98 protein-coding genes, 1 tRNA gene and 1 pseudogene (2 of these 100 cut by a window edge) are annotated in these 115,343 nt (G+C 70.4%); 66 read left to right on the forward strand and 34 right to left on the reverse strand.

Annotated elements, in window-relative coordinates; all coding sequences use genetic code 11:
- The 3 genes in view from FY549_RS09830 to FY549_RS09840 are tightly spaced (at most 4 nt apart) and all read left to right on the forward strand, a layout consistent with a single transcriptional unit that may run on beyond the window.
- Window positions 1–376, forward strand: the 3' portion of a protein-coding gene (locus FY549_RS09830) for an ABC transporter permease (protein WP_149084850.1). 569 nt of this gene lie to the left of the window's left edge; only the last 376 of its 945 coding nucleotides appear in the window; its start codon lies beyond the left edge, outside the window; it ends in the stop codon at window positions 374–376.
- A complete protein-coding gene (locus FY549_RS09835) occupies window positions 373–2,046 on the forward strand; it encodes a dipeptide ABC transporter ATP-binding protein (RefSeq protein ID WP_149084851.1) in 1,674 nt (557 codons plus the stop codon). The genes FY549_RS09830 and FY549_RS09835 overlap by 4 nt, the downstream gene beginning before the upstream one ends.
- A gap of 4 nt (window positions 2,047–2,050) precedes the next feature.
- Window positions 2,051–2,614 carry a PH domain-containing protein gene (locus FY549_RS09840; protein ID WP_259614028.1) on the forward strand — a complete coding sequence of 188 codons (564 nt, stop codon included), beginning with the start codon at window positions 2,051–2,053 and terminating at the stop codon, window positions 2,612–2,614.
- 7 nt (window positions 2,615–2,621) lie between these two features.
- Here the strand turns inward: FY549_RS09840 and FY549_RS09845 are convergent, their stop codons facing one another.
- A complete protein-coding gene (locus tag FY549_RS09845; RefSeq protein WP_374114485.1) occupies window positions 2,622–3,452 on the reverse strand; it encodes a CPBP family intramembrane glutamic endopeptidase in 831 nt (276 codons plus the stop codon).
- Between the two features lie 101 nt (window positions 3,453–3,553).
- Here FY549_RS09845 and typA point away from each other — a divergent pair, with 101 nt between their 5' ends.
- From typA to FY549_RS09865, 4 genes are all read left to right on the forward strand, one after another.
- Window positions 3,554–5,467, forward strand: coding sequence for a translational GTPase TypA (typA, locus tag FY549_RS09850; protein WP_149084853.1), 1,914 nt, complete (start codon window positions 3,554–3,556; stop codon window positions 5,465–5,467).
- Between the two features lie 184 nt (window positions 5,468–5,651).
- Window positions 5,652–6,536, forward strand: coding sequence for a phospholipase (locus FY549_RS09855; protein ID WP_187614849.1), 885 nt, complete (start codon window positions 5,652–5,654; stop codon window positions 6,534–6,536).
- 108 nt (window positions 6,537–6,644) lie between these two features.
- Window positions 6,645–7,694: a glutaminase A gene (glsA, locus tag FY549_RS09860; RefSeq protein ID WP_149084854.1), complete on the forward strand. Its 1,050-nt coding sequence runs from the start codon at window positions 6,645–6,647 to the stop codon at window positions 7,692–7,694.
- Window positions 7,691–9,316, forward strand: coding sequence for an MFS transporter (locus FY549_RS09865; protein WP_149084855.1), 1,626 nt, complete (start codon window positions 7,691–7,693; stop codon window positions 9,314–9,316). Before glsA ends, FY549_RS09865 begins: the two co-directional genes overlap by 4 nt.
- Before the next feature lie 3 nt (window positions 9,317–9,319).
- Here the strand turns inward: FY549_RS09865 and FY549_RS09870 are convergent, their stop codons facing one another.
- A complete protein-coding gene (locus FY549_RS09870; protein ID WP_149084856.1) occupies window positions 9,320–9,868 on the reverse strand; it encodes a helix-turn-helix domain-containing protein in 549 nt (182 codons plus the stop codon).
- A 104-nt stretch (window positions 9,869–9,972) separates the two neighbouring features.
- On the opposite strand from FY549_RS09870, the gene FY549_RS09875 reads away from it, so the two are divergent.
- The 6 genes from FY549_RS09875 (at window position 9,973) to FY549_RS09900 (ending at window position 14,375) form a co-directional block, all read left to right on the forward strand.
- Window positions 9,973–10,683: an AzlC family ABC transporter permease gene (locus FY549_RS09875; RefSeq protein WP_149084857.1), complete on the forward strand. Its 711-nt coding sequence runs from the start codon at window positions 9,973–9,975 to the stop codon at window positions 10,681–10,683.
- Window positions 10,680–10,994 (forward strand): AzlD domain-containing protein, encoded by a 315-nt coding sequence (locus FY549_RS09880; protein ID WP_149084858.1) that lies wholly within the window; start codon window positions 10,680–10,682, stop codon window positions 10,992–10,994. Before FY549_RS09875 ends, FY549_RS09880 begins: the two co-directional genes overlap by 4 nt.
- Before the next feature lie 38 nt (window positions 10,995–11,032).
- Window positions 11,033–11,443: a histidinol dehydrogenase gene (locus FY549_RS09885; protein WP_149084859.1), complete on the forward strand. Its 411-nt coding sequence runs from the start codon at window positions 11,033–11,035 to the stop codon at window positions 11,441–11,443.
- Window positions 11,444–11,452: 9 nt separating this feature from the next.
- On the forward strand, window positions 11,453–11,773 hold the full coding sequence (fdxA, locus tag FY549_RS09890; RefSeq protein ID WP_149084860.1) for a ferredoxin: 321 nt from the start codon (window positions 11,453–11,455) through the stop codon (window positions 11,771–11,773).
- A 9-nt stretch (window positions 11,774–11,782) separates the two neighbouring features.
- A complete protein-coding gene (dapC, locus tag FY549_RS09895; RefSeq protein ID WP_149084861.1) occupies window positions 11,783–12,895 on the forward strand; it encodes a succinyldiaminopimelate transaminase in 1,113 nt (370 codons plus the stop codon).
- 190 nt (window positions 12,896–13,085) lie between these two features.
- Window positions 13,086–14,375 carry a citrate synthase gene (locus FY549_RS09900; RefSeq protein WP_149084862.1) on the forward strand — a complete coding sequence of 430 codons (1,290 nt, stop codon included), beginning with the start codon at window positions 13,086–13,088 and terminating at the stop codon, window positions 14,373–14,375.
- Between the two features lie 82 nt (window positions 14,376–14,457).
- Here FY549_RS09900 and FY549_RS09905 read toward each other — a convergent pair whose 3' ends face one another.
- Entirely contained in the window at window positions 14,458–15,834 is a 1,377-nt protein-coding gene (locus FY549_RS09905) for a DEAD/DEAH box helicase (RefSeq protein ID WP_200839015.1), read from the reverse strand.
- Between the two features lie 237 nt (window positions 15,835–16,071).
- Window positions 16,072–17,025 carry a 2,3,4,5-tetrahydropyridine-2,6-dicarboxylate N-succinyltransferase gene (gene dapD / locus FY549_RS09910; protein ID WP_149084863.1) on the reverse strand — a complete coding sequence of 318 codons (954 nt, stop codon included), beginning with the start codon at window positions 17,023–17,025 and terminating at the stop codon, window positions 16,072–16,074.
- A gap of 66 nt (window positions 17,026–17,091) precedes the next feature.
- On the opposite strand from dapD, the gene dapE reads away from it, so the two are divergent.
- From dapE to FY549_RS09925, 3 genes are all read left to right on the forward strand, one after another.
- A complete protein-coding gene (gene dapE, locus FY549_RS09915) occupies window positions 17,092–18,165 on the forward strand; it encodes a succinyl-diaminopimelate desuccinylase (protein WP_149084864.1) in 1,074 nt (357 codons plus the stop codon).
- Window positions 18,147–19,364 carry a hypothetical protein gene (locus FY549_RS09920; protein WP_149084865.1) on the forward strand — a complete coding sequence of 406 codons (1,218 nt, stop codon included), beginning with the start codon at window positions 18,147–18,149 and terminating at the stop codon, window positions 19,362–19,364. Before dapE ends, FY549_RS09920 begins: the two co-directional genes overlap by 19 nt.
- A 93-nt stretch (window positions 19,365–19,457) precedes the next feature.
- Complete coding sequence (locus FY549_RS09925; RefSeq protein WP_136033199.1) at window positions 19,458–19,631, forward strand: DUF3117 domain-containing protein; 174 nt, start codon at window positions 19,458–19,460, stop codon at window positions 19,629–19,631.
- 79 nt (window positions 19,632–19,710) lie between these two features.
- On the opposite strand, the gene FY549_RS09930 is transcribed toward FY549_RS09925, so the two are convergent.
- Window positions 19,711–20,349 carry an O-methyltransferase gene (locus FY549_RS09930; protein WP_149084866.1) on the reverse strand — a complete coding sequence of 213 codons (639 nt, stop codon included), beginning with the start codon at window positions 20,347–20,349 and terminating at the stop codon, window positions 19,711–19,713.
- 90 nt (window positions 20,350–20,439) lie between these two features.
- Between FY549_RS09930 and FY549_RS09935 the strand changes: the two genes are divergently transcribed.
- Window positions 20,440–20,814, forward strand: a complete 375-nt coding sequence (locus FY549_RS09935) for a twin-arginine translocase TatA/TatE family subunit (RefSeq protein WP_149084867.1) — start codon at window positions 20,440–20,442, stop codon at window positions 20,812–20,814.
- A gap of 9 nt (window positions 20,815–20,823) precedes the next feature.
- Here FY549_RS09935 and FY549_RS09940 read toward each other — a convergent pair whose 3' ends face one another.
- From FY549_RS09940 to FY549_RS09955, 4 genes are read right to left on the reverse strand one after another with little or no spacing between them, the layout of a single operon-like run.
- Window positions 20,824–21,318 (reverse strand): YcxB family protein, encoded by a 495-nt coding sequence (locus FY549_RS09940; RefSeq protein ID WP_149084868.1) that lies wholly within the window; start codon window positions 21,316–21,318, stop codon window positions 20,824–20,826.
- A 22-nt stretch (window positions 21,319–21,340) separates the two neighbouring features.
- Entirely contained in the window at window positions 21,341–22,462 is a 1,122-nt protein-coding gene (locus FY549_RS09945; RefSeq protein WP_149084869.1) for an Mrp/NBP35 family ATP-binding protein, read from the reverse strand.
- Complete coding sequence (locus tag FY549_RS09950; protein ID WP_149084870.1) at window positions 22,459–22,980, reverse strand: DUF1003 domain-containing protein; 522 nt, start codon at window positions 22,978–22,980, stop codon at window positions 22,459–22,461. The genes FY549_RS09945 and FY549_RS09950 overlap by 4 nt, the downstream gene beginning before the upstream one ends.
- Window positions 22,980–24,248, reverse strand: a complete 1,269-nt coding sequence (locus FY549_RS09955) for a magnesium transporter MgtE N-terminal domain-containing protein (RefSeq protein ID WP_149084871.1) — start codon at window positions 24,246–24,248, stop codon at window positions 22,980–22,982. Before FY549_RS09955 ends, FY549_RS09950 begins: the two co-directional genes overlap by 1 nt.
- An 86-nt stretch (window positions 24,249–24,334) precedes the next feature.
- Here FY549_RS09955 and FY549_RS09960 point away from each other — a divergent pair, with 86 nt between their 5' ends.
- Both FY549_RS09960 and FY549_RS09970 read left to right on the forward strand, forming a co-directional pair.
- Window positions 24,335–25,093: a general stress protein gene (locus FY549_RS09960; protein WP_259614027.1), complete on the forward strand. Its 759-nt coding sequence runs from the start codon at window positions 24,335–24,337 to the stop codon at window positions 25,091–25,093.
- Window positions 25,090–25,767, forward strand: a complete 678-nt coding sequence (locus FY549_RS09970) for an alpha/beta family hydrolase (RefSeq protein ID WP_200839018.1) — start codon at window positions 25,090–25,092, stop codon at window positions 25,765–25,767. Before FY549_RS09960 ends, FY549_RS09970 begins: the two co-directional genes overlap by 4 nt.
- Before the next feature lie 79 nt (window positions 25,768–25,846).
- Here FY549_RS09970 and FY549_RS09975 read toward each other — a convergent pair whose 3' ends face one another.
- Window positions 25,847–27,268, reverse strand: a complete 1,422-nt coding sequence (locus tag FY549_RS09975) for an aminopeptidase P family protein (protein ID WP_149084872.1) — start codon at window positions 27,266–27,268, stop codon at window positions 25,847–25,849.
- A gap of 36 nt (window positions 27,269–27,304) precedes the next feature.
- A complete protein-coding gene (locus FY549_RS09980) occupies window positions 27,305–28,327 on the reverse strand; it encodes an endonuclease/exonuclease/phosphatase family protein (RefSeq protein ID WP_149084873.1) in 1,023 nt (340 codons plus the stop codon).
- Between the two features lie 113 nt (window positions 28,328–28,440).
- Here FY549_RS09980 and FY549_RS09985 point away from each other — a divergent pair, with 113 nt between their 5' ends.
- The 3 genes and pseudogenes from FY549_RS09985 to FY549_RS16920 all read left to right on the forward strand — a co-directional run bounded on the left by FY549_RS09985 (window position 28,441) and on the right by FY549_RS16920 (window position 30,298).
- Window positions 28,441–29,304 carry a PHP domain-containing protein gene (locus FY549_RS09985; RefSeq protein ID WP_149084874.1) on the forward strand — a complete coding sequence of 288 codons (864 nt, stop codon included), beginning with the start codon at window positions 28,441–28,443 and terminating at the stop codon, window positions 29,302–29,304.
- 63 nt (window positions 29,305–29,367) lie between these two features.
- A pseudogene (locus tag FY549_RS09990) lies at window positions 29,368–30,018 on the forward strand (DUF817 family protein); the annotation flags it as partial.
- Between the two features lie 106 nt (window positions 30,019–30,124).
- Complete coding sequence (locus tag FY549_RS16920) at window positions 30,125–30,298, forward strand: hypothetical protein (RefSeq protein ID WP_410428255.1); 174 nt, start codon at window positions 30,125–30,127, stop codon at window positions 30,296–30,298.
- Here FY549_RS16920 and FY549_RS09995 read toward each other — a convergent pair.
- Window positions 30,285–31,805 carry a DEAD/DEAH box helicase gene (locus FY549_RS09995; RefSeq protein ID WP_149084875.1) on the reverse strand — a complete coding sequence of 507 codons (1,521 nt, stop codon included), beginning with the start codon at window positions 31,803–31,805 and terminating at the stop codon, window positions 30,285–30,287. The genes FY549_RS16920 and FY549_RS09995 overlap by 14 nt on opposite strands.
- 193 nt (window positions 31,806–31,998) lie before the next feature.
- Here FY549_RS09995 and FY549_RS10000 point away from each other — a divergent pair, with 193 nt between their 5' ends.
- Window positions 31,999–32,712, forward strand: a complete 714-nt coding sequence (locus FY549_RS10000) for a ferritin-like fold-containing protein (RefSeq protein WP_149084876.1) — start codon at window positions 31,999–32,001, stop codon at window positions 32,710–32,712.
- Here the strand turns inward: FY549_RS10000 and FY549_RS10005 are convergent.
- The gene (locus FY549_RS10005) at window positions 32,709–32,996 is read right to left on the reverse strand and encodes a hypothetical protein (RefSeq protein ID WP_149084877.1); all 288 of its coding nucleotides are present in this window, start codon (window positions 32,994–32,996) and stop codon (window positions 32,709–32,711) included. The genes FY549_RS10000 and FY549_RS10005 overlap by 4 nt on opposite strands.
- A 7-nt stretch (window positions 32,997–33,003) precedes the next feature.
- Complete coding sequence (locus FY549_RS10010) at window positions 33,004–33,228, reverse strand: DUF3107 domain-containing protein (RefSeq protein ID WP_149084878.1); 225 nt, start codon at window positions 33,226–33,228, stop codon at window positions 33,004–33,006.
- A gap of 149 nt (window positions 33,229–33,377) precedes the next feature.
- Between FY549_RS10010 and FY549_RS10015 the strand changes: the two genes are divergently transcribed.
- Both FY549_RS10015 and FY549_RS10020 read left to right on the forward strand, forming a co-directional pair.
- Window positions 33,378–36,587 (forward strand): ATP-dependent helicase, encoded by a 3,210-nt coding sequence (locus FY549_RS10015; RefSeq protein WP_149084879.1) that lies wholly within the window; start codon window positions 33,378–33,380, stop codon window positions 36,585–36,587.
- Complete coding sequence (locus FY549_RS10020) at window positions 36,584–40,069, forward strand: ATP-dependent DNA helicase (RefSeq protein WP_149084880.1); 3,486 nt, start codon at window positions 36,584–36,586, stop codon at window positions 40,067–40,069. The genes FY549_RS10015 and FY549_RS10020 overlap by 4 nt, the downstream gene beginning before the upstream one ends.
- Here FY549_RS10020 and FY549_RS10025 read toward each other — a convergent pair.
- Window positions 40,015–41,328 carry a hypothetical protein gene (locus FY549_RS10025; RefSeq protein WP_149084881.1) on the reverse strand — a complete coding sequence of 438 codons (1,314 nt, stop codon included), beginning with the start codon at window positions 41,326–41,328 and terminating at the stop codon, window positions 40,015–40,017. The genes FY549_RS10020 and FY549_RS10025 overlap by 55 nt on opposite strands.
- 96 nt (window positions 41,329–41,424) lie before the next feature.
- Here FY549_RS10025 and nudC point away from each other — a divergent pair, with 96 nt between their 5' ends.
- Window positions 41,425–42,306 (forward strand): NAD(+) diphosphatase, encoded by an 882-nt coding sequence (gene nudC, locus FY549_RS10030; protein ID WP_149084882.1) that lies wholly within the window; start codon window positions 41,425–41,427, stop codon window positions 42,304–42,306.
- Window positions 42,303–44,024, forward strand: coding sequence for an ATP-dependent helicase (locus tag FY549_RS10035; RefSeq protein WP_149084883.1), 1,722 nt, complete (start codon window positions 42,303–42,305; stop codon window positions 44,022–44,024). Before nudC ends, FY549_RS10035 begins: the two co-directional genes overlap by 4 nt.
- Before the next feature lie 813 nt (window positions 44,025–44,837).
- Here the strand turns inward: FY549_RS10035 and FY549_RS10040 are convergent.
- A complete protein-coding gene (locus FY549_RS10040; RefSeq protein WP_149084884.1) occupies window positions 44,838–46,250 on the reverse strand; it encodes a zinc-dependent metalloprotease in 1,413 nt (470 codons plus the stop codon).
- A gap of 118 nt (window positions 46,251–46,368) precedes the next feature.
- Between FY549_RS10040 and FY549_RS10045 the strand changes: the two genes are divergently transcribed.
- Window positions 46,369–47,460, forward strand: coding sequence for a PDZ domain-containing protein (locus FY549_RS10045; protein WP_149084885.1), 1,092 nt, complete (start codon window positions 46,369–46,371; stop codon window positions 47,458–47,460).
- Between the two features lie 85 nt (window positions 47,461–47,545).
- Window positions 47,546–50,455 (forward strand): UPF0182 family protein, encoded by a 2,910-nt coding sequence (locus FY549_RS10050; RefSeq protein WP_149084886.1) that lies wholly within the window; start codon window positions 47,546–47,548, stop codon window positions 50,453–50,455.
- A gap of 297 nt (window positions 50,456–50,752) precedes the next feature.
- Here the strand turns inward: FY549_RS10050 and FY549_RS10055 are convergent, their stop codons facing one another.
- Window positions 50,753–51,190 (reverse strand): hypothetical protein, encoded by a 438-nt coding sequence (locus tag FY549_RS10055; protein WP_149084887.1) that lies wholly within the window; start codon window positions 51,188–51,190, stop codon window positions 50,753–50,755.
- A gap of 482 nt (window positions 51,191–51,672) precedes the next feature.
- Between FY549_RS10055 and FY549_RS10060 the strand changes: the two genes are divergently transcribed.
- On the forward strand, window positions 51,673–52,515 hold the full coding sequence (locus FY549_RS10060; RefSeq protein ID WP_149084888.1) for a universal stress protein: 843 nt from the start codon (window positions 51,673–51,675) through the stop codon (window positions 52,513–52,515).
- A gap of 19 nt (window positions 52,516–52,534) precedes the next feature.
- On the opposite strand, the gene FY549_RS10065 is transcribed toward FY549_RS10060, so the two are convergent.
- The 4 genes from FY549_RS10065 to FY549_RS10080 form a co-directional block, all read right to left on the reverse strand.
- A complete protein-coding gene (locus FY549_RS10065) occupies window positions 52,535–53,410 on the reverse strand; it encodes an aminoglycoside phosphotransferase family protein (protein WP_200838640.1) in 876 nt (291 codons plus the stop codon).
- A gap of 61 nt (window positions 53,411–53,471) precedes the next feature.
- On the reverse strand, window positions 53,472–54,158 hold the full coding sequence (locus tag FY549_RS10070; protein ID WP_149084889.1) for a TMEM175 family protein: 687 nt from the start codon (window positions 54,156–54,158) through the stop codon (window positions 53,472–53,474).
- A gap of 25 nt (window positions 54,159–54,183) precedes the next feature.
- Entirely contained in the window at window positions 54,184–55,344 is a 1,161-nt protein-coding gene (locus tag FY549_RS10075; RefSeq protein ID WP_149084890.1) for a glutathione-independent formaldehyde dehydrogenase, read from the reverse strand.
- Window positions 55,345–55,810: 466 nt separating this feature from the next.
- Window positions 55,811–55,884: transfer RNA gene (locus FY549_RS10080), tRNA-Met, on the reverse strand.
- Window positions 55,885–55,962: 78 nt separating this feature from the next.
- Here FY549_RS10080 and FY549_RS10085 point away from each other — a divergent pair.
- Window positions 55,963–56,772: a carbon-nitrogen hydrolase family protein gene (locus FY549_RS10085; protein WP_149084891.1), complete on the forward strand. Its 810-nt coding sequence runs from the start codon at window positions 55,963–55,965 to the stop codon at window positions 56,770–56,772.
- A 10-nt stretch (window positions 56,773–56,782) separates the two neighbouring features.
- Here FY549_RS10085 and FY549_RS10090 read toward each other — a convergent pair whose 3' ends face one another.
- Entirely contained in the window at window positions 56,783–57,985 is a 1,203-nt protein-coding gene (locus FY549_RS10090) for an aminotransferase class I/II-fold pyridoxal phosphate-dependent enzyme (protein ID WP_149084892.1), read from the reverse strand.
- Window positions 57,986–58,080: 95 nt separating this feature from the next.
- Between FY549_RS10090 and FY549_RS10095 the strand changes: the two genes are divergently transcribed.
- Genes FY549_RS10095 through FY549_RS10105 form a run of 3 tightly spaced genes read left to right on the forward strand, consistent with a single transcriptional unit; the run spans window position 58,081 to window position 62,373 of the window.
- On the forward strand, window positions 58,081–59,640 hold the full coding sequence (locus FY549_RS10095) for a S1C family serine protease (RefSeq protein ID WP_149084893.1): 1,560 nt from the start codon (window positions 58,081–58,083) through the stop codon (window positions 59,638–59,640).
- A gap of 46 nt (window positions 59,641–59,686) precedes the next feature.
- Window positions 59,687–60,940, forward strand: coding sequence for a CDP-glycerol glycerophosphotransferase family protein (locus FY549_RS10100; protein ID WP_149084894.1), 1,254 nt, complete (start codon window positions 59,687–59,689; stop codon window positions 60,938–60,940).
- Window positions 60,937–62,373, forward strand: coding sequence for a CDP-glycerol glycerophosphotransferase family protein (locus tag FY549_RS10105; RefSeq protein WP_149084895.1), 1,437 nt, complete (start codon window positions 60,937–60,939; stop codon window positions 62,371–62,373). Before FY549_RS10100 ends, FY549_RS10105 begins: the two co-directional genes overlap by 4 nt.
- Before the next feature lie 11 nt (window positions 62,374–62,384).
- Here FY549_RS10105 and FY549_RS10110 read toward each other — a convergent pair whose 3' ends face one another.
- Complete coding sequence (locus FY549_RS10110; RefSeq protein WP_374114493.1) at window positions 62,385–63,410, reverse strand: glycosyltransferase family 2 protein; 1,026 nt, start codon at window positions 63,408–63,410, stop codon at window positions 62,385–62,387.
- 148 nt (window positions 63,411–63,558) lie between these two features.
- Between FY549_RS10110 and FY549_RS10115 the strand changes: the two genes are divergently transcribed.
- From FY549_RS10115 to FY549_RS10140, 6 genes are all read left to right on the forward strand, one after another.
- The gene (locus tag FY549_RS10115; protein WP_149084896.1) at window positions 63,559–64,842 is read left to right on the forward strand and encodes a CDP-glycerol glycerophosphotransferase family protein; all 1,284 of its coding nucleotides are present in this window, start codon (window positions 63,559–63,561) and stop codon (window positions 64,840–64,842) included.
- Window positions 64,839–65,609: a biotin--[acetyl-CoA-carboxylase] ligase gene (locus tag FY549_RS10120; protein WP_149084897.1), complete on the forward strand. Its 771-nt coding sequence runs from the start codon at window positions 64,839–64,841 to the stop codon at window positions 65,607–65,609. Before FY549_RS10115 ends, FY549_RS10120 begins: the two co-directional genes overlap by 4 nt.
- Before the next feature lie 58 nt (window positions 65,610–65,667).
- Window positions 65,668–66,216, forward strand: coding sequence for a PH domain-containing protein (locus FY549_RS10125; RefSeq protein ID WP_149084898.1), 549 nt, complete (start codon window positions 65,668–65,670; stop codon window positions 66,214–66,216).
- A gap of 86 nt (window positions 66,217–66,302) precedes the next feature.
- Window positions 66,303–67,427 carry a 5-(carboxyamino)imidazole ribonucleotide synthase gene (locus tag FY549_RS10130; protein WP_149084899.1) on the forward strand — a complete coding sequence of 375 codons (1,125 nt, stop codon included), beginning with the start codon at window positions 66,303–66,305 and terminating at the stop codon, window positions 67,425–67,427.
- A gap of 124 nt (window positions 67,428–67,551) precedes the next feature.
- The gene (purE, locus tag FY549_RS10135; RefSeq protein ID WP_149086080.1) at window positions 67,552–68,019 is read left to right on the forward strand and encodes a 5-(carboxyamino)imidazole ribonucleotide mutase; all 468 of its coding nucleotides are present in this window, start codon (window positions 67,552–67,554) and stop codon (window positions 68,017–68,019) included.
- Window positions 68,016–69,470 (forward strand): LCP family protein, encoded by a 1,455-nt coding sequence (locus FY549_RS10140; protein WP_149084900.1) that lies wholly within the window; start codon window positions 68,016–68,018, stop codon window positions 69,468–69,470. Before purE ends, FY549_RS10140 begins: the two co-directional genes overlap by 4 nt.
- A gap of 183 nt (window positions 69,471–69,653) precedes the next feature.
- On the opposite strand, the gene FY549_RS10145 is transcribed toward FY549_RS10140, so the two are convergent.
- Together FY549_RS10145 and FY549_RS10150 are read right to left on the reverse strand one after the other, a co-directional pair.
- Window positions 69,654–70,217 (reverse strand): hypothetical protein, encoded by a 564-nt coding sequence (locus tag FY549_RS10145; protein WP_149084901.1) that lies wholly within the window; start codon window positions 70,215–70,217, stop codon window positions 69,654–69,656.
- 142 nt (window positions 70,218–70,359) lie between these two features.
- Window positions 70,360–72,123: a DUF4012 domain-containing protein gene (locus FY549_RS10150; RefSeq protein ID WP_149084902.1), complete on the reverse strand. Its 1,764-nt coding sequence runs from the start codon at window positions 72,121–72,123 to the stop codon at window positions 70,360–70,362.
- Between the two features lie 122 nt (window positions 72,124–72,245).
- Between FY549_RS10150 and FY549_RS10155 the strand changes: the two genes are divergently transcribed.
- The 5 genes from FY549_RS10155 (at window position 72,246) to FY549_RS10175 (ending at window position 79,497) form a co-directional block, all read left to right on the forward strand.
- Window positions 72,246–73,319: a glycosyltransferase gene (locus FY549_RS10155; protein WP_149084903.1), complete on the forward strand. Its 1,074-nt coding sequence runs from the start codon at window positions 72,246–72,248 to the stop codon at window positions 73,317–73,319.
- A 101-nt stretch (window positions 73,320–73,420) separates the two neighbouring features.
- Complete coding sequence (locus FY549_RS10160; RefSeq protein ID WP_149084904.1) at window positions 73,421–75,874, forward strand: FG-GAP-like repeat-containing protein; 2,454 nt, start codon at window positions 73,421–73,423, stop codon at window positions 75,872–75,874.
- Window positions 75,875–75,962: 88 nt separating this feature from the next.
- Entirely contained in the window at window positions 75,963–76,868 is a 906-nt protein-coding gene (locus FY549_RS10165) for an ABC transporter permease (RefSeq protein WP_200838648.1), read from the forward strand.
- The gene (locus FY549_RS10170) at window positions 76,865–77,602 is read left to right on the forward strand and encodes an ABC transporter ATP-binding protein (RefSeq protein ID WP_149084906.1); all 738 of its coding nucleotides are present in this window, start codon (window positions 76,865–76,867) and stop codon (window positions 77,600–77,602) included. Before FY549_RS10165 ends, FY549_RS10170 begins: the two co-directional genes overlap by 4 nt.
- On the forward strand, window positions 77,599–79,497 hold the full coding sequence (locus FY549_RS10175; protein WP_149084907.1) for a DUF6541 family protein: 1,899 nt from the start codon (window positions 77,599–77,601) through the stop codon (window positions 79,495–79,497). The genes FY549_RS10170 and FY549_RS10175 overlap by 4 nt, the downstream gene beginning before the upstream one ends.
- Here the strand turns inward: FY549_RS10175 and FY549_RS10180 are convergent.
- Complete coding sequence (locus FY549_RS10180; protein ID WP_149084908.1) at window positions 79,481–79,834, reverse strand: DUF2304 domain-containing protein; 354 nt, start codon at window positions 79,832–79,834, stop codon at window positions 79,481–79,483. The genes FY549_RS10175 and FY549_RS10180 overlap by 17 nt on opposite strands.
- A 2-nt stretch (window positions 79,835–79,836) precedes the next feature.
- On the reverse strand, window positions 79,837–80,535 hold the full coding sequence (locus FY549_RS10185) for a glycosyltransferase family 2 protein (protein ID WP_149084909.1): 699 nt from the start codon (window positions 80,533–80,535) through the stop codon (window positions 79,837–79,839).
- A 57-nt stretch (window positions 80,536–80,592) separates the two neighbouring features.
- Between FY549_RS10185 and FY549_RS10190 the strand changes: the two genes are divergently transcribed.
- The 14 genes from FY549_RS10190 to FY549_RS10255 all read left to right on the forward strand — a co-directional run bounded on the left by FY549_RS10190 (window position 80,593) and on the right by FY549_RS10255 (window position 97,914).
- The gene (locus tag FY549_RS10190) at window positions 80,593–81,771 is read left to right on the forward strand and encodes a glycosyltransferase family 4 protein (RefSeq protein ID WP_149084910.1); all 1,179 of its coding nucleotides are present in this window, start codon (window positions 80,593–80,595) and stop codon (window positions 81,769–81,771) included.
- Window positions 81,772–81,815: 44 nt separating this feature from the next.
- Entirely contained in the window at window positions 81,816–82,427 is a 612-nt protein-coding gene (locus FY549_RS10195; RefSeq protein WP_259614024.1) for an acyltransferase, read from the forward strand.
- Complete coding sequence (locus FY549_RS10200; protein ID WP_149084911.1) at window positions 82,424–83,521, forward strand: DegT/DnrJ/EryC1/StrS family aminotransferase; 1,098 nt, start codon at window positions 82,424–82,426, stop codon at window positions 83,519–83,521. The genes FY549_RS10195 and FY549_RS10200 overlap by 4 nt, the downstream gene beginning before the upstream one ends.
- Window positions 83,521–84,516: a Gfo/Idh/MocA family protein gene (locus tag FY549_RS10205; protein WP_149084912.1), complete on the forward strand. Its 996-nt coding sequence runs from the start codon at window positions 83,521–83,523 to the stop codon at window positions 84,514–84,516. Before FY549_RS10200 ends, FY549_RS10205 begins: the two co-directional genes overlap by 1 nt.
- Window positions 84,517–84,528: 12 nt before the next feature.
- Window positions 84,529–85,710 (forward strand): glycosyltransferase family 4 protein, encoded by a 1,182-nt coding sequence (locus FY549_RS10210; protein ID WP_149084913.1) that lies wholly within the window; start codon window positions 84,529–84,531, stop codon window positions 85,708–85,710.
- A gap of 63 nt (window positions 85,711–85,773) precedes the next feature.
- Complete coding sequence (locus tag FY549_RS10215) at window positions 85,774–87,558, forward strand: ABC transporter ATP-binding protein (protein WP_149084914.1); 1,785 nt, start codon at window positions 85,774–85,776, stop codon at window positions 87,556–87,558.
- On the forward strand, window positions 87,555–88,640 hold the full coding sequence (locus tag FY549_RS10220) for a glycosyltransferase (protein WP_159463164.1): 1,086 nt from the start codon (window positions 87,555–87,557) through the stop codon (window positions 88,638–88,640). Before FY549_RS10215 ends, FY549_RS10220 begins: the two co-directional genes overlap by 4 nt.
- Complete coding sequence (locus FY549_RS10225) at window positions 88,637–89,773, forward strand: glycosyltransferase (protein WP_149084916.1); 1,137 nt, start codon at window positions 88,637–88,639, stop codon at window positions 89,771–89,773. Before FY549_RS10220 ends, FY549_RS10225 begins: the two co-directional genes overlap by 4 nt.
- Window positions 89,770–90,912 (forward strand): glycosyltransferase, encoded by a 1,143-nt coding sequence (locus tag FY549_RS10230; RefSeq protein WP_149086082.1) that lies wholly within the window; start codon window positions 89,770–89,772, stop codon window positions 90,910–90,912. Before FY549_RS10225 ends, FY549_RS10230 begins: the two co-directional genes overlap by 4 nt.
- Window positions 90,912–92,162, forward strand: coding sequence for a glycosyltransferase (locus tag FY549_RS10235; protein WP_159463166.1), 1,251 nt, complete (start codon window positions 90,912–90,914; stop codon window positions 92,160–92,162). Before FY549_RS10230 ends, FY549_RS10235 begins: the two co-directional genes overlap by 1 nt.
- Before the next feature lie 12 nt (window positions 92,163–92,174).
- A complete protein-coding gene (locus FY549_RS10240) occupies window positions 92,175–94,310 on the forward strand; it encodes a glycosyltransferase family 4 protein (RefSeq protein ID WP_149084918.1) in 2,136 nt (711 codons plus the stop codon).
- Between the two features lie 34 nt (window positions 94,311–94,344).
- Window positions 94,345–95,409, forward strand: a complete 1,065-nt coding sequence (wecB, locus tag FY549_RS10245) for a non-hydrolyzing UDP-N-acetylglucosamine 2-epimerase (RefSeq protein WP_149084919.1) — start codon at window positions 94,345–94,347, stop codon at window positions 95,407–95,409.
- Window positions 95,406–96,515, forward strand: coding sequence for an acyltransferase (locus FY549_RS10250; RefSeq protein WP_149084920.1), 1,110 nt, complete (start codon window positions 95,406–95,408; stop codon window positions 96,513–96,515). The genes wecB and FY549_RS10250 overlap by 4 nt, the downstream gene beginning before the upstream one ends.
- A gap of 22 nt (window positions 96,516–96,537) precedes the next feature.
- The gene (locus tag FY549_RS10255; protein WP_149084921.1) at window positions 96,538–97,914 is read left to right on the forward strand and encodes a nucleotide sugar dehydrogenase; all 1,377 of its coding nucleotides are present in this window, start codon (window positions 96,538–96,540) and stop codon (window positions 97,912–97,914) included.
- On the opposite strand, the gene FY549_RS10260 is transcribed toward FY549_RS10255, so the two are convergent.
- Both FY549_RS10260 and FY549_RS10265 read right to left on the reverse strand, forming a co-directional pair.
- Window positions 97,884–99,125, reverse strand: coding sequence for a cell wall-binding repeat-containing protein (locus FY549_RS10260; RefSeq protein ID WP_187614852.1), 1,242 nt, complete (start codon window positions 99,123–99,125; stop codon window positions 97,884–97,886). The two genes, FY549_RS10255 and FY549_RS10260, sit on opposite strands and share 31 nt — an antisense overlap.
- Before the next feature lie 280 nt (window positions 99,126–99,405).
- The gene (locus FY549_RS10265; RefSeq protein ID WP_149084923.1) at window positions 99,406–100,878 is read right to left on the reverse strand and encodes a cell wall-binding repeat-containing protein; all 1,473 of its coding nucleotides are present in this window, start codon (window positions 100,876–100,878) and stop codon (window positions 99,406–99,408) included.
- Between the two features lie 153 nt (window positions 100,879–101,031).
- On the opposite strand from FY549_RS10265, the gene glf reads away from it, so the two are divergent.
- The 3 genes from glf to FY549_RS10280 are packed head-to-tail and all read left to right on the forward strand — an operon-like array spanning window position 101,032 to window position 103,731.
- Complete coding sequence (glf, locus tag FY549_RS10270; RefSeq protein ID WP_149084924.1) at window positions 101,032–102,168, forward strand: UDP-galactopyranose mutase; 1,137 nt, start codon at window positions 101,032–101,034, stop codon at window positions 102,166–102,168.
- A gap of 10 nt (window positions 102,169–102,178) precedes the next feature.
- Window positions 102,179–102,997, forward strand: a complete 819-nt coding sequence (locus FY549_RS10275) for an ABC transporter permease (protein WP_149084925.1) — start codon at window positions 102,179–102,181, stop codon at window positions 102,995–102,997.
- Window positions 102,997–103,731 (forward strand): ABC transporter ATP-binding protein, encoded by a 735-nt coding sequence (locus FY549_RS10280; RefSeq protein WP_149084926.1) that lies wholly within the window; start codon window positions 102,997–102,999, stop codon window positions 103,729–103,731. The genes FY549_RS10275 and FY549_RS10280 overlap by 1 nt, the downstream gene beginning before the upstream one ends.
- A 22-nt stretch (window positions 103,732–103,753) precedes the next feature.
- Here FY549_RS10280 and FY549_RS10285 read toward each other — a convergent pair whose 3' ends face one another.
- From FY549_RS10285 to FY549_RS10295, 3 genes are read right to left on the reverse strand one after another with little or no spacing between them, the layout of a single operon-like run.
- A complete protein-coding gene (locus tag FY549_RS10285; protein ID WP_149084927.1) occupies window positions 103,754–104,359 on the reverse strand; it encodes a hypothetical protein in 606 nt (201 codons plus the stop codon).
- Between the two features lies 1 nt (window position 104,360).
- Window positions 104,361–105,323 (reverse strand): glycosyltransferase, encoded by a 963-nt coding sequence (locus FY549_RS10290; protein ID WP_149084928.1) that lies wholly within the window; start codon window positions 105,321–105,323, stop codon window positions 104,361–104,363.
- Window positions 105,320–107,230: a glycosyltransferase gene (locus FY549_RS10295; RefSeq protein ID WP_149084929.1), complete on the reverse strand. Its 1,911-nt coding sequence runs from the start codon at window positions 107,228–107,230 to the stop codon at window positions 105,320–105,322. The genes FY549_RS10290 and FY549_RS10295 overlap by 4 nt, the downstream gene beginning before the upstream one ends.
- Before the next feature lie 147 nt (window positions 107,231–107,377).
- Here FY549_RS10295 and galE point away from each other — a divergent pair, with 147 nt between their 5' ends.
- Window positions 107,378–108,367: a UDP-glucose 4-epimerase GalE gene (galE, locus tag FY549_RS10300; protein ID WP_149084930.1), complete on the forward strand. Its 990-nt coding sequence runs from the start codon at window positions 107,378–107,380 to the stop codon at window positions 108,365–108,367.
- Window positions 108,368–108,379: 12 nt separating this feature from the next.
- On the opposite strand, the gene FY549_RS10305 is transcribed toward galE, so the two are convergent.
- Together FY549_RS10305 and FY549_RS10310 are read right to left on the reverse strand one after the other, a co-directional pair.
- Window positions 108,380–109,678: an O-antigen ligase family protein gene (locus tag FY549_RS10305; RefSeq protein WP_149084931.1), complete on the reverse strand. Its 1,299-nt coding sequence runs from the start codon at window positions 109,676–109,678 to the stop codon at window positions 108,380–108,382.
- The gene (locus tag FY549_RS10310; protein ID WP_149084932.1) at window positions 109,675–111,090 is read right to left on the reverse strand and encodes an O-antigen ligase family protein; all 1,416 of its coding nucleotides are present in this window, start codon (window positions 111,088–111,090) and stop codon (window positions 109,675–109,677) included. The genes FY549_RS10305 and FY549_RS10310 overlap by 4 nt, the downstream gene beginning before the upstream one ends.
- A 68-nt stretch (window positions 111,091–111,158) precedes the next feature.
- Here FY549_RS10310 and manA point away from each other — a divergent pair, with 68 nt between their 5' ends.
- From manA to FY549_RS10325, 3 genes are all read left to right on the forward strand, one after another.
- Window positions 111,159–112,286 carry a mannose-6-phosphate isomerase, class I gene (manA, locus tag FY549_RS10315; protein ID WP_149084933.1) on the forward strand — a complete coding sequence of 376 codons (1,128 nt, stop codon included), beginning with the start codon at window positions 111,159–111,161 and terminating at the stop codon, window positions 112,284–112,286.
- 149 nt (window positions 112,287–112,435) lie between these two features.
- Entirely contained in the window at window positions 112,436–112,753 is a 318-nt protein-coding gene (locus tag FY549_RS10320; RefSeq protein ID WP_149084934.1) for a WhiB family transcriptional regulator, read from the forward strand.
- An 84-nt stretch (window positions 112,754–112,837) separates the two neighbouring features.
- Window positions 112,838–115,343 carry the 5' portion of a glycosyltransferase gene (locus FY549_RS10325; protein ID WP_149084935.1) on the forward strand. It continues 539 nt past the right edge of the window, so 2,506 of the gene's 3,045 nt are visible here — the first part of the coding sequence; its start codon is at window positions 112,838–112,840; the stop codon falls past the right edge of the window.

Genomic DNA, 115,343 nt, shown 5'->3' on the forward strand with positions numbered 1-115,343 from the left:
AGTCGTCAGGGCGGAGATCCTCCGCGTACGGCAGGCGGACTTCGTCATGGCATCTCGGGCCCTGGGGCAATCCAAGTTCCGAGTCCTCCTCAGCCATGTCGTACCCAATGCGATCGCACCATTGCTGGTCGTCTCGACCCTCGGTCTGGCGGCAGCGATCGTCGCGGAGTCGACATTGTCGTTCCTCGGGGTCGGGCTCGGCAGCGAGGTCATGTCGTGGGGTAATGACATCGCCAGGGCACAGGCTTCGCTTCGCGTCGCTCCGATGTCCCTCATCTATCCGGCGCTCGCCCTCACCCTCGCGGTGCTCGCGTTCGTCACCCTGGGCGAGCTCATCCGAGACGCCCTCGATCCGAAGGCGAGGGCTCGCCGATGAGCGACCGCAACACCCCACAGATGCCGCTGCTGAGCGTGCGCGACCTCACCGTCGCGTTCCGCACCCAGGGCGGGATGCGCGAGGTCCTGCACGGGGTCACGTTCGACGTGATGCCCGGTGAGACGGTGGCCATCGTCGGCGAGTCCGGCTCGGGCAAGTCGACCACGGCGACCGCCATCGTCGACCTCCTCCCGGGCACGGGGACGATCACGGGCGGGTCCATCACACTGGAGGGTCGCCCGCTGACCGGGCTGAGCCGGCGCGACATGGAGGCGGTGCGCGGCCGAGACATCGGCTTCGTCCCGCAGGACCCGATGTCGAGCCTGAACCCGGTGTGGAGCATCGGCTTCCAGGTGAAGGAGGCCGTCCGTGCGAACGGCGTCGCCCAGGGGCGCGCCGCGGCGAAGGCCCGGACGATCGAGGTGCTGCAGCAGGCCGGATTGGCGGATGCTGAGCGTCGCCTGCACCAGTACCCGCACCAGTTCTCCGGCGGGATGCGCCAGCGCGCGTTGATCGGGATCGGGCTCGCGGCCGACCCGAAGCTCCTCATCGCCGACGAGCCGACCTCGGCTCTCGACGTGACGGTGCAGCGGGTCATCCTCGACCACATGGCGTCGCTGACGCGCGACAAGGGCACCTCGGTGCTTCTGATCACGCACGACCTGGGACTCGCGGCCGAACGCGCCGAGAAGATCATCGTCATGAACGGCGGCAACATCGTCGAGGCGGGTCCCAGCCGGCAGATCCTGGAGAACCCGCAGCACCCGTACACGAAGCGACTGGTCGCCGCGGCGCCCAGCGTCGCCTCGCAGCGGATCCAGGCGGTCGTGGAGGACCGGGGTATCGAGACGCTCGACGACCTGGCCGACATCCCGCCGACGGTCCGCGTGGCCGGTCTGACCAAGGACTACAAGATCAGGCAGGGCAACTTCCGTAGCGAGGCGTTCCGGGCGGTGGACGACGTGTCGTTCGAGATCCCCCGAGGAAAGACGCTGGCCCTCGTCGGAGAGTCGGGATCCGGCAAGTCCACGGTCGCCAAGATGGTCCTCAAGCTGGAGGAGCCGACGAGCGGGACGATCGAGATCGACGGGCAGGACGTGTCTCATCTGTCGAACGCGCAGTCGTTCGGACTCCGCCGGCGCATGCAGCCGGTGTTCCAGGATCCCTACGGGTCGCTGGACCCGCTGCGGAACATCGGGAACACCATCGCGGAGCCGCTGCAGATCCACGGCGTCGGCGACCGAGCCTCGCATCGGGCTCGCGTGGCGGAGCTCCTGGAGCAGGTCGCCCTGCCGCAGGCGCTGGCCACGCGCTACCCGAACGAGCTCTCCGGCGGACAGCGTCAGCGCGTCGCGATCGCGCGTGCGCTGGCGCTCAAGCCGGACATCATCGTCCTCGACGAGGCGGTGTCGGCGCTCGACGTGCTCGTGCAGGATCAGATCCTGCAGCTGCTCGCCGAACTCCAGTCGGAGCTGAACCTGACCTACCTCTTCATCACGCACGACCTCGCGGTCGTCCGGGTCTCCAGCGACCTGGTCTGCGTCATGGAGAAGGGCAAGGTCGTCGAGCAGGGCACGGTCGACGAGATCTTCGCGAACCCGCAGGAGGAGTACACGGATCGTCTTCTCAAGGCGATCCCTGGCGCGTCGATCCCACTCGGCGGCCGCTGAGGTGGTGTCTCCCGCACACCCCGAGGGCGCACGGACCTTCCGTGCGCCCTCGGGCACCGTCGTCTTCGTGCTCAGCATCCTGCTCGTGCTGTTCCTGCTGGGCGACACCGTCGTCAACGGCAGCATCGTGCAGGCGCTGCTCGTGGCGCCCTGGCTGCTGCTCGGCCTGTGGATCGTGTACGAGACGGCCTTCGTCTCCTTCGTCCGCGTGGATCAGGACGGGGCTGTGGTGCAGAACCTGCTGCGGCGCACGACCGTCGGCTGGGCGCATGTGCAGGACATCGACATGCGGTGGCAGCTCGAGTTCACTCTGGATGACGGTCGCACGGTGAGCTGCTGGGGTGGGCCGGCCAAGGCGCGTCCGCCTCGTCCCTCCCGCGAGGAAGACGCCGAGGCGAAGGTGCCCTCGGCGTTGCGGGTGCTCACGAGCATCCGCGACCTGTGGAGCGCGGCACCCCCGACGGCGAACGCCCCGATCCGACGGAGCTGGGACGGCCCGGCCCTCATCGCCCTCGCCGTCATCGTGCTGTGGGCCGTCGCGGCGCTCGTCGTCGTCAACCTCGGCTGAGCGCGCCTCAGCCGGGGAGACCGAACAGGGCGGGCCAGGTGGCCGCGGCCCAGGGGTAGCCGACGAACGCTGCGGCGTCGATGAGGAAGTGCGCCACCAGGAACGGCAGCAGCCGGCCGCTGCGGTGGTAGAGCCACCCGAACAGCAGCCCCATCGCGAGGTTGCCGATGAAGGCGCCGGGCCCCTGATAGAGGTGGTACGTCGCACGGAGCACCGAGGTCGAGACGATGATCGTCCACGGCGACCACCCGAGCTGCCGCAGCCGTGCGAACAGGTACCCGAGCACGACGAACTCCTCCTGGAGCGAGGCGCGCGCGGCGGCGAGCAGCAGGATCGGCACGGTCCACCAGTGCGCGTCCAGGCCGGCGGGATTCACGGCCACGAACAGCCCCAGTGCGCGACCACCGAGGTAGAGCACGAGTCCCGGCACGCCGATCGCGAGCACGAGGAGCACGCCGCGGCCGACGTCGCCCGCCACACGGGTGCCGTCGAGGCCGAGGCGCTCGAGGTGCGGGCGGCGCCGCTGCCAGAGCAGGAAGCAGACGAGGAGCACCGGCACCAGGGCGAACCCGATCGACAGCACCTGGTAGATGAGGTCGAACACCTCCCGGTCGCTGCGGGAGGGGTTGAGCGTGGCGGTCTGGTCGGCGAGAGGAGTGTCGTCCGTCAGCCGGTAGGCGAGCTGTACGATCGCGTAGATCGCGGACTGGCCCAGACCCAGCGCGAGCACGATTCCGATCTCCCACCACAGACGGCCCCGTCCTTCGCGCTTCTCGTCTCTCCGGGGGGACGCGGTCGTGGACTTCTGCGCCGGGGGAGTCGGGTCGGGGAGGGTCACGGGTCGATGGTACGACGTGCGGTCAGGAACCCGATCCGCGCGTACGTTATCCTGGAACGTCGGCTTCCCGGCGCAACCCCACACTCTTTGAGGACCCTTGTATGGCGCACGCCCTCCGCTCTGACCTCCGCAACGTCGCAATCGTCGCCCACGTCGACCACGGCAAGACCACTCTTGTCGACGCGATGCTCCGCCAGACGGGCTCCTTCGGCGAACACTCGCACGTCGAAGAGCGCGCGATGGACTCGAACGACCTCGAGCGCGAGAAGGGCATCACAATCCTCGCCAAGAACACGGCGATCACCTACAAGGGCAAGCACGCCGGCGGCAAGGAGATCACGATCAACGTGATCGACACCCCCGGCCACGCCGACTTCGGCGGCGAGGTCGAGCGCGGCCTGTCGATGGTCGACGGCGTGGTGCTGCTCGTGGACGCGAGCGAGGGCCCGCTGCCGCAGACCCGCTTCGTGCTGCGCAAGGCGCTCGAGGCCAAGCTGCCCGTCATCCTCCTGGTGAACAAGACCGATCGTCCGGACGCCCGGATCGCCGAGGTCGAGGAGGAGGCGCACGACCTCCTGCTGGGTCTGGCCTCCGACCTTGTCGACGACGTGCCCGACCTCGACGTCGACGCACTGCTCGACGTGCCGGTCGTCTACGCCTCCGGTCGTGCCGGAGCCGCGTCGCAGAACCGTCCCGCCGACGGCTCGCTGCCCGACAACGACGACCTCGAGCCGCTGTTCGAGGCCATCCTCGAGCACGTCCCGGCCCCGGCCTACGACGACGAAGCGCCGCTGCAGGCCTGGGTCACGAACCTCGACTCGAGCCCCTTCCTCGGTCGCCTCGCCCTGCTGCGCGTCTTCAACGGCACGCTGAAGAAGGGCCAGACGGTCGCCTGGGTCCGCTCCGACGGCACGACCAGCAACGCGCGCATCACCGAGCTGCTGAAGACCCGCGCCCTGGAGCGCTACCCGGCTGAGTCCGCCGGCCCCGGCGACATCGTCGCGATCGCCGGCTTCGAGGACATCACGATCGGCGAGACCATCGCCGACCCCGAGGACATCCGTCCGCTACCGGCCATCACGGTCGACGACCCCGCGATCTCCATGACGATCGGCACGAACACCTCGCCGCTCATGGGCAAGGTCAAGGGCCACAAGCTCACCGCGCGCATGGTGAAGGACCGCCTCGACCGTGAGCTCATCGGCAACGTGTCGCTCAAGGTCGTCGACATCGGCCGTCCCGACGCCTGGGAGGTGCAGGGCCGCGGTGAGCTGGCTCTCGCCATCCTCGTCGAGAACATGCGCCGCGAGGGCTTCGAGCTCACGGTCGGCAAGCCGCAGGTGGTCACCAAGAAGATCGACGGCAAGGTCTACGAGCCGTTCGAGCACCTGACCATCGACACGCCGGAAGAGCACCTCGGCGCGATCACGCAGCTCCTGGCGAACCGCAAGGGTCGCATGGAGAACATGACCAACCACGGCACCGGTTGGGTGCGCATGGAGTTCGTCGTGCCCTCCCGTGGTCTCATCGGCTTCCGCAGCGAGTTCCTCACGACCACCCGCGGCACGGGCATCGCGAACGCGATCTCGCACGGCTACGAGCCGTGGGCGGGTCAGATCACCACCCGCCAGAACGGCTCGATCGTGGCTGACCGCTCGGGCGTCGTCACCCCCTTCGCGATGATCGCGCTGCAGGAGCGGATGTCGTTCTTCGTGCAGCCGACGGAAGAGGTCTACGAGGGCATGGTCATCGGCGAGAACTCGCGCGCCGACGACATGGACGTGAACATCACCAAGGAGAAGAAGCTCACCAACATGCGCTCCTCCACGGCCGACAACTTCGAGTCGATGACGCCGCCGCGCATCCTCACGTTGGAGGAGAGCCTGGAGTTCGCGCGCGACGACGAATGCGTCGAGGTGACTCCGGAGAAGGTCCGCATCCGCAAGGTGATCCTCGATCAGACCATCCGCGGTCGCGAGGCCTCGCGCCTCAAGCGTCAGGACGCGAACGCCTGATCGCACTGCACCCATTTCGAGAGGGCCCCACCCCGCCCCCAGGCCGCGGGGGGCCCTCTCATGAAAATCCCAGGTGAGGGCAAGTTTTCGCTCAGGTTGATGACGCAGACTCGTTGACTTGCGCCCGGGGCGAGCTCCCGATGAGTCCCCTGAATGGGCGTACGACGACCCGAAAGTCACCGTTTTGCTTCAGAAGACCCGTGCGCTTCGGCGCGCCTCCGACGCGGCAGCCGCTCGCGCCACCGTCACCCGTACACCCCTGATCGCCCTGGGCGCCGCCACCGCCGCGCTCGTCGGTATCACCCTCAGCGTCGGCCTCGCCTCCGCGCCGGCCGCCGGCGCCGAGCGATCGGATGCCGCCTCCGCGATCACGAGCCAGAACCTGGGCACGGAGCCCCTCACCCGAATCGCCGACAAGGCCGTCATGACGGTCGCGGATGGAGCAGACGCGGTCGCCGCCGCCAAGAGCCTGACCGCGGAGGTGGCGAAGTCGGGCCTCGATGTGAGCGCTGCCGCGCCTGTCGACACGACGGCGCTCGAAGACGACCTGGAGACGCTCTCCGACCGGTCGACGCTTCCGCTGGTCCTCACCACCGTGACCGCCGAGCAGGCCGAGGCGGAGATCGAGAAGGTCGTGGCCGCCACGGCACAGCTTCAGCAGGCCTTCACCGCCGCTCAGGAGAAGAAGGCGGCCGAGGACGCCGCCCGCGCAGCCGAGGAGAAGGCGGCCGCCGCCGCGGCCGCACTCGCCGCCGCGAACACGCCGGACGGGGCCCGTGCCACCGCTCAGCGGATGATGGCGGACCGCTACGGCTGGGGCGGAGACCAGTTCTCCTGCCTGAACTCGTTGTGGAACAAGGAGTCGGGCTGGAACTACCAGGCCTACAACAACGACGGCGGGGCCACCGGCATCCCGCAGGCGCTGCCGGGCAGCAAGATGGCCGCGGCGGGCGCCGACTGGCAGACGAACGCCGCTACCCAGATCGCCTGGGGGCTGCAGTACATCGCCGACGCCTATGGGACACCGTGCAGCGCCTGGGGTCACTCCCAGGCGATGAACTGGTACTGAGCCGCAGAGCGGGCTCCTCGCGCGAAGATTGCCCCTAGCCGTCTCCCTGACACGGGCGCTACCGTGTCAGGGAGACGGCTGGGGGCGTCGCGATTCCGAGGAGGAGTGGTGCTCGATCCCGCCGTCTGGCTCGACGTTCCACAGGAGGTCTCGACCGGGTCCCTGCCCGGGTGGGGGCGCGTCGATGAGCTGGTCCGCGAGGCGCACGCCCGGTATGCGGGCGAGGTCTCCGGGCGGGTGGCGGACTACATCCCGGTCCTCGCCGCTGTCGATCCGGAGCTGTTCGGCCTCGCGGTGATCGAGGTGGGCGGCGGTATCCATGACGCCGGGGACGCGCTGCACCCCTTCACCATCCAGTCGATCTCGAAGATGTTCGTCTACGCGCTGGCGATCCAGGAGCACGGCCACGAGAGGGTCCGCGAGATCGTGGGGGTCAACAACACCGGGCTCGCCTTCAACTCGGTCGTGGCACTGGAGCTCAACGACGGGCATCCGCGCAACCCGATGGTCAACGCCGGGGCGATCGCGACCACGGCGCTGATGCCCGGCGCCACCGCGGTGGAGCAGTGGGAGCGCGTCCGCGAGGGGCTGTCCGCATTCGCCGGACGACCGCTGAGCCTGGACGGCGAGGTCTACGCGTCCGAAGCGGGGTCGAACGAGCGCAACCGTGCCCTGGGCTGGCTGCTACGCAGCTACGGGCGCCTCGCCGGCGACCCGGACGAGATCGTCGACGTCTACACCCGCCAGTGTGCGCTGTCCGTGACCGCGCACGATCTCGCCGTCATGGGAGCCACGCTCGCCGACGGCGGAGTGAACCCGGTGAGCGGCGAGAGAGTGGTCTCCGCGGACGTCTGTCGCGACACGCTGTCCGTCGTCGCGGCGAGCGGGCTGTACGAGCGGTCGGGCGACTGGCTGTTCGAGATCGGTCTGCCCGCGAAGTCCGGGGTCGCCGGCGGGATCGTCGCCGTCTCTCCGGGCAAGGGCGCCGTCGCGGGGTTCTCGCCCCGGCTGGACGAGGCGGGCAACTCGATCCGGTCGCAGATGGCGATCGGTCACCTGTCGCGGTCGCTGGGGCTGAACCTGTTCGCCTCCGCGCCCGCCCGCGAGCACAACGGCGAGGCGGACGTATCGCCGTCGACGGAAGGAGAACCTTCATGACGCGCACTGCCCCCGCGGCCGCGAAGACGTCCTGGCTGCCGATGGTCAGCCTGTTCCTGGCGCAGGTGCTCATGTCGTTCAACGTCGCGGCGCTGCCGATCTCGCTCGGCGGCATGGTGAGCGACTTCGGAGTGCCGCCGACCGTCGCCAGCACGACGATCGTGATGTACGGTCTCGCGGTCGCGGCGCTCGTCATGACGGGAGCCAAGCTCGGGCAGCGCGTCGGCTGGGTGCTGATCTTCCGCATCGTCGTCGCGCTCTTCGCGGGATCGGCCGTCATGATGCTGCTCGCGCCGACCGTCTGGTGGGCGATAGCCGGGCAGGCCGTGGCGGGCGCGGCGGCGGCGATCATCGTCCCCTCGATCGTGGCCCTCATCGCGGAGAACTACCGGGGGCCGCAGCAGGCCACCGCGATCGGCGCGATCGGCTCGGCGCGTGCGATCTCCGGGGTGAGCGCCTTCCTCATCGGCGGCACGCTGGGCACGCTCGTCGGGTGGCGACCGCTGTTCATCCTCGTCCTGGCGATCGCGGTCGCCGTCTTCGCGCTCAGCTTCACGCTGCGTGGTGATCGCGGTGACGCGGCGATCCGCATCGACCTCGTCGCTGCCCTTCTCATCGGTGCGGCGATCGTACTGCTCACCCTCGGATTCAACAACCTCAACAGCTGGGGAGCGCTCGCGGCGGGGCCGTCCGCGCCGTTCTCCGTCCTGGGGCTCTCGCCGGCGCCGGTCTTCATCGTGGCGGGCATCATGCTGGGTCAGGGGTTCTTCCTGTGGACGCGGCGACGGATGGCCGAGGGCAAGGTGCCGCTGATCGACCTCAGCGTGCTGGGCTCGTCCCGGGAGCGCGCGGCGGTGTACGCGATGTTCATCGTCGTCGCGCTCGAGGCCTGCGTGAACTTCACGATCCCGCTGTACATCCAGATCGTCCAGGGACGTACCCCGTTCGACACCTCCCTCGCGATGATGCCGTTCAACCTGACGGTGTTCATCACGGCGACGCTCGTCGTGCGGTTCTACAAGCGCTACCCGCCGCGGACGATCGGCGTCTTCGGGTTCATCCTCACCACGGCGGCGCTGGTGTGGCTGTCCATCGTCGTGACGAACAACTGGGAGACCGTGCCGACCATCGCCGGGCTGATCGTGTTCGGCATCGGTCAGGGCGCCCTCGTCACCCTGGTGTTCAACGTGCTGGTGACCGCGGCCCCCGCCGAGCTCGCGGGCGACGTCGGGTCCCTGCGCGGCACCACGCAGAACCTCGCCTCGGCCGTCGGGACGGCGCTCGCCGGAGCGCTGCTGGTCTCGCTGCTCGCCCTCAACGTGGGACGGGCGGTCGTGGAGCACCCTGAACTGCCGCCGTCGCTGGTGTCGCAGGTCGACCTGAACGAGGTGAACTTCATCAGCAATGACGACCTCCGCACGGTGCTGGAGACCACGGACGCGACGCCGGAGCAGGTCGACGCCGCGGTCGCTGTGAACGAGGAGTCGCGGCTGCGCACGCTCAAGCTCGGCCTCCTGATCCTCGCCGCGGTGAGCGCCCTCGCCATCCTCCCCGCGTCGCGCCTGCCGCAGTATCGTCCGCACGAGATCCCCGACCCGTCGCCGGCGGGACCGGGGGAGTGAACCTCAGCGCAGTTCGGAGATGAGGACGGCGCTCGTGCCGGGCGCGGTCGCCTCGAACACGTGCGCCGCGTCTCCCGCGTACGTCAGATAGTCGCCGGGGTTCAGCACCACCGCCTCGTCGGGCGGGCCGACCCGTGCCCGTCCGGCGATGAGGATCACGTGCTCGATGGTGCCCGCGTGGTGGGGGTCGGACCGGCGGGAGTCCCCTGGTTCCGCCTTAATGAGGTAGATGTCGCGGCGGGCACCCGGAGGACTCGCGGAGAGGAGCGTGGCGCTGTACGCGGCGGCGGAGGACGGCACCCCCGCGAGGTCGTCGGCGCGGATCAGCGTCGGGGCGTTGGCCTGTTGGTCGACGAGCACGGCGAAGGGCACGCCGAGCGCGACGCCCAGCGCCCACAGCGTCTCCACGCTCGGATTCCCGGCGCCGCTCTCGAGCTGGGAGACGGTGGCCTTGGAGATGCCCGCTCTTCTCGCGAGTTCGGAGACGGACAGGTTCGCCGCTTCCCGCTCTCGGCGGAGCGTGCGGGCGATGCGTGTGCGGAGATCCTCCATGTGTTCATCATGGCAAACGATCGTTCGCTTGACTATCCCGGGCCTTGTGTTCAGAATGATAAGCGTGTGTTCAGTGAAGCGAACGGTCTGGCGGGCGGGTTCTCGTGACCGCTGAGCGTGAAGTCTGGCGCGAGGCGCTCGGAGTCGTGCTCGCCACCAGCGCCTATGGCGTGTCCTTCGGTGCGCTCGCCGTCGCCGCCGGACTCGATGTCTGGCAGACGTGTGTGCTCAGCCTGCTGATGTTCACCGGGGGATCGCAGTTCGCTTTCGTCGGGGTGTTCGCCGCGGGTGGCCTCGCCGCGCTGCCCTCGGCGATCGCGTCGGCCGCGCTTCTGGGGGTGCGCAACGTCGCCTATGGCATGCGCATGTCCCCGCTGATCGGCGGCGGGCCGGCGCGACGAGCCGCCGCCGCTCACTTCACGATCGACGAGTCCACCGCTGTGGCCATCGCGCAGGACGACCCACGGCTCCGCCGAGTGGGATTCTGGGTGACGGGCATCGGGATCTTCCTCGGCTGGAACCTCACGACGCTCGTCGGTGCGCTCGTCGGCGACGTGCTCGGCGATCCGAAGACCTGGGGTCTGGATGCGGCGGCGGCTGCGGCCTTCCTCGCGCTGCTGTGGCCCCGGCTGCGGCAGCGGCAGGCGGTGGCCGTGGGAATCGCAGCCGCGGTGGTCGCGGCCGCCCTCACACCGTTCCTCATGCCAGGTCTCCCCGTGCTCGTCGCGGCGCTCGTCGCGATCGTGGTGGGCTGGTTCAACTGGTGGGGGACGTCGCGACCGAAGACCGCCGGCGTAGGGGAGAGGCCCGCATGAGTCTCTGGAGCGCCATCCTCCTCGCCGCCCTCCTCTGCCTCGCCCTGAAGGCCGCCGGCTACCTCGTGCCGTCCAAAGTGCTCGAGGCGCCGCGTCCCGCCCGCATCTCCGACCTCCTCACCGTCGCTCTCCTCGCCGCCCTCGTCGCGGTGCAGTCCCTCGGCGACGGGCAGGCCGTCACTGTCGACGCCCGGGTTCCTGCGCTGCTCGTGGCGGCCGGTCTGCTCTGGATGCGCCAGTCCTTCCTCGTCGTCGTCGCGTCCGCGGCGCTGGTCGCCGCCCTCCTCCGGCTGTTCGGTCTCGCTGCCTGAGCAGTCTCGTCACGACGGTGCCCGGGTAGGATCGGGGGATGCGCGTGAAGTGGGTGTCGAGGGGGCTGTCGTGGGTGGCCGCGGCGCTGGTGGGCGGCGTCTACGGAGTGGCCGGGACCATCGCGCACAGCGTCATGTGGGGCCCGATCCCGATCGGTCTCATCGTCGCCGCCGTCGCGTGCGCCGCGATCCTCATCGCCGTGCGGGCCCTCACCCACGACCGAGGTGCGGCGGTGGCCGCCGGCCTCGGGATGCTGGGGATGCTCGTGCTGATCTCGGGCGTCGGTCCCGGCGGCTCCGTCGTCGTGCAGGACTCGCTCGCCGGACGCATCTGGACCTACCTCGCGGCCGGGATCGTCCTGCTCGTCATCGCCTGGCCGTCGTTCTCGCGGCCGCCGGTCCGGCCGTCCGTGCCGTCCTCGGAGGAACCGTCGGTCCACGGGTCGTAGACTGAGGGGGTGACGTATGTGATCGCCCTCCCGTGCGTCGATGTCAAGGATCGCGCCTGCATCGACGAGTGCCCCGTTGACTGCATCTACGAGGGCGAACGGTCGCTCTACATCCACCCCGACGAATGCGTGGACTGCGGGGCCTGCGAGCCGGTGTGCCCCGTGGAGGCGATCTACTACGAAGACGACCTTCCCGACGAGTGGCAGGACTACTACAGGGCCAACGTCGAGTTCTTCGACGAGATCGGCTCGCCCGGCGGCGCGGCCAAGGTCGGCGTCTATCCGTTCGACCACCCGATCGTCGCCGCCCTCCCGCCGCAGGGCGAGTAGGCCCGCTCCGTGAGCGTCCGCGACCTCGCCGACTATCCCTGGGATGCCGTGGTCCCGTACCGCGAGCGCGCCGCCCGGCACCCGGATGGTCTCGTCGACCTCTCCGTCGGCTCTCCCGTCGATCCCACGCCGGAGGTCATCCGGACGGCGCTGGCGCAGGCCACCGACGCCCACGCCTACCCGCAGACCGTCGGCACGCCGGCACTCCGCGAGGCGATCGTCGACTGGTACGCCCGACGCCGTGGTGTGCCCGACCTCCGGGTCGACAACGTCCTGCCGACCATCGGGTCAAAGGAACTCGTCGCTCTGCTGCCCACGCTCCTCGGCCTCGGGCCGGGAGATATCGTCGTGCACCCCCGGGTCGCCTACCCGACGTACGAGGTCGGTGCGCGGGTCGCGGGAGCGACGCCCGTCGCGTCCGACGACCCGGCGGAATGGCCGGAGGGCGCCAAGCTCATCTGGATCAACACCCCGGGCAACCCCGACGGCCGTACGTGGACCGTCGACGAGCTGGCCGTAGCCGTGGGGCGGGCGCGGGAGCTGGGCGCGGTGCTGGCCAGCGACGAGTGCTATGCCGAGCTGGGCTGGGACGGTCCATGGGCGGAGGAGTCGATCCCGTCGGTCCTCGACCCGCGGGTGACCGGCGGAACGCGGGCGAACCTGCTCAGCGTGTACTCGCTGAGCAAGCAGTCCAACCTCGCCGGATACCGGGCGGCGTTCGTGGCGGGCTGCGCGAGGATCGTCGGCGACCTCCTCACCGCGCGAAAGCACCTCGGGCTCATGCCCCCCGCACCCGTGCAGCACGCCATGGTCGTCGCCCTCGGGGATGAGGCGCACGTGGTGGCGCAGAAGGAGCTCTACCGCGAGCGACGGGCCCTGCTGCTGCCCGCCGTCGAGGCCGCAGGCTTCCGGATCGACGGCTCGCAGGCCGGGCTCTACCTCTGGGCGACGGAAGACCGCGACGCCTGGGAATCGATGGCGCGTCTCGCCGATCTCGGGATCCTCGCCGGTCCCGGGCATTTCTACGGCGCATCCTCGCCCGCGCACGTGCGGCTGTCCTTGACGGCGCCGACGGACCGCGTTGCCGAGGCCGCTCGCCGTCTCCGTGCAGGGAATCTGTAGGATCCCTCTCTGTTGCGCTGATCCCTTTGGCGGTTGTCACAGTAGGCCGGCGTGACGGCTAGGCTGTAAAGGCGATTCGGTCGGCACCCGGCCAGGCGCTCCGCGCCCGAGAGATCGCCAGTTCCGGCTTGATCAAGAACTTGCTGACGCCCGCGACGCCGGGGCGATCAGACAGAAGGAGGAGGTCCGCGTGAGCGCTGCGGCAGACCAGACGGCGAAGCTGACGATCGGTGACACCACCGCCGAGTTCCCCCTGGTGCGCGGTACCGCGGGTCACGACAGCATCGACTTCTCGACGCTGACGCGTCAGACCGGCTACACGGGCCTCGACTACGGCTTCGTCAACACCGCCTCCACCAAGTCCGACATCACGTTCATCGATGGCGACAAGGGCATTCTGCGTTATCGCGGCTATCCGATCGAGCAGCTCGCCGGAAGCACCAGCTACCTCGAAGTCGCCTGGCTGCTCATCTACGGTGAGCTGCCGTCCGCGTCGGAGCTGGCCGAGTTCGACGAGAAGATCCGCCGGCACACGCTGCTGCACGAAGACCTCAAGCGCTTCTTCTCGGCCCTGCCGCATACCGCCCACCCGATGTCGGTGCTGTCCTCGGCCGTCGCCGCCCTGTCGACGTACTACGAGGGCCAGACCGACCCGCACAACCCCGAGCATGTCGAACTCAACACCATCCGGATGCTCGCCAAGCTCCCGGTCATCGCGGCCTACGCGCACAAGAAGAGCGTCGGGCAGGCGTTCCTGTACCCGGACAACTCCCTCGGATTCGTGGAGAACTTCCTGAAGCTCAACTTCGGTGTGAACTCCGAGCCGTACGAGATCAACCCCACGATGGTGAAGGCTCTCGAACTCCTCCTCATCCTGCACGAGGACCACGAGCAGAACGCGTCGACCTCCACGGTCCGCCTCGTCGGCTCGACGGGCGCCAACCAGTTCGCCTCCGTCTCCGCCGGCATCCAGGCCCTCTCGGGCCCGCTCCACGGCGGAGCCAACGAGGCCGTCCTCACCATGCTCGGTCAGATCCGCGACTCGGGTCAGAGCGTCTCGCGGTTCGTCGAGCGGGTGAAGAACAAGGAAGAGGGCGTGAAGCTGATGGGCTTCGGGCACCGGGTCTACAAGAACTACGACCCGCGCGCCAAGCTCGTGAAGGAAGCGGCCGACGAGGTGCTGGGCTCCCTCGGCGTCACGGACCCGCTGCTGGACCTCGCGAAGGAGCTCGAAGAGATCGCTCTCGCCGACGACTACTTCCGCGAGCGTCGTCTGTACCCCAACGTCGACTTCTACACGGGAGTGATCTACAAGGCGATGGGCTTCCCCACGCGCATGTTCACCGTGCTCTTCGCGATCGGCCGCCTTCCCGGCTGGCTCGCCCAGTGGCGCGAGCTCCAGCTCGACCCGCAGACGAAGATCGGGCGTCCGCAGCAGCTCTACACCGGCTCGCCGGAGCGCTCCTTCCCGGCACGCTGAGCATCGCGTCGCCACGGAGAAGGCCCCTTCGCACCTCGGTGCGAAGGGGCCTTCGTCGTCGCAGCGGACGGGAACCGGGGGATCAGCGCCCCTGGCCGCCGCGCGTGCCCTGACGGCCCTGACCGCCGCCCTGTCGAGGCTGCGCCTGCGCGCCGCCCTGACCCGCCGGACGCCGACGGCGACGGCGTCGGGACGGCGGAGTGGTCGCGGCGCTCTTCTCGCCACCGGCCGGTCGCTGCTTCGCCGCGGAGCGCTGTTGCTGCTGCTGCGGGGGAGCGGGACGGACGTGCGGCGCGCGCTCGGGGACGAGCTCGACGACCGCGTCGGGGGTGAGGGCCTCGAGCGGTGCCGTGATCGCGGCCTTGCGGAGGAGGTCCTTCACGTCGCGACGCTGCTCGGGCAGGACGACGGTGACGACCGTGCCCGCAGCCCCGGCCCGAGCCGTGCGGCCGGAACGGTGCAGGTAGGCCTTGTGCTCGACGGGCGGGTCGACGTGGACGACGAGATCGACATTGTCCACGTGCACGCCGCGGGCCGCGACGTCCGTCGCCACGAGGACGCGGACGCCTCCGTCGGCGGGATCCGTGGAGAAGGCGCCGAGGTTGCGTTCACGGGCATTCTGGGAGAGGTTGCCGTGCAGGTCCACGGCGGGGATCCCCGCCGCCGTGAGCTGCTTCGCGAGCTTCTTCGCCTGGTGCTTGGTCCGGGTGAAGAGGATGCGGCGCCCGGTGCCGGAGGCGAGGTCGCGCACCAGCACGGTCTTGTTCTCCGGGGAGTCGACCACGAGCACCCGGTGGGTCATCTCGCCGACGGGCACGCTGGCCTCGTCGACCTCGTGGCTGACGGCGTTCGTCAGGAAGCGACGTGCGAGCGTGTCGATGCCGCGGTCGAGGGTCGCGCTGAACAGGAGGCGCTGCCCGTCGGACGGCGTCGCCGAGAGGATGCGGGTGACACCGGGAAGGAAGCCGAGGTCGGCCATGTGGTCGGCCTCGTCGAGCACGGTGACCTCGATGGCGCTCAGGCGCACGACCTGCTGCTTCATGAGGTCTTCCAGGCGGCCGGGGCAGGCGACGACGATGTCGACGCCGCCCTGCAACGCCTGCTCCTGCGGGCGCTGGCTGACACCACCGAACACGGTGGTGACGCGGAGACCGACGGCCTCGGCGAGCGGGGCGACGGTCGCGGCGATCTGGGTCGCAAGCTCCCGGGTGGGGGCGAGCACGAGGCCGCGAGGCAGGCCGGAACGGCGCTTGTGGCCGGAGGCGGCGAGCCGCGCGACGAGCGGGAGCGCGAAGGCGATGGTCTTGCCGCTGCCCGTGCGTCCGCGACCGAGGAGGTCACGGCCGGCGAGCGAGTCGGGCAGGGTGTCGCGCTGGATCGCGAACGCCTCGGTCTTTCCGGAGGCGGCGAGAACAGCGGCGAGCTCGGCGGGAACGCCGAGGTCGAGGAAGGAAGGCATGCAGAGAACTCCGTCAGCGCACGAGAACGGCGCGGGATAGTGGGGTGAGGTGGGCGAAGGCGCAGCGAGTGCGCGTCCTTTCGCCGTGCGAATGGCCAGTTCGGGCTGGAGAGGGGAGCGCGGGCGCTCGCTTCGGTCCTCGGAGACCCCTAGACGACGACGATGCTGTCCGGCCGGCGGCGCGGGCAACGTCCCTACTCTACCAGCGGGGACCCCTCGAAGGTTGCAGGCGGGCTGTCAGGCGTGCAGCGCCTCGTTGAGCGTGACACCCACGCCGGAGCGCCGCACGGCCTCGACGGCGCCGGAGAGGGAGTTCCGTCGGAAGAGGAGGCCGTTCTGGCCGGAAAGCTCCGCACCCTTGACCGTCTTCCGCCCGCCGTCCGCCGTCGCGGGGCCGTCGGCCAGCACGATCTTCGTCCCGGCCGTGACGTAGAGACCCGCCTCCACGACGCAATCGTCGCCGAGCGAGATACCGATTCCGGCGTTCGCGCCGAGCAGGGTGCGGGCGCCGATCGACACACGGTGCGACCCGCCTCCGGAGAGCGTGCCCATGATCGAGGCGCCACCGCCGATGTCGCTGCCGTCGCCGACAACCACGCCCTGCGAGATGCGTCCCTCCACCATGGAGGCGCCGAGGGTTCCGGCGTTGAAGTTGACGAAGCCCTCGTGCATGACCGTCGTGCCGGGGGAGAGGTGGGCTCCGAGCCGCACGCGCGAAGCATCGGCGATGCGCACCCCGGCGGGCTGCACGTAGTCGGTGAGGCGAGGGAACTTGTCCAGGCCCTGCACCTGGATCCCGGCGCGCTGAAGCTGCGGGCGGAGGCGCGCGGCGTCGGCGGGCAGCACGGGACCCGCATTCGTCCAGGCGACGTTCGGCAGATGACCGAAGATGCCGTCGAGGTTGACCTCGTTCGGGCGCACGACCAGGTGGGACAGGGCGTGCAGGCGCAGGTAGGCGTCGGCGGTGGAGACCGGCGCCGCGTCCAGGTCGATCGTGAGCTCGACGACAGCGAGACGAACGTCGCGGCGCTCGTCCGGACCGGTCTGCGGCTCCAGGGCGGCTCGCGCGGTGCGGGCCTCGGTCTCGGTCGGCGCGGTCGTGCGCACCTCCGGGTACCACGCGTCGAGGACGGTGCCGTCGCTCGCCGTGGTGGTCAGTCCGAGGCCCCAAACAGATCGTGCGTCGCTCATGCCTCCACGGTATCGCGCCGATGACGGCGTCCCGTCCCGTGTGACCGGCATCAGTAGGCTAAAGGCATGGTGCTCGATCTGACCGCGTCCTCCGCCGACATCACCCGCGCGATCTGCGACGTCCCGAGCGTCTCTGGCGAGGAGAAGACGCTGGCCGACCTGATCGAGGCAGCCGTCTCCGGCCTCCCACACCTCGAGGTCATCCGGCACGGCAACACGGTCGTCGCGCGGACCGATCTCGGCCGGGCCCAGCGGGTCGCGATCGCCGGGCACATCGACACGGTCCCCGTCAACGACAACCTGCCCACACGGGACGTCGAGCTCGACGGCGAGCCGTACCTGTGGGGTCGCGGCACGGTCGACATGAAGGCGGGAGTCGCGGTGCAGCTCAAACTCGCCGCCGAGCTCACCGCCCCCGCGATCGACGTGACCTGGATGTGGTACGACAACGAGGAGGTCGCGGCCTCCCTTAACGGCCTCGGGCTTCTCGCCGCTGCACGGCCTGACCTGTTCGAGGCGGACTTCGCCATTCTGGGGGAGCCCTCAGACGGCGAGGTCGAGGGCGGGTGCAACGGCACCCTGCGCGCGATCGTACGCACCACGGGCGTCCGTGCCCACAGTGCGCGCGCCTGGATCGGAGAGAACGCGATCCACCGCGCTGCGCCCATCCTCGCGCGGCTGTCCGAGTACCGTGCCCGCGAGGTGATGGTCGAGGGACTGCTCTACCGTGAGGGCCTCAGTGCGGTGCGCATCGCGGGCGGCGTCGCAGGCAACGTCATCCCGGACGCCTGCGAGGTCGAGGTCAACTACCGGTTCGCGCCGAACAAGTCCGCGGCCGACGCGGAGGCGCATGTGAGGGCGGTCCTCGCCGGGTTCGACGTCGAGATCACGGATGTCGCCGAAGGGGCACGCCCCGGGCTGGACGCCGACATCGCTCGCCGGTTCGTCTCAGCCGTCGGCGCGGAGCCCAAGCCGAAGTACGGCTGGACCGACGTGGCTCGTTTCTCGGCACTCGGCATCCCGGCCGTGAACTACGGGCCGGGCGACCCGCATCTCGCTCACCACGACGAGGAGCGCGTGCCGCTTGCCCAGATCGACGCCGTCGAGCGGGGTCTGCGCGCATGGCTCACATCGCACTGACCCTCGCGCGGCGCTGGGCGCGGCTGCCGTCGGCCCTGCGCATCGCCATCGTCTACGTCCTCGCGCGGGTCGTGACGACCGGTCTCCTCGTCGCTGCGGCGTCGCTCTCGACGGTGTTCTCGCGCTTCGGCGGCGACGCCGGGCTCATCGACTTCGTCCTCGGCTGGGACGCCCAGTGGTACTGGCAGGTGGCGGTGCACGGCTACCCCTCGGAACTCCCCCTGACCGAGGACGGACATGTCGCCGAGAACGCCTGGGCGTTCATGCCGGTCTTCGCCTACGCCGCGAAGGCACTGGGTTTCGTGTTCGGTTCCTGGGGGGCCGGGGCCTTCGTGCTCGCACTCGTGTCGGGCTACCTGGCGTGCCTCGCGCTGCACCGCCTCCTGCGCGACCGTATCGGGAACGCGGCGGCGCTGTGGGCCGTCGTCTTCTTCGCCAACGGCCCCATCGCCGCGATGTTCCAGGTGGGGTACGCGGAGACCCTCTTCCTCCTGCTGCTGTTCCTCGCGCTGGACGCGACGATCCGCCGCAATTACGCCTGGCTGTACGTCCTGATCCCGGTGCTGGGCTTCACCCGCCCCGGCGTCCTCGCGTTCGCGCTGTACCTCGGTCTGCACGGCATCCTCCGCTGGACGCGACGACGCTCCGACCCGCTGGCCGCCCGGGAGGTCGTGCACATCGTGGCCCTCGGCGCGCTGGCGACGGCGACCGGGTTCGCGTGGCAGGTGATCGCGGGCCTGGTGACCGGCGATCCCGGTGCCTACCTCGCGACCGAGCTGGCGTGGCGGCGGCACTGGATCGCGGGCGGCGTGGAGGGGTTCGTGCCCTTCGAGGGGTGGGGCCAGGCGTCGCAGTTCTGGTTTGCGCTGTGGGGTCTGCCCTCCGCATGGGGCCCCGTGGCCGTCGTCCTGCTCGTGGTCGCCGTCGCCGCCGCCCTGCTGCTGTCCCCGCAGGTGCGCGCGCTCGGCCCTGATCTGCGGCTCTGGAGCGCCAGCTACCTGCTCTACCTGCTCGCCGTGTTCTTCCCGCAGTCGAGCACCTTCCGGCTGCTCCTTCCGCTCAGCCCGGTATGGGGAGCGGTGGCCGTGCCGCGTTCCCGGCTCTGGCGTACCACCGTGCTGGCGCTGTGCCTGCTCGGGCAGTGGATCTGGATCTCACAGGTGTATGCCCTGGGCAGCACGTTCTGGCAGGTGCCCTGACGACGCGGCATCCGCGATTGTGGCGCCCTGACGTCCACGGCGCGGCCTCACCCGATAAACTCGTTCCATACCACCGGAGGAAAGGGAGCCACGATGGCAGCGATGAAGCCGAGGACCGGAGACGGACCCATGGAGGCCGTGAAAGAGGGACGACTCATCATCGTGCGTGTTCCGCTCGAGGGTGGCGGCCGTCTGGTCGTCTCCGTGAACGACGCCGAGGCCAAGGAGCTTCACGACGTGCTCGGTGCCGTCGTGACCCCGGCCTGATCGAATCTGGTCCGCTGCGGCGGAACCGAGAGGGCGATGGATCCGCGGATCCATCGCCCTCTTCGTGTACTGGGGGCAGTCAGACGCGGTCGTCGAGGCGGATGATCTGGAGCAGTCCTTCGCCGGCGGGGGAGACCGTCGCCAGCACGGCCGACGACTCCTGCGTCTCCTGGACGAGCGACCGGTAGGCGGACGTGACGTCGTCGCGCTGGACCGGATCGGCCACACGACCACCGGCGAGGATGCGAGGCACGAGCACCATGCCCCCCGTGCGGGCGAGGCGGAGGCCGTGCTCGACGTACTCGATGACGTTCTCCGGGTCGGCGTCCACGAGGACGATGTCGTAGGACGCCTCGTTCATGCGGGGGAGCACGTCGATCGCGCGCCCCGCGATGAACCGCGCGCGGGTGGACGGCACCTTCGCCTCGGCGAAGGCCTGACGCGCCGCGGCGAGGTGCTCGGGCTCGTTGTCGATCGAGGTCAGCACCGCGTTCGGTGCTCCGCGCAGCAGCCAGAGGCCCGAGACTCCGGCGCCGGTGCCGATCTCGACGATGGAGCGGGCGGTTCCCGCGGCCGCGAGCACGGCGATCTGCGACCCGACGACGGCGCTGACCGGAGACGCCCCCAGTTCGACCGCGTGAGCGCGGGCACGGGCGATCGTGTCCGGCTCGACGATGGACTCGCGAAGGAAGCGCGCGTTGGCGTCGTGCTCGCTCATGACCTGCCTCTCCCTGCGTGCATGGCTGATGTGTCCAGGGTATTCGGTCACTGCGCGCGGAGGCCGCAGGCGCGGCGGTAGCCTGTTCACATGACGTTCGGCCTCACCTTCGAGAAGCTGCTGCTCATCGGCCTGATCGCCGTGCTGATCATCGGGCCCGAGCGTCTTCCCCGCGCCGCGGAAGGCTTCGCACGCATCGTGCGCAAGGCTGGCGAGTACCTCCGCGACACCAAGTCCCGCGTGCGGGAGGAGATGGGGCCGGAGCTCGACGACGTGGACTGGCGCAAGCTCGATCCGCGGCAGTACGATCCGCGGCGCATCATCCGCGACGCGTTCCTGGAGGAGCCGCAGCCCGCGACGCCGGCTCAGGCCACGGCGACGATCGCCGAGCCGGTGACGCCGCGGACCCCGCCGCCCTCGTTCAGCGCCGACAACAGGCCGCCGTTCGACACCGAGGCGACCTGACCGCTCGGCTCAGGAGAGACGCGTCCGCAGCACAGCCAGTTCCTCGTCGCTGAAGAGCGAGCGCGGGATCGCCGTGGCGACGGAGGCGTCGCGCACCTTGAAGAGCACCGCATCCTTGCCGACGCGGAGGCTCTGGAAGGTGCGATAAGGGATCTCGGACCGGCGGCGGCCGCTCCCGAGCTGCAGCCGATCCTCCTCGAGCGCGACCCAGACGACCTCATCGACGGGCATCGCGGCACGGACCGCGCGACGGGCGCTCGACGTCGTCAGGACGACGGCATAGAGACCGAGCGCCACCGTCGCGACCGGGAGCCATGCCACGACGCTGCTGGCCTCCTCCCCGGCGGCGACGCGGCTGCCGAGGGTGAGGACGGAGAGCACGAGCCCGGCCGCCAGGGCGAGCCACATGACGATCGCGACGGGTCGGGTCAGGGCGTAGATCGCGGCGTCCCGCGCCATCCGCCGCTGCAGACTCTCATCCACGGTCACGGAGCGGTGCGGCATCCGACCATCCTCCCATGCGGACTCACCCGACCGTCACCGGGAGGGAGCGCCCCGCCAGCCCTCGCCCCCGGCGGGCGAGGGAGGCGGCCAGCGTGCGGATGGCCAGGGCAGCCGCATCCTCCGGGGCGGCGGCGACGACCGGGATACCGGCGTCCCCGCCCTGACGCAGCGCGGGGCTGAGCGGGATGGAGGCGAGCAGCGGCACCGGAGCACCCGGCGCGGACAGGGCAGCGGCGACGGCCGCCCCGCCTCCGGCGCCGAACAGGTCGACGACGGTGCCGTCGGGGAGGGTGTAGGCCGCCATGTTCTCGACCACCCCGATCACCCGCTGACCGGTCTGACGCGCGACGAGCCCGCTGCGGATGGCCACGTCGGACGCCGCCGCCTGGGGGGTGGTCACGACGAGGACCTCGGCGTGGGGGAGCAGCTGCCCGATCGAGATCGCGATGTCTCCGGTCCCCGGGGGCATGTCGATGAGGAGGACGTCGAGGTCGCCGAAGAAGACGTCGGTGAGGAACTGGGAGACCGTGCGGTGGAGCATCGGCCCGCGCCACGCCACGACGGACTCTCCGTCGCGGAGGAACATCCCGATGGAGATGGTCTTCACGCCGTAAGCCACCGGCGGCAGCATGAGGTCGTCGATGCGGGTCGGCTGCGTGCCGGCGGGGATGCCGAGCAGGCCGGGGATGGAGAAGCCGTGGACGTCGGCGTCGACGAGCCCGACCGCGAGGCCCTGGTCGGCGAGGGCGACGGCGAGGTTCGCGGTGACGGTGGACTTGCCGACCCCGCCCTTGCCGCTGGACACGAGGATGACGCGGGTGAGCGAGTCCGGACCGAACGGCATGTGCCGCGCGGGACGACCCTCGCGCAGCCGCTCCGTGAGCGCCTTGCGCTCTGCCGGGGTCATCACGCCGACCGCGACCTCGACGGAGGTGATCCCCGGGACGCCGGCGGCGGCCCCGCGCACGTCCCGTTCGATGCGGTCCGCGGCGGGACACCCGACGATCGTCAGCGCGATGCCGACGCGCGCCATGCCGTCCTCGACCGTGATCTCCCGCACCATGTCGAGCTCGCCGATCGGGCGGCGCAGCTCGGGATCGGTCACCGCCGAGACGGCGGCCCTGACGCTCTCGGCCACGCTCATGATGCGGCGCCGCCCGCGGGCTTCTCCTCGACGTCGCCGAGCTCGGCCAGCAGCGCGCGCAGCTCGTGTCGCAGCACGTCGCGCGTGACCACCTGGGAGTTGCGCTCCTCCAGCGACATCCGCAGCGCGACGATCTCGCGGGCGAGGTACTCGGTATCGGCGAGATTCCGTTCCGCCCGCTGGCGGTCCTGCTCGATCTGCACGCGGTCGCGGTCGTCCTGCCGGTTCTGCGCGAGGAGGATGAGCGGCGCGGCATAGGAGGCCTGCAGCGACAACATCAGGGTGAGCGCGGTGAAACCGAGTGCGGCGTCGTCGAAGCGCACCTCACGCGGCATCAGCGTGTTCCAGCCGATCCAGAGGATGCAGAAGAGGCTGAGGATCACGAGGAACGCCGGGGTGCCCATCGCACGGGCGACCCACTCGGTGAACCGCCCAAAACGGTCGCGCGACGTGGAACGGGGGCGGGTGCTCGTCCGGCCCGGGGCGTCCAGCCGGGCGGCCCGCTCCTTGCGCGCCATCAGCGCGCCTCCGTCACGGGCGGGGCGACGTCGTCGCTGTCGTGTGTTCGCCAGTCGTCCGGCAGCAGGTAGTCGAGGACGTCATCGATGCTGATCGCGCCGACGAGGCGGTGCGCGGCGTCGATCACGGGCAGCGAGACGAGGTCGTAGCTGGCGAGCATGCGCGCGACCTCGGCGGCCGACGCCGTGACGGGCACCGGCTCGAGGCTGTCGTCGAGGATGGCCCCGAGACGCTCGTGCGGCGGATAGCGGAGCATGCGCTGGAAGTGCACGAGACCGAGCAGCCGACCGGTGGGGGTCTCGAACGGCGGGAGCGTCACGAACACGGCCGCTGCGAGGGCCGGGTGCAACTCGTGGCGGCGGATGAGGGCGAGCGCCTCGGCGACCGTGGCGTCGGCGGACAGGATGATCGGCTCCGGGGTCATCAGGCCGCCGGCGGTGTCGGGGCCGTAGCGGAGGAGCATCCGCACGTCCTCCGCCTTCTCGGGCTCCATCCGCTGGAGAAGCTGCTCCAGCTGGGCGGGCGGAAGCTGGGCGAGCAGATCCGCGGCGTCGTCGGGCTCCATCTGGTCGAGGATGTCGGCCGCGCGCTCCTCGCCGAGGCGGTCGAGGATGTGCACCTGCTCGTCCTCGGGCATCTCCTCCAGGGCGTCGGCGAGACGGTCGTCGGACAGCTCCTCCGCGACCTCGATCATCCGCTGCTGCGGGAGGTCGAGCAGCGTGTTCGCAAGGTCGGCGGCATGCAACTCGGAGTACGAGGCGACCAGCTGTTCGGCGGACTGGGCCTCGCCGGGCGCCTGCTCCTCGGTGACCTCGCTCCAGGCGGCGAAGGTCGTCGGGCCCTTGGCGAACGGGGAGGCGCCGGTCTTCGGACGGCGCAGGAAGAGCTGACTGATGGCCCACTCGCCGAGACGGTTGGGCTCGATCGCGACGTCCTCGATCACGGCGGTGCCGCTGCCGTCGATCAGACTCACACGTCGCCCCAGCATCTCCGCGAGGACGCGCACCTCACCGGCGCGCGGGGAGAATCGGCGGACGTTGATGAGTCCGGTGGTGATGACCTGGCCGGGGCGGATCGAGGTGACCCGGCCGATCGAGAGGAACACATGGCGCCGGCCGGGGATCTCCACGACCAGGCCGATCACGCGCGGGGCCGCGGTACTTCGATACACGACGACGACATCCCGGACCTTGCCGAGCCGGTCGCCGACGGGATCGAAGACGGCGCACCCTGCGAGGCGCGCGGCGAAAACCCGTTGTGTGCTCACTCGACCAGCGTAGCCCGCGGCTCGCACGGGCGGCGGTCCGGAGGGCCGCACGGCCCGGAGACAGCGTGACATGGAAGAATGGCCGGATGAGCATGCTCAATCGCCCCGCGAGCGGCACGGACACCGGTGAGATCGTCGCGTCGACGCGCGACTACGAGAACGCGCAGAAGACGGTGTCGAAGCTGATCGCCGGAGAGGTGCCCGCCCGAGACATCGCGATCGTCGGTCAGAGCGTACGGACGGTCGAACGAGTGACGGGTCGACTCGGCTATGCCGCCGCTGCGCGCTCCGGGGCGATCAACGGCGTGCTGATCGGCCTGTTCCTGTCGGCGATCCTCGTGCTCGGCAATCCCGAGGTCCCCATTCAGCTCTTCGTCGGCTTCGTCCTCATCGGGGTGGCCGTGGGGATGCTGCTGAGCCTCGTCACCTATGCCATCGTGCGTCGCCGTCGAGACTTCGCGAGCGTGACGCAGTTCGCTGCGGACCACTACGAGGTCACCGTGCAGCCGGGCTCTCTGGCCAAGGCCCGCCAGGTGCTCGGTGCCCAGCGCACCGCGCCCGCGCGGCCTCCCGTGAACCTCGACGAGCCCCCGAAGTACGGTGAGCGGATCACGCCAGGGGCTGCCTCGCCCGCGCCGGCCCCCGAGCCCGCTCCGGCTCCCGAGCCCGCTCCGGCCCCCGAGCCCGCTCCGGCCCCGGCTCCCGAGCCCGCGCCGGCTCCCGAGCCCGCTCCGGCCCCGGCTCCCGAGCCCGCGCCGGCTCCCGAGCCCGCGCCGGCTCCCGAGCCCGGGCTTCCGCCGCGACCGGCCGACCCGGGAACCGGCACGCCCGGATCCGTGCGGTGACCGAGCGGCCCACGGCCGCCCGCATCGAGGTCACGCTGCCCACCGGGGCGACCTCGGTGTCCGCCGACTGGACGCAGGGCACCCGCGATGACGTCATCCTGATCGCCCACGGGGCGGGCGCGGGGAAGGACCACCCCTTCCTCGGGGGCTTCGACGCCGGGCTGGCGGCATTGGGGTTCTCGACGCTGCGCTTCAACTTCCCTTACATCGAGCAGGGCCGGCGGATGCCCGGTCCGGCGATGCACGCCATCGCGACCTGGGAAGCCGCCGTCGCCGACGCCCGCGTCCGCGCTCCGGGTGCCGCGGTCTGGGCGACCGGTAAGTCCTACGGCGGGCGGATGGCCTCCATGGCCGCCGCGGAGGGTCTCGCCGTGGACGGACTCGTCTACCTCGGCTACCCGCTCCACCCGCCCGGGCGCCCGGACAAGCCGCGGGTCGCCCATCTGCCGTCGATCGCGGCACCGCAGCTCTTCGTGGCGGGCACGACGGATCCGTTCATCCAGCCGATCGCCGAGCTCGAGGAGGCCGTCGCGGCGTGCCAGGACGCCCGCGTGCATTGGATCGAGGGCGGCGGTCACTCCTTCGAGGTGAAGGGGCGGCGCCGACCGCCGGCCGAGGTCGGAGCGGACGTCGCGCCCGTGGTCGACGCCTTCGTCACCGCGCGGCGGGGTTGATCTCCGGTCAGGCGGCCCGGGTGAGCTGTCGCTCGACGAGCTCGTCGTCGAGCGGCAACTCACCCTCGCGCATCCGCTGTCAGCCCTGCAGGCGCGCCATCCACGCCTCGACCTCGTCCGCCGTGCGGGGGATCCCCGCGGAGAGGTTGACCGGCCCGTCCTCGGTCATGAGGATGTCGTCCTCGATCCGCACGCCAATGCCGCGCAGTTCGGCGGGAACCGTGAGGTCGTCGATCTGGAAGTACAGCCCGGGTTCGATGGTGAAGACCATACCGGGGGTCAGGATGCCGTCGTAGTACATCTCACGGCGGGCCTGCGCGCAGTCGTGCACGTCGATGCCGAGGTGGTGCGACGTGCCGTGCACCATGTAGCGGCGGTGCTGGCCGCCCGCATCCGCGTCGAGTGCCTCCTCCGCGGTGACGGGGAGCAAACCCCACTCGGCGGTGCGCGCGGCGATCACGGTCATGGCCGCGGCGTGGATGTCGCGGAACCGGACGCCGACCCTCGCCGCGGCGAAGGCGGCGTCGGCGGCCTCCCGCACGGTCTCGTAGACGCGGCGCTGCACCTCGGTGAACGTCCCCGACACCGGCAGTGTCCGGGTGATGTCGGCGGTGTAGAGGCTGTCGGCCTCCACGCCGGCGTCGACCAGGATGAGGTCCCCCGACACGACCGTGCCGTCATTGCGGGTCCAGTGCAGGTAGCACGCGTGCGGGCCCGACGCCGCGATCGTGTCGTACCCCTCCCCGTTGCCGTCCTCCCGGGCGCGGCGGTGGAAGACGCCCTCGACGACGCGCTCGCCGCGGGCATGCGCGACGGCGGCGGGGAGCTCGCGGATGATGTCGTCGAACCCGCTCGCCGTGATCTCCACGGCGCGGCGCATCTCGGCGATCTCGAAGTCGTCCTTGATCAGGCGCAGTTCGGAGACGAAGCGGGTGAGGGCCTCGTCCTCCTCGAGCACGAGCTCGCCCTCGACCGGGGCGAAGGCGTCCAGGTGAGCGGTGGCCACCTGGAGATCGGCGGCGACACCGGCGAGGGACGGACGGGGACCGATCCAGAACTCGCCCACCGTCGCGTCGGCGTAGAACTCGGTGGTCGTGCGGTCGGCGCGTTCGCGGAAGTAGAGCGTGACCTCGTGGCCGTCGTCCGTCGGGTCGAACACGAGCACCGAGTCGGGCTCGGCGTCGGAGGCCCAGCCCGTGAGATGGGCGAACGCGGAGTGGGCGCGGAAGACGTAGTCGGTGTCGTTGCTGCGCTGCTTGAGCGAGCCGGCGGGGATGACCAGCCGCTTCCCGGGGAACGCGGCGGAGACCGCGGCGCGGCGGCGCTCGGCGTACGGCGCCTGGGCGCGCGGCGCCGGCAGCGTCTCCGGGCGCTCGGCCCAGCCGGTCGAGATGGTGTCGAGGAAGCCGCGCGGGAAGGGCTGCTTCCGGTTGGTCGAGCTGTTCTCGACGGGCGCCTCGACGGTCTCGTCGGTGATCGTGTCGTTCTCTCCGGTGCTCATCCGTCCAGTCTCTCACCCGGAGGGCGAGGACGGGGATCAGCCGGCCGGTTCGAGCTGCACGATGAGGGCGCGGTGATCGCTGCCGCCCGCGTCCTCGAGGACGGCGGAGCCGGTGGGACGCCAATTGGGAGATGCCATCACATGGTCGATCGGTGCGCCGGCCAGGGCGGGGAACGAACTCGGCCACGTGCCGGACATCCCGTTGCCCGTCCGGGACGCGACGTCGCGGCAGTACCCGATGTCACCGCCGTCGACCCCGAGGGAGGCCATGTGGTCCACGGTGGCGTTGAAGTCGCCGGCGAGGATGAAGTCGCCGGCAGGGCACTGGTCGGCGATCCACTGCAGATCGCTCTGCCACTGCTGCATCTCCTCGACGCGCGGCGCCACGGCGTGCACCGCGACGATGGTCGGACCGTCTCCGTCGATGGGCATCAGCACGGCGCTCGGCACGGACCCGGTGTTGTTGCTGCCGTCCTTGGATGACTCGATCACGGAGTACTCGCCCAGTTCCGGAGCGACGAGGACGGTGGTCTGCCAGGACTGGGGGCCGTCCGGCACGTCCGGCCGGAACTGCACGTGGTGCACCCACATCGGGTGCCCCTGCTCGCGCAGCATCAGCGCGATCCGCTCACCGACCTCTTCGGTGGTCTCCGGCAGCGCGACGACGTCGGCTTCCTGTTCCAGGATCTCCTGCGCGATCTGCTCGGCCGAGACCGCCTCTCCCGCCGTGTTCCAGGTGAGCACCCGCAGGCTCGTGTCGGTGCGCTCGGGGAGGGCGGCCACGCCGAAACCGCGGGTCGCTCCGATCGCGCCGGTCGCCGCGGCACCGAGGAGGGCGACGATCAGGACCGAGGCGGCGAAGCCGCGAAGCGGGCGGGCGAGCAGGAGCAGCAGCGCCACCACCGCGATGACCAGGAACCCGCCGAGCACGAGGCCGCGCGCGGCGACGAGCTGAGCGAACGGGTAGGTCTGCTCGAGGCGGAAGAACTGCGGCCACACGACGATCGCCGTCGCGATCGCGAACAGCACGGTGAGCAGGATCCCCAGGAGTCGAAACATCCCCTCCAGCCTAGAAGTTCCGCCTGTGAAGTCGCTGCCCCGCAGGGGCGGATCGACGCGGATGGTGTGCGGAATTCCGCGCCGAGGCCCGTGGCGCTCGGTACGCTCGGAGGATGCCCGTTCCGCCCGCCGGTCCCGCCGACCTGCACCTGCACTCCAACCACTCCGACGGCACCGAATCTCCTGCCGACGTCATGAGGCAGGCGCACCGGCACGGCGTGCGGACGGTCGCGCTCACGGACCATGACCGCACCACGGGGTGGGCGGAGGCCGGTGACGCCGCCGTCGCGCTCGGCATGACCTTCCTTCCCGGAATGGAGCTGTCCGCCAAGCACGAGTGGCGCAGCGTACACGTGCTCGGGTACCTGTTCGATCCCGAGCACGCGGGACTCCGCGCCGAGACCGACCGGATCCGGAGCGACCGGATCGGACGGGCCGAGCGCATCGTCCGCAACATCGGCCGCGACTACGACCTGCACTGGGACGACGTGCTGGCGCAGACGACGCTCGACGCGACCGTCGGACGGCCCCATATTGCGGACGCGCTGGTCGCGCGCGGTATCGTGCGCGACCGGGGCGAGGCCTTCGACGGCATCCTCCACCCGCGGGAGGGCTACTACGAGCCGCATTACGCCCCGGATCCCCTGACCGCCGTGCGACTGCTCACCGAGGCAGGGGGCGTGCCGATCATCGCTCACCCCGTGACGGCCGGCCGTGACCGCATGATGCCGGTGCCGTACATCGAACGGTTGATCGACGCGGGCCTGGCGGGATTCGAGGTGGACCACCGGGAGAACACCGCCGCGGGGAAGCGGATCCTGCACGAGCTGGCCGACGCGCACGACCTCATCCTCACCGGGTCCAGCGACTACCACGGGTCGGGCAAGCCCAACGTTCCTGGCGAGAACACCACGGCACCCGACATGGTGGCCCGGATCATCGACCGCGCCTCCGGCACCGCCCCACGGCGTCCCTGAGCCCCGGCGGACTGTCGGCGGTCTCCCGGCGTTCTGTCGAGAGCGGCCGATACGGTCCGAGGCATGCAACGTGCCACCCCCCTGGAGCACCGCGTCGACGCGAGCGCTCGCCGCTTCCTCCGTTCGGTGCCGGCATCGGGCTTCCGGGCCGGACTGGCCGAGTTCCTCGTCTTCGTCCTCAAACAGGCCTGGGCGTGCGTGTTCGGGGCCGCCCTGCTGGTGGTGATCGTCGCCGCCCGGCTCTGGTATCCCGACGACGCGGCGCTCGCCCGCAACGACGCCCTGACGATCGCGGCCGTACTCATCCAGGTCGCGATGCTCGTGTTCCGTCTGGAGAGCGGTCGGGAGCTCTGGGTGATCGTGCTCTTCCACCTCACCGGTACCGCGATGGAGCTGTTCAAGACCGATGTCGGCTCGTGGGCGTATGCGGCGGACGGCATCCTCCGCATCGGCGGCGTCCCGCTGTTCAGCGGCTTCATGTACGCGGCGGTCGGCTCCTACATGGTGCGCGTGTACCGGCTGTTCGACCTCGGCTTCACCCGGTATCCGCGACGGTGGCTGACGGCGATCCTCGCCGCGGCCATCTACCTCAACTTCTTCACGCACCACTGGTGGTGGGACGCGCGGTGGGTGCTCCTCGCCGGCGTGGTGGCGCTCTGGCTGCCGACGGTCATGCACGCGCGCGTCTGGCGTCGCACGATCCGGCTCCCGCTTCTCGCGGTGTTCGCGGGAGTCGCCGTGTTCATCTACCTGGCCGAGAACATCGGCACCTGGGCGGGGGGCATGGGCGTACCCGGACCAGGCGGAGGGGTGGCAGCCCGTGTCGCTGAGCAAGCTCAGCTCCTGGTTCCTCCTGATGATCATCTCGGTGGTCCTCGTCGCCTGGGTGTATCCGCCCCAGGTGCCCAGCGCGCTCCTCGACGACGAGGGGCGTCCCACGGAAGACCGTGCGGACGCCCCTCGGAAGACGACGGCGCGGATCAGGCGCCGGTGACGGGGGCCGCCCCCGTGCCGGAGCCGCCGCGACGACGACGACGGCGGCGCGCGGGCGCGGGCTTGCCGTCGTGGTGCTCCTTGCCGGCACCGTCGTGCGTGCCGGCGCCCTCGGCGCCTCGGTCGGCGGTCTGCGCGGACGAGCCCTCACCGGACGTCGCCGCGGTCGTGCCCTCCGCGAACGTGGAACCGACGGGCGTCGAGCTGTTGCGGCGGCGGCGACGGCGGCGGGTGCCGCCCTCCGCGGTGCCCTCGGCGGCGGCGTCAGCAGCGCGCTCCGGACGACGGGTGCGCTCGGTCTTGACCGCTTCCTTCTTCGGGGCGCTCACGAGGCGACCCTTCGTGCCTTCGGGGATGTCGAGGTCGGTGTACAGGTGGGGACTCGACGAGTAGGTCTCGATCGGCTCGGGCTGACCGAACTCCAGGGCGCGGTTGATGAGGGCCCACTTGTGCAGGTCCTCCCAGTCCACGAAGGTCACCGCGATGCCCGTCTTGCCCGCGCGGCCCGTACGCCCCGCACGGTGGAGGTACGTCTTCTCCTCGTCGGGGATCGTGTGGTTGATGACATGCGTGACGTCGTCGACGTCGATGCCGCGCGCCGCCACATCGGTCGCCACGAGGACGTCCTTCTTGCCGGCCTTGAACGCCGCCATGGAGCGCTCGCGCTGGTCCTGGCCCATGTCGCCGTGCACGCCGCCCACATTGAAGCCGCGGTCGTTCAGCTCGTCGACCAAGCGCTGGGCCGCACGCTTCGTCCGCGTGAAGATCACCGTCTTGCCGCGGCCTTCGGCCTGCAGGATCCGTGCGATGACCTCATCCTTGTCCAGGGAGTGGGCGCGGTAGACGAGGTGCTTGATGTTCGCCTGCGTCAGCCCCTCGTCCGGATCGTTGGCCCGGATGTGGATGGGGTTGGTCATGAACCGCCGCGCCAGCGCCACGATCGGGCCGGGCATCGTCGCGGAGAAGAGCTGCGTGTGCCGCACCGCAGGGACCTTCTGGAAGATCTTCTCGATGTCGGCGAGGAAGCCGAGGTCGAGCATCTTGTCCGCCTCGTCCAGCACGACCTCTGTCGCGTTCGAGAGGTCGAGCAGGCGCTGACCGGCGAGGTCGATGAGGCGCCCCGGCGTGCCCACGACGATCTGCGCACCGGCCTTGAGCTGATCGATCTGTCCTTCGTAGGCCTTGCCGCCGTAGATGGCGACCACACTCGTCGAGCGGTTGCTCGTGAGCAGGTCGATGTCCTCGTAGACCTGCACCGCGAGCTCGCGGGTCGGGACGACGATGAGGGCCTTGACGCCCGGCTCGGGGTCCTTCCCGAGTCGCTGGACGACCGGGATGCCGAAGCCGAAGGTCTTGCCGGTACCGGTCTTCGCCTGTCCGATGATGTCCTGCCCCGGGAGCCCGAGGGGGATGGTCTGCTCCTGGATCGGGAAGGCATCGACGATGCCCTTCGCGGCCAGTGCGTCGACGATGTCCTGATCGATGCCGAGTTCGGCGAAAGTTGTCACTGTTGTTCAGATGCCTGTCCGGCGACCGTGCGATCGCCTCGTAACGGATCCACGCCGTCTCTTGTGCCACAGGCGCGGGGCCCCGCTCCGACGGCGGGGACAGGCACAGCCTACCGGAGGGGCGGCTCAGGACAGGGAGAAGCTCGACGTCCGAGTATTGTGAACGTCGTGGCCGACTCGGGAGGGACACCTGGTGGTTAAGTGGTTCTGGCAGCGCGATGCCGCGCCCCGACGCACCCTGGCGTTGCGCAGCCGCGGAGAGCAGAGCGACGCGACGCGCGTCGACTTCGCGGAGCTGGCACCCGAGCTGAACCGGTTCCTCGGCCAGGCGGCCTATCTCCAGCTCGGCTATTTCGAGACCCTGACGCGCCTCATCCGGGCGACCCCGGAGCTGGCGGAGAAGGAGTCGCTGTCCCGCGCGGCCGGAGCCGCGCTCACCAAGCACCGCGGCATCGTGGACCTCATCGCGGCGCGCGGGGAGGATCCGACGCAGCTCATGCTCCCGTTCCGCGAGCACCTGGATGCGTTCCGGCGCAAGACGATCGGTGCGCGTCCGCGCGAGACCCTCCTGGCGGTCTACATCACGGCGGGCATGCTCGACGACTTCTACCTCGCGCTGGCTTCGAGCTATGGCGAGACCGGTCGCCGGGTCGCCGAGATCCTGCGTGAGGACGACGCGCGCCACGAGATCGTGGCGATCATCCAGGAGACGATCGAGAGCGACGAGGAGTGGCGCTCCCTGCTGTCCATGTGGGCACGGCGTCTCGTCGGAGACACGATCCTCGTCTGCCGGTCAGCACTGCGACCGGAGCTCCTCGCGGTCGAGGAGGCGCGCATCGAGCCGGTCTACACGGAACTCATGGGCGCGCACGCGCGTCGCATGGACGCGATGGGCCTGGCGTCCTAGATCCCGAGGGCGGCCTTCGCCTGCGCGTCCCCGCGGCGACGCACGGCGGTGAGAGCCGCCGTCGCCAGTGACGCGACCAGCGCGGCCCCGAGGATGCTCGCGAGCCACAGCCACACGCTGTCCTCGCCGACGCCGGCCCACTGCAGACCCGTGTAGACGGCCGCCGAGAGGGCGGTCGCAATCGCGGGCGCGACCGCGACGCCGCGCAGGTCGCGGCCGCCGATCAGGAAGTGCACGGCGATGCCGAGCACGCACGCGCCGACGAGGGCGAGGAGGATGTACACGGGCGGGTCAGGCGACGAAGCCGACGCGGCGCGACTCTTCGGTGCCCAGCTCGATGTAGGCGAGGTTCGCGGTCGGCACGATGTACGAGTTCCCCTTCACGTCAGCGAAGCTCACGTGCGAGGCGCTCTGCTCCAGCGCCGCGGCGACCTGGGTGCGGACCTCGTCCGCCGTGGCAGCGGTGTCGAAGCTCAGCTCGCGGCCGGTGTTGATGATGCCGATGCGGATTTCCACGCGTGCTCCTTGAAGTTCGTCGGACTCCGCCAACTCTATCGCTCGCCGGACGCGCGGGTCCGGCTCTGGCGCCCGTTTTCGCCCTGAGCGCACAGGTCGCGGCGGCCCGTGGCGACGCCGATGTCCGCGCCTCCCGATACCGTTGAAGGATGACGTCGGATGCCGCCCAGCGAGCCGTGATCGCGGCGCCGCCGACCGCGTCCGCCGTCGTGATCGGCGCGCCGGGCACCGGCAAGACCCGCACGCTCGTCGATCGCATCGTGCACCTCCTCGACGCCGAGGGACTGCGGCCGGAGGAGGTGCTCGCGCTCACGCCGAGCAGACAGGCGGCCACCGCGCTGCGCGACCGCATCGGGGTGCGCATCGGCCAGGCGACGCCCGGACCGCTGGCGCGCTCGCTCGGGTCGTTCGCATTCCAGCTCGTCCGCGGTGCGATGGTGCGCGCGGGCGCCGAACCACCGGCGCTGCTCACCGGTGCCGACCAAGACCGCATCATCGCGGAGCTCCTCGCCGGCGACGCCGAAGACGTCCGGATCCGCTGGCCCGACTCCCTGAGCGAGCCGGTCCGTGCCTCGAAGGGGTTCCGCTCCGAGCTCCGCGCGTTCCTCGCGGAATGCACGGAGCTGGGAGCGAGCCCGGCAGAACTCCGCGCAACAGGAGACGCCGTCTGGACGGCGGCGGCCGACTTCGTCGAGGAGTACCGCAGCGTGCTCGACTCCCTGCGTTCCGCCCACCGCGACGCGGCTGAGCTGCTCGGCGAAGCAGCCGGGATCCTCCGCTCCGGAGATGCGCCGACGCTCGGCCCGCTGGCACCGCTGCGCGTCGTCCTGATCGACGATGCCCAGGAGCTGACCCGCGGAGGGATCGGCGTCGTTCGGGCGCTCCGCGACCGTGGCGTGGCGGTGCAGGCGTTCGGAGATCCCGACATCTCCTCCGGGGCCTTCCGCGGGGCGAGCCCCGAGCTCTTCGCGCAGCTCGCCGGAGCGCTGGACGCGGTGCACGTGCTCGACGGTGCGCACCGGCAGGGCCCCCGGCTGACCGCTCTGACACGGACGGTGACGCAGGCGATCGGCGTCTCCGGGCGGGTCGACCACCGCCGGGCGCCTTCGCCCGTGGCGGACGACGACGGGGCGGACGTCTCGACCTTCCTCGCGCCGTCTCCCTACGAGGAGTTCGACCGCATCGCGGGCGTCCTGCGAGACTGGCACCTCAGCGCGGGGGTGCCCTGGGAGCGGATGGCGGTCATCGCCCACGACACCCGCCAGGTCACGGCACTCGAGACCGAACTCGCCGCGCGCGAGATCCCCACGAGGGCGGCCGGCGTGCAGCGTCCGCTGGGCAGCGAGGGCATCGTCCGCGACATCGTCGGCATCGTGCGGCTCGCCCTCACCCCGGACGAGGAGCGCACGGTGCAGGCCTGGGAGGAGGCGTTGCGCACACCGTTCGGCGGCATGGACGCGATCGCGCTCCGTCGACTGCGCGCGCGGCTGCGGCACCTCGAGCTGGGGCAGGGCGGGTCGACCCCGGCACGGGAGCTGCTGCGGGCGGCGATGTCCACGCCCGCCACACTCACGCTGATCGACGCGCCGGAGTCGCGCACCGCCGAGCGCTTCGCCGAGACGGTGGCGGCGGTCGCCGATGCCGCGGCGGCGGGGGAGACCATCCACGACCTGCTGTGGCGCATCTGGGACCAGGCCAGGGCGGTGGACGGGCGGCGGCTGCAGGTGGCGTGGCGGGAGATCTCGCTGCTGCCCACCGGCGCCGAGACGGCCCGGTCTCTGGATGCTCTCGTGGCACTCTTCGACGCCGCCAAGCGTTTCGTCGAGCGCACCCCCGACGAGCGCCCGGAGATCTTCGTGCGCGACATCCTCGACAGCGAGGTGCCGGAGGACACGCTGTCGGCGCCCGAGAGGCCGGGCACGGTCACGCTGCTGACGCCGGCGACCGCGCTCGGCACGGAGTTCGATGCCGTGGTCGTCGCCGGAGTCCAGGACGGCGTCTGGCCCAACGTCCGGCTCCGCGGCGGTCTGCTCCAGACATGGCGGCTGGCCGACGCGCTCGCCGCGGCGCGGACCGGCACCCCGGTCGAGGTGCCGGGCGTGCTCGACCGGCGTCGGGCCGCTCTGCACGACGAACTCCGTCTCTTCGTGCGAGCGATCTCCCGGGCGCGACATCGGCTTCTCATCACCGCGGTGGACGACGACGATCTGTCGCCCAGCGCTTTCTTCGGCTTCCTGCCCCCGCCGGGCCCGCCGGAGCGCCATGCCTCGGCCGACCATCCGCTCACCCTCCGCGGTCTCGTCGCCCGTCACCGTCGCGTCCTCACCACCGCGCACGCCGAGCCGGTCCGCCGCGAGGCCGCCACCCAGCTCGCCGTCCTCGCACGAGAGGGCGTGCCGGGGGCGCACCCTCACGAGTGGTACGGCATCACTCCGCCCTCGACCTCGGCGCCGCTGCGCGACCTCGCCACGGCAGGGGCACGCGTGTCGCCCTCCGCGGTCGAATCCTATGAGGAGTGCGGCCTCAACTGGGTCGTGTCCGCGCTCGGCGGTGACACGGTCATGCCGCCCACGGCCGGGATCGGCACCATCGTCCATGAAGCCATGGAACGAGTCCCGGACGGGGATCTCGAGCGCATGCGGGCGATCGTCGAGGAGCACTGGCCCGAGCTCGATTTCGAGACGGCATGGATCGGACGCAAGGAGCGTCGCCGCGCCGACCTCTTCGTCGATCGGCTGCACACGTACCTCGGCGAGGTGGCCAGGGACGGCGGCCGCGTCCTCGGCAGCGAGGTCGAGTTCCGGTTCGCCGTCGACGTCTCCGGCGAGAGCGGGGAGCCCACCGTCCATCCGGTTGGAGAGGAACGCGGGCACCGCGCGATCGTGCACGGTTACATCGACCGCGTGGAGGCGTACCCGCGCGGTGGCGGGGAGCACGGTCACGCCCGAGGTCGCGGGTGGCAGGCGATGGCCGGCGCGAACGACGGGACGACGGTGGTCGTCGACCTGAAGACGGGCAAGACCGATCCGGAATCCGACGGCGGCGTGATCGACCACGCCCAGCTCGCGGCGTACCAGATCGCCGTGCAGGAGGGGCTCGTCCCCGGTGCCTCGCCGACCTCCCTCGGAGGAGCGCGTCTCGTGATCGTGTCGAAGACCCTGGCCAAGAGCGACTACCGCGTCGCGCATCAGCACGCCCTCGACGCAGAAGCGCGATCGCGGTTCCTGAATCGGGTCGCCGAGGTCGCGCGGGGCATGTCGGCGGCGAGCTTCACCGCTCAGGTCGAGGCCCACTGCGCCGACACCCAGCGCCGTGTGCACCCGTGTCGCATCCACACCGTGCCGGCGGTGAGTGCATGACCGCAGGATCCACGGGCGCCCTGTTGTCGGCGACCGACCTCGCCGCCGCGCTCGGACTGCCGACGCCGACCCCCGCCCAGCAGCAGGTGATCGAGGCCCCGCTCGAACCTGCGCTCGTCGTCGCCGGCGCCGGGAGCGGCAAGACGGAGACCATGTCGGCGCGGGTCGTCTGGCTCGTGGCGAACGGGCACGTCCGGCGGGACGAGGTCCTCGGACTCACCTTCACCCGCAAGGCCGCAGGCGAACTCGCGGAGCGTATCGGCGCCCGACTCGCCCTCGTCGACGAGTACGGACGTCGGGGGCTCCTCCCTCATCTGCGGGAGATCGTGGCCCGAGGCGCGCTGCACCGGGTGGCAGAGGCCACGCCCGGGCGCCAACGCGAGCTCGTCCGTGCACACGTCCTCGACGAGCTCGCGGAGCTTCACGACACCGGTTGGGTGCCGGGGGCGGTCCGCTCCGCCGACGACCTCATGATCCGGCCGCGCGTCTCGACCTACAACGCCTTCGCCGACGGGATCGTCCGCGAGCATGCGGCGCGCATCGGGCGGGACCCCGACGTGGCGATGCTCAGCCAGGCCGCCTCCTGGATGCTGGCGAGGGAAGTCGTCCTCCGCAGTGATCTGCCGGAGCTGGAGGAGGTCGACTACGCGCTCGGGACGGTGATCGACGCGGTGCAGCGTCTCGCCGCGGAGGCCCTCGACCATCGCGTCGATCTCGCGGAAGCCGACCGGCTGGCGACGGCGCAAGCTACCGCCTTCGCGCCGTACCGGGGCAACGCGGACGTCGAGAAGGCCGCCGTCAACCTGCTCAGCCTGCCCACGCTGACCCGGCTCGTCCGCGAGTACAGCGCGGAGAAGGACCGGCGTGGAGTGCTGGACTTCGCCGACCAGGTCGCCGGGGCCTACGACATCGTCGAGTCGGCTGAGGACGTGCGAGCCGAGCTCCGTGAGCAGCATCGCGTCGTGCTGCTGGACGAGTACCAGGACACGTCCGTGATCCAGACCCGCTTCCTGGCGGAGCTGTTCCGGGATGCTGCCGTGATGGCGGTGGGTGATCCGCATCAGTCCATCTACGGATGGCGCGGTGCCAGCGCGGACAACCTCTATGCGTTCCCACGGTCCTTCTCGAGCGCGGGCGAGGTGCGCACGTACAGCCTCATGACGAGCTGGCGCAACGACCGGGGCATCCTCGACGTCGCCAACCGGGTACTCGAACCGCTGCAGCGGCCCGGACTCGACGTGCCGCCGTTGGAGCCGCGCCCCGGTGCCGGCGAGGGTTCGGTCGCCGTGCGCTATCCCTTCACCGTCGACGACGAAGCCGACGAGGTGGCGGCGTGGTTCGCCGAACGCCGCGCGGCGCACGAGGCGAGGACGACGACCCCGCACACCGGGGCGATCCTGTTCCGGTCCAAGCGGCACATGCAGACCTTCGCCGCTGCGCTCGCCGCCCGAGGGATCGCGCACCGCATCCTCGGACTGGGTGGTCTGCTGGCCACCCCCGAGGTGGTGGACGTGGTCTCGACCCTTCGGGTGGTGCACGACCCGACGGCCGGATCGGCACTCATCCGGCTCCTCACCGGCCCGCGCTTCGGCGTCGGCGTGGCCGACATGGCGGCGCTGTACGAGCTGGGACGGGCGCTGGCGGAACGCGACACCGCGCTGGTCCCGTTGCCGGAGGAGGTGCGGGCGCGTCTCCGGTCGTCCCGCGGCGCTGACGAGGCCGTCTCCATCGTCGATGCGGTGGACGTCGTGCGCGCGGTCCGCGACGACTACCGGCTGCTGGAGGGCATCACCCCGGAGGGTCGAGCACGGATCCGTGCGGCAGGGGAGATGCTGGAGCGTCTCCGCCGGGCGTCTTCCCAGCCGATCCCCGAGGTGATCCGGCTCATCGAGCTGGAACTGCGGCTGGACATCGAGCTCGCGGCGAACGAGACGCGCGGCCCGGCGCGCGTGGCGTCCACTCAGCTGCGCGCCTTCGCGGACGAGGTGCGTGCGTTCCTCGCCGCCGACGAACGCGGTACGATCGGCAGCCTGCTCGCCTGGCTCGACAAGGCGGAGAGCACCGACGAGCTGATGCCACGTCCGGAACCGCCGGAGCCCGGCGTCGTGCAACTGCTCACCATTCACGGGTCCAAAGGGTTGGAGTGGGACGCGGTGGCGGTCGTGCGCCTCGTCGTGGACGAGCTGCCGGGTCGCGTGTCCGACACGTCCGGCTGGTTCGGTTTCGGCGTCGTCCCCTTCGCGCTGCGAGGCGACCGCGACGCGCTCCCGCGCTTCACGTGGGATCCGGATGAGGCCATGGCGGCGGAGACCGATCCCGCCACCCGGCAGAAACTCGCGCAGGCGTCGCTGTCGGGCGGTGTGACGAAGGCGAATCCGCACGGCGGCGCGCTGCGCCGGTTCAAGGATGCGTATCGCGAGTACCAGCGGCAGGAGGAGCGTCGCCTCGCGTACGTGGCCATCACCCGTGCCAAGAGCGATCTGCTGCTCAGCGGCGCTCACTGGGCGGGACAGAAGGCCCCGCGTACGCCGAGCCCCTATCTCCTCGAGGCGATCGACGTGCGGGGCCTGGACGAGATCCCTCCGGTCGACCCGGACGAGAACCCCTACGACGGTCCGGGGGCTACTCTCCACTGGCCGCTCGATCCGCTCGGTGCGCGTCGGGCGGTGGTGAGCGCGGCGGCCGCGGCCGTGGAGCAGGCCCTGAGCGACGACACCGGGGCGCCGACGGACGAGCTGCGCCGACTGCTGGCCGAGCGGGCGGCGCGCCAGCGCGGGACGGATGCGGAGGCGCCGACGCGAGTGCCGGCCTCCCGCTTCAAGGACTACGTCACGGATTACACCGGGACCCTGTCCTCGCTCGTGCGGCCGATGCCCGAGCGCCCGTATCGCCAGACCCGACTCGGGACGTTGTTCCACGCGTGGGTCGAGCAGCGCTCCGAGCTCGTGGGCGTCGGCGCCCGAGTCGACGAGGCGCTGTGGGAGCAGGATGAGGACCAGCCGGAGGGGGATGTCCCGCTGGACGGTCTGGCGCCGGGAGCCGCCGCCGATGCCGCTGACCTGGCCGCACTGCAGGAGACCTTCGAGCGGAGCGAGTGGGGGCCGCTGCAGCCGCTTGCGGTGGAGATCGAGATCGATTTCGCGCTCGGGGCGGGTCTGCAGAGCGCACGGCCGGATGCGGCCGGCGCCCACATCGTCATCTGCAAGCTCGATGCCGTGTACCGCCGTGCCGACCGTGGCGGCAGGATCGAGATCGTCGACTGGAAGACGGGGCGGGCCCCGCGCACACCCCGAGAGCGCGAGGAGCGCATGCTGCAGCTCGCCCTCTACCGGCTCGCCTATCACCGGCGGTTCGACGTCCCGCTCGACGAGATCGACGTGGCCCTCTACTACGTGGCCGACGACCTCGTCATCCGCGGCGACCGCGTCTACTCCGAGGAGGAGCTCTTCCAGCGCTGGAGCGCCGCCCGCGCGGCGCGCTGAGCCTCGTCCGAGTCGTCGTCGTCCGTGACCGCCTGGGAGGATGCGGTGTTGTCGTCACGACCGCTTCCTCCGGTGAAGCGCATCGTGAGCCCGGAGAGGTCCTCGGTGTCGATGCTCGCGGCGGCGGCGCGACGGTCGGTGTCGGGATGCGCGGAAGCGCTCGGCTGCTCGACGCTCGCGGTCACGGAGGCCGGCACGGCCGGATCCTCGCGATCCGCGTCGTCCGTCTCCGCAGCCCAGAGCTCTTCCGGGTTGTAGGCGTCGGTCTGCATCGAGGTGTCGACCTCGGGCGCGGTGGCCACGGGTACCCGGTCGAGAGCGTCCAGGGCGGAATCCACGCCCGACCGGCGGTCTCCCGGCGCGCCGAGGGAATCGTCACGCAGGCCGTCGGCGAGAGCGTCGAGGAGGGCCGCCGCGTCGTCGACGATGTCCTCGCGCCGCAGGGCGTCACCGTGGACCAGCCAGCGGGCGAATTCGAGTTCGGCGAGCAGCCGCGCGCGGATCTCCAAGCCGGCGTCCGGGGCGCGCTCCAGGGTGCGTGCGTAGGAGCCATGCACGTCGGCCGCCGCGTCGGGGGCCGCAGACAGCCACGACAGGTCGAGCGCGGGGTCGCCGACCGCAAGGCCGTGCCAGCCGATGATGCCGGTGACCTGAGGGCCGCGTTCGGGATGGTCGTCGAAGAGGAACGACGTGGCCTGCGCCCCACCGAGCACCACCGTCGACTCGAACCGCCACAGCTCGTCGTCGGCGACGGCTTCCCGCCAGCGCACGGTGAGACGAGCGGGGACGCGGCCGGTGGCAGCGGCGGTGTCGACGAGGCGCTCCAGCTCGGCGCGGCTCTCCTCGGCGCTCCGCATCACCAGCCCGGCCCCTCGGACGACAGACGTCGGCAGGGCATGCACGGCGGCGATCGCGGCCCCCATCGACTCGGCGGCGCCACGCCCGGCCGGCACCATCGACGCCTCGATCTGGAACCCGGGCAGCAGCTCTGTCACGAGCGCGCGTCCTTCGCCGACCCGGGTCTCGCCGATGTACGCCGGGGCGCGGAACGGGAGCATGGCACGGGCGCCGTCCGTGAGCGCACGGAGCGCGAGGGCCTCGGCGGCGAGCTCTCGCGAGGCATCGTCGTCGTCCGCGACGCGGATCGCCAGTTCGCGACCGTCCGCCAGCGTGGCGACGGCGGAGTCGAAGCGGCCGTCGCCATCGGCGGTGAGCGTGCGGGTGCCCGTGACCTCCGCGCCGGGAAGTGCAGCCGTCACCGCCGCGGCTAGAGTGAATGGAGAGCGTCCCATGCCCCCAGGGTAGGTCGGCTCAGGGGCGGTCCCGCCTCCGCCACGCCCGTGAAAGGGGAGTCGATGAGCATTCCGCGCCCGTTCTTCGACCGTGCCGCCGAGCTCCGCGACGAGGAAGGCGTGCTCGATCGGCTGCGCAGCGATCCCGCCACGCGCGTCATCGGGGTGCGCGAGGGACGGGTGCGCATCGTCGCCTCCGCTCTGCTGCGGGTCTCCGCGGACGAGGTGGCCGACGCTACCTGGGCGCTCCTGGGACGGGACGCCGACGGCGCCGCGCTGCTGCTCGCGGCCCTGCCGCCCGAGACGGACGCTCTCGACACCGCACCGGACGAAGTGTGGCTCGGCCTTCGGGACATCGGCGGACGGCTCGATCCGGTCGAGTCGGAGGTGCTCTCGGGCGCGGTCGCGCTGGCCGGCTGGCTCCGGGATGCACCGTTCTGCCCCACCTGTGGCGGGGGCACCGAGCTCCGGAACGCGGGGTGGTCACGGCGGTGCCTCGTGTGCGGCCGCGAGCACTTCCCGCGGACCGACCCCGCCGTGATCGTCGCCGTCGAGAGCGAAGACGGCGACCGGCTCCTCCTCGGAGCCAACGCGAACTGGGGCGGGCGCATGTACTCGTGCTTCGCGGGGTTCACGGAGGCGGGCGAGTCGCTCGAGGCCACGGTGCATCGGGAGATCGAGGAGGAATCCGGCGTCCGGCTCTCCGCGCTGCGCTACGTCTCCTCCCAGCCGTGGCCGTTTCCCCGTTCGCTCATGGTCGGCTTCCGTGCCGTCACCGCGGACGAGGCGGCGGCGCGGCCGGACGGCGAGGAGATCATCGACGTGCGCTGGTTCACGCGGGCCGAGATCGGTTCGGCGCTCGCCGGCGACGGCCCGGTCGGCCTGCCGGGGCCTGCATCGATCGCGCGCGCTCTGATCGTCGACTGGTTCGAGGAGCGTCCGTGAGCGCACTCGATGCCCTCGACGAGCGGCAGCGAGCGGCGGCATCGGTTCTGCGGGGGCCGGTCGCGGTGCTGGCGGGAGCCGGAACGGGGAAGACCCGTGTCATCACCCACCGGATCGCCCATGGAGTGGACACCGGGGCCTATTCCCCCTCGCGGGTGATGGCCGTGACGTTCACGGCGAAAGCAGCGGGGGAGCTTCGCGGGCGGCTCCGTGCGCTCGGAGTGGAGGGCGTCGCCGCGCGCACGTTCCACGCCGCCGCGTTGGCCCAGCTCAACTTCTTCTGGCCGACGCTGGCGGGAGCGCCGGCCCCCTCGATCATCGACAACAAGGTGCGCATGCTCGGCCAGGCGGCCGATGCGATCCGCCTGCGCCCCAGCACGGCGACCCTGCGCGACATCGCCTCCGAGATCGAGTGGCGCAAGGTCTCCATGATCTCGATCGACCGCTACGGCGAGCTCGGCCGTCCGGTCAGCGGCATCGACGCCACCCAGCTCGTGGAGCTCATGCGCGGCTACGAGGCGCTGAAGGACGAGCGCCATCAGCTCGACTTCGAGGACGTGCTGCTCGCGTGCGCCGGGATGCTGGAGACCGAGCCCCGAGTCGCGGCGGCGGTCCACGAGCAGTACCGGCATTTCACGGTCGACGAGTTCCAGGACGTGTCGCCGCTGCAGAACCGGCTCCTCGAGCTGTGGCTCGGCGACAGGCACGACATCTGCGTGGTCGGCGACGCCAGCCAGACGATCTACTCGTTCGCGGGGGCGGAGCAGCGGTTCCTCCTGGAGTTCGAACGGAGGCACCCGGATGCCACGGTCGTCCGGCTGGAGACGAACTATCGGTCGCAGGCGCCGATCCTGACGGCGGCAAACGCCCTGATGCACGGCCGGCCGGGTGCGCTGGAGCTCGTGCCGGCGCGCGAGCAGTTCTCGGCCGACCCGCCCACGGTCACCGCGTACGATTCGGAGACCGAAGAGGCGGCGGGTATCGCGGCCGGGGTGGCGGCCCGCATCGCCGGCGGCGCCTCCCCGGCGGAGATCGCCGTGCTCTACCGCGCTCACGCGCAGTCCGCGGTCCTGCAGCAGGCGCTCGCCGCGGAAGGCATCGCGACGTCGGTGCTGGGAGGCACGCGCTTCTTCGCGATGCCGGAGGTGCGACAGGCCATCCTCGCGCTCCGTGCCGCCGCGGTGGCGCCGACGGAACACGGTTTCCTCCCCGGGGTACGTCGTGTCCTCCGTGAACTGGGCCTCACGGAGGAGCCGCCGGTGGCGGGCGGTGCCCAGCGTGACGGCTGGGAGGCGCGCCGCGCCATCCTGCGGCTCGCGGAAGAGGCCGGACCGGAGACGACGCTCCGATCGTTCAGCGACGAGCTCATGGCGCGCGCAAAGGATCAGCACGAGCCGACGATGCGGACCGTGACGCTGTCGACCCTGCATGCGGCGAAGGGTCTCGAGTGGCCGCACGTCTACCTCGCAGGGTGGGCAGAAGGATCCCTGCCGATCTCCTACGCGACCACGTTCGAGGCGATCGACGAGGAGCGTCGGCTGGCATACGTCGGGGTCACGCGGGCTGCGCGTACGCTGGAACTGTCGTGGGCACGCTCGGCCGGTCGGGGCGAACGGGCACCGTCGCGCTTCCTGGCGGAGATGGGGACGACGGCCCGCGGCACAGGCATTCTTCGCGAAACGACACCGAACGCCACACGATCCCGCCGTCCGCGTTGATCTGTGCGATCCGGGCAGGCGCAGTGGCCGCGAGCAGCCCGGCGGCGACCGCGCCCGCCGCTGCCAGTCGCGCGAGCGGGATGCGTCCGGGATCGCGCGCGACGAGCTGACTGTGAACCAGGGGCCAGGCCTCGTCCCGGGCGGCGTCCTCGACATCCCGGCAGGCCAGGCAGGGCGTGATGCCGGGGAGCACGAGCGGTCCGACGGTGACCCGACCCGTCTCCACCGCCACGGGCAGGTGTGGCGTGTCGGCGCGGAGGAGCCCGGTGAACTGCCTCGCGGCCGCCATCCCGGGCACGAGGACGACCGTGACCGCGACCGCGCCGTCATCGTCGGCGAGCGGGACACCCTCGTCCGCGAGCGCCTCCCGCAGCCGCGGCTCCGCGCGGTGGTCGATGAGCCCGAGCGAGGTCACCCGGGCGGGGAAGGGGAGGGGCGGCTCCTCCTGCAACGCGGGCTCGACCAGCGCGAGGAGCTGTCTGGCTTCTTCGCGGGGCGCTCCGGCCTGATGCGCGATGACGTCGAACGAAGCACGCCGGAAGCCGTGGCGCATGCGGCTGAGGAGCCGCTCGACCCAGGGAGCCGAGGCGGCGATGCGGATGACGCCCTCGTGACCGAGCTGCAGGGTCGTCCCATCGCGCCAGAGCAGGGGCGTGCCCGGATCGAGTCGGGTCAGGGTCGTGGGAGTGAGCGGCACCACTCGATTCTGCGGAGGAACGAGCGAGCGCGGGTGGCGTGTGAGGATCGGTGGAGAAAACGGCGTACGGTCCGCGGCAGGGGAGGGAGAGTGCCGACCGCCGCCGACGGTCGAACTCAGACGGGACGCTCGCCCTCCGGCGCCTCGTCGTCGCCCTCGGCACCGGGGCCCTCGTCCTCGCTCTCGGCGGGAGCGTCCGCCGAGAAGTCGTCGCCGTCGAGCAGGCGTGCGAGAGCCTCGTCGAATTCATCCGCCTCCGGCTGCTCCCCCCGCTCGGCGGCCTGCAGACGGGCGACCAGTGCCGTGGGGTCGTCGATGTCCTCAGCCGTCGGCATGAGGTCGGGGTAGTCCCACAGGGAATCCCGAGCGGCGATGCCGACCGCGTCCGTCACGGCCCGCCACATGGCCGACGCCTCGCGGATGCGCCGCGGACGCAGCTTGAGGCCCACGAGAGCGCCGAGGGCGTCCTCCGCCGGCCCGCCGACCGCACGGCGGCGCCGAGCCGCCTCCGCGATGCGCCCGCCGTCGGGGAGGCGGGACGTGGCCTCGGCCGTGACCACGTCGACCCATCCGTCGATCGTGGCGATGAGGTTCTCCAGACGGGCCAGAGCCTCGCGCTGCGCCTCGGTCTGGGTGGGAAGCAGGGCGCCGCCCTCGATCGCCGCGCGCAGCTCCTCGGGGTTCGAGGGGTCGAGTCGGCTCGCCACGTCCTCGAGGGCGTCGACATCCACCGTCACGCCGCGCGCGAAATCGGTGATCTGGGCCATCACATGCAGGTGCAGCCACTTGGCGTGCCGGTAGAGACGGGCGTACGCGAGCTCACGCGTCGCGATGTAGAGCGCGATCTGGTCTTCGGGGATCTCGAGTCCCTCGCCGAACGCCGTGAGGTTCTGCGGGATCACCGCGGCGGTGCCGGCCGGCAGCACGGGGATGCCCACGTCGCCGCCGGAGACCACCTCCAGGGAGAGGTTGCCGAGGACCTGGCCGAACTGGGCGGCGAACACCGAGCCGCCGAGGCCCCGCATCAGACGGCCCGCGCCCTGCACGACGCCGCGCATCTCCTCCGGCACCTGCGTGTCGAGGGCGGCCGTGAGTGCGTCGGCGATGCTCGTCGACACCGGGTCGGCGATCTCCTTCCACACGGGGAGGGTCTTCTCGACCCACTCGCCCCGGGTCATGGCCACGGGCGCCTCCGCGAGCTCGGAGATCGTCGTCGCCTCGCCCAGCCACAGGTTCGCGAGCGCGAACGCGTCGGCGAGGGAGGAGCGCGAGCCGTCGCCGATGCCCTGGCCCTCTCTGTTGGCGATGTGCAGCGCTTGGCGCAGCGAGTTCTCCCACGGATCGCCGCCGAAGGCCCCTTGGAGCTGCGACATGATCGTCTGCATCATCGCCGGGTCGAACGTGAAGCCGTCCATTCCCTGGAAGGCGCCCCGCAGCGCTTCGGGGTCGATGTCACCACCGCCCTGGTTCGAGAGCATCCGTCGGAGGAACTCCTGGAAGTCCTCCGGGTTCGGTTCGTTGTCCGCCATGTCGCTCGCCCTCTCAGCACGTCTGAAGCCGTGGCCTCTACGCTAGTCACAGGTTTCAGTGCGCGACCCCGAAGCGGGCAGATCGCTGTACGCCGCTCGCGAACGACGGAGGATTGCTGTGGAACGACCGCGCGCAGGAAAGCTCGGACTCGGTGTCTGGGCACTGGTGGTCGCGCTCGCCGCGCTCGCCGTCCTCACCTTCCTGCCGTCGCCCTACGTGATCCAGCGCCCAGGACCGGTCTACGACACGCTCGGCACCGCGAAGAACGCCGACGGCGAGCAGGTCCCGCTCATCAGCGTCGAGGGGACCGAGACGTACGAGACGGGCGGCACGCTCGACCTCACGACCGTCCAGGTCGTGGGCAACCGCGAGCGGACGCCGAGCTGGTTCGAACTCGCCCTGGCGTGGATGGACTCGTCCCGCGCCGTCGTTCCGCTGGATGCGGTGTTCCCCGAGGGCGTCACCAGCGAGCAACGTGACGAGCGAAACGCGATGCTCATGGTCGATTCGCAGCACGAGGCGACGGCCGCCGCGCTGAACGAGCTCGGCTACGACACCGGCGCCGAGGTCGTGGTCGTCGATGCGGTCGACGGGTCGCCGGCCGACGGCGTCCTCGAGGCTGACGACGTGATCACCGCGATCGACGGGACCCCGGTGACCTCCGCGACGGCCCTGCGCGAAGCCATCCAGGACGCGGGTGGTGAACCGGTCGCGCTCACCGTGCGCCGCGACGGCGCGGAGCAGACGGTCGAGATCACGCCGGAGGAGCAGACCCAGGACGGCACGACGACCTGGCTGATCGGTATCACCCTGCGCACGGACTACGACTTCGAGGTCGACGTCACGATCCAGCTCGACAACGTCGGCGGTCCCAGCGCGGGCATGATGTTCGCCCTCGGCATCATCGACACCCTGACGCCCGGCGAGTTGAACGGCGGCAAGGACGTCGCGGGGACCGGCACGATCGACGCCGAGGGGACCGTCGGGCCGATCGGGGGCATCCGCCAGAAGCTCTACGGTGCCCGTGACGCCGGCGCGGACTACTTCCTCGCGCCGGAGGCCAACTGCGACGAGGTCGTGGGGCACGTGCCGGACGGCCTCCAGGTCATCCGCACCGCAACCCTCGACGACTCCCTCGCGGCGCTCGAGGTGATCGCAGAAGACGGCGACGTCGAGGCGCTGCCGACGTGCGAGGTCCCGGCCACCTGACCGATGGTTCGGCCGTCCCTCGCCGTGACCTCGCCGTGACCGGCATGACAGCCGCCCCACAGCGAGCGGTGCCTAGGATGGAGGGGTGACCTCGACCCCAGCCCAGCCCCCGGCCACGCCTCGAACCTCCCGACGCATCCTCGGTATCTCCCTGGTGATCATCGCCGCGCTCATCGCGGCGTTCTTCGTCTTCGCGTCGCTCTACACCGAATTCCTCTGGTTCGACCAGGTCGGGTTCACCGGCGTGCTCACCACGCAGTGGATCGCGACGGCGGTGATGTTCGTCGTCGGCTTCCTCGGCATGGCGGTGCCGCTGTTCGTCGTCATCCAGCTGGCCTATCGCCTGCGTCCGGTCTACGTCCGGCTGAGTTCGCAGCTCGACCGGTACCAGGAGGTCATCGAACCCCTTCGCCGACTCGCGATGTGGGGCATGCCCATCTTCTTCGGTCTCTTCGCCGGTTTCGCGGCGGCGGGCAACTGGAAGACCGTGTGGCTGTGGGCCAACGGCGTCGCCACCGGGGACGTCGACCCGCAGTTCGGTGTCGACACCGGCTTCTACATGTTCGCGATGCCGTTCTACTCGATCCTCCTCGCGTTCGTGTCGGCGGTCCTGCTGCTCTGCCTGCTCGTCACCGCACTGGTGTCGTACCTCTACGGCTCGGTCCGGATCGGCCAGGGAGAGCTGCGGATCTCCAAGCCCGCCCGTATCCAGCTCGCGGTCATCGCGGGCCTGTACCTGCTCGTCCAGGCGGCGAGCCTGTGGCTGGACCGCTACAAGACCCTCGTCGAACCGGACGACCGCATCACGGGTGCCGCGTACACGGGCGCCAATGCGACGATTCCCGGCCTCGGGATCCTCGCGATCATCGCCGCCGTCGTCGCCATCCTCTTCTTCATCACCGCGGTGATCGGCCGCTGGCGTTTCCCGCTCGCCGCGACAGCGCTGCTGATCGTCGCCTCTCTCGTGGTGGGCATCGGCTACCCGTGGGTGGTCACCACCTTCCAGGTGAAGCCGAACCAGAACGCCTATCAGGCCGAGTACTACCAGCGGAACATCGACGGCACGAAGGAGGCCTATGGCGTCGCCGACCTGGAGACCACGGCCTTCGAGGCCGAGACCGACGCCGAGGCGGGTCAGCTCCGCGCCGACGCCGAGACGACAGCGTCGATCCGCATCATGGACCCCAAGGTCATCCCGCCGACGGTCCGCCAGCTCGAGCAGTACCGCGGCTACTACCAGTTCCAGACCACCATGGACGTCGACCGCTACGAGATCGACGGCGTGAAGCAGGACACCGTCGTCTCCGTCCGCGACCTCGACATGTCGGGTCTCGGCGACGGCGACAACTGGAACAACCGCGTCGCGGTCTACACGCACGGCTACGGCCTCGTCGCGGCGGCGGGCAACCAGCGTACGACCGACGGCGAGCCGGTGTTCCTCGAGCGCGGCATCCCGACCTCGGGCTTCCTGTCCGAGCAGGGCGACTTCGAGCCGCGGGTGTACTTCGGCGAGAACTCCCCGGAGTACTCGATCGTGGGGGCGCCCGAGGGTGCTGACCCGGTCGAGATCGACTACCCGCGGGGCAAGGACGGGTCCAGCGAGACGAAGACGACGTTCTCCGGGAACGGCGGACCGAAGATCGGCGACAGCTTCACCAAGCTGCTCTACGCGCTGAAGTTCCAGTCGGAGCAGATCCTGTTCTCGAACCTCGTCAACGAGGACTCGCAGATCCTCTACGACCGTGACCCGAAGACGCGCGTGCAGAAGGTCGCGCCGTACCTCGAGCTCGACAGCGACCCGTATCCGAGCGTGGTGGACGGACGCATCGTCTGGATCGTGGACGGCTACACCACGAGCTCCACGTACCCGTACTCCACGAGCGTCAGCCTGTCCGACGCGATCGCCGACTCGAACGTGCCGACGCCGTCGCTCGCGATCGACGACATCAACTACATCCGCAACTCGGTCAAGGCCACGGTCGACGCCTACGACGGCTCGGTCACGCTGTACGCCTGGGACGAGGAGGACCCGGTCCTGAAGACCTGGCAGAAGGTCTACCCGTCGACCCTCAAGCCGATCAGCGAGATGTCGGGCGAGCTGATGAGCCACGTCCGGTATCCGACCGACCTGTTCAAGGTGCAGCGCGACATCCTCGGCATCTACCACGTCGACAAGGCGGGCTCGTTCGCCCAGCAGGACAACCGCTGGCAGACGCCGAACGACCCGCGCAGCGACGCGATGCTGCAGCCGCCGTACTACCTGACGATGCAGATGCCGGGTCAGGACGAACCGCGGTTCTCGATGTTCTCGACGTTCATCCCCGCGTCCCAGGGCGCCGGGGGCAGCCGTGACGTGCTGATGGGCTACCTGGCCGTCGACTCGGATGCCGGCGCCGAGAAGGGCGTCAAGGCCGAGGGGTACGGGCAGTTGCGCATGCTGGAGATCGATACGGACACCACGGTGCCCGGTCCCGGTCAGGTGCAGAACACCTACAACTCGGACACGGCGGTGGTGCCACAGCTGAACCTGCTCCAGCAGGGAGAGTCCGAAGTCATCTACGGCAACCTGCTGACGCTTCCCGTCGGTGGCGGTCTGCTCTACGTCCAGCCCGTCTACGTGCAGTCCTCCGAGGGCACGCAGCTGCCGCGCCTGCAGAAGGTGCTCGTCGCCTTCGGTGACCGGGTGGCCTTCGAGAACACCCTCACCGAGGCTCTGGACACGCTCTTCGGCGGAGATTCCGGGGCGACCGGCGGCGATGACGAGGTCGAACCCACGGACCCGGAGACGACCGATCCGGACACGGGCGAGACGCCGACGACGCCGCCCACCCCGACCGACGAGCAGGCCGATGCTCTGGCGCAGGCCCAGCAGGCGCTGCTCGACCGTCAGGCGGCCCTGACCGAGGGCGACCTCGAGAAGTTCGGCGAGGCCGACAAGCGGCTCACTGCGGCCGTCGAGAAGCTCCTGGAGCTCGAGGCCGCCGCAGGCGAGTGACCTCATGAAAGGGCGCCCCCCTGGGGCGCCCTTTCGTGTTCCCTGCCGCTCGTGCCCGCGACATCCGTCCGCGGCATCAGGCGGTCGCGCACCATCAGGCGACCTCCGGCACCAGCGACTGATTCCACGCGGGTGCCTGTGCCAACGAGAGGGGAGTCTCGGAGACTTCGAGCGCTGTTCAGCGTGTGAGCGCAAGGGCGTACCGCATCCGGTAGCGGCCTTCCTTTCCTGACTCATCTGGAGGCCTCCGATGCAATCCGCACCCCGCGCCCGACTGTTCCGCCGAGACGAGAGGGATCAGCTCACCCCCTGGTCAATGCGCATCTCTCGACCGTGATCCCGGGAGTCAGGGTCTCGGTCAACACCGTTCTCAGCTCCCTCGAACGCCAGCCGGACGAATACGTGCTCGACCCCTGGGTCACGGAGCGCGCGACCATCGTCGTGGAGCAGCGCGAGCGTGTCGTCGCCGCGGCCCACCTGCAGCGTTTCTCCGGCGACGCCCGCGTGAGTGACGACTATCGCGACGCAGGGCTGATCCAGTTCGCGCTGGCGTTCCCGGAGGTCGATGAGCCTCTGGCGATCGATGTCCTGCTGCGCGCATGCCGGGCCCAGCTCCGGGCGTGGTCGGTCGCGGCGGCGTTCGCGGATGGCCAGCTCCCGTTCCCCGGAGCCGCCGGGGTTCCCGCCGCCTGGCCCCACGTGCGCGCGGCCCTGGCACGGGCGGGGTTCGCGCACGTGGGCTCCACAGAGGTCGTGCTGATGGCGACGTCGACAGCACTCGTGGGTGCGCGTGCCGGAAGCGAGGGGGGTCCCGGTGCGCAGGGAACTCGGGGGCGTACGCGCGGTCCTCGTCGCCGTCGACGACCCGAGGGACCGCACCAGCTGGCCGGGCTTCCAGGAGGTCACGGAGAACGCCCGTGGTTGGCGGTTCGAACGCGCGGAGGCGGCTCGCGCACACCGGCGCCCGCGCGTCGTCAGGCGACACCCGCTGTTGAAGCCTGCGTTCGCGCGGGCGCCTGTCGCGGCGTCCGGGAGTGCGCACACGGCAGAGGGAACGTGCCCCGTGGCACGAGGCGCCCGCGCGGCATCAGGCGACCTCGCGCGCGGGCGGCCTGAGCCGGCGCGACCGCCTGTGCCGCCGGAGGGTTTTGTCCGGGACGGACCGTCGCGCGGGGAGCGGGTGGCATGGGAGGGTGGAGGGGAACAGGGAGGTTGTCGTGACTGAGCGCATCGTCGTAGGAGTGGTGGACACGTCGGCGGGACGACGAGCACTGGAGTGGGCCGCGCTTCGCGCACGGTCGCGGAAGGCCGGTCTGCTCCTCGCGAGCGTCGTGGGCGGAGCGGTCGGCGCTGTCGGGGAAGGTCCGGTGGTCGACGCCGCGATCGCGGCGGCGCGCGGTCTGCTGGAGGAGCACGCGGAGACGCTGAAGGCCCAGGGCCTGGACGTCGACATCGTCGTGCTCCGCGGCGACCCGGTCCGACAGCTCGTCTCCACCACGGCGGGGGCGAACCTCCTCGTGATCGGAAGCGACTTCCGATCGGATCATGCCGACAGCCCTCGGCGCGGTGTGCACGGTCTGCGCATCGTCGCCGACTCGTCCTGCCCCGTCGTGGTGATCCCGGACGTCGACACGCGCGACCGCCGGGGCGTCGTCGTCGGCGTCGATGGGTCGCCGATCTCGGAGGCTGCCGTCGCCTTCGCCGCTGCGGAAGCCGACCGTCTCGGGGAACCCCTCATCCCGGTGACCGTGTGGACGCCCGTCCCTCTTCCGCGGGGATCGAGGGCGTACCCCGAGCAGTATCTGTCCTCCATGCAGGAGCTGTCCGAAGAGACCCTCGCCGTGGCCCTCGCCGGACTGCGCCCCGCGTATCCGGGCCTCGAGATCCGGCCCCGTGTCGAACGCGGATACCCGTCCGAAGTCATCAATCGGGCGGCCGCCACCGCCAGCCTCGCTGTCGTCGGCTCGCATGGACGAGGGGCCGTCGCCCGGTTCCTTCTGGGCTCCATCAGCCACGAGGTGCTCGCGGCGCTCGCGGCCCCCACCGCCGTCGTCCGCTGACGGCGAAGACCTGACAGCCTCAGAGGGGGCTGGTCAGCACTTCGTGGAGCACACGCCAGCTGTCGTCGCCGCCTGGTCCTGACCCGCGGGACAGCGTCACCAGCGCCTTCCACAGCGCCCATCCGCGAGCTCGTCGCCACGTCGCGGCGTCGAGGCCCGCTGCGGCGCGGAAGGCGTCACGAGCTTCCCCTTCGAAGTACGTCCACGCCATCACGAGGTCGCAGGCGGGATCGCCGACGCCGCAGGTGCCGAAGTCGATCATGGCCGACAGGCGGTCGTCACTGACGAGGAGATTCCCGACGGCGACGTCGCCGTGGAACCAGACGGGCGCTGACTCCCACGCGCTCGTCGTCGCGGTGCGCCACACGCTCCGGCAGAGCGCCGCGTCCACGGTGCCGTCCAATCGCTCCAGAGCGGCGTCGACGTCGTCGCTGTAGACGCTCGGATGGGAGCCGCGATGAAACGAGTGCCGGCCGGCCGGCTCTCCCGCGTCCACGGGAAGAGACCTCAGCACGCCGAGAAGGCTCCCGAGGTCGCTGGCGAGGCGGATACGGTCGAGCCGCGCGGCGTCGTCGACGGTGTCACCGGCCAGCCAGCGGCGGACCGACCACGGGAACGGGTACTGGCGGCCGGGTTCCCCGAGCGCCACGACGGAGGGAACGGCGACCGGGAGTCGTCCGTCGAGGTACGCGAGCGCCCTGTGCTCCTTCTGCACGGCTGCGGCGTAGGCCTCGCCGCGCGGGAGCCGAACCGACAACTCGTCTCCCAGGCGGAACGTCCTGTTGTCCCAGCCTTGACGCGCCACCGCGCGTACGGGCAGGTGCGCCCAACGAGGGAACTGCTCCGCGACGAGCTCGGCCGCCACGCGCTCATCGATGTCGACTGGTCGGCTCACGCCTCGATCCTTCCAGAGGAGAGGGCGAACTGCCGGTACGCACGGGATCGGCGCGCACGGCCTAGGAGCGCGAGGGGGACAACAGTTGCGGCCCGTGGTCGTGGCCGTGGCTCGTCAACCCGTAGAACGCCGGAAGCGCGAGGAAGATGATCGACGCGACGAGCGGGTGCACGACGACGCCGAGGACTCCGGCAGCGAGGTAGAGCGCGACCCCGACGAGAGCGCGCGGACGCTCGTGGACGAAGTACGCGTCGTCGACGTCGTCCTTCGTGAGGTCGGGGTGACGGGCCAAATAGGAGAAGAAGACCAGCCACGAGGAGCACAGCAGGGCCCCGACGAGAGCATACAGAGCCACCGCGACCCTCTCGTCCGTGAGATTCCCCGTCCTCGCCGTCTCCGCGATCACGGCCGTGGGCCATGGGACCAGTGCGAGCGTTGCGAGGATGCCGAGGTTGGCCCATTGCAGACCGCGATCCATCTCCCGGATCCGCGTGAAGGCGGCCTTGTGGTTCAGCCAGATGACGGCGAGATAGACATAGGAGCCGGCGTACGCCAGATAGGTCGGCCACTCCTCGAGGAGGGCGGGCAGCAGCTCGCCCTCCTCGGCTCGGGGTGGCCGGAGGTCGAGCACGAGCAGCGTGATGACGATGGCGATGATCGCATCGCTGAACGCGATCGCCCGGCCGGGGTCCGCACGCCCCGCGCCGGACACCGGGTATCGCCGCTTGCGCCCGCCGTCCGTCCTCATCGTCGTCGCTCTCGCACGCGCCGGGTCACGCCGCCGACGACGTGTGATCCGGGTGCAGCACGACCTTCGTCCAGCCGTCGTCCCGGTTGTCGAAGTGCTCGTACGCCTGCGGCGCCTCGTCGAGGGCGAGATCGTGGCTGACGACGCGGGAGGGAGTCGCCTTGCCTCCGGCGATGAGGTCGCGCAGCGGTCGGTTGTACTTCTTCACCGGACACTGCCCGCTGCCGAGCTTCTGGCCGCGGAACCAGAACTCCCCGAAGTCGAAGGCGAGCTTGCCCTGCCTGGCCAGGTCATCCGCAGCACCCGGGTCCTGCGGGATGAACACCCCGACGACGCCGATCTGTCCCGTGAACCGCACCGACTTCACGAGCCGGTTCAGGGTGAGGGCCGGGTCTTCATTCCCGCTCGGATCGTGCGCCTGGTAGCCGACGCATTCGCATCCGTTGTCGGCACCCAGGCCCATCGTCATCTCGTTGACCGCCTCGACAGGATCCACCGCGGAGTCGTCGATCGCGATCGCGCCGAGCTCCTCGATCTTGCGGAGCCGGTCGGGATGCCGGTCCACGACCATGACCTTTCCCGCGCCCTTGAGGATCGCGGAGTACGCGGCCATGTACCCCACGGGACCCGCGCCGTAGATCACGGTCTGGTCCCCGGGCTTCACATCGGCGAGCCCCGTGGCGTGGTAGCCGGTCGGGAAGATGTCCGCGAGCATCACGTAGTCGTTCTGCTTCTCCGCGGCGTCTTCTCCCAGGCGGAGGCAGTTGAAGTCACCCCAGGGCACCCTCAGGAGTTCTGCCTGGCCGCCGGCCCACGGCCCCATGTCGGCGAAGCCGTAGGCAGCTCCCGCCCATTCGGGGACGGGCTGCGCGGTCAGACAATAGTTGGTGAAGCCCCGCTCGCAGTTTTTGCAGTGTCCGCAGGCGACGTTGAAGGGGACCGCGACGTAGTCGCCGACTCGCACCTTGTCGACGCCGCTGCCGACCTCGATCACTTCGCCGAGGTTCTCGTGGCCGAACCATCGGCCGGTCTCGAAGCTCGTCCGGCCTTCGTACATGTGCAGGTCCGATCCGCAGATGTCCGTCGTCGTGATGCGGACCAGCACGTCGGTCGGGCGTTCGATACGGGCATCCGGTACGTCGGTGACACTGACCGTACGCGGGCCCTCGTACACTACTGCTCTCATTTCCTCTTCCTTTCAACGATGTGAAACGTCGATGGGGTGTCGCAGTGGAGAGCGCTGGTCAGGCCACCTCGCTTCGGCTCTTTCGGTGAGCCGGGCCATCGTGCCCCTGCGTGCCCCTGAGACTGAGGGCCTTCCCAGAGTCCGGCCGGGGGAGGACAATGCCCCGAGGCGGCACCGAGGGCATCGCGGGCGGGGCTTTTCGCGTGCCCGCCCCCGATTCCGGATCAGAATCGCCCCTCGGACGCCTTGCCGCGGAGCGCTTCTGATCGCGCACCTGCGCGGAGCACGGGCTCCGTCCGTGGCGGATCGAAGACGGGCCTGGGGGACCCGGCGGAGGAACGGAAGTGATCCGGGGACGGGAGGTAGCGCGACGAGAGGGGCACGTTGAGGAGATCCCACACGGACGCCGGACATGCGAAAGGCCCCCTGGACTGGGATTTCTCCCGGCCAGAGGGCCCTTCATTTGTTGCGGGGACAGGATTTGAACCTGCGACCTCCGGGTTATGAGCCCGGCGAGCTACCGAACTGCTCCACCCCGCGGCACAAGAGATAACTTATCACGGATCCGGAGAGGCGTCGAATCGGGCGCGAGCCTGGCGGGTGCGAGAGGATGGCGTCATGTCCGACAACTCCGCCGTTCCCGTCGCCGTGTGTCAGTTCGCCCCCTCCGATTCGCGCGAGGCCAACCGGGAGCGCATCGCCGAACTCGCGACCGAGGCCGCCAGGCTCGGGGCGAAGCTCGTCGTCTTCCCGGAGTACTCGAGTTTCTTCGTCGATCCGATGGACGAACGCCTCGCGGCCAACGCGGAAGACCTCGACGGCGACTTCGTGTCGGGACTCATCGCTCTGGCTGCGGAGCTGGCGGTCGTCATCGTCGCGGGCGTCACCGAGAAGGCCTCCGACGCGGGGCGGGTGCGGAACGCGGTCGTCGCGGTGCGCGGTGACGGCATCCTGGCGGTGTACCGCAAGCAGCACCTGTACGACGCCTTCGGGCAGACCGAGTCGGACTGGGTGGAGCCGGGGGAGATCGGCGAGCCTGCCGTGTTCGACGTCGGGGGCCTGCGCTTCGGACTGATGACCTGCTACGACCTGCGGTTCCCGGAAGTGTCGCGGCTGCTCGCGGTCGCCGGCGCCGATGCCCTGGTCGTCCCCGCGGAGTGGGTGCGCGGGCCGCTCAAGGAACAGCACTGGACGACGTTGCTCGCAGCCCGAGCCATCGAGAACACGGTGTTCGTGATCGCCGCGGACCATCCGGCGCCGATCGGCGTCGGGCACTCCCGCATCGTCGACCCCCAGGGAGTCGTGCGTGCCGGGATCGGGGCCGAGCCGGGGGTGGCGCTGGGCGTCGTCGAGAGCGCCGCGATCACGAGGGTCCGGGAGACGAACCCCTCGCTCCGGGCGCGGCGCTACACCGTGGTACCGCGGTGACGGGATCGGCTCAGGGCCGCAGGCCCGCGAGACGGACGGCCGCCTCCTCCAGCACCTCGACCCGCTTGCACGCCGCGAAACGGACCAGCCCCGCGTAGTCGGCACGGTGTGCGGGGGAGACGAAGGCGGTGAGGGGGATGGCCACGACTCCGGCGCGCTCCGGGAGTGCACGGCAGAAGGCCGCCGCGTCGTGGCCGGCGAGAGCGGTCGCGTCGGCCACCGTGAAGTACCCGCCCTGTGGTGCGTGGACCTCGAAGCCGGCTGCACGCAGACCCTCACCGAGGATCGCGTGCTTGCGCGCCAGCAGCGACGCGGCATCGCGGAAGAACCGGTCGTCCAGGCGCAGGCCGACGGCGACAGCGGGCTGGAAGGGCGCGCCGTTGACGTAGGTGAGGTACTGCTTGACGGTCAAGACAGCGGTGATGAGCGCCGCCGGTCCGTGCACCCAGCCGATCTTCCATCCCGTCGCCGAGAAGGTCTTCCCGGCCGAGGAGATGGTGAGCGTCCGTTCCGCGGCTCCGGGCAGGGTCGCGATCGGCGTGTGCGGTTCGTGGAACGTGAGGTGCTCGTAGACCTCGTCGGTGACGATCACGGCGTCGTGCCGCGCGGCCACTCGCACCACCTCCCGGCGCACCTCCTCGCTAAAGACCGCTCCCGTGGGGTTGTGCGGGTCGTTGACGAGGATGATCCGCGTCCGGTCGGAGACCGTCTGGGCGAGCTGCTCCAGGTCGGGCTGGAAATCGGGTGCCCGCAGCGGCACGGTGCGGAGGCGAGCCCCCGCGAGCGCCACCGCGGCCGCGTAGGAGTCGTAGTAGGGCTCGAAGACCACGACCTCGTCGTCCGGCCCGTCGATCAGTGCCAGCAGCGTCGCGGTGAGAGCTTCGGTGGCACCGGCGGTCACGACGATCTCGGTCGCCGGATCCACCGTGAGCCCGTAGAACCGGTGCTGGTGCTCGGCGATCGCCTTGAGGAGGTCCGGGAAACCGCGCCCGGGCGGATACTGGTTGACTCCGTCGGCGATCGCCGCGCGCGCGGCCGCGAGCACGGCCTCCGGGCCGTCCTCGTCCGGGAAGCCCTGCCCCAGATTGATCGCCCCGGTTCGGACCGCTGCGGCGGACATCTCTGCGAAGATGGTGGGCGCAACGGTACCGTCCGCAGCGAGCAGGCCAGCGCCGGCCGCCGTGCGACGCCAGGCGCCGGAGATGACACTCATGAAGAACAGGCTAAGGCCATAGCGGAAACTCAAGCCCGGCATACGAAACGCACAGGGTCGCGGGGCATCCTGAAGGAGCGTTGAAGGAGCACACCATGAACCAGGACAACCCGCAGGACCGCCCGGCACCGGCGTCGGACGACGCCGTGTCGGCCGGACAGACCCCCCTCACCCCTGAGACCCCGCAGAGCGCGCCGTCCCCGGCCGTCGAGAGCCCCACGGGCACCCCGGCCGCTTCCACCCCGGCCGCGACGCAGGGGCATCACATGCCGCCGACGTTCGCGTCGCGCGCCGCCGACGGCCCGACCGTCGCCCCGGTGCCGCACGGACTCGCCACTCCCGGCCCCGCCGCTGCTGGCATCCCCGGCGCAGCGTTCGGTGTCCCGGCACAGGACACCCGGCCGCTCGACGGCACGGTCCCGCCGACCGACGGCACACCCACCGCCACCAAGGAGAAGTCGCGCGGCGGCACCCGTGTCGCGGCGTTCATCGTCGCGGCCGCGCTCGTCGGCGGTGTCGCGGGCTTCGGAGGCGGCGCGCTGCTCACCGGATTGCAGGAGTCCCCGTCGTCCGGCACCGCACAGGGGCCGCAGACCGTCACCGTGAACAACCCCGGCTCGGTCAACGAGACCACCGCCGTCGCCACCGAGGCCCTTCCCTCCGTCGTCACCATCGAGGTGGCGGGCTCCCAGGAGGCCGGCAGCGGCTCGGGCGTCATCATCAGCGAGGACGGCTACGTCCTCACCAACACGCACGTGGTCACCCTCGGCGGAGCGGCGGCCGATCCGACCATCCGCGTCACGACGTCGGACGGCCGTATCTACGAGGCGACCGTGGTCGGCACCGACCCGATCTACGACCTCGCGGTGATCAAGCTCACCGATGCCGAGGGCCTCACGCCGATCGAGTTCGCGGACTCGTCGAAGCTCAACGTCGGCGACACCGCCGTGGCTCTGGGTGCTCCGCTGGGGCTCGCCAACTCGGTCACGACCGGCATCGTGAGCGCGCTGAACCGCAGCATCCAGATCGCCTCGTCCGCTCTGCCCGACTCCTCCTCCGAGGACGCTCCGCAGGAGCAGGCGCCGGAGGGCGGCCAGAGCGAGGGACCCTTCCAGTTCGACCTGCCGGGCAACACCGGGCAGCAGGCCACCGAGTCGATCTCGATCGCCGTGATCCAGACGGACGCCGCGATCAACCACGGCAACTCCGGCGGTGCGCTCGTCAACAGCAAGGGCGAGCTGATCGGCATCAACGTGGCGATCGCCAGCGCGGGCAACTCGGAGGACTCGGGCTCGATCGGTATCGGCTTCGCCATCCCGTCCAACATCGCCCAGCGGGTCTCCGAGGAGATCATCGCCGACGGCGCGGCCACCCACGGGCTGCTCGGCGCGTCCGTCCGCGACGCGTCCAGCGTCGAGGGAGCCACCGTCGCCGGGGCCTACCTCGCCGAAGTCACGAACGGAGGCGCGGCGGCGGCCGCCGGGCTCGAGGCCGGAGACGTCGTGACCCGCTTCAACGGGGTGCCGATCACCGGAGCGACCGATCTGACAGCCCAGGTCCGTGCGGCAGCGGCGAACAGCAAGGCCGAGGTCACCTATGTCCGGGACGGCAAGGAGAGCGAGATCGAGGTCACGCTCGGCACACTCGCCGGCTGATCCCGACGCACAGAGTAGGACGCCACCCGCGCGATAGGCTCGCCGGGTGGCGTCCTTCTCTTTCGGCACCGGCAACGCGGCCAAGCTGCTCCGGATCCCGCTGTACGCCATCGGCCGTCTCGGAACCCTCGTCGTCCCGCGCGGCAGCCGGTGGGTGTTCGGGTGTGGTGCCGGCGTGGGAGACGGTGCGCTCGCCCTGCTGAGGTATGCAGCGGCGGCGGGCCATGACACCCTGTGGCTCGCCGGGTCGCCACGGGAAGCGGCCGATGCCGAGGCCCTCGGCCTGCGGACCGTGCTGCGCGGCGGGTTCCGTGGCTGGTGGGCGACCGCTCGTGCCGGTGTGCTGGTCGTCACGCACGGCTTCGGCGACGTGAACCGTTACGGCAACGGCGGTGCCTTCATCGTGCAGCTCTGGCACGGCATCCCGCTCAAGCGCATCGGCCTCGATTCTCCCGCCACGACCCAGGTGCCGGCGGTGCCGGGTGCACCGGTCCTGAGACGGCTCGTCGGGCTCCTGTACCGGGGTGCGGCGCAGCGGATCCGTGTGCTGCCTGCGGCCTCGCACCGCGCCAGGGCGCGCCTCGAGTCTGCGTTCGGGCTGGGCGGTGACCGCGTGGTGCTGACCGGGGAACCGCGCGTCGACGTGCTCTCCTCCGGCACCCCCGAGGAGCGCCGTGCGGTCGCGCGCGAACGGCTCGCCGCGGCGGTCGGTCCGATCGATGAGGGCAGCCGGGTCATCCTGTACGCACCGACCTGGCGTGACGGCGCCCCCGACCCCTCGGTGCCGACAGCCGAGGAGTGGGTGCGCATCATGCGGCTCCTGGTCGAGCAGGATGCGGTTCTGCTCGTCCGGTCCCACCCGCTCGGAGACGGATCCTACGCACCGCCGCTGCCGACCGCCCGAGTGCGTGCCCTTCCGAGCACGGTCGTCAGCGATGTCACGCCGGTGCTTCCCGCGGTCGACGTCCTCGTCACGGACTACTCCTCCCTCGCGTACGACGTGGGGCTGCTCGCCATGCCGGTCGTCTTCCTCGCTCCGGACGTCCACGAGTACGCACGCACGCGCGGTTTCTACGGTCGCTTCGAGGACGTGGCGGCGGCCGGGGCCGCGACCGGGTGGGAGGCCGTCCTCGCCCGGCTGTCGTCGCTGCTGGACGATGCGTCCGCGTTCGACGAGGCCGCCGCGCGTTCCGCTACGCTCAGCGCGGAGATGCACGCGTTCCGCGACGGTCAGAACACCCGTCGGGTGTACCGGGTGATCCGCTCGCGGGGTGTTCCCGCGCCGAAGGGAGCAGTATGACGACGGCCCGCATCGATGACACGGCACAGGCGCTGGTCATCGCAGGGACAGGGCAGCGTCCGGAGAGTGCTGAGCTCACCGGACCACGAGCGCGGGTGGTGGCCCGCCTCACCGGTGGGGGAAAGACCTGGAAGGCGACGTTCGCATTGCGTACGTCCCGGTGGGGTGGTGCCGAGCTGCCGCTGCCGTCCGGAGAGTACGAGCTCCGCATCGACGGCACCGATCTGCGGGAACTGCAGCTGGCGCCGATCGTCCTTCCCGGCCTCCGGATCGCCGTCGAGGGCACGGCGGTTCGCATCGCCCCGCCCATCGACCCCGTCTACGACACGGCGGAAGGGCGCTCCACGCTCGAGGAGCGCTATGTGGCCCAGGCCGGCGGCACGGAGAACGCCGTGTTCTTCGAGAGCTTCTACGGGCGCACCGCCGGGTGCAACCCGCGCGCGATCGACCGGGAACTCGCAGCGCGGGCTCCGCAGGTGCGCCGCTACTGGAGTGTCGCCGATCTGTCCGTCGAGGTCCCGGACGGCGCGATCGCGGTGATCGAAGGCAGCCCGGAGTGGTGGCACGCCCGCGGGGCCGCGCGGCTGCTCGTCGTGAACGACTGGCTGCGGCGTCGCTTCGCCCGCAAACCGGGGCAGAAGGTGCTGCAGACCTGGCACGGCACGCCCCTCAAGCGCCTGGCGCTGCACCGGCCCGGTTTCGATCCGCGCCGGATGGCGGCCGTGGTGAAGGAGTCCCGGCGGTGGGACGTGCTGCTCGCACAGAACACCTATTCCGCGCGCATCCTCCGCAAGGCGTACGCGTTCTTCGGCCGGCCGATCTGGGTCGACGGCTATCCACGCAACGACGCGCTCCGCACCGCCGATCCCGTCGCCGTGCGTGCGGCCCTCGGCATCGGCGCGGACGAGCACGTCCTCCTCTACGCCCCGACCTGGCGCGACGACCGGGCGGAGATGGTCGACTTCGTCGATCCGGAGCTCCTCGCGCGGCAGACGAACTCCGTCGTGCTCGTGCGCGGCCACTCGCGCACGCTGGAGCAGGGGAGGGACCGCGCCGGTGCCCGGGTGATCGACGTGACGGGATACCCGGAGACGTCGCAGCTCCTGCTCGCCGCCGACGCCCTCGTCACGGACTACTCCTCCGTCATGTTCGACTTCTCGGTCACCGGCAAGCCGATGTACTTCCTGGTCCCCGACCTCGACCACTACCGGGGGCAGCTCCGCGGTTTCTACTTCGATCTCGCCGCGCGCGCCCCGGGCCCTCTGGTCCGGACTCAGGACGAGCTCGTGGCCGCACTGGACGACGACGGACACCGCGAGCGGTATGCGGAGCGCTACGCGGCGTGGCAGCGGCAGTTCAATGCGCTCGACGACGGCGATGCCGCTCGTCGGGTCGTGGATCGGATCGTCGACCTCGGCTTCGTGACGCCGTAGCTGCCGCCCACTCAGGGCAGCGGGGTGTTGCGCGTGCCGAGGCGCGAGGCGTCCACGGTGTCGCCGGCACCCCGCAGCACGCCGCTGAGGAAGCCGAGACCCCACGAGAGGTGCATGGTCGGCAGGACGACCAGCGTCCATAGGCGCTGGCGTACCCCGCCCCCGCCCGGAGCGAGGGCGACTCCCACCACGAGGAGCGCGTAGAGCGCCAGCGGGACGGAGACCACGCACGCGGCGATCAGGGACGCGGTGCCGGCCACGACGCCGGTGAGCTGCAGCACGCCGAGCAGCACGGCGAGGGCGACGAACACCACGAGCACGGGCGGGGCGAAGTAGCGGAGGCCGTTGCGCCGTCCGAAGCGGCGCACGAGTTCTCCTCGCCAGGCGCCCGTCGCCCGGAACTGCCGCGCCAGCCGCAGCCAGCTCTCCCGCGGCCAGTACGTCACCGACAGCTCGGGGTCGAACCACACCCGGTGTCCGGCCTGCCGGATGCGCAGGTTCAGCTCCCAGTCCTCGCCGCGGCGGATGGACTCGTCGAACAGGCCGACCTCGTCCAGAACGGCTCGCCGCATCACGCCGAGGTAGGCGGACTCCGCCTCGCCTTCGACTCGACCGCCGTGGTACGCCCCGCCGCCGAGACCGACGGGGGAGTTGTACAGCCGGGCCACGGCCTTCTGGAAGGGAGTGCGCCCCTCCGCGTGCATGACACCGCCGACGTTGGCGGCTCCGGAACGGTCGAGGGTCTGCAGCGCGCGCGCCGCGTAGCCAGGAGCGAGTTCGGAATGCGCGTCGACCCGCACGATGGTGTCGTAGCGGCTGGCCCGGATCGCGGCGTTGAGCCCGACGGGGATGTGCGCCGCGGGATTCTCGACCAGGCGGATCCGGTCGTCGGCCGCAGCGAGGGTGCGGGCGAGGTCGGTGGTGCCGTCGGAGGAGGGGCCGAGGGCGAGGACGAGCTCGGTCGGCCCTCCCACCTCCTGGGCGAGCACCGATGCGACGGCGTGCTCCAGGTATGCGCGCTCGTTGAGCACCGGCATCACGAAGGACACCCCGGGGATGGGGGCGGGGGATCCGTTGGCAGGCACACGTCGATCATGTCACGGGCCGGTCTCCCGTTCTCCCAGGCGGAGCGCAGCCGCCCGCCGTCCGCCGGGAGACGCGAGCGGGACGAACTATCCTGGTGGGATGGGTGCACTCTCTGACGCGAAGAAGGCCTACCGTCTCCTGCGGCGGGCGCTCGCGTCGCGCTCCGCCGTGCAGCGCGTCCGCCGTCGTCTGGCGGATCAGGAGCCCTACCCGGCGGATCACTTCCGCATCGCGGTCTACTTCGCCGACGGTGCCGTGAACATGTACCAGATGCGCCAGTGGTACCGCCCGCTCGCGGCGCTCGCGGAGCGCTGGCCCGTCGTGGTCCTGGCGCGGCAGGCGACCGGCGCCGAGAGGCTCCTGGAGGAGGACGCGCCGCCCGTCGCGTTCGTCCCGAAGGTACGCGACCTCGAGCGCTTCCTCGCCACCCAGGACATCCGCATCGTCCTGTATGTCAACCAGAACACCCGCAACTTCCAGATGTTCCGGTACGGCCGCCGCTGGCACGTGTTCATCAACCACGGCGAGTCCGACAAGATGTACATGACCACGAACCAGTACAAGGCGTACGACTACGCCTTCGTCGCCGGTCAGGCCGCCAGGGACCGCCTTTCCCGCACACTGTGGGACTACGACGTCGAGCGGCGGACCATCGAGATCGGCCGTCCCCAGGCGGACCACTACTCGGGCTCGCTGCCGTACAGTCCGGACGACCGTCTCGTCGTCCTGTACGCCCCGACCTGGGAGGGCGACCGTCCGAGCGCGCACTACGGGTCGATCGCATCGCATGGGGAGCGCCTCGTCGGGCAGCTTCTGGCGACGGGACGGCACCGGGTCATCTACCGGCCGCACCCCCGCAGCGGCGTGGTCGACGAGGCCTACGGGGCGGCGCACCGGCGGATCATCGCCGCCATCGCCGCGGCCAACGCGGTCGACCCGGCGGCCCAGCACGTCTACGACGACGGGGCCGAGCTGGGCTGGCAGTTGGCCGCGGCCGACGTCGCGATCGTGGATATCTCGGCCATGGTGTACGACCGGCTCGCGGCGGGGAAACCGCTCATGATCACCCGCCCGGTCGACGAGCGGGCGGCCGTCGACACCACCGGCTACCTGTCGGATTGCGAGTGGCTGACCGCGGAGTCCGCGGGCGACATCGTCGCGGAGCTGGAGCGCGTCCGCGCCGACGAGGCTGCGGTCGCGCGCCTGCAGATGTGGGTCCGCCATTACTTCGGCGACACCACCCCCGGGGTGGCGACGCAGAAGTTCCATGCGGCTGTCGACGGGTTGATGCAGGAGTGGGAGCGCTGGCGCGATCGTGAGATCGGTGCCGTCCGCGGCGACGAGGACGATGACGACGACGAGGCGGACGACGAGGACGCATGAGTCGTTCCTTCCCCCGCTCCCGTGCCCTCGCCCCGCGTGTCGAGGTGCTCGCCGCGACCGGATCCACGAACGCCGACCTGCGGGCGCACGCTACCGACCCCGCGGACTGGCCGCACCTGTCCGTGCTGCTCACCCGGGAACAGACCGCGGGACGCGGCCGGCTCGACCGTCGATGGGAGGCCCCCGCGGGCAGTGCGCTCGCGGTGTCGGTGCTCCTTCGCGATCTGCCCGCCGATTACGCCGCGCGCGGCTGGATCCCGCTGGCGGCCGGGGCCGCGATGGCGGAGGCGGTCGCCGCCCAGCTTCCCGGTCACGCCGTGGCGCTCAAGTGGCCGAATGACGTCCTCGTCGACGGTCGGAAGATCTGCGGAATCCTCGCCGAAGCGGGGCCGGATGCGGTCATCGTCGGGGCGGGGGTGAACACCGCCATGACGGCGGCGCAGCTCCCGGTGCCCACCGCCACGTCCTTCGCCGTGCACGGTGTCGCCGTCGACGAGGATGCGCTGCTCCACGACTACCTGATGGCGCTGGACCGTCACCTGGCCTCGCTCGTCGCGGCGGGTGACGCGGTCGGAAGTGGCCTGCGCGACGCGGTGACCGCGCGGTGTGCCACGGTCGGGCAGCCGGTCCGGGTCTCGCTCCCCGGCGGGGCGGTACTCGAGGGCGCGGCCGTCGGCATCGACGATGAGGGTCGCCTGGTCGTCGACGCGGGCGGCGTCGAGCACCCGGTCGCGGCGGGCGACGTCGTGCACGTGCGCCCGGCGTGACGCGGGGACACGCCGCCCCGCGGACGGCGTTGTCGGCGATCCCGGGCACAATGGGGGTGTGACCCAGCCCGTGACGCTCGGTGGACGACCGCTGATGCCGCCGCCCGGCACTCCCGCCGAGGAGCTGTTGATCGCGCGCTTCCGCGCTCATGCGCGCCGGCTGTTCTGGTCCGCGCTCGTCCTCATCGCCACGTTCGGGGCCACCGCCTACTTCTACGGCAATCTGCCGCCCGGCTTCGAGGACTGGATGCTGCTCGCCGCCGCGGGACTCGTCGTCCTCGTCGCGGTCGTCATCCCCTTCATCGTCTGGTACTCGCGCACGACGACCATCACCACGCGTCGAGTGATCGCGGCGCAGGGCCTCGGTTCGCGGCACCGCCGCGAGATGTCGCATGCCAGGGGTTACACCATCGCTGTCCGCCGCGGTCCTCTGCAGCGGATGTGGGGCTGTGGGAACATCACGCTCTCGAACGGGGTCGACGCGCCGCTCCGACTCGTCAACGTGCCGAATGTGACCCTGGTCCACGAGACGCTCGCCGACCAGGTCGAGGTGGGGCAGATCCTCGCCCACCGCGATGCGCAGGCGAGCGGAGACGACTTCGCCTGAGCCCGCCCCGGTGCCGGGACGACGTGGTCGCGTCGCCCGGACAGCCGCCGGTGCGGAAGAATGGGGATGACGAATGGAGGCGGCACATGGCGCTGCGCGTGGGCGTGATCGGCGGAGGACAGCTGGCACGGATGATGATCGCTCCGGCGGTCGAGCTCGGGCTCGACCTGCGGGTTCTCGCCGAGGAGGAGGGGATGGCCGCGGGCCTCGCCGCCACCGCGGTCGGTGACTACCGCGACATCGACACGGTGCGAGCGTTCGCGGACGGTGTCGATGTGATCACCTTCGATCACGAGCACGTTCCCCAGGACGTGCTCCGCGCTCTCGTCGCCGAGGGTGTCGCCGTCCACCCCGGGCCGGATGCTCTGCAGTTCGCCCAGGACAAGCTCGTGATGAGGGCCCGTCTCGCTGACCTCGGCGTGCCCCAGCCGGAATGGGCACCGGTCCGTACCGCAGCCGACCTGCAGGGCTTCCTCGACGCCCACGATGGTGCGGGCGTGGTGAAGACGCCGCGCGGCGGGTACGACGGCAAGGGCGTCCGCGTCGTGCGGGCGTCGTCGGAGGCGCAGGACTGGCTGGAGGCCCTCGGCGAGGACGATGCGCTGCTCGTCGAGGAGCTCGTGCCCTTCGTCCGTGAACTCGCGCAGCAGGTGGCGCGACGACCCGGGGGAGAGATGGTGTCCTACCCGGTCGTGGAGACCGTGCAGCGGGACGGCGTCTGCGCAGAGGTCATCGCCCCGGCGCCGGCGGCGACCGACCGTCTCATCGAGGTCGCCGAGGACATCGGTCGCCGCATCGCCGAAGGCCTCGGCGTCACGGGCATGCTCGCAGTCGAGCTCTTCGAGACCGTCGACGAGCGGATCCTCGTGAACGAACTCGCGATGCGCCCGCACAACAGCGGGCACTGGAGCCAGGACGGTGCGATCACCGGGCAGTTCGAGCAGCACCTCCGTGCCGTGGCGGACCTGCCGCTGGGCAGCACCGAGCCCCGCGCCGCGTGGTCCGTGATGGTGAACATCCTCGGCGGTCCCACCGAGGGCACCCTCGGGGAGCGGTTCGGTGCGGCGATGGCCGCTCACCCGAACGCGAAGATCCACACGTACGGCAAGGCGCCGCGTCCGGGCCGCAAGGTGGGCCACGTGAACGTCGCCGAGGATGACCTCGACGACGCGGTGTACGTGGCCAGGGCGGCCGCGGCGCACTTCGCCTGAGCCGAGGTGCGTCGGGAGACGGAAAAGACGTGTGCCGCTCGGGTGTTCTCCCAGCGCGAGACCGTAGCCTGAACGGGTGACCGAGCCACTGCACTCCTCCGCCTCCCCGCTTGTCGGCGTCGTCATGGGATCCGACTCCGACTGGCGCGTCATGAGCGACGCGTCCCAGGCGCTCACCGACTTCGGTATCCCGCACGAGGTCGAGGTGGTTTCGGCCCACCGCACGCCGGACAAGCTCATGTCCTACGCACGGGAGGCCCGGGCCCGCGGTCTGCGGGTCATCATCGCGGGCGCCGGCGGTGCCGCCCACCTTCCCGGTATGCTCGCGTCGATGACGGCGCTGCCCGTGGTCGGCGTGCCCGTGCCCCTGGCGTACCTCGACGGCATGGACTCGCTGCTGTCCATCGTGCAGATGCCAGCGGGAATCCCGGTCGCCACCGTGTCGATCGGAGGCGCGCGAAACGCGGGGCTGCTCGCCGCGCGGATCCTCGGCGCCGCGGACGACGAGCTCGCCGATCGCGTGGAGGCCTACGCCGCCGAGCTCGAGGCGCAGGTCGCCGCCAAGAACGATCGGCTGAAGGACTCGCTGTGACCCTTGCGCCCCCGCGCGCGACGCGACGCCCGCTCATCGAGACGCGGCCGCTCCGTCATCCGGACTCCGGCGATCCCGGGCTGATGGCGAAGCGCGGGTGGTGGCTCGTCGGGCTCAACCTCCTGCTCCCCGGGTCCGCGCAGGTCCTCGCGGGCAACCGTCGCCTCGGTCGGTTCGGACTCGGAGTGACGCTGGCGACGTGGTTCCTGGCGATCGTCACCGTCGGCCTGGCGCTGTTCGCGCGTCCGTTCTTCCTCTGGATCACGATCGGCGGCGGCTTCGTGTCAGCCGCCGTGCTGACGCTCGTGCAGGTCCTGCTCGTCGGCGTGGTGGTGCTGTGGATCGCCCTCACCTTCGACACGCTCCGCCTCGTGCGGCTGGTCAAGGTCCCCGCTCCGTCGCGCTTCCTCCTTCCGGTGGTCGCTCTCGTGCTGCTCGGACTCGTCGGGGGCATCACGGGGTACGCGGCTACGGCGGTGGGATCGGTCAGGGGCAGCGTCGGCGCCATCTTCGGTCAGAGCGGTCCGAGCCTTCCACCCAGTGACGGCTACTACAACATCCTGCTGCTCGGCGCGGACAGCGGCGACGGGCGTGACTCGATGCGGTTCGACAGCATCTCGGTCGTGTCCGTCAACGCAGACACCGGCGCCGTCACCATCACGGGTATTCCCCGGGAGCTGCCGCATGCGCCCTTCAGCGACGGCAGCCCCATGCAGGAGCTCTATCCCGACGGCTTCGAGGGCCACGGATCGTCGACCTGCGGCTGGAACGGCTGGATGAACCACGTCCGCAACGCCGCTGAGGTGTGTCGAGAGGACAAGGGCACGGCCCTGTATCCGGACGCAGAGGCCGCGGGCTCGGCACCGGGCATCGAAGCCACGAAGGACGCCGCGGAGGGCGTGCTGGGCATCGAGATCCCGTACTACGTGTTCGTGGACATGCATGGCTTCGCCGACCTCGTGGATGCTCTCGGTGGAGTCGACATCACCGTGACGGAGCGCCTGCCGAAGGGCGGCCCGCCCGAGGGGTGGTCCGGGACCGACGTGAACGAGTGGGCCATCGGCTGGATCGAACCGGGGCAGCAGCACATGGACGGCGACACGGCGCAGTGGTACGCCCGCTCCCGGTACACCACCAGTGACTGGGACCGCATGAAGCGTCAGCGAGAGTTGCAGGAGGCGATCCTCGCCCAGTTCACGCCGCAGACCGTGCTCACCCGGTTCAACGAGGTGGCGGCCGCCGGCACCGCGCTCATCAGCACCGACCTCCCACAGGGCAAGCTCCCGGAGTTCTTCGACCTCATGCTCAAGGCCAAGGAGCAGCCGGTTCAGACCGTGGAACTCACCCCGGAGAACGGGGTCGACGAGTTCGACCCGAACTACGACTTCATCCACGAACTCATGCAGCAGAAGCTTCACCCGCCGACGGAGACCCCGACGCCTACTCCGTGACCTGGTTCGGGTACGACGCAGCCCACGGGCGACGCTCCAGGGAACGTCGCCCGTGGGCCGTCCGGTGCGTGACCGGATTCACCAGACGACGGTGATCGGAGGGGGAGGGATCACCGTCGTCCAGCCGGCCACCGCACGAGGCGGCAGCCTGGCTCAGGCGCGCCGCGTCGCGGCGCGCGGGGGTCAGGCGCGCTTGCGGCGCGCGGCTCCGACGGCGACGAGGCTGCCACCGGCGACCAGGGCGACGGCTCCGCCTCCGGGGACCCAGGGCGAGACCGAGCCACCGGTGAGGGCGAGCTCCGTGCCGCCCGTGAGGGGCAGCTCGGTACCCGCGGGAGCGACGGCCGGATCGTGGTCGCAACTCGATGCGGCGCCGTTCCCCTGCGAGACCGTCACCGTGGCGGTGTACGACCGCGACCCGTCGAAGGCGAGGGCGTAGGAGCCGGCCCCGTCGGAGGGCGGACGGAACGAGACCGTCAGGCTGCCGTCGGATGCGGCGGTGTTGCCCGAGATGGCGGCGTCACCGGCGTTCTGACCGGACACCGAGACTCCGACGGTCTCCGACGGCTCGAAATACCCGGCGCCGAAGGCGACGGTCGAGACCTCACAGGTGTCGATGATCGCGTCGCCCACCTTCGCGCCCGGAGGCGACGGGTAGGAGTCGCCCGGCGCCGCAGAGGCGACGGTCGGCGCGGCCAGAATGAGCGCGCCAGCGGTAAGGCTGATGGCAGCCAGCTTCTTCAGCATGATTTCTCCCCAGAATTTCACGCGGAATCGCCCCGGACACACCCCTGCGTCCGATTGCGCGAAGCCCTCTGCCCCCACGGCAGGTTCACGGACTCCGGTTATTCCCCAGTGAGATGAACAGTACCCCATCCGGCGGCGAATGTCACGAACTGCATCGAAGGGTGTCCCGCGTCAATTCCGGACCGACGATCAGCGGCGTGTGCTGCACCTCGGTGAGCCGGAACCCTGCGCCGTCGCCCTGGAACTCCACGGTGATGGTCGTGGACTCCCCGGGGGCGAGCACCACCTCGTGCTGCACGACGGAACGGTCACCGATGGTCGCCGTCTGGACGCCCTCCTCGGCGCCGTCGCGGTCGATGTGCGAAGTCGTCGCCCCCTCCGGGCCGTACACGGCGATCAGGGTGCGGACGCTTCCGGCCGGCACCCCGTAGATGCCGTCGGCGGTCACGTAGGGCGGCAGCGACGTCGCGGCGTCGGCGGGGGCGGTGTTCGTCCAGGTGACGCGCACCTGCGTCGTGGGCCCGCCCTGGCACGTTCCCACCGCGGTCGCGATGGCTGCTCGGGTGTAGTAGTCCATCTTCCCGCCGGTGCCGTCGTTGAACAGCACGCCCACGACGGGCGCATCGGCCTCGTCGTTTGGGATCGCCCCGCCCAGAGTGCTGCGCGCCAGGAGCGACTCCTCATCCTCGTGTGCGCTCCAGATCCGGATGCGGCCCTCGCCTGCCGCATCGGAGACGGCGCGGAGGAGGGCCCGTGGCTCCGCCTGGGAGAGCGCGGCACCGAACAGCCCGCCGGCGGCCTGAGCGAAGATCTCGTCCTGTGCTGCGGGGTCGGGCACCGACGCGTAGATCTCGGACAGCAGGATGTCCGTGACGGTGTCGGCCGTCGCGGTGAAGGGCCCGAAGGACAGGTCCCCGGTGGCGCGCATGAGATGCGCGGCCACCACCGCATCCACAGCGATGACGCCGTCCACCCGACCGCCGAAGCGTCCTTCCCAGCGGGTCGCGATGGTCTTCCCGGCCTCCCGGAAGTCCGGGATGCTCGTGATGTTCTGGAGGTATCGTCCGGGGCGGTCCTCGAAGAGGGCAACGGTGCTGTCGCTGAGCGGGAGGGGCGCATCCAACGGCGGGAAGTCGCGCGTCGACGCCTGCCGCTGGAGGGTGATCCTGCCGTTCTCCGCATGCAGGAGCGCGATCGATCCGATGATGCCGCCGGACGAGCGCAACTCGGCGTTGTTCTGCATCGCGAGAACATAGGAGCGCGGGCCTTCGCCGCCGAGCATGCTCGGGAGGAGGACCGACGCCCCGTGCAGCGCGCCCACGGCGGTCGCCGCCTGGGTGACGGAGCCGCGCAGCTCCCGGACGGCGTCGGCGAGAGGAGGGAGGGTGGCGTCGGCGTCGATGCGTCGCGCCCGGTCCTCGGCGGATGCCAGCGCCGCGCTCGCCGTTCCGAGCGGCTGCTCGACGGCAGCGAAAGGGGCGAGGTCGATCGCCCCGCCGGAGAAGCCGAGACTCGCGAGATCCACCTCGTCTGCGACGGCCAGCAGCGGATCGAGCGCGTCTGCGGAGATATCGTCGGCGATCACCGCCACCTCGCTCACCGCGCGGAAGTTCGGGCCGATCCAGGGCAGGACGGCGAAGGCCTGCCACACCGGATCTCCGGTCAGCGACCGGGCCGACTCCGCGTTGCGGGAGATGCGGTCGGCGATCGGGGCTGCCCCGTCCAGGTCGCCGTCGGCGATGGACTGCTTGAGCTGGCTGGTCGCCTTCGCGATCTGCTGGAGATTGTCCACCGCTCCGATCCCGCGGACGGTCACCCACCCGAGAGCGAGGACGAGCAGCGTGACGAGGAGGCCGATGGTCCACCCGATCCATCGGCGGCGGACGGGGAGTCGACCATCGCTCACCCTGGCATTCAAGCATGGAGCAGCCTTCCACCGTGGGCCCGATGCTGTGGGAACGCTGTATTCCGGTGCCGAGCGGCGGTGCGCTGCCGAGGTGGTCGGACTTCCGCGGTTAACCTGAACGCATGGGTGCTCGGCTGCGTGTGGTTCTGGATCAGCTCGTGCATGTCGTCGACCCCGACCAGGCGTCGGCGGCGCAGGATCTCGCCGTCGGCCTCATCCAGACCGCCCCGCCGAACTGCACCGTGGATGCAATCGTTCCCGCGGGCGCACAGGTTCCGGTCCGCGGCATCGACGAGGTGCGCACGCTCGCTGTCGGGCGCCGTGAGCTCGCCGCATCGTGGCAGCTCGGGATCGCGCCAGGGGTGGGCGGCGGCCTCATCCATGCGCCAACCCTGCTCGCCCCGCTCGTCCGGCACGACCGCCTGCACGACAACGACCAGACGACGGTCACGCTCTGGGATCTGCGGGCGTGGGAGGCGCCGTCGCAGCTGCCCCGCGGCACGGTCGCCTGGCAGCGCGGGATGCTCCGCCGGGCGGTGAAGCACGCGGACGCCGTGGTGGTCCCGTCGCATTCGATGGCGCAGCGTCTGTCCGGGCTGGCGAAGCTGGGGGACCGCATCCGTGTCATCGCCGGCGCGCCGCCCCAGGACTTCCGCGTCCCCGCCGACGCCGCCGCGCGTCGCGACCGTCTCGGACTGCCCGCGGACTACGTCGTCCTGTGCGGCCCCGAGGACAGCCTGCAGACCGGCTTCCGTGCGGCGGTCGCGGCCGGCCTCGACGCCGTCGTGATCGGGGCGGGGGAGGGGACCGAGCCCCGCCTCGCCGAACTCGCGGCCGCGGCCGGGTTGCCCGAGCGTCGCGCGCACGTCCGCGGCACGCTGGATGTACCGGATCGCGCTGCCGCCGTCTCGGGCGCCAGGGTCTTCGTCTCGACGGACGCGGTGTCCGGATGGCCCTGGCGGGCGGTGGAGGCCATGTCCCTCGGCGTGCCCGTCGTCGCCGTGGAGTCCGGGTGTCACCATGACGTCATCGCCGACGGGGGTGCCGTCGTCCCCATCGATGACCTTCCGGCCGCGGTGGAGGATGCCGCGACGGGCGGGGCGAACCGCCTGCGGGTGCTCGCCGAGGACCGCTCGCGGGCGTTCTCCTGGGCGAGTGCGGCGGAGCGCGTGTGGAGTCTGCACGCGGACCTCTGATCACCTGAACGCCAGCTTCGCATCGGTGCGACACGCCGAGAGCTGATCGCGTTTTACCGGCCACAGTGGCATCATCCCGCAACTTCCGTCACACTGGTCACATGTCTCGACGTGCCCCACGCTCTCGAAACACCACGAAGGTCACCCGCCTTCTCACCTGTTTCCTCGCTGCCTCCGCCCTGGTCATCGGCGCGGTGGTCCCCGCCTCCGCCGCCTCCGCCGCGACCTCCGTCGCACCGGCGGTTGCGCGCGTCGCCGATCCAGCGCAGACCGGGCTGGCGAAGACCACGCTCGCGGGCTTCACTCCGGGCAATATCATCAGCGACGCCGTGTTCACCAACAAGAGCACGATGACGGAGGCGCAGATCCAGACCTTCTTCAACGGCAAGGTCTCTCGCTGCCTCGGTGGACGCGACGAGAACAACGAGCCGATCGTCTGCCTCAAGGACTTCCGCATGAACACGGTCACCCGGCCGGGCGACCAGTACTGCAGCGGGTACACCGGCGCCGCGAACGAGTCGGCGGCGCGGATCATCTACCGCGTCGCACAGGCCTGCAACATCAACCCGCAGGTGCTCATCGTCATGCTCCAGAAGGAGCAGAGCCTGGTGACGCACACCTGGCCGAGCGCCTGGCGGTACCGCATCGCCCTCGGGCAGGGCTGCCCGGACACCGCGCCCTGCGACCCGAAATACGTTGGGTTCTTCCACCAGATCTACGGCGCGGCGCGTCAGATGCAGATCTACATGGAAGGCAAGTGGTTCCAGTGGTACGCGCCGGGGCGGACCTGGAACATCCTCTACAACCCCAACAACTCCTGCGGATCCGCGCCGGTGTACGTCGCGAACAAGGCGACGTCCGCGCTGTACTACTACACGCCGTATCAGCCCAACGCCGCCGCCCTCCGGGCGGGGTACGGCGCGGGCGACAGCTGCTCCGCGTACGGCAACCGGAACTTCTACAACTACTTCACCGACTGGTTCGGTTCCACGCAGGGGAAGCCGGTCGCGGCACCGCCCGTGATCTCGTCCGCGAACACCTCGAGCTTCGTCGTGGGCGTCGACCAGGCGGGCAGCGTGTGGGGGTACCCGTTCTCCAAGAAGGCGTGGGGCAACCGCGTGCAGATGGCCACGGGCCTGACCGGGGTCAAGGCCTTCTTCGGCGTGGGCGACCTCACGGGCGACGGCAACCGCGACTTCCTCTCCGTCGACGCATCCGGACAGCCGTCGGTTCTCTACGGGGACGGCAGCCTCAAGCTGAGCGCCCCGACGCGATTGGGCGGCAATTGGTCGGGCACCGTGCTCGTCGTACCGGCCGGTGACTTCAACGGCGACGGGATCCCCGACGTCTTCACGACCGATGCCTCCGGAGGGCTGTACCTGCGTGCCGGCGACGGTCGGGGCGGGTTCGGAGCCGCCACGCTCGTCGGCAGCGGCTGGAGCACCATGACCATGCTCGTGGGCGCCGTGGACATGAACGGAGACGGACGCAGCGACCTGATCGCCCGCGACACGGCCGGCAGACTCTTCCTGTATCCCGGCAACGGCCGCGGCGGGTGGGGCACCAAGGCGCAGATCGGCAGCGGCTGGTCGGGGATGACCTCCGTCTTCAGCCCGGGCGACTTCACCGGGAACGGGACGCCCGACCTCCTCGCCCACAAGTCCGACGGCGTGCTGATGGCCTACGAAGGACGCTCGACCGCCTTCGTGGCCAGTGTCGGCACCGTGGGTTCCGGCTGGCAGAACCTCACGACGAAGGCCTCCGCCGGGCCGGCCGTGACGAAGCCGCGGGCGCTTCCCGCCGGCTTCGGCAACGTCGACGGTCTCGGCGGGAACGACGTCGTGGCATTGACGAAGACCGGCGAGCTCCGTCTCTACGGAGGTTCCGGGACGGGGAGCTGGCGGTCTTCGAGCACGCTCGCGACGGGCTGGGGCGCACAGGACCGGATCTTCTCCCTCGGGGACTTCACCGGAGACGGCAGGGCGGACCTCGCCCGGGTCGACAGCGCCGGGGTGCTCACGCTCCTGCCCGGCACCGGCAGCGGCTTCGGTCAGGCGACGCGCATCGGCCACGGCTGGGCGTCGTTCGTCCAGATCGTGGGCGGCGTGGACTTCGACGGTGACCGGAAGCCCGACGTGATCGGCGTCCACGAGGACGGACGCATGATCCTGTACCGCGGGAACGGCAGCGGAGGGTTCCAAGGCGACGGCGTGCAGATCGGCAAGGGCTGGGGAGTGGTGGACCACGTCGTCAACGTCGGCGACTTCACGGGGGACGGTCGCAGCGACCTCCTCGCGCGGACCTCCGACGGCGCTCTCCGCCTCTACCCGACGACAGCCGACGGCGGTTTCGGGACCATGGTGCAGATCGGCAAGGGCTGGGGCGGGATGACCCAGATCGTCGGGCCGGGGGACTTCAACGGCGACGGATGGCCGGACGTCCTCGCGATCCGTCAGGACGGTGCCATGTTCCTCTACCCGGGCAACGGCAAGGGCGGCTGGGGGACCAGCGTGCAGATCGGTTCGGGATGGCAGAACATCACCAGTCTCGGTTGACCGCGGCCCTGCCTGAGAGGTCGTTCGCAGGCGCCATGGGATACTGAGACGGCGACGGATGCCGTCGCGTCGTCGATTGAGTGGGCCTGTGACTGATACCCGAGATCTTTTCGCTGCCGTCCCGCGTTCCGCGTTCGACACCCCGGGAGAGAGCCGCGGGCTGATCGATGTGGTGCGCTGGCGCTATCTGCTGCACCTCCTTGTCCGCACCGGCGTCACGACCCGTTATCGCAACTCCGTCCTGGGCTGGACCTGGTCCTACGTCCGCCCCGCCGCGCAGTTCCTCGTCTTCTGGGTCGTCCTCGGGCTGTTCATGAACCTGGACAGGGGGATCCCGAACTACGCGATCTATCTGTTCTCGGGGATCGTCGTCATCAATCTCTTCTCCGAGGCCTTCAAGAACGCCACGACCTCGATCGTCGGCAATGCACCGCTGGTCCGGAAGGTCTTCCTGCCGCGTCAGCTCTTCGCCGTCTCGGCCGTGATCGTGGCCTTCGTACACTTCCTGCCGCAGGTGGCTCTGCTGCTGCTCGTCTGCCTCCTGCTGGGCTGGGTCACGCACATCTCGATCCTCTCGGTGCTCGCCATCCTCGCCGGGATGATCATCGTCATGACCTTCGCCCTGGGGCTCGGACTCTTCTTCGGAGCGATCAACGTCCGCTTCCGCGATGCGGAGAACATCGTCGAGCTCCTGCTCCTCCTGGCGACCTGGGCCTCACCGGTGCTGTACGCGTGGACCCAGGTGCAGGATGCGGTCGTCGACAAGCTCGGATGGCCGCAATGGGTGGTCGAGGTGTACATGCTGAACCCGATCACCCAGGGTGTGGAACTCTTCCACTACGCGTTCTGGCGCCCGGTGACCGACACCGCGTTCGCGCTCCCGGAGGGGCTCGCTTGGAACACCCTCTGGACCATGCTGATCTCCATCGGCACGCTGCTCTTGGGGCAGCTCGTCTTCCGCCGTCTCGAAGGAAGGTTCGCACAGGACCTATGAGTGCTCCCGCCACGCTCCGCCCGAGCATCGTCATCGACGGCGTCAAGAAGCGGTTCACGCTCAACCACGCCTTCTCCTTGAAGGACACCGTCGTGTCCTGGATCAAACGCCGCAGGCTCACCAGCGAGTTCGAGGCGTTGAAGGGTGTCGACATCGTCATCGGAGAAGGTGAGTCCGTCGCGGTGCTCGGCCTCAACGGCTCCGGCAAGTCGACGTTGCTCAAGCTCGTCTCCGGTGTGATGGAGCCCGACGAGGGGCAGGTCCTCACCCGCGGCCGTGTCGCCGGTCTCATCGAGGTGGGCGCCGGGTTCCATCCCGAGCTGTCCGGGCGCGAGAACGTGTTCCTCAATGCGGCCATCCTGGGCATGAAGAAGCACGAGATCGAGGCCCGTTACGACGAGATCGTGGCGTTCAGCGAGATCGAGCAGTTCATCGACCAGGAGGTCAAGCACTACTCGTCCGGCATGTTCATGCGCCTCGCGTTCTCCGTGGCCATCCATGTCGAGCTCGACGTGCTGCTCGTGGACGAGATCCTGTCCGTGGGCGACGCGCCGTTCCGGGAGAAGTGCCGGCTGAAGTTCGAGGAGCTCATCGCCGAGGGCAAGACGCTCGTCGTCGTCAGCCACGACATGGAGATGGTCCGCGAGCTCTGCACCCGCGGGATCGTGATCGACAAGGGGCGCGTGATCTACGACGGCGAGGTCGAGGGCGCCATCGCGCTGGTGGACAAGTGAGCGCGTGGCTCGCGCAGGTGCCGGCGCTGCTGGTCGCGCTCGCCGTGCTCGTGGTCCCTGGTCTCCCCGTCGGCCTCTGCCTCCGGGGAGTGAGCGCTGTCGTCCGGATCGGCGTCTCCGTCGCCGTCTCGCTCGCCGTGGTGGCCGCCGCCTCCGTGCTTGCCCCTGTCCTCCGGCTTGACTGGGGGCCGCTTCCCGTCGCCATCGTCGCCGCCGTCGTGGCGGTGGTCGCCCTCGGTCTGCGCGTTTCCGACAGGTCCGTCGTCGTGGAGGATCGGAAGCACACGGAGCGGACTCCCTGGGTCTGGATCTCGCTCGCCGCCGCGTTCCTCGGCTGGGTGCTCATCCTCGTCCTGGGGATGCGGAATCCGAGCAATCCGTCCCAGCTGTACGACGGCCTGTTCCACCTGAACGCCGTCGAGTTCATCGCGTCGACGGGTGACGCCTCGCCCTTCCACATGACGATGGCCACGCCCAGCCAGGAGACCTCGTTCTACCCGACGCTGTGGCACGCTCTCGTCAGCCTGGTGGTCCCCGTCTCCGGAGGGGTCGTGACGGCGACCAACGTCACCACCGTGGCCGTCGTCGCCCTCATCTGGCCGGTGGCGCTGGCCACCCTCACGTCCGTGGTCTTCCCGCAGCGCCCGCAGGCGGCGCGCTGGGCGCCCGTGCTCGCTTTCGGCTTCAGCGTCTTCCCGCTCGGTTTCCTGAACTGGGGCGTCCTCTACCCCAACCTCCTGGGCACCCTGCTGGTGCCCATCCTCATCGCCGCCGTGCTGCTGACGTGCGTGGCCGACCTCGGCTGGCGTCGTCGCACCCTGCGCATCCTGGTCGCCCTCGCGGCGACCGCGGCCACGGCCCTCGGCCACCCATCGGCGCTGCTCGGCGCCATCGCTCTTCTCGTCCCGTTTCTGCTCTGGCGTGCCTGGCGCGTGGCCGCGCGAGGGGGGAGGCGCACACGCGTCATCGTCGGCGCGATCGTCGTGATCGGTGCCGTCGCGCTCGTGGCGGTGTGGATCGAAGCGAACGTGACGACGCACGAGTGGCTCCCGACGCAGACGGTCGCGCAGTCCCTCGGCGAGGTGGCCTTCCTCAGTCCCGTGGACCGCAGCACGGGCCTCCTCCTCGGGCCGCTCGCCGCGGTCGGGATCTGGCGCGTCGTGAAGGACCGCCGCTGGTGGATCGTCGGCGCTTACGGCGTGAGCATCGTCCTGTACGTCATCGCCGCCTGGCTTCCCGTGCTCGCCGTGCGCAGCTTCTTCGTCGGCGTCTGGTACGACGACACCACGCGGGTCGCCGCACTGCTCGCGATGTGGGGAATCCCGCTCGCTGCGCTCGGTGCGGCGTGGGTGGCGGATGCCCTCACGACCCTGTACCGGGCCGGTCGCCGGCGCCTGGTGGTCGGACTGGTGGTCCTCATCGCCGTCGCCGCGGCGAGTCATCTGCTCGCCGTCCGCAACGACCTCCGCTATCTGCGCGACGTCAGCTTCCGCTTCGACGAGGCCTCGCAGGGGCTGTCACCCGACGAAGCCGCACTCTTCGCACGCATCGACGACGAGGTCCCCGAAGATGCCGTGGTCATCGGGGACCCGCTCACCGGCGCCGGGCTTCTGTTCGCGTACACCGGCCACGACGTCGTCTTCCCTCACGTGACCGGGAACTACGGGTCGGACGCCGCGTTGCTCGCGCGTCAGCTCGCGCAGGGCACCCCTGCGGTGTGCGAGGCGGCGGAGCGCATCGGGGTGACCTACGCGGTCGACTTCGGTGACACGGTGCTCTTCCAGAACCACTACACGACGTACGACGGACTGCACGACCTGGCGGACTCCCCGATCCTGACGGAGGTCGATCGTGTGGGCGATGCGGTCCTCTACGAGGTCACGGGTTGCGACTAGCGTCCCGCTCGTTCTCCTGGGCTTCGAGCAGGGCGATCTTCCGCGCGAGCAGGGTGAGCTGACGCTGCAGCGCGATGTTGCGCCTGTACTGCGAGTACACGAACGCGAGGAACATCACGATCAAGCCGTAGAGCACGAGATCGGTGCCGCGACCGACCCCGACGAGGCTCGCGAGCCAGCTCAACCACTGCGGGAAGAGCACGGACAGCACGGCGACGACGACGAACAACCCCATGAGGAGGCGTCGGATCGCCAGGTGACTGTCGGCACCCGTGCGGCGCATCATGAAGACGGCGAGGACGATGATCGCCGCGATGAGCAGGAACTGGATCCACATGATCAGCGCACCACCAGGTCGACGAGGATGTTCACGGAGTTCAGCACGCTCTGGCCCTTCGCCTTCGAGTAGTCGGTGTAGAGGAGCTCCACGGGGTACTCCTTCCACGGCAGGCCCGTGCGGCCGAGCTCGAGGACGATCTCGGTGGCGTGGGCCATGCGGTCCTGCTTCAGCTCGATGGCCGCCGCGGCGTCGCGGCGGATCACGCGGAGTCCGTTATGGGCGTCCGTGAGCTTGAGGCTCGTCGTGAGGTTCGTGACCCACACCGCCGTCTTGAGGATGACCTTCTTCATCCATCCAGGGTTGGTGCGGTCGTCCAGGAACCGGGAACCGAACACGATGGCGACATCGTCGCGGCGGGCGAGCGCGAGCATGCCGAGGGCGTCCTCCACGCGGTGCTGACCGTCGGCGTCGAACGTGACGATGTAGTCGCACTCCGGGTGGGCGAGAGCGAAGGCGATGCCCGTCTGGAGCGCGGCCCCCTGCCCGAGGTTCACCGGATGCTGCACGAGATGTGCCCCGGCGGCGGCGGCCTCCGCGGCCGAGCCATCGCTGGACCCGTCGTCCACGCAGACGATGTGCGAGAAGTGCGGCTTCAGGCTCTCGATGACGCCGCCGATCACGCTGGCTTCGTTGTAGAGGGGGATGACGACCCAGGCGCGGGGATCGGCGGGGGAGGGCGCGGGGACGCTCGAGGACATGGTTCTATTGTGTCAGGTGTCGATTCGGGCGCCGGTCCACCGAGCAGCAGGGGCAGGATGTCGAGGAGACGACGCGCCGTCATCGCGACACGGCTGTACACGCCGGAAGTGACCGCGGCGAGTTTCCGGATGGAGGCGCTCGCCCAGGCACTGGCGGACGACTCCGATGTCACCGTCCTGAGCACGAAGCCCCCGCGCGACACCGTGATCGCCGACGCCCCGGGGGTGGTCGTGCGGCGCGCGCCGGTGCTGAGAGATCGCAGCGGCGCCATCCGCGGGTATGTCCCGTACCTGTCGTTCGACGTCCCCCTCTTCTTCCGGCTGCTGGTCCGGCGGAGCGACGTGATCGTCGCCGAGGCGCCGCCGACGACCGGGTTCGCGGCCGCGATCGCCGCGCTCCTCACCCGACGCCCGCTGGTGTACTACCCGGGCGACGTGTGGACCGATGCGGTCGCGTCTATGGACGCCCCCGGTCCCGTGGTCGCCGTGATGCGGTTCGTCGAGCGCTTCGTCCTGCGCCGCGCGGCACGGTCGCTGGCCGTCTCGAACGAGGTCGCCGACCGGCTCGCCGCGATCGGCGGGCGACCCGAGCGTGTCGTGACGGTCGGCAACGGGATCGACACCGCGGTCTTCCGCCCTGACGTCGTGCCGCACGAGGCGGAGCGGCCCTACTTCGTCTACACCGGCACGATGTCGGAGTGGCAGCAGCCGGACGTGTTCATCCGCGCGCTCGCTCTGCTCCCGGATCAGGAGGTCGAGCTCCGCTTCTTCGGACAGGGAGCGGTGGAGGCAGAGCTGAAGGACCTCGCCGCTCAGCTCGCTCCGGGGCGCGTGCACTTCGGAGGGCTCGTCGGGCCCGCGACCTCGGCGTCCTGGATCCGCGGGGCGGTCGGCGCGCTGGTGAGTATCGTCCCCGGCATCGGCTACGACTTCGCGCGGCCGACCAAGACGTATGCCGCCGCAGCGGTGGGGACCCCGGTGCTCTTCACCGGCGCGGAGACGGGCGGAGACGTCGTGCGTGCGGGTGGACTCGGCGAAGCCGTCGGATTCGACCCGGAGGAAGTGGCCGCGGCCATGCGGCGGCTGCTCGACGCGCGGGCGACAGGGGAGACCGAACACGCCAGGGCGGGCCGCGCCGCGTGGGCGGTCGACAACGCCTCGCTCACCACCGTCGGTGCCCGTGCCGCTGACGTCGTTCGCGGCGCGTGTCGAGGTACGCGGAGCAACGCCAAGTAGAATCTCGTCAGTGCTGCCTCATCGCGCAGCGTGCAAGGAGCCCCGTGACTGAAACCTCCCGCGTGCGGATCGTCGATTCCGCCGATGTGTCCGCCGACGCCGTCATCGGCGACGGATCCTCCATCTGGCACCTCGCCCAGGTCCGCGAGCAGGCCCGCCTCGGCGAGAACTGCATCGTCGGCCGCGGCGCGTACATCGGTACCGGCGTGGAGATGGGCGACAACTGCAAGGTGCAGAACTACGCCCTCGTCTACGAGCCCGCCAAGCTCGGCGACGGCGTCTTCATCGGTCCCGCCGTCGTGCTCACCAACGACACCTACCCGCGCGCCATCAATGCGGACGGCAGCCTGAAGAGCGCGCACGACTGGGAGCCGGTCGGGGTCACCATCGAGCGCGGCGCGTCGATCGGTGCCCGCGCGACCTGCGTTGCGCCGGTGACGATCGGCGCCTGGGCGACGGTCGCTGCCGGAGCCGTGGTCGTCAAGGACGTCCCGGCGCACGCCCTCGTCGCCGGCGTCCCCGCGCGACGCATCGGCTGGGTCGGTGAGGCGGGTGTTCCGCTCACCCGCGCCGACGACGATCACACCTGGGTGTGCCCCGCCACCGGGACACGCTTCATCGAGACCGACGGAACACTGACCAAGGAGACCGTGTGAGCGAGTTCATTCCCCCCGCCAAGCCCCTCATCGGCGACGAAGAGCGGGAGGCCGTCGACCGCGTCCTCCGCAGCGGCATGGTGGCACAGGGCCCCGAGGTCGCCGCCTTCGAGCAGGAGTTCTCGGCGCACTTCGTGCCCGGTCGGCCCTCCGTGGCAGTCAACTCGGGCACCGCCGGCCTGCACCTCGGACTGCTCGCCGCCGGCGTCGGCCCCGGGGACGAGGTCATCGTGCCGTCCTTCACCTTCGCCGCGACCGGCAACTCCGTCGCGCTCACCGGCGGCACCCCGGTCTTCGTCGACATCGAACCGGACACCTTCTCCCTGGACCCGGAGGCGGTCGCCGCGGCGATCACTCCGAAGACCAAGGGCATCCTCCCCGTGCACCTCTACGGCCACCCCGCTCGGATGCGGGAGCTCGAGACGCTCGCGGCAGAGCGCGGTGTCGCCCTGTACGAGGACGCTGCACAGGCGCACGGCGCGTCGCTCGACGGCCGCCCCGTCGGCTCCTTCGGCGAGTTCGCGATGTTCAGCCTCTATCCGACGAAGAACATGACCAGTGGTGAGGGCGGCATGGTGACGACGGCGACCGAGGAGATCGCCCGTCAGGTCAAGCTGCTGCGCAACCAGGGCATGGAGCGGCAGTACGAGAACGAGATTGTGGGCTTCAACGCCCGCATGACCGACATCCATGCCGCGATCGGACGAGTGCAGCTGACCAAGGTCGACGCCTGGACGAAGACCCGCCAGGAGAACGCCGCCTTCCTCGACGCGAACCTGCAGGGCGTCGTCGTCCCGCCGGTCGCCGACGGCGCCGTGCACGTGTACCACCAGTACACGATCCGCGTCCCCGAGGACCGGGACGGCTTCGTCGCCGCGCTGAAGAACGAGTACAACGTCGGCGCCGGCGTGTACTACCCGATCCCGAACCACCGCCTCCCGTCGCTGACGCACTTCGCTCCGGGCCTCGACCTGCCGGAGACCGAGCGTGCGGCGCGCGAGGTCGCTTCGCTGCCGGTGCATCCATCACTCAGTCAGGACGACCTCGAGCGCATCGTCGCCGCGGTGAACGCCGTCGCGAAGGCGGGTGCCTGATGGCAGACCTGCGCGCCGGCCTCCTCGGCGTCGGGATGATGGGCCGCCACCACGCCCGCGTACTGCGCGAACTGGACGGTGTGGAGCTCGTCGCGATCGCCGACCCCGGTGGCGACCCGCACGGCGTCGCCGGCGACCTGGAGATCCTTCCCGACATCGATGCGCTCATCGGCGTCGGCATCGATGTCGCCGTCGTGGCCGTTCCGACGCAGTTCCACGAGGATGCGGCGCTCAAGCTCGCCGCCGCCGGCGTGCACACGCTGGTCGAGAAGCCGATCGCCCACAGCGTCGAGGCCGGCCAGCGCATGGTCGACGCCTTCGCTGCGGCCGGACTCGTCGGGGCGGTCGGGCATATCGAGCGCTTCAACCCCGCCGTGCAGGAGCTGCGTCGCCGGATCGAAGCCGGCGAACTCGGCGCCGTGTACCAGGTGGTCACCCGCCGCCAGGGTCCGTTCCCGTCGCGGATCGCCGATGTCGGCGTGGCGAAGGACCTCGCCTCGCACGACGTCGACCTCACGGCCTGGGTCGTGCAGAGCGATTACGAGCGCGTGTTCGCCCAGACCGCGTTCAAGAGCGGTCGCGAGCACGAGGACATGATCACGATCACCGGCCGGACGGCCAACGGCGTGATCGTGAATAACATCGTCAACTGGCTGAGCCCGATGAAGGAGCGCGTCACGGTCGTCACGGGGGAGAAGGGCGCCTTCGTCGCCGACACCTCGACCGGTGACCTCACTTTCTACGCCAACGGCACGATTCCCCTCGAATGGGAGTCCGTGTCCTCCTTCCGCGGGGTCTCCGAAGGAGACGTCACGCGCTACGCGTTCGCCAAGCGCGAGCCGCTGCGCGTCGAGCATGAGGCCTTCCGCGATGCCGTGCTCGGGCAGCAGACCGACGTCGTCACGATGGAGCAGGGATTGCGGACCCTCGCCGTGGTCGAGGCGGCCTTGGAGTCGTCGCGGACCGGTCACGCGCTTCCCCTCCTGGACGCCTGACGCGAGGAGGGGATGAGCGCGCTGGCGGGGCTCAAGAGAGCCGTGACGGGAGCGATCCCCGATCCTGTCGCCGAACGCGTTCTGCCCTGGAGACGCGCCGCGTTCCGATCCGCGGGTGTGACCACCGTCGCGCCGGCGGAGAGGCGGCTGTTCATCGCGCCGGTGAACTCCGCGGGGCAGGGCTACGCCTGGGCACGTGCGGCTGAGCGGCTGCCCGGCGTGAGCGCGGCGAATTTCATGTATCGCGGTGCGGACGACGTCTTCGCATACCCCGCCGACCACTCGGTCCCGACGGCCTATTTCGTCGCGAACAGACGGTGGCAGGCGGCCCAGCGGCGTGCGGTCGCCCGGGGCTTCACCCATGCCGTGGTGGAGTCGGGCAGGCAGGTCCTGGGTGGGGGCTCGACACCGGAGGAGGACATCGCGTGGTTGCGCGACCGCGGACTCCGGGTCGCCCTGCTCTGGCACGGCAGTGACATCCGCCGACCGGATCAGCATGCGCGCAGGGAACCGGACTCCCCGTTCCGCGATGGCAGCTATCCGGAGCAGCCGCGGTTGCAGGCCATCACCGAAGCGAACCATCGGCTGATGCGGACGCTCGGGCTGCCCGTCTTCGTCTCGACGCCCGACTTGCTCACGGACGTGCCCGAGGCGACGTGGCTTCCCGTGGTCGTCGACGCGGACCCGTGGTCGGCTGCGGCTCCCTCCGTGCCGCTGCGCCGGGACCGCCCGGTCGTCGTGCACGCTCCGAGCCGGGCGGGGCTGAAGGGGACGGCGACGATCGCTCCCACGTTGCGCCGATTGCACGGCGAAGGAGTGATCGAGTACCGCGAGGTCACCGGAGTCTCCGCGGCCCGCATGCCGGAGGTCTACGGCGAGGCGGACATCGTCCTCGACCAGTTCTCGCTGGGCATCTACGGCGTCGCGGCCTGCGAGGCTCTCGCGAGCGGACGCGTCGTGGTCAGTCACGTGTCCGACGAGGTGCGCGAGCGCGTGCGCACCCGCACCGGCAGGGAGCTGCCGGTCCTCGAGTCGCGAGCGGCAGATCTGGACCGCGTGCTGCGCGGCATCCTCGCCGACCGGGACCGGGCCGCCACGTTCGCCGCCGCGGGACCCGGGTTCGTGCGAGCCGTGCATTCCGGGCAGCGCGCTGCCGACGCGTTGAGCGGCTTCCTCGGCGAACGTGAAGGCTGACCAGGGGCCCGCATGGAAGACTGGACCGATGCCCGCTGATCGTTACCCGGAGGACTCCGCGTCATGAAGCTCGTTGCGAAGACCTACCGGGAGCTCGTGACCTATCTCCCCGGAGACGCCCGCTCCTACCTGCTGCGCTACGTCGTGGTCTCCTGCCTGCTGAGCATCCTCGACATCGGCGCGATCATGCTCCTGGCCCTCAGCCTGACCCCGATGATCGCCCGGACGACCATCACGCTCCCGATCATCGGTGAGATCGGCGAAGAGGACTACATCTGGCTGATCGGCGGCGTCGCGGTCCTCATCCTCGTGAAGTCGGCTCTCGCGCTGCTCCAGCAGTGGTTCGCCACCCGCCGTTTCGCCGCGTTCGAGCTCGAGATCGGCCGGCAGCTCTTCGACAGCTACATCAAAGCGCCCTGGACCTACCGCCTCGGCCGCAACACGGCCCAGATCGTCCGGATCGCCGACGTCGGCATCGCGAACACCATCAGCGGCTTCCTGCTTCCGATCGTGCAGCTGCCTTCCCTGATCGTGAGCTTCGTGCTGATCCTCGCGATCATCGTCGTCGCCCAGCCGCTGACGGCCCTCATCACGGTCGTCTACCTCGGCGGCATCATGGCTCTGCTGTACTGGGTGGTCTCCGGCCGCTCGGTGCAGGCGGGACGCGTCTCCCGCGACTACTCCTTCAAGGTCGCGACGCTGATGACCGAGATGATGCAGGCGCTCAAGGAGATCACGCTGCGGAACAAGACCGGCGAGGTGGCCGGCATCGTCCAGTACAACCGCTCCTTCAGCACCCGGGCCCGCGCGAACATGAACTTCCTCGGCTCGGTCCCCGGCTTCGTGCTCAACTCCGCCCTCGTGGGCGGCTTCGTGCTCGTCGGCGGCATCGGCTATGCCCTCGGGGGCATGCAGGAGGCACTGGCATCGGTGGCGCTCTTCGCGGTGGCGGGCTTCCGCCTCGTCCCCTCCCTGACCGGTTTCCAGTCGATCGTGACGACGACCACGGCGAACGTCCCGCACGTGCAGGCCGTGATCTTCGACATCCAGGTCTCCGAGAAGTACATCGAGGTCGCGGAGCGGCTGGGGCAGAAGCCGATCGAGGGGGAGCCGCGGATGCTCACCCTGACCGACGTGTCCTTCGGATACCCGAAGCACGAGGACACCCCGGCCGTGCACGACATCAACCTCCGCATCCCGATCGGCAGCTCGCTCGCCCTCGTGGGATCGTCCGGCGCAGGGAAGTCCACGCTGGTCGACATCCTGCTCGGCCTCCTGGTGCCGCAGAAGGGCGAGATCCGTCTGGACGGCCAGGATCTCAACGACGTGCTGGCCGCCTGGCGCGCGCGGGTGGGCTACGTGCCCCAGGACGTCTCCCTCTTCGACGGCACGGTGGCCCAGAACGTGGCTCTGGACTGGGACGACAAGGACATCGACTTCGACCGCGTCCGTGCGTCCCTGGAGCGGGCCCAGCTCTGGGAGACGATCGAGGCGCGCGAGGGCGGCATGCGCGGACGGATCGGAGAGCGCGGTCTCTCGCTCTCCGGTGGCCAGCGCCAGCGCCTCGGCATCGCGCGGGCTCTGTACAGTGACCCTCTCATCCTCGTCCTCGACGAGGCGACCAGCGCGCTCGACACCAAGACCGAGTCGAAGGTCACGGAGGCCATCCGCAGTCTCAAGGGTGAGGTCACGATCGTGTCGGTCGCGCACCGGCTGTCCACCATCCGCGACAGCGACCTCGTCTGCTTCATGCAGGACGGGACCATCGCCGATCAGGGCACGTTCGACGAGCTCGTGGCCCGCGTGCCGAACTTCGCCGAGCAGGCGCAGCTGGCTGGCCTGACGTGAGAACGCCGTTCGTCGACGTCGTCATCGCCTGCCACGACGAGCGGCGACCGATCGAACGCGCCGTCGCGTCGGTCCTCCACGACGAGGACGTACGCGACCTCGTGCGGGTGACGGTCGTGGCCCACGGGCTCGACCCGGCGACCCTGGAGCGACGCCTCGCGCAGCTCGACGGTGACGTCCGGGTGCTGCCGTTCCAGGACGGCATCCGCAGCGCCGCCGGACCGTTCAACCACGGTCTCGCTGCGGTCGAGGCGGAGTACTGCGGGGTGATGGGATCGGACGACTTCCTCGAGCCCGGCACCATGTCGGGCTGGATCGGGTACGTCCGCGCGGAGCGACCGGACGCCGCCATCGCGCAGATCCGGCTGCAGGGGCAGGGCCTCATGCCCAACCCCCTCGTGCGACTCGGACGACGGCGTCGTCTCGATGCCGCCCGCGACCGCCTGTTCTACCGCACCGCGCCCCTCGGTCTGATCCGCACCGCTCGCATGCGCGAACTCGGTCTGCACATGCTCGAAGGCGTCCGCGTGGGCGAGGATTTCGAGTTCGGCATCCGTCTCTGGGCGCAGGGCGGGCGGATCGACCTGCTCCGTGGCGCCGGCACCTACGTCATCGGAGAAGACGCGGCCGAGCGGACGACCCTCGGAACGATGACCGTCTCCGAGCGTCTCGCACCGATCGTGCGCCTTTTCGAGGACGGGGTCTTCGCCGACCTCGCCCCTCGTATCCGCACCGCGCTCGCCGTCAAGCTCATCCGGATCACGGTCGTCGGCAACGCGACCGCGCTCGCAGCCGAACTGGACGACGAGGGCGTCGCCGCCTTCGCCGCCCTGCTCCGCCGCCTCCTCGGGGTGGCTCCGCGCGCCCTGCGGCCCTTCAACCGCCAGGACCGCCGGATCCTCGATGGGCTGCTCGCCGATCCCACGGTGTCGAGACTGCGCAGCGATGTGGCGTCCTCCCGCGGGGCGGGTCGCCGTGACCGCTGGCTGACGCCCGACCTGCTGCACAGCTTCGCGCGAGAGTCCACGCTCCGCCGCTACGTCCTCTATTTCTTCACGCGCGAGCGAAGGAGCACTCGATGACCGCCCGCCCGACCATGCTCATCATGTCGTTCTCGCCCCTCACCGGCGACGCCAGGGTGCTCAAGCAGATCGCACGGTTCACGCGGGACTTCGACGTCACGACCCTGGGGTACGGCGACGCGCCGGAGGGTGTGGTTTCCCACTTCTCCATGCCGAGAGACGTCCGCTACAACGACCTGGACGGCAAGCTCATCACGCTCAAGCGCTACCGGAAGGCGTACTGGCGACTGTCCGCGGTGCGATGGTCCCGGGAAGCGCTGAAGGGGCGGCGGTTCGATGTGATCATCGCCAACGACGTCGAGGCGGTTCCGGTCGCGGTCAAGATGCGGCCCCGGTTCGGCGTCCTCGCCGACCTGCACGAGTACTCGCCTCGCCTGCACGACGACAACGAGCTCTGGTTCCAGCGCATCACGCCCTGGTTCGAGTGGGTGGTGCGCAGGTACGTCACGAAGGCGGCCGCCTGGACCACCGTGAGCGAGGGGCTCGCCGCCGAGTACGAGCGGAACTTCGGCTTCCACGCCGAGCTGGTCAGCAACGCGACCCCCTACCACGATCTGCGCCCCGGAGCGGTCTCCTCGCCGATCCGGCTCGTGCACAGCGGGGCCGGTCTCACCAACCGCCAGCTCCATCTGATGGCGGAAGCCGTGGCGACAGCGGACGCGGACGTCACGCTCGACTTCTACCTGACGGCGAACCATCCCGCGTATCTCGAGGAGTTGAAGGAGTACGCCGCGACGACCGACCGTGTCCGCGTCCTCGACCCCGTGCCCTATTCCGAGCTGGTCACGACGCTGAACTCCTACGACGTGGGGGTCTTCCTCCTCCCGCCGCTGACGTTCAACTATCGGCACGCTCTGCCGAACAAGCTCTTCGACTTCATCCAGGCGAGGCTCGGCATCGTCGTCGGTCCGTCCCCGGAGATGGCAGGCTACGTGGAGCGCTACGGTGTGGGCGCCGTGGCTCCCGACTTCACGGTGGAGGCCCTGCGCGCGACGATCGAGCAGCTCACGCCGGAGTCGGTGGCGGCGTTCAAGCAGCACGCGCACGACAGCGCGCACGAGCTCGAGGGGGAACGTCAGGTCGAGAAGTGGGGTCGCATCATCGACGGGCTCGTCGCGAAGGGGCGCCGATGAACGCCCCCCGGCTTCTGATCATCTCGTTCTCGACCATCCGTGCGGACGCGAGGCTGCTGAAGCAGATCGCCCGTCTGCGGCGTGACTTCGAGGTGCACACGGTCGGGTACGGCGACAGCCCCGACGGCGTGAGTGGTCACAGCCGCATCCCGGACGAGTTCCCGATCTGGCGCTACGACCGCGTCGCCGTGCTGACGCGCCGGTATCGGAAGGCGTACTGGTCCAATCCGGCGATCGAGGCGGCCATGTCGGCACTGCGCGGCACCGAATGGGACCTCGTGCTCGCGAATGACGTCGATGCCGTGGGCCTCGCGCTCGCGCAGCGCTCGGCGCACGGGGTGCACGCCGACCTCCACGAGTACGCCCCGCGGCAGAAGGAGGACGTGTGGAGGTGGCGTCTGTTCGTCGCGCCGTTCGTCCGCTGGATGTGCCGCACCTTCGTCGTCCGCGCCGACTCCGTGACGACCGTCGGGCAGGGCATCGCCGAGGAGTATGCACGCCGGTACGGCATCCGCGCCGGAGTGGTGACGAACGCGGCGCCGTATGCGGACCTCGCGCCGCACCCGGTCGCGGCGCCGATCCGCCTGGTGCACTCGGGCGCGGCCCTGCGCGACCGCAACATCGTGGCGATCATCGACGCTGCCGAAGCGACGTCGGCCGACGTCCGTCTCGCCCTCTACCTCACGCCGAACGATCCGGGCTTCCTGGAGGAGGTGCGGGCGCGGGCGGCCGCGTCCGAGCGCGTCGAGCTGTACGAGCCCGTGCCGTACGCCGAGCTCTCCCGGACCCTCAACGCCCACGACGTCGGGGTCCACCTCCTCCCTCCCGTGAACTTCAACAACACCTGGGCTCTGCCGAACAAGTTCTTCGACTATGTGCAGGCGCGGCTCGGCGTGATCATCGGGCCCTCACCGGAGATGGCCCGGGTGCTGGAGGAACGAGGCTTCGGCGCGGTGGCGGACGGCTTCGACGCCGCGGCGCTCACCCGACTCCTCGACGGGCTCGACCCGGAGAGGGTGCTCGCCTGGAAGCGGGCCTCCGACGAATCGGCACGCGAGCTCTCCGGCGAGGAGCAGGTCGAGCGCTGGGCGGACGCCCTGGCCGCCCTGATGGATGCCCCCGCCCCGCGGAGGCGATGATGACTCGGTTGGTCCTGTTCACCAACGACTACCCCTATCGTGCCGGGGACGTGGTGTTCGTCGAGAAGGAGATCGGAGCGCTCACGGAGCGGTTCGACGATGTCGTGGTGTTCTGTCACGCGCGAGACACGAGCGGGGGCATGGTCGATCTCCCGCCCGGCGTCCGTTTCGGGGGGAACCTCTTCGAACCGGCGCCCGAGGACGCGCCGCGGAAGCTGATCGAACCCGCCCCCGTCCTTCTGCTGCTGCAGGCCGCGTGGCGGGAGCTCTGGAGCGGCCGGCTGCTGCGCAACGCGCGGCTCTTCGCCATGGGGGCGAAGGTCGGGATGACACAGGCGCACCGCACCGCCGTCCGCGAGGCCATCGCCGGAGACCCCGACACCGTGGCGTACGCCTTCTGGGCGATGGGCGGAGGTCTCGCCCTGCCGTGGCTCCGCGGCGTGTCGGCACGCGTCGTGCGGGTCCATCGCTACGACCTCTATGAGGAGCGGGCGATCGGGGGCTACCTGCCGTTCCGTCCCTTCCTCTTCGCGCGTGCCGACCGGGTGCTGGCCATCTCCGAGGACGCCGCACAGTACCTCGACCGCCGGTATCCGCAGGTCGCGGGGAAGGTGCGGTTGAGCAGGCTCGGTGCCTACGGCCCCGATCGGGCGCCCGACCGTCAGCCGGATTCCACGCGCACCATCGTGTCGTGCTCGGCGGTGAGCGAGGTCAAGAGGGTCGACCGGATCCTCGAGGCGGTCCGCGAGCTGCACGCCCTCGACCCCTCCCGCCCGGTGCGATGGGTGCACTTCGGTGACGGGCCGCTCATGCCGCAACTGCGGGACAGTGCCCGCTCCCTTCCCTCCGGCGTCGACGTGGAGCTGCGCGGGCAGGTTCCGAACGCGGAGGTCGCTGCCTTCTACGAGACCGGAGCGGCGGATCTCTTCGTCAACCTGTCCGCATCCGAGGGGGTGCCGGTGAGCATCATGGAGGCGATCGCCTACGACGTCCCCGTCGTCGCGACAGCCGTCGGAGGGACCCCGGAGATCGTGGGTCCCGCGCTGCGGACGGGGGAGCTGGTCGATGCGGACGCGTCTCCCGGCACCGTCGCCACCGCGTTCGCCGCGGTCCTCGAGGCCTCATCGGGCAGCTACGCGCCGCGCGAGCGGTGGGAGTCGGAGTACGACGCGCGCCGCACGGGTGCGCGAGCCGCGGAGCTGGTGAGCTCGGCGTCCGGTGGGCGCCGACGCCGGCACCCACGATCCTGATAGCGTCGTCCCGTGAAGGTTCTGGTCGTGACGCCCTGGCTTCCCACCGCGGGCCGACCCGAGACCGGTATCTTCGTGCTGCGCGACATCGAGATGCTGCGGGCCGCTCACGACGTGGAAGTGATCCACCTCTCCGCCGACGGCGAGCCGGCAGCCGTCGACTTCCCCGTCACGGCCGTGCCGATGTCGACGACCGATCCGCGGAGCATCCGACGAGCGGGGGCGCTCATCGCCGCGCGTGCGGCCCAGGCGGACCTCGTGCACTCCATGGCGGCGTCGGCGCTGCTGCCCTTCCTCGGACGATCCGTCGAGCGGCCGTGGGTCCACACCGAGCACTGGTCGGCCCTCCTCGCACCCGACACGGCGCCTCGCTCCGCACGCGCGTCCCTTCCGCTGGTGCGAGCCGTCCTTCGGCGCCCCGATGTGGTGATCGCCGTGGGCAACGACCTGGCGAAGGCGATCGGCCGCACACGACGGGGACGCACCGTCGTCATCCCCAATGCCGTGCCGCGTCCGGCCACGGTGCACGCGTGGCCTGACGGCAGCGCGCTCACTCTGGTGGGGGTCGGTGGCCTGATCGCGCGCAAGGGCCCGGACGTCGCGGTGCGCACGGTCGCCGCGCTCCGCGACCGGGGCGAGGACGCGCGACTCCTCTGGGCAGGCGACGGACCGATGCGGGAGCCGCTGCTGTCCCTTGCGGCGCAGCTCGGCATCTCGGAGCACGTGGAGCTGCGGGGGAGGATCTCGCCCGCGCAGGTGGAGGGACTCCTGGCCGAGGCGGACGTCTTCATCTCGCCCACCCGCATGGAGACTTTCGGTGTGGCGATCGCCGAGGCCCTCGTAGCGGGGCGTCCGGTGGTGGTCTCGGCATCCGGAGAGCAGGCTTCCTTCGTCTCGGAACCGGACGGCGTGCTGGTCGACGAGTGGTCGGCCGACGCCTACGCCGATGCCGTGCAGCGTGTGCTGGCGCTCAATCGCGCGCGCTCGGCGGACGACGTCGCCGCGACCGCGGCCGCTGTGTTCGACCCCCAGGAGCGGCGCGCGGCGACGCACGCGGCCTACCTCGCCGCCGTCGACGGCAACCCGGAACCCCTGCCGCAGGATGTGGAGGTCGTCGTCGCCGCACATGATCCCCGGCGCGACGTCGCGCGTGCGGTCTCGTCCGTCCTCTCGTCACGCAGCGTCCGCACTGTCCACGTTGTCTGCCACAACGTCGATGAGGCAGACATCCGGCGGGCGGCGGGCGCGGCGGCCGGCGACCCCCGGGTGCGATTCGTGGAGCTCCGAGACGACGTGCGCAGTCCGGCGGGACCGTTCAACGTCGGCCTCGCCGCGGTGACGGGAGCCTACGTCGCGGTGATGGGGTCGGACGACGAGATGACGGTCGGAGCTGTCGACGCGTGGCGCCGGACGGCGCAGCGGGATGGGGCCGACGTCGTCATCGCGCCGCTACGGCACGCTGGCGGACGTCGGGTGCCCACGCCGCCGTCGCTCCGTCGTCGCGGACTGCGCGGTCGCCGCGATCGCCTGGCCTATCGCACGGCGCCGCTCGGTCTCGTCGCAACGGACCGCTTCGGCGACCTCCGGTTCACCGAGGGCCTCGCGACGGGGGAGGATCTGGAGTTCGGTGTGCGCCTGTGGTTCTCCGGTGCTCGCATCAGCCGGCACGCCGGGGCGGGCGAGTATCTGATCCACGACGGGGCGGAGCGGGTCACGTTCGCCGTCCGACCCGTCCGCGAGGAGCTGGAAGCCGTGCGGCGGCTCCTGGACGCGCCGTTCGCCCGCAGGCTCTCCGCCGGGGACCGCGAGGCGATCGCGGTCAAGCTCTGGCGGGTGACCCTCTTCGGCGCCGTCCACTATCGCGCGGGTGCGTGGAGTCCGGCCGATCGCGAAGCCGTGCGGGAGATCGCAGGGGCGCTGAGATCGTTCTCGCCGGGGGCGGTGGAGGTGCTGTCCCTGGCCGACCGCGCTCTCGTCGCGGGGCTGCAGGATCCGGCCACCTCCGACGCCGACCTCGACGACCTCTCCCGGCAGCGCCGGCGATTCCTCTCCCCGCGAGCGTTGCTTCCCGCCCTGCTGCGTCGGGTTCTCGCGCGGGAAGCGCCCTTGCGTTTCAGTGCAGCGACTTGGTGGGCGGGGCGGCGATGACCGTCCGTCCACGTCTTCCGTAGACTTGCCTGTTGTGAAGATCGTCAGCGTCGTCGGCGCCCGCCCCCAGTTCGTCAAGCTCGCGCCCATCCACAAGGCGTTCCTGGCCGCAGGTGTGGAGCACGTGATCGTGCACACCGGCCAGCATTACGATCCGATGCTCTCGGATGTCTTCTTCGACGACCTCGGGATCGGCGCCCCCGACGTCCACCTCGGAGTGGGCAGCGGCTCCCACGGCGTCCAGACCGGGGCCATGCTCGCATCGCTGGACGCGGTCTTCGACGAGCATCGACCGGACTGGGTGCTCGTCTACGGCGATACCAACTCCACGGTCGCGGCCGCCCTCAGCGCGGTGAAGATGCATATCCCCGTGGCACACCTCGAAGCGGGGCTCCGGAGCTTCAACCGGCGGATGCCGGAGGAGCACAATCGCGTGCTCACGGATCACGCGGCCGATCTCCTACTCGCGCCGACGCAGCTCGCCGTCGACCATCTCTCCGCGGAGGGCCTCGCTGAGCGCACCGTGCTCGTCGGCGATGTGATGACCGACGTCCTGTTCGCCGTCCGCGACGAGGTCTCCTCCCGTCCGTCCCCGCTCGTCGAGGAACTCGGGCTTCCGGTCGGCGGCCACTACCTCGCCACGATCCACCGCGCGGAGAACACGGACGATCCGGCGCGACTCGCCGAGGTGGCCGCAGGCCTCGGCGCCCTGGATCGACCGGTCGTCCTTCTCGCCCACCCGCGCGTCCTCGCGAAGGCGGAGGCGCACGGCATCGCACTCGCGCAGGGAGCGCTGCTCGTCCATCCGCCGCTGGCCTATCCCGATCTCGTCGCCGCGATGCTCTCCAGCGCCGGAGTGGTGACCGACTCCGGCGGCCTGCAGAAGGAGGCGTTCCTCCTGGGCGTGCCGTGCACCACCGTCCGCACCGAGACGGAATGGGTGGAGACCGTCGAGCTCGGGTGGAACGTCCTCGCGCAGAATGCAGGTGAGATCGCCGGGGGAGTGACGCGACCTCGACCGGAGCCCACCGACGCGGCGCCCTACGGCGACGGTCATGCTGCCGAGCGCGTCGTACAGGTCCTCCGGGACCGGATGTGACGTCGGGGCCGCCCGCGGTCTCGCCCGAGTCGCGGGATCGTCGCCGTCCCGCGGCATCGGGGCGCGTCTGGTCCCTCGACGCTCTGCGGATCGTCTCGGTGATCGGGGTCGTCGCGATCCATGTCTTCGCGGGGATGGTGGCCAACCCGCAGGTACGCGGCTCGGCCGGCTGGTGGGGCGCCGTGGTCGCCGACATCGGCTTCGTCTGGGTGGTCCCGGTCTTCGTCATGATCTCCGGTGCCCTCGTGCTCGCACCGCAGCAGCACGCGGCCGGACCGGGGGCGTTCTACCGGAAGCGGCTTCCCCGCCTTCTCACCGCCCTCATCTTCTGGTCCCTCCTCTACTTCCTCCTCGTCCGCACGCTCTTCTCGCAGATCCGGCCGACGCGCCTCGACGTCGCCCGGTTCGTGCTGGACGGGCAGCCCTACACCCACCTGTACTTCCTGTGGCTCATCATCGGCCTCTACGTCGTCGCGCCGGTCCTCGCCTCGTTCCTCGAAGGGGGCGGGCAGCGGCGGGCTCTCGTCTTCGCCGCCGTGGTCCTCGGCGCGACCGTCATCACCGGGATGTCGTCGAGTGTCCTGACCGCGATGGGGGATGACAGCCCGCTGGTCCTGCTCGCGCTGACGCAATGGCTGCCGTACGCCGGCTATTTCCTGGCAGGGTGGGCTCTCCGAACGGTGCGGTTGTCCGGGTGGCGCCTCGCCGTGGCCGCGGCGTTCACGCTCCTCGCCGTGGCCGTGTCCATCGTGCAGTACGGGGCCCGCCCTGCGGTGCCACTGGTCGATGCGGTCCTCCCGCTGAGCTACTTCGGTCCCGTTGTGGCGGTGGCCTCTCTCGGGGTCTTCGTCTGCGCCACCAGCATGCTGAGCCGGTGGCGGCCCGGCCCGCGTGTGCAGCGCATGGTGCGCGAACTGTCGGACTGTGCCTTCGGCGTCTTCCTCGTGCACTTCGCGATCATGGTCCTGCTGCGTGGTGTCCCGCCTTTCGACGCCGCAGTCGGGTCGCTCACCCTCTCGGTGCTCGAGTGGGTGCTCGTCCTGGGAATCTCCTTCCTCGTCGTCTCCCTCATGCGGAAGGTCCCGGGCCTGCGACGAGTCGTCTGACGACGCCCCTAGACTGGGGGTCATGCGTATCGCCGTCGTGGCCCTCGGAAAGATCGGGCTCCCTCTCGCCGTCCAGTTCGCCTCTTCCGGTCACGATGTGGTCGGCGTCGACGTCAACCAGAAGGCGGTCGATCTGATCAACGCCGCGCAGGAGCCGTTCCCCGGCGAAGCGGAGCTGCAGGAGCGTCTCGAGGAACTGATCCCCGCCGGCCGCCTTCGCGCCACGACCGACTATGCCGACGCCATTCCCGCAGCTGACGCCGTCGTCCTGGTCGCCCCTGTCTTCGTGAACGACGAGACCTGGGAACCCGACTTCAAGTACATGGACGCCGCGACGCGCTCGCTCGCCGAGCACCTGACGCCCGGGACCCTCGTGTCGTACGAGACCACGCTGCCCGTCGGCACGACGCGGAACCGCTGGAAGCCGATGCTCGAGGAGGGGTCCGGGCTGAAGGAAGGCGAGGACTTCTTCCTCGCCTACTCTCCGGAGCGCGTCCTGACGGGGAGGGTCTTCGCGGACCTCCGCAAATACCCCAAGCTCATCGGAGCGCTCTCCGACGAGGGCAACCGACGTGCTCGCGAGTTCTACGAGGCCGTCCTGCAGTTCGACGAGCGGCCCGACCTGGCCCAGCCGAACGGGGTGTGGGACCTGGGGAGCACCGAAGCCTCCGAGATGGCCAAGCTGGCGGAGACGACGTACCGCGACGTGAACATCGGCCTCGCGAACCAGTTCGGCCTGTTCGCCGCGTCCCACGGCATCGACGTGTACAAGGTGATCGAAGCCTGCAACTCGCAGCCCTACAGCCACATCCACCGCCCCGGTATCGCCGTCGGTGGTCACTGCATCCCGGTCTACCCCCGCCTGTATCTGTCCACGGACCCGGATGCGGACATCGTCCGCGTGGCGCGACAGCTCAACGCATCGATGCCCGAGCGTTTGGTGGCACAGGCCGAGGGCATCCTCGGCGACCTCAGCGGTCAGCGGGCCGTCGTTCTCGGGGCGGCTTACCGCGGAGGCGTCAAGGAGACGGCCTTCTCGGGAGTCTTCCCCACGGTCAAGGCTCTCCAGGACCGCGGAGCCGACGTCGTGGTGCACGACCCGCTCTACAGCGACGATGAGCTGCGCAACCTCGGCTTCGAGCCGTACGCCCTCGGCGGCGCGGTCGACCTCGCCATCCTGCAGACCGACCATGCCGACTACAGGGAACTGACGCCCGCGCAGCTCCCCGGCGTGAAGCTGATCGTCGACGGCCGCGCGGCAACCGACCCGGCGCTGTGGGCGGGCACGCCTCGCATCGTCGTCGGCACCGCGGCCTCGACCGGGCGGGAGCGCCCGCGACACCGCTGCGTCGCGGACGCTCCCGTCGATCAACCGATCGCGTTCGCGATGCGCTCCTGAACGGCGTCGCTGACGACCGCGGGGCCGCCGAGCACGACGACTCGAACGGGATCCAGTCGCTCGATCTCGGCAATCGTCGCGTCGCTGATCTCGGTCGGGGCGGTCAGGAGAACAGGTCCTCCCAGCGCGCCAGCCGCTGCGGCGCCGGCGAGAGCGTCGGCGAAGTTCTGTCCGCTCGCGACGTACACGACGGGCACACGCGGAGCCGTGAAGGTGCGGCGCGAGATATCGACGGCCGTGTCATACCGGCTCGCACCGGACAGTCGCTGGACGGAGGTGATGGAGCCCTGAGAGGCGAGCCGCGCCTGGTTGACGACGGCCTGGCTGACGGCTCCGCTCCCTCCGAGGACCACGAGCCTCGACGGCTGCAGGTAGCCGAGATACGCGGCGGTCTCCGGGGGGAGGGCGTTCTGCTTGGTGAGCAGCACTGGCGCGCCCTCGTGCCCTGCCGCCGCGGCGCCGGCCAGGGCATCCGGGAAGTTCATGCCGTTCGCGAGGTACACCGTGTCGGTGGACTCCCACAGCGTCGACAGGATGCCGGCCGTCTGATATCGCGTCGAGCCGGCAGCGCGCTCCCAGCTCACGGTCGCGTAGGGCGCGAGCGTGTTGAGGACGGAATCGCCGACGACGGCCGTTCCGCCGGCGGCGAAGAGGTACTCGGGCTTCAGTGCCGCGACCTCGTTCACCGTCGCCGTGCTCACGCTGTTCGGTCGAGTGAGCAGGACCGGGCCGCCGAAAGAGCCTGCGGCCGCTGCGGCGGCGAGGGCATCGGGGAAGTTCATGCCGTTGGCGATGAACGTCACGGGAACACCTTCGTACGGGAAGGCGCTCTCGGAGACGCGCACCGCGGTCTCGAAGCGGTCCGCACCGAACTGCCGCTCCACGGAGGAATGAGTCGTCGTGAACGACTGGGTGGGGGAGAAGTCCCCGGTTCCGAGCGCATTGACCGCCGCCGCGCGGAAGCCGTACGCCGTGTCCGGATCGAGACTCGTGAGCGTGACGCCGAGAGTCGGGACGTCGGTGACGACCTCGTCGATCACGGTCCCGCCGACGAGGAGCTGCAGGTGGTAACCCGTGATGGCTGAGCCATTGTCCGCCGGTGCGGACCACGTGGCGCGTGCTCCGGTGGAGGTCACCTCGGAGATCGAGACGCTGTCGACAGGGGACGGTGAGGTGGCGGCGGCCAGCGCTCTCGCCTCCGGGGACCGCACGGCCGGAGCGACGGACTCGTCCGGGCGGAAGTGAGATCCGGCTGTCGGCGGAGTGGCGTCGGCCTGATCGAGCTGCGGAAGCTCGGGGTCATCCGCAGCTACCGCTGAGAGCGGGGCGGCGAGGGCGAGGGCGAGGACGGTCGCGGCGACGGCGGCGCGACCAGGTGAGCGTGTTCTCAAGGAGTCATCGTTTCTCTTCGTGGCGTCCGGAGAGCCCGGCGGCCGTGGCGTGATCCTATCGTGCGGCCAGGGACGCTGTGGGGGACGCGGACGCCGGTGATCACAGCTTCGAACGGCGATAGCCGGCGCTCTGCGCCGCGGCCTCGGTGCGGAAGCACTCCTCGGGGTTCGTGGCGGCATAGAAGCGCCCTCCGGGGAGGTGGTAGATCTTCTCCTTGGCGCCGACGTTCCCCTTGATCGGCGCCCAACTCGGACAGTTCCAACTATCGATCGGGGTCGTGCTGGCGGGGTATGTGACGGCCGCCGTCCGGCTCGAGAGTACCGATGCCGCGACGTAGCCCGGCTGGGAGCCCGTGACGCGCACAGAGATCTGTCTGCCGGCGTGCGCCGCCGTCAGCGGGAGCCGTGCGCCCGTCGCTCCCGGCAGGGGGCTGCCGTTCGCCAGCCACTGATACTGGAACGACGTCCCGGCCGTCCACGTTCCGACGTTTGCCGTGAGGGACCCGGTGACGCGCGCGGTACCGGAGATGCTGGGAACCCCGGTCGTGAGGCAGCCCATGTTGGCGGCCGCCTGCGCGCCCACGACCGCCACCCCGCCGAGCGCCACCGTGCTGGGGGCTCCCAGTCGCTGCAGCGACAGGTGCGCGGATTCCGGAACGCATCCGGCGTTCGTGACGTAGACCGGGCTCTTGGTTCGCCCGGCCAGTGCAGCGCCGGCCAGCGCGTCCGGGAAGTTCTGCCCGGTGGCGAGGAAGGCCGCGGACGCCGAGCCGGGAGCGAAGAACGAGTCGTTGATGAGCGCGGCCGTGTCGAACCGGCCCGCGCCGCCCAGGCGTCGGACGTCGTGCGTGTTCGCGAGTTCGCTCTCGATGCCCCCCGATACGGCTCCGGTGCCCCCCACGATCGTGACCGCCGAGACGCCCAGAGCGGCGAGGAGGTCCCGGGTCTCCGCCGGCAGCGAATTCCGTGTGCCGTCGACGAGGATGACGGGCGCGGAGATCGCGCCGGCGGCTCCCGTCGCGGCGAGCGCGTCCGGGAAGGTCCGTCCCGTCGCGATGAAGGCATGAGCGGCCTGCGGGAAGACCCGGCGGACGAGCGCGTTCCCCGTCTCGTAACGGCTGGAGCCCCCGAGGCGCTCCACAGGGGCGATCGCCCCCAGCGCCCGTTCTACGGCGCTGCCGACGGCGCCCTCCGATCCGGCGATGAAGATGGTGGATGGGTTCAGCCGAGCGATCTCCGCGCGCACTGCGGTCGGTAGTGCCGACCCCGGCGTCAGCAGCAGAGGTGCCCCGAGGCGCGCGGCGGCCGCTGCGGCGGAAAGGGCGTCGGGGAAGTTCGCTCCCGTCGCGACGAAGACCGCATCCGTGCCGGGGGCGTACTTCTTCGACACGGCGATCGCCGTGTCGTACCGGTCGCTGCCTGCGAGCCGGGAGACGCCGGCGGGGAAGGTGATGTCGGCGACGGCTCCCGTTGCGACGGGTCGCACGGAGTCGGCCGAGGCGCTCGTCGTGGTGAGCAGGGACAGAGCGAGGACGACAGCCGTGAGGGCTGCGGGCACCGCACGTCGGAACATGGGAACTCCATCTCGGAAGGGCTGCGGTGTCCCCGCATCTCGCTCAGCGTAGTGGGAGCGACGGACGAACGGCGGTGCGACGAGGGGACAAAGGGTGGGCGTGCGCTCCTGTGTGGCACGGGCTCCCAGGCGGGCGCCGATACGATGGAGCACATGGATCTTCTCGTCGTCGGGTCGGGTTTCTTCGGCCTCACCATCGCCGAGCGTGCCGCGGAAGCAGGCCGTAAGGTGACCGTCATCGACCGCCGCTCGCACATCGGCGGCAACGCCTACAGCGAGGCGGAACCCGAGACCGGGATCGAGGTGCACCGCTACGGGGCTCACCTGTTCCACACGTCGAACGCGACGGTGTGGGAGTACGTCAACCGCTTCACGTCGTTCACGAACTACGTGCACCGCGTCTACACGACCCACAAGGGCGTGGTTTTCCCGATGCCGGTGAACCTGGGGACCATCAACCAGTTCTTCCAGGCCGCGTACACGCCGGACGAGGCCCGTGCGCTCGTCAAGGAGCAGGCGGGCGAGTTCGACGTGAAGTCCGCGACGAACTTCGAGGAGAAGGGCATCGCGCTCGTCGGACGCCCCCTCTTCGAGGCGTTCTTCCGCGACTACACCGCGAAGCAGTGGCAGACCGACCCGCAGAAGCTGTCCGGCGACATCATCAGCCGGCTCCCCGTGCGCTACACGTACGACAACCGCTACTTCAACGACACGTGGGAGGGCCTGCCCACCGATGGCTACACCGCGTGGCTTGAGCGCATGGCCGACCACCCCAACATCGAGGTGAAGCTGGACGTCGACTACTTCGACGAGTCCCAGCCGCTGAACAAGAAGGCCACCGTCGGCCAGGTGCCGGTGGTCTACACCGGTCCTGTGGACCGCTACTTCGACTATGCCGAGGGCGCGCTGAGCTGGCGCACGCTCGACTTCGAGCAGGAGGTGCTGGACATCCGCGACTTCCAGGGCACCAGCGTCATGAACTACCCGGACATGGACGTGCCCTATACGCGGATCCACGAGTTCAAGCACTTCCACCCGGAGCGCAAGGACGTCTACGAGTCCGACAGGACCGTCATCATGCGCGAGTTCTCGCGCTTCGCGGACCGTGGCGACGAGCCCTACTACCCGGTGAACACCCCGACCGACCGCGAGGGCCTGCTGGCCTACCGCGAGCTCGCGAAGGGGGAGAAGGACGTCCATTTCGGCGGGCGTCTGGGCACCTACCAGTACCTCGACATGCACATGGCCATCGGCTCGGCGCTGTCGCTCTGGAACAACACTCTCTCCTAGACTCGGAATCGTGAGTCACCCTGCTGTCGGGGCGCCCGGGACGCCCCGGCGCTATCTGCATTCGCTGTGGCTGCTGTCGGCCCGCGACCTCAAGGTCCGGTATGCGACGAGCTTCCTCGGTTACGTGTGGTCCGTCCTCGACCCGCTGGTGATGAGCGCGATCTACTGGTTCGTCTTCACGCAGGTGTTCCGGCGGGATGTCGGCGAGGAGCCGTACATCATCTTCCTCATCAGCGCTCTGCTGCCGTGGGTGTGGTTCAACAGCTCGGTGTCGGACTTCACCCGCGCGTTCAAGAAGGATGCGCGCCTCGTCCGCTCGACGTCGATCCCGCGGTCGATCTGGGTGAACCGGATCGTGCTCAGCAAGGGGATGGAGTACCTGTTCTCGCTGCCGGTGCTGGTGCTGTTCATCGTCGTCAATTTGCTCTTCGAGAGTCATGCCGACCAGGTCGTGCAGATCGGCTGGGGCGTGCTGTGGGTGCCGGTCGCGATTCTCATGCAGACGGTGCTGCTCGTCGGTCTCGGCCTGCTCGTCGCTCCGCTGTGCGTGCTCTACACCGACCTCGAGCGCACGACGGCCCTCATCCTGCGAGCCATGTTCTACGCGACACCGATCATCTACAACGTCACGGACCTGCCGGGGATCTTCCAGACGCTCGGTGCCTTCAACCCCCTCGCCGGGATCTTCATGCTGTACCGCATGCCGTTCTTCCCCGACCAGTGGAACCCGTTCACCCTCACGGTCAGCGTCGTGATGTGCCTGCTCATCCTCGCCCTCGGCGTCTGGGCGTTCCGGCGTCTCGAGCGCCCCGTCCTGAAGGAGCTGTGATGGACGCCGCGATCGACGTGCAGGGCCTCGGGGTGCGTTTCCGCCGCAATCGCCGCGGACGGCGCAGCTTCAAGGACCTCTTCGCCGGCGCATCGCGGCGATCGCGCCCCGGGGAGTTCTGGGCGCTCCGCGACGTCTCGTTCACCGTGCAGCCGGGGGAGTCCATCGGCGTCGTGGGACGGAACGGGCAGGGGAAATCGACGCTGCTCCGCCTCGTGGCCGGTGTGCTGCTGCCCGATGAGGGCTCGGTCAGTGTCAACGGCGGCGTCGCTCCGCTCATCGAGATCACCGGCGGTTTCGTGGGCGACCTGACGGTCCGGGAGAACGTCCGCCTGACGGCCGGACTGCACGGCATGTCGAAGGACGAGGTCGCCCGCCGGTACGACGACATCATCGCCTTCGCCGAGCTCGCCGGATTCGAGGAGACGCCGTACAAGCACCTCTCCAACGGCATGAAGGTCCGCCTCGCGTTCTCCGTCGTCTCGCAGCTCGACGAGCCCATCCTGCTCGTCGACGAGGTCCTCGCGGTGGGCGACAAGGCCTTCAGAGAGAAGTGCTACAAGCGCATCGATGAACTGCTCTCGGACGGCCGTACGCTGTTCTTCGTCAGTCACAACGAGCGGGATCTGCGCAGGTTCTGCACCAGGGGCCTGTACCTGGACCGCGGCACGCTCGCCCTGGACGCGCCGATCAACGAGGTGCTCGACCGCTACAACGCGGATTACTCCGTCTGACGCGCCGCGCCGGCCCGGGGCGTCAGAGTCCGACGAGGTCGCGCAGGTCCGCCGCGGCGGAGCGTGCGCTGTCGATGGCTCCGGATACGCCGGACCCGCTCTCGATCGCTGAGCGCAGCGTCGTGAGCCGCTGGGCGTAGGTCTCCACGCCGGAGCGCCAGGAGTCCTGGATGGAGGACGGGGGCAGAGCGTCGCCGAGCCGCTGGGCGTCCTCCTGCAACGAGTCCACCACGGGGAGAGCATCCTGACCGCTCGCCCCGGCGATGATGTCGAGGCCGCGGTCGGCGGAGTTGAGCCATCCGGACACCTTGTCCCGGAAGACGTCGAGTGTGGGGTCCCCGACCGGTGGCGCCGTCGTGATCGGAGTGGGCTCCGGCGTCGAGGTCGCGGTCGCCGTAGGTGTCGGCGACGCCGTGGGCGTCGGCGTCTCGGACGGACCGGCAGTGGGCGACGGGCTCGCGCTCTCTGCGGGGTCCGGAGCGCCGTCGCGCGGGAGGAGGAAGAACAGCACGAGCCCGACGATCGCGAGCGCGGCGACGCTCAGCCCGACGATCAACCACACCCGGCCGGTGCGCTTCGGCGCGGGGGGAAGCGGGGCCCACCGCACCTCGGGCTGCGGCTCGTCCATCTCAGGCCTCCAGAGGGCTCATCGGCTCCCAGGTACGGTCGCGACCGATGCGGCCGCCGTCCCGGAGCCCGCGGAACAGGTTGCTCGTGCCGCGGACGGTGCGCTCCACGAAGACGAGCCGGATCAGCTCCTTGAAGAACGTGGCGGTCGTCCCGAGCCCGAAGAGCACCGGGTTGTAGACGCCGTGCACGCGGTAGTACTGCTTGATGAACGCGCGGTTGCGCATGATGTAGTAGCGGTAGGCGTTGCTCGAGGCGTTCATGTGCCGGATACCCATGTCCCACTGCCGGATCTCGCGCGTGCGGCGCAGCACGAACTCGTCGACGATGACCGCGGTGGTCAGGCGAGAGGCCAGCCAGCCGTACATCTGGTCGTCCCAGTAGATGAAGAAGCGGGGGTCGGGGAGACCGATCTGCTTCACGATCGAGCGGTGGATGAACATGCCCTCGAAGCAGCCGCTGTTCATCTCCTTGTAGCCCGAGGAGTCGAACCCCGCAGGGGCGAAGGGGATCGGGATGCCCATGCGTTCCGCGATACGGTACTGCCAGTAGAACTCGCTGCCGTCGTAGTCGTAGCGGCGACCCTGGATGCTCTTGAAGCGAGGCGCCCACGCACCCATCCGGGCGAGGCCGTCCGGAAGCACCTCGACGTCGTCGTCCATCATCCAGATCCACTCGGCGCCGAGGTCGTACGCCGTCCGCATGCCCTCGCTGAAACCGCCGGATCCTCCGGTGTTCACGTCGAGACGGCGATAGACGATCTCCGTGCCGATGTCGTCCCGGAACGACTCGACGACGTCGGTGGTGTCATCCGAGGACGCGTTGTCGATCACCACGACGCGGCCCGGCTTCGGGTCCATGGCGGTGATGCTCGTCAGCAGCCCGGACAGCAGGTGCGACCGGTTGAAGGTGACGATGACGATCGCCGTGCTCGCGGGATCGAACACGGGGGTGTCGACGGTCATGCCTTCTCCTCGAAGATCTGCTGCCAGGATTCGGGCGAGACCAGCTCCGGCAGCGCCTCGCGGTACTGACGCTGGAGCTCGGGCCACCGCCGTCGCAGCTCGGCGTGCAGCCGTACGGTGTCCCGCAGCATCCGACGGTACTTGGCGCGATCGCGCGTGTAGATGTTCTTCCCCGACCCGTCGGCGGCGCTGACGAGGGCGCTGTCGAAGTGCGGCACACGCCACCAATGGGCGTCCTCCTTGCCGAACTCGACCTCGGGCTGCGCGACGTTGGCCGGGTCCGGTCGGTGAAGCCAGTGCGACAGGAGCGTCGTCAGTGTGAAGATCCGCAGTCGCAGGCCGGTGGGGTTGTCGTACTGGTTCTTCGGAAGCTGCTTGTACACCTGCCGGCCGCGACGCGAGTGCAGCACCCGCGCCGGGTCGCGATGGATCACGGTCTCCGGATACTCCGCAGCCAGCGATCGCGCGGCGGGCATCGCCGTCGCGAGATTCCGACGCAGGTGATCCGGACCGGACAGGACGTCCCGAAGGGCGCGCGCGCGGAGAGCCACGGGGTAGTACTGCATCATCATGAGGTGCTTGAGGTCCACCCGTCGGCTGTGCACGATGAGGCGTCCGCCCCGAGGCGCGCCGGAGTGCAAGAGCCCCGCCACGATGCGGTTGCGCGCGTGGAAGTAGGCCTGCCAGTCGATGGAGTCGTCCTTGTTCACCCAGGAGACGTGCCAGAGGGCGACGCCAGGCATCGACACGGTCGGGAAACCTGCCTCGCCGGCACGCAGGCAGAACTCCGCGTCGTCCCACTTGATGAACGCCGGAAGCGAGAGTCCGACCTTCCGGACGGCGTCGAGGGGGATCAGGCACATCCACCAGCCGTTGTAGTCCGAGTCCATCCGCATGTGCAGCAGGGTGGATTGACGGAGGTTCGAGGCCCCGAAGTCGTGCGGCATCTTCTCCTGGTAGAGGTTGCGCCACATGAACGGGCCCTCGTCGACGACCTCGGCCCAGCCGTGAAGCTTCGGGCGATCGAGGAGGTCGAACATGTGTCCGCCGACGAGCACGGGGGTCGTGGCATACTGCCCGAAGACGATGGAGCGGCGCAAGGATTCCGGCTCGATGCGGACGTCGTCGTCGAGGAGCTGCACGAAGTCGCTCTCCGGGCGCTTCAGGGTCTCGTGCATCGCGCGGGCGAAGCCGCCCGACCCGCCGAGGTTGCCCTGACGGATGACCTGCAGGGTCTCTCCGAGACGCTCGGCGACCTCCGCATAGCCGTCCTGGTCCGCGACGAGCTGGGTGCCCTGGTCGACGAGGAAGATGCGGTCGACGAACTCCAGCGCGTCGGGGGAGGCCGCCAGGGCCCGCAGCGTCTCGACGCAGTAGTCCGGCTTGTTGTAGGTCGTGATGCCGAGCGAGGCCTTGCCCGTCCGCGCGGGCTCATGCTCGGTGGTCCATTCGGCGCCCTCGAGGACCGCGGGCTTCTCGTCGGCCACGATGTCGAACCAGATCCAGCCGCCGTCGCTGTACTGGGTGAGGTCGAGGTCGAACGACGTCGTCGCCTCGCCGGTGACCTCTCGGGTGGCGACGCGCTGGCGCACGCCCGAGCCGTTGGAGCGGTAGACGAGGATCGTGGCGGGGCCCGTCGTCCGGACGGTGAGCTGCACCTCGCGCACGCTCGTCCAGTGCTGCCAGTACGAGGCGGGGAAGGCGTTGAAGTAGGTGCCGAGCGAGACTCGACGGCCGGCCACGATCCTGGCGCGGTGCCGGCCCAGGATGTTTCCGAGATGGGCGCGACTGGAGACGCGGACGGGTTCGTCCTCGATCACGGACCACGTCTCCGGATCGGCGTACAGCGGGAGCAGGTCGGGGTCGCGATCGAGCGGGAAGACGACGTTCTGAAGGACGTGGGCCACAGGGAGGTTCTCCGTTGTTGGTGCCGCGGCCGCTGCCGGTGGGCAGCGCGGGACTCGACGAGCAGTGAGTAGCCTACCGGTGGTCGGCTTCGGATCTGCGGAGAGCCGTACCGGGGGCGTTCAGCGTCCCTGGCTAGACTGGCCGCGATGAAGGTACTGATCACCGGTGGAGCCGGCTATATCGGATCGACTGTGGCGACGGCGTGCATCGAGGCCGGGATCGAGGTGGTCGTGCTCGACGACCTCTCCACGGGCCTCGCCGCTTTCGGCGAGGGACGCCAGCTCTACGTCGGCGACATCGCCGACGCCGGCGTCCTCGACCGGCTTCTCGCGGACCACCCGGACATCGACGCGGTGGTGCACTGCGCCGCGCGCATCGTCGTCCCCGACTCCGTCGCCGATCCCCTCGGCTACTACGACAGCAACGTCGGCAAGACGATCACCCTCCTCCGCCGTCTCCGCGACGCCGGCATCGGGCGCATCGTGTTCAGTTCCTCCGCGTCGATCTATGCGGGGGAGACGGGTGACGGGGTCGACGAGAGCGGCCGGCTCGCCCCGTCCAGCCCCTACGCGGCCACCAAGGCGATGGTCGAGCAGATCCTCGCCGATGCCGCCGCGGCCGGCGACTTCCGGGCCATCGCGCTCCGCTACTTCAACCCGATCGGCGCGGACCCGCAGCTGCGCACCGGACTGCAGAACCCCACGCCTTCCCACGCGCTCGGCAAGATCATGCAGGCGCGGGCGGCCGGGGAGGCGTTCATGATCACCGGCACCGACTGGGCGACCCGCGACGGGTCCGGACTGCGGGACTACATCCACGTCTGGGACCTCGCGCTCGCGCACGTCGCGGCGGTCACCCGGTTCGACGAGGTGGCGACCGTGGCCGATCCGTACCAGGTGATCAACCTCGGCACCGGCGACGGGGTGACCGTGCGCGAGCTCGTGCAGGCCTTCGAGCGCGTGACCGGCGCGCCGTTGCCGGTCGTGGAGACGGGTCGCCGCCCGGGGGACCAGGCCGGGGCCTACGCGATCGTGGACCGCGCCCGCGAGGTGCTCGGCTGGCGCGCGGAGCGTTCCGTCGACGACGGCGTCCGCGATGCGCTCGCGTGGGCCGAGAAGCTCCCCACCGTCCGCTGAGATCGGTTCCGGTCACTCCTGCGGACGCAGGGTGGGGATGGCCCCCGTGTGCGCGGCGTCGATGTTCTCCCGCCACGATCGGGACTGGCCCGCGCGTAGCGCGCACAGCACGAGCAGGAACCACCCCGCGCCGACGAGCGTGAAGCTCTCGAACATCGAGTCGACCGCGAGCGTCACGAGCGTGATCGGCGTCCATGCGTAGACGACCGACCGGCGGACGCTCGCGACGAGCCAGGAACGGATCAGCGCGATGCCGCCCAGCAACAGGAAGAGCACGAGCCCGGCGGCGCCGAGCTGCAGCAGCACGTCGAAGAAGGCGTTCAGCGCGCTCTGGTGGCGGTCGTCGAGCTGGAAGTTGATGAAGGTGAACGGGTACTCGCCGCGGACCCAGTCGCCGAACCATCCCCACCCGGTGATGGGCTTCACGGCGACGAAGTCGAGGATCATGTTCCACAGCTCTGCCCGCATGGAGAAGTCGGAGCCGGCGTCCAGGAGGGCGATGATCTGGTGCCGCAGCGCGAACGCGACGGCGAGGGCGACGGCGACGAGAGCACCCAGCGTCCACTGGACGAGGTTGCGGCGGGCTGGTGCCGCGTGGCGGACGATGGTCAGGGCGATCGTCACGATGCCCACCGCGACGGCGAGGACCAGCACGGTCGGTGAGGCGGAGAGGAACGCGAGACCGCCGGCGAGCGCGACCGAGACCACGGCGAGCGGCGGGTCGACCGACTGCGTCCGCCATTCGATGACGAAGGTGATCAAGGCGACCACGGCGATGAATCCGAGCATGTTGCGGCTGCCGAAAAGCCCCTGGACCGGGCCGCCGACGGCGAGGTTCCCCTGGATGTCCAGGAACGCGAACGGGAGGTCGAGGAGGATCCCCGAGAGGATCTCCACGCCGAGGGAAGCGCCGAGCAGCACGCGCAGGGTGTCTCCCAAAGCGCGGACGGTCTGCAGCGTGTCGCGGATGTGCCCGATGGTGATGGCGAGGAAGGCATAGCCGAAGAGGGACAGCCACCCCAGGACCGTGTCGGAGCGGTCGGTGGTCCACAGCAGGCTCACGAGCGCCCACCCGAGGAACGCGAGCAGCGACGACGGGGCGATGCGCAGCGGGGACAGCTCCTCCCTGCGCACCCAGAGGATCGCGGCCCCGAGGAGGCACAGCACGGTGATGACGGTGGCGAGGGTGACGGCCGACGTCATCCGCTCGATCGCGAAGGACCCGAACACCGCGGTCAGGGCCGCGAGCGTGAACGCCCGAGCCATCTCCGCCGAGCCGAGCAGACGGGGGAGGGGAAGCACCGACGTCACGGCACCCGCCGTGGGGCCGTGCCGCGCTCGAACACGAGGTCGCGTTCGCCGACCCCGACGAGCGGCACGGACTTGAGCTTGAACGACAGGAGGACCAGGAGCAGCCACCCCCAGAGCATGATCGGGGTGGACTCGGTGAGCCCCTGCACCAGCAGCACCACGGTGAACAGGCTCGGCAGCAGGGTGAGCGGGGAGTACGGGCGTTGCGCGTCGAGATCCCAGCGCGGCCGGTCCACGGCGAAGAACCAGGAGCGCCAGAGCAGGCTGCCGTATGCGACGGCCATCAGCACCAGACCGAGGACGCCGAGCTGGAGCAGCACGTCCAGCCACATGTTGTGCGCGTGGAACACCGTGATCCCATGGTCGACGATCCAGCCGTCGAAGGCCGGGTCGGTGGGCACCCAGGGACTGGAGAACCCGTTCCCGACGATCGGATGGTCGCCGACGCGCTCCAGGACCTTCGCCCAGATCTTGTTCGAGCGGCCGGTGAGGTCGGCGCTGCGCCCCAGAAGGCCGAGGAGCGGGTCGCGCAGCAGCCAGAGCGCGAGAACGCCGAGCACGGTCGTCCCGATCGCGACGACGTAGATCCGCGTGCGCGCGCTCGGCGTCGCGGCACGGCGCATCAGCAGGGCGACGACGAGGACGACGGCGGCCGCTCCGGCGCACACGAGCGCGGTGGCGGACGCCGTGCGGAAGAGGAAATATGCCGCCAGCAGCATCCACAGGGCGAGGGTCGTCCGCCACCGCGCCTTGGCGGCGAAGAGCACCCCGAACGTGATCAGGGCGAACAGCGAGACGATCCCGAGCAGGTTCGCGTTGCCCACGATTCCCTGGATGCGTCCCCCGTCGAAGAGGTTGTCCCGAACCCAGTACCACTGCGGATCGATGTCGCCGTCCGGCAGGTCGACGAAGTTCGGCAGGAGCGGACCGTGGAGAACGAGCGAGACCCACAGCTCGAGAGCGAGGGAGAGACCGAGGATCCACTTGAAGGCCGACGACAGGGCGCGGACGATCTCGTGCCACGTGAGCACGTGGGCGATGAACAGCCCGTTCGTGGTCACAGCCGCGAGGAGCACACCCGTGGCGACCGTCGGGACACGCCACTGCGACCAGGCGACGGAGAGGAGGGCGAGCGCGGTGTAGCCGAGAGCCGCCCACGGCAGTCGCCGCCAGCGGAAGGGCTGCGGCCGGTTCCGTGCGAGCATCGGGATGCCGATCGCCAGAGTCGCCGCGGTGAAGAGTGCGAGAACGATCGCGGCGCCGACCTCGCCGAGGAGGTTGTAGACCGCCGAGTGCGCGAACGCCACGAAGAGGACCATGATGGCGTACCCGCGCAGCAGGAGATGCCCCGTGGACTCGCGCTCGGGCGCGGTGGGCGGGGCGGCGACCGGGTGCTTGGTGTACTGGGCCATCGCGACTCAGGCTACCTCGACGCACGAGGATCCGACCTGTGGGTCGCCCGGGCCCTACGCTGGGGGGCATGCTGCGCCGCCTCACCAATGTGCCCAGGGACTATGCCTGGGGGTCGCCGTCCCTCCTCGCCGAGCTGGAAGGGCGCACCCCGACGGGAGCGCCGGAAGCAGAGGTGTGGTTCGGCGACCATCCCGGCGACCCGGCGGATGTCGCCGGCGGGGGGACTCTGGACGAGGTGACCGGAGGCACCCTGCCGTACCTGCTCAAGCTGCTCGCGGCAGGACGCCCGTTGTCCATCCAGGTGCACCCGACCAAGGAGCAGGCGCAGGACGGATGGGCGCGCGAGAGCGCTCTGCCGCTCGACGACCCGCGACGCAACTATCGCGACGACAACCACAAACCCGAGCTCATCGTCGCCCTCAGCGACCGGTTCGAGTCGCTCAGCGGTCTGCGACCGGTCGCCGACACCCTGCGCCTGCTCGACGCACTCGACGCCGTCCCCGGCGTGCAGGCCCTGCGGGAACGTCTGACCGGTGACGGTGACCCGCTCGGCAGCGCGATCGGCTGGCTGCTCGGCGGTGAGGCTCAGCGCGAGGTCGACGAGATCATCGCCGCCGTCGTCGACGCGGCCCGGGGTTCGGCGGGCGACGAGTACCCCGCACTCCGGGCGGTCGCCGCGATCGCCGAGACGTCGCCGGGGGATCCCGGAGTCGTCGTCGCGCTGCTCATGAACCACCTCGTGCTGCGCCGCGGTGAGGGCGTCTTCCTCCGGGCGGGCCTGCTGCACGCCTACCTCTCGGGTCTCGGGGTGGAGATCATGGCGGCGAGCGACAACGTGCTGCGCGGGGGCCTCACGCCCAAGCGCATCGATGTGCCCGAGCTGCTCGCCGTGCTGGACACCGCCCCCGCGGAGGTCCCGGTGCTGCGCCCAGCGGGCGGTGGGAGTGTCACGGCGTATCCCGTCCCCGTCCCCGACTTCGCCCTCCGACGGGTCAGCCTGGATGAAGGGCCGGTGCGGCTCGACGTGGCCGGTCCCACGATGGTGCTCGCCACGGCCGGCGAGGTCTGCGTCGAGACGGTGTCCGGCGAGCAGCTCGCCGTTCCGGTGGGGGCAGCCGCGTTCGCCACCGCCGACGAGCGCGCCCTCACGCTCTCCGGCACGGGCGAGGCGTTCGTCGCGACACCGGGCCACTGATCGGGCGCGACACGCCGTGAGTCGTGCATGAACCTTCAAGAGTCGCTTGAGGGTTTACGATCCGCGACTTGACCCGGATGAATGACACGGGTGTAATTAGGTGAGCACGGCCCGCCAGGGGGGCGGTTTTTGAAGGGTTGGAGGTCGAGATGACGGGATACCGTTCCGATGTGCCGGAGAACTGGTTCGTCGATCCGGTCAACCTCGGTGTCCCCGGGGTCCGCCGGTCCGACCCGGACGATGACAACGCCCTCGCGTGGCAGAGCGACGCGCTGTGCTCGCAGACGGACCCGGAGGCCTTCTTCCCGGAGAAGGGTGGCTCCACGCGGGACGCGAAGCGCATCTGCACCGCGTGCGACGTCCGCGGTGAATGCCTCGAGTACGCACTGGCCAACGACGAACGCTTCGGCATCTGGGGCGGCCTCTCCGAGCGCGAGCGCCGCAAGCTCAAGCGCCGCGCGAGCTGAGAGCTCTCTTCGAGGCGCGGCTTCGCGGGCGCGCCGGGAGCGGTGACGTGACGGGCACGGCGGCGCGCATAGGCTGACCACGTCATGCCAGCCCGAGTTCATGCCCTCATCGTCGCGCGCTCCGGAGCCTCCGCCCGCGCCCAGCTCCTCCGCACGCTCGACGCCGTCCGCTCGCAGACCGTCCCCCCCGCGGCGGTCACCCTGATCCTGTGCGGCGACGCCACCACCGCTCGCGAAAGCGAGGCCGTCGCCGCCACCGTCGAGGGCATCATCGAGGCGCGGTCCTCGACCTCGTTCGCCGACGCCATCGACCTCGCCCGCCCCCGTGTCGCCGACGGATCCGCGATCTGGATCCTCGCGCAGGACACGGCGCCGCATCCCCGCGCCCTGGAGCGGCTCACCGGCATGCTGGAGCGTTCGCCGTCCGCCGCGATCGTGGCTCCGAAGCTCGTGGCCACGGACAACGATCGCGAGATCGTGTCGCTCGGAGTGAGCATGACCACCTTCGGCCGCGCGGTGGAGCTCGCGGCCGGCGAGTTGGACCAAGGGCAGCACGACCGGATGGACGACGCCCTCGGTGCCGATATCCGGGGCATGCTCATCCGCGGCGAGGTCCGTGACGCCCTGCGGCCCGATCCCGCGCTGGCCGGCGCGGACGAAGGCCTCGACCTCGGAGTCCGCGCCCGACTCGGGGGCGGACGGGTGGTGCTCGCTCCGGCGGCCAGGGTCTCGGCCGCACCGGACGGCCCGGCCGCCCTCCCGTCTGGTCGATCCCGCCGGGCCTTCGTCACCCGGCTGGCCCAACTGCACCGGCGCCTCGCCTATGCGCCCGCCGCCGCGGTGCCGTTGCACTGGCTCACGTTCCTGCCGCTGGCTCTCTGGCGCTCGATCACGCACCTGATCGGCAAGCGCCCCGAAGCCGTCCTCCCGGAGTGGGGCGCGGCCCTGACAGCGATGGTCCGGTTCGGCGCCGTCGCGAGGTCGCGCTCCCGGATCCGCTCCTTCCGGTCCTCCACCTGGGCCAGCATCGCCCCGCTGCGCGTCACTCCCTCCCAGCTGCGACGTCGCCTCGACGACGGGCACGGCAGCGAGCACGGCGCTGTCAGCGAGCTCCGCTTCTTCTCGGGCGGCGGCGCCTGGGCCGTGCTGGCCGCGCTCGTCGTCAGCATCGCGTCCTTCACCACGCTTCTCGCCTGGCCGGCGCTCGGAGGGGGAGGACTCCTGCCGCTGCGCGAGACCGTGGGCGCACTGTGGGAGGACGCGGCGTGGGGGCTGCGCGGGCTCGGTGTCGACCTCGTGGGTCCGGCGGATCCTTTCGCTGCGATCGTCGCCGTGCTCGGTTCGCTGTGGCCGGGGGCGCCCTCGTTCGCGATGGTCCTGTTGTGGATCCTCGCCCTGCCGCTGGCGGTGCTGGGGGGCTGGTTCGCGGCGACACGAGTCACCGACCGGGCCGGTCTCCGGATCTTCGCGGGCATCGCCTGGGCGCTCGCGCCCACCTTCCTCACTGCGCTCGTCGACGGACGGCCGGCAGCCGTGCTCGTGCACCTCCTCCTGCCCTGGCTGTTCCACAGCGCCGTCGTCGCGCACCGTTCGTGGGGTGCGGCCGGCAGTGCGTCACTGATCCTCGCCGCCGTCGTCGCCTGCGCGCCCGTCCTCGCCCCCGCCCTCGCCCTGCTGTGGGTGGTCGCGTTGGGAATCGTGCTCGGTACGGCACAGTTCCGCGGGGCCGGCCGACTCCTCTGGTTGCCGCTTCCGACCGTGCTGTTGTTCGCGCCGCTGGCGTTCTGGCAGTTCGCCCACGGCACACCGCTCGGTCTTTTCGGCGACCCCGGCCTGGTCTGGCCGGGCCCGCAGGCCGCGGCCGATGCGGCTGGGCGTCTCGCCATCGCCACCGGTTTCCCGACGGCGGACCTGGCCGGGTGGGCGACGGTCGTCCCCGGAGCCTGGGCCGCCCTGCTCGGTGCTCCGCTCGCCCTGCTCGCGCTGGGTTCCGCCGTGTCGCCGCGCTGGCGGGCCGGCATCACGCTCCTGATCGTCGCGCTGGCCGGACTCGCGACCGCTTTCCTCGCCGTGGGTATCAGCGTGTCCTTCGCGCAGGGTGTCGCCGTGCCGATCTGGCCCGGCACCGGCTTGAGTCTCGCCTGGATCGGCGTCGTCGGCGCGGCCACCGTCACGCTCGACACGGCCCTGACGCTGCCCCGCCTGCGTCTCCTCGCCACCGGAGTGACGGCCGCGGCGCTCGTGGCCTGCGCCGTCCCCGCGCTCACCGCCTTCCACGCCGACCGCTCCACGCTGACGAACGGCCCCGAGTCGACGCTTCCCGCCTACGTGCGCGCGCAGGCGGCCGGTGATCGTCCGGTCTCCACTCTCATCCTCACCCCGCAGAACGACGGAGGTCTCGCCGTCGAGGTGGTCCGCGGCGCCAGCGAGACCCTGGGAGCACAGACCACGATGCTGTCGACGGCCGTCGAGCCGCAGGGACGCGACGTCTCCACTCTCGCGGTCGACCTCATCTCCGCCAGAGACTTCGACGCGCCCGCCCAGCTGCTCGGCGAGGGCATCAGCTACGTGCTCCTCGCCGAGGTTCCGG

It is taken from the genome of Microbacterium sp. 1S1, from assembly GCF_008271365.1.
Classification (GTDB): domain Bacteria; phylum Actinomycetota; class Actinomycetes; order Actinomycetales; family Microbacteriaceae; genus Microbacterium.

What these genes read in the sequence shown, in the direction of transcription:
- FY549_RS09835 (WP_149084851.1), top strand. Translation starts at nt 373, where the DNA reads ATGAGCGACCGCAACACCCCACAGATGCCGCTGCTGAGCGTGCGCGAC.
- typA (WP_149084853.1), top strand. Translation starts at nt 3,554, where the DNA reads ATGGCGCACGCCCTCCGCTCTGACCTCCGCAACGTCGCAATCGTCGCC.
- FY549_RS09865 (WP_149084855.1), top strand. Translation starts at nt 7,691, where the DNA reads ATGACGCGCACTGCCCCCGCGGCCGCGAAGACGTCCTGGCTGCCGATG.
- FY549_RS09870 (WP_149084856.1), bottom strand. Translation starts at nt 9,868, where the DNA reads ATGGAGGATCTCCGCACACGCATCGCCCGCACGCTCCGCCGAGAGCGG.
- FY549_RS09880 (WP_149084858.1), top strand. Translation starts at nt 10,680, where the DNA reads ATGAGTCTCTGGAGCGCCATCCTCCTCGCCGCCCTCCTCTGCCTCGCC.
- FY549_RS09885 (WP_149084859.1), top strand. Translation starts at nt 11,033, where the DNA reads ATGCGCGTGAAGTGGGTGTCGAGGGGGCTGTCGTGGGTGGCCGCGGCG.
- FY549_RS09905 (WP_200839015.1), bottom strand. Translation starts at nt 15,834, where the DNA reads ATGCCTTCCTTCCTCGACCTCGGCGTTCCCGCCGAGCTCGCCGCTGTT.
- dapD (WP_149084863.1), bottom strand. Translation starts at nt 17,025, where the DNA reads ATGAGCGACGCACGATCTGTTTGGGGCCTCGGACTGACCACCACGGCG.
- dapE (WP_149084864.1), top strand. Translation starts at nt 17,092, where the DNA reads ATGGTGCTCGATCTGACCGCGTCCTCCGCCGACATCACCCGCGCGATC.
- FY549_RS09920 (WP_149084865.1), top strand. Translation starts at nt 18,147, where the DNA reads ATGGCTCACATCGCACTGACCCTCGCGCGGCGCTGGGCGCGGCTGCCG.
- FY549_RS09925 (WP_136033199.1), top strand. Translation starts at nt 19,458, where the DNA reads ATGGCAGCGATGAAGCCGAGGACCGGAGACGGACCCATGGAGGCCGTG.
- FY549_RS09930 (WP_149084866.1), bottom strand. Translation starts at nt 20,349, where the DNA reads ATGAGCGAGCACGACGCCAACGCGCGCTTCCTTCGCGAGTCCATCGTC.
- FY549_RS09935 (WP_149084867.1), top strand. Translation starts at nt 20,440, where the DNA reads ATGACGTTCGGCCTCACCTTCGAGAAGCTGCTGCTCATCGGCCTGATC.
- FY549_RS09940 (WP_149084868.1), bottom strand. Translation starts at nt 21,318, where the DNA reads ATGCCGCACCGCTCCGTGACCGTGGATGAGAGTCTGCAGCGGCGGATG.
- FY549_RS09945 (WP_149084869.1), bottom strand. Translation starts at nt 22,462, where the DNA reads ATGAGCGTGGCCGAGAGCGTCAGGGCCGCCGTCTCGGCGGTGACCGAT.
- FY549_RS09950 (WP_149084870.1), bottom strand. Translation starts at nt 22,980, where the DNA reads ATGGCGCGCAAGGAGCGGGCCGCCCGGCTGGACGCCCCGGGCCGGACG.
- FY549_RS09960 (WP_259614027.1), top strand. Translation starts at nt 24,335, where the DNA reads ATGAGCATGCTCAATCGCCCCGCGAGCGGCACGGACACCGGTGAGATC.
- FY549_RS09975 (WP_149084872.1), bottom strand. Translation starts at nt 27,268, where the DNA reads ATGAGCACCGGAGAGAACGACACGATCACCGACGAGACCGTCGAGGCG.
- FY549_RS09980 (WP_149084873.1), bottom strand. Translation starts at nt 28,327, where the DNA reads ATGTTTCGACTCCTGGGGATCCTGCTCACCGTGCTGTTCGCGATCGCG.
- FY549_RS09985 (WP_149084874.1), top strand. Translation starts at nt 28,441, where the DNA reads ATGCCCGTTCCGCCCGCCGGTCCCGCCGACCTGCACCTGCACTCCAAC.
- FY549_RS10015 (WP_149084879.1), top strand. Translation starts at nt 33,378, where the DNA reads ATGACGTCGGATGCCGCCCAGCGAGCCGTGATCGCGGCGCCGCCGACC.
- FY549_RS10020 (WP_149084880.1), top strand. Translation starts at nt 36,584, where the DNA reads ATGACCGCAGGATCCACGGGCGCCCTGTTGTCGGCGACCGACCTCGCC.
- nudC (WP_149084882.1), top strand. Translation starts at nt 41,425, where the DNA reads ATGAGCATTCCGCGCCCGTTCTTCGACCGTGCCGCCGAGCTCCGCGAC.
- FY549_RS10040 (WP_149084884.1), bottom strand. Translation starts at nt 46,250, where the DNA reads ATGGCGGACAACGAACCGAACCCGGAGGACTTCCAGGAGTTCCTCCGA.
- FY549_RS10070 (WP_149084889.1), bottom strand. Translation starts at nt 54,158, where the DNA reads ATGAGGACGGACGGCGGGCGCAAGCGGCGATACCCGGTGTCCGGCGCG.
- FY549_RS10075 (WP_149084890.1), bottom strand. Translation starts at nt 55,344, where the DNA reads ATGAGAGCAGTAGTGTACGAGGGCCCGCGTACGGTCAGTGTCACCGAC.
- FY549_RS10085 (WP_149084891.1), top strand. Translation starts at nt 55,963, where the DNA reads ATGTCCGACAACTCCGCCGTTCCCGTCGCCGTGTGTCAGTTCGCCCCC.
- FY549_RS10090 (WP_149084892.1), bottom strand. Translation starts at nt 57,985, where the DNA reads ATGAGTGTCATCTCCGGCGCCTGGCGTCGCACGGCGGCCGGCGCTGGC.
- FY549_RS10095 (WP_149084893.1), top strand. Translation starts at nt 58,081, where the DNA reads ATGAACCAGGACAACCCGCAGGACCGCCCGGCACCGGCGTCGGACGAC.
- FY549_RS10105 (WP_149084895.1), top strand. Translation starts at nt 60,937, where the DNA reads ATGACGACGGCCCGCATCGATGACACGGCACAGGCGCTGGTCATCGCA.
- FY549_RS10110 (WP_374114493.1), bottom strand. Translation starts at nt 63,410, where the DNA reads ATGCCGGTGCTCAACGAGCGCGCATACCTGGAGCACGCCGTCGCATCG.
- FY549_RS10115 (WP_149084896.1), top strand. Translation starts at nt 63,559, where the DNA reads ATGGGTGCACTCTCTGACGCGAAGAAGGCCTACCGTCTCCTGCGGCGG.
- FY549_RS10120 (WP_149084897.1), top strand. Translation starts at nt 64,839, where the DNA reads ATGAGTCGTTCCTTCCCCCGCTCCCGTGCCCTCGCCCCGCGTGTCGAG.
- FY549_RS10130 (WP_149084899.1), top strand. Translation starts at nt 66,303, where the DNA reads ATGGCGCTGCGCGTGGGCGTGATCGGCGGAGGACAGCTGGCACGGATG.
- purE (WP_149086080.1), top strand. Translation starts at nt 67,552, where the DNA reads ATGGGATCCGACTCCGACTGGCGCGTCATGAGCGACGCGTCCCAGGCG.
- FY549_RS10145 (WP_149084901.1), bottom strand. Translation starts at nt 70,217, where the DNA reads ATGCTGAAGAAGCTGGCTGCCATCAGCCTTACCGCTGGCGCGCTCATT.
- FY549_RS10155 (WP_149084903.1), top strand. Translation starts at nt 72,246, where the DNA reads ATGGGTGCTCGGCTGCGTGTGGTTCTGGATCAGCTCGTGCATGTCGTC.
- FY549_RS10160 (WP_149084904.1), top strand. Translation starts at nt 73,421, where the DNA reads ATGTCTCGACGTGCCCCACGCTCTCGAAACACCACGAAGGTCACCCGC.
- FY549_RS10170 (WP_149084906.1), top strand. Translation starts at nt 76,865, where the DNA reads ATGAGTGCTCCCGCCACGCTCCGCCCGAGCATCGTCATCGACGGCGTC.
- FY549_RS10180 (WP_149084908.1), bottom strand. Translation starts at nt 79,834, where the DNA reads ATGTGGATCCAGTTCCTGCTCATCGCGGCGATCATCGTCCTCGCCGTC.
- FY549_RS10185 (WP_149084909.1), bottom strand. Translation starts at nt 80,535, where the DNA reads ATGTCCTCGAGCGTCCCCGCGCCCTCCCCCGCCGATCCCCGCGCCTGG.
- FY549_RS10190 (WP_149084910.1), top strand. Translation starts at nt 80,593, where the DNA reads ATGTCGAGGAGACGACGCGCCGTCATCGCGACACGGCTGTACACGCCG.
- FY549_RS10205 (WP_149084912.1), top strand. Translation starts at nt 83,521, where the DNA reads ATGGCAGACCTGCGCGCCGGCCTCCTCGGCGTCGGGATGATGGGCCGC.
- FY549_RS10210 (WP_149084913.1), top strand. Translation starts at nt 84,529, where the DNA reads ATGAGCGCGCTGGCGGGGCTCAAGAGAGCCGTGACGGGAGCGATCCCC.
- FY549_RS10215 (WP_149084914.1), top strand. Translation starts at nt 85,774, where the DNA reads ATGAAGCTCGTTGCGAAGACCTACCGGGAGCTCGTGACCTATCTCCCC.
- FY549_RS10225 (WP_149084916.1), top strand. Translation starts at nt 88,637, where the DNA reads ATGACCGCCCGCCCGACCATGCTCATCATGTCGTTCTCGCCCCTCACC.
- FY549_RS10230 (WP_149086082.1), top strand. Translation starts at nt 89,770, where the DNA reads ATGAACGCCCCCCGGCTTCTGATCATCTCGTTCTCGACCATCCGTGCG.
- FY549_RS10235 (WP_159463166.1), top strand. Translation starts at nt 90,912, where the DNA reads ATGACTCGGTTGGTCCTGTTCACCAACGACTACCCCTATCGTGCCGGG.
- FY549_RS10255 (WP_149084921.1), top strand. Translation starts at nt 96,538, where the DNA reads ATGCGTATCGCCGTCGTGGCCCTCGGAAAGATCGGGCTCCCTCTCGCC.
- FY549_RS10265 (WP_149084923.1), bottom strand. Translation starts at nt 100,878, where the DNA reads ATGTTCCGACGTGCGGTGCCCGCAGCCCTCACGGCTGTCGTCCTCGCT.
- glf (WP_149084924.1), top strand. Translation starts at nt 101,032, where the DNA reads ATGGATCTTCTCGTCGTCGGGTCGGGTTTCTTCGGCCTCACCATCGCC.
- FY549_RS10280 (WP_149084926.1), top strand. Translation starts at nt 102,997, where the DNA reads ATGGACGCCGCGATCGACGTGCAGGGCCTCGGGGTGCGTTTCCGCCGC.
- FY549_RS10285 (WP_149084927.1), bottom strand. Translation starts at nt 104,359, where the DNA reads ATGGACGAGCCGCAGCCCGAGGTGCGGTGGGCCCCGCTTCCCCCCGCG.
- FY549_RS10290 (WP_149084928.1), bottom strand. Translation starts at nt 105,323, where the DNA reads ATGACCGTCGACACCCCCGTGTTCGATCCCGCGAGCACGGCGATCGTC.
- galE (WP_149084930.1), top strand. Translation starts at nt 107,378, where the DNA reads ATGAAGGTACTGATCACCGGTGGAGCCGGCTATATCGGATCGACTGTG.
- FY549_RS10310 (WP_149084932.1), bottom strand. Translation starts at nt 111,090, where the DNA reads ATGGCCCAGTACACCAAGCACCCGGTCGCCGCCCCGCCCACCGCGCCC.
- manA (WP_149084933.1), top strand. Translation starts at nt 111,159, where the DNA reads ATGCTGCGCCGCCTCACCAATGTGCCCAGGGACTATGCCTGGGGGTCG.
- FY549_RS10320 (WP_149084934.1), top strand. Translation starts at nt 112,436, where the DNA reads ATGACGGGATACCGTTCCGATGTGCCGGAGAACTGGTTCGTCGATCCG.